This window comes from Mycolicibacterium duvalii (genome assembly GCF_010726645.1).
In the GTDB taxonomy this organism is placed as follows: Bacteria; Actinomycetota; Actinomycetes; order Mycobacteriales; family Mycobacteriaceae; genus Mycobacterium; species Mycobacterium duvalii.
Genome location: NZ_AP022563.1, coordinates 3133806 through 3247720, shown reverse-complemented (window position 1 = coordinate 3247720; position 113915 = coordinate 3133806). Strand labels below are relative to the sequence as shown.

The following is a 113915-nucleotide window of genomic DNA, read 5'->3' as shown; positions in this document are numbered from 1 at the left end:
CGCACATGGACAGCACGCCGATGCCGCCGCCGCGGCGGCGCAGTTCGTAGATCGCCGAAGTGACCATCCGGGCTCCGGTCGCGGCGATCGGGTGGCCGAGACTGATGCCCGAGCCGTACACGTTGACGATCTCCTCGTTGAGGCCGAGTTCGCGGGCACACGCCACGGCCTGCGCGGCGAACGCCTCGTTGATCTCGAAGAGCGCGACGTCCTCGAGCTTGCGGCCTGACAGTTCCAGCGCCTTCGGGATCGCCTTGATCGGTCCGCTGCCGGTGCGGGTCGGGTCCAGCCCGACCTGCGTCCACGACAGCACGTTGGCAAGCACGTCCTGCGCAGTGTCGGGAGCCGCCAGCGCGACGACCGCCGCGGCGTCGTTGATGCCCGAGGAGTTGCCTGCGGTGACCGAGAAGCCCTCGATCTCCGGGTGCAATACCTTCAATCCGGCGAGGGACTCCATCGAACTACCGCGCCGCGGATGCTCGTCCTCGGCGAAGGTGATCGTGGTCCCGTCTGCCTGGGGAACCTGGATCGGGATGATCTCGTCGGTGAACGATCCGGCGTCGATGGCCTTGACGGCGCGTTGATGGCTACGCAGCGCCCATTCGTCCTGGTCTTGGCGGGTGATCCCGTACTGGACGTTGCAGTTGTGCGCGACGGTGATGGACATGTCCATCGCGGGCGCTTCCGCGGTCGGCGGATGCGATTCGGGGAACCACTGCTCGTAGTCCTCGGGTGACTTGCCCGACGTGAAGGGCTTGCGCTTCTGCATGATCGGTCCGGTGGACAGCGACTCCATGCCGCCGGCGAGGATGGCACGGCTCATGCCGGAGGCGATCTGCCCAGCGCCCACCGCGATGGCGGACAGGCTCGATGCGCACTGTCGATTGACGGCGATCCCGGGAATGTCGACCAGGCCCAGCGCCACGGCGATGTAGCGGGCGCTGTCGCCGCCGCCCTGCATGCTTTCGGCCAGTACCAGGTCGTCGAAGGCGGCCGGATCGAGGCCGGACCGTTCGACGACCGCCGCGACGACGGGCTTGGCCAACTCGATCGCGGGAACGTTGGCGAGGGTGCCTCTGCGTGCCGTCCCGATCGCGGTGCGGGCAGCGGCCACGATCGCTGCGCGGGATGTGGTGGTGGCCATGTATCTCCCAGGGTCGTCGGGCGAGTCGGGCGCGATGCCCGGTGAGCGTCGTCAGTCTATACCGTTAAATAGATAGCGGTATACTTGGTCGCGTCGTGACGTGGGTCAGCGCGGTGACGAGACGTCGAGCGACTCCTCGACCGGTGAGCTCGGAACGCACCTCTTATATCGAAAGGCGGACGTTTATGAAGGTCATCGGATCCATCGAGGAAGCGGAACAAGCGGTCGGAGAAGAGCTTGGTGTCGGTGAGTGGCGGCTGGTGGATCAGCAGATGATCGACGCCTTCGCCGATGTCACCGATGACCACCAATGGATCCATGTCGATGTCGAGCGGGCGAAGGCCGAAAGTCAATACGGTGCCACGATCGCGCACGGATTCCTCACGCTATCCCTGATCCCGACGCTCTCGGCGGACAACTACCGGATTGTCAACTCGAAGATGAGGCTGAACTACGGGCTGAACAAGGTCCGCTTCCTGTCGGCGGTCACGGCGAACAGCCGGATCCGGGCGCGATCCGTACTCGTCGACGTCGCGAAGGCCAACGAGACGACCGCGAACTTGACGATGCGGCACACGGTCGAACTCGAGGGCTCTGAGAAGCCCGCCGCGGTAGTAGACCTCATCGTTCGGGCGATCTTCTGACGTGTTCGACGTCAGACGTATGGTCAAAGCGCCAAACCTATTACTGAACGCACTGGAGGCGAACGGATGACCGACCAGCGACAAGAGAAGCGGGATCGCTTGTGAAGGGTGGTCCGTTCGAGGGCAAAGCGGTGCTGACCGGGGCGGGCAAGTCTCAGGTCGGCCGCCGACTGGGTCGCACCGGGCTGGACCTGACGGTCGAGGCGGTGCTCCGTGCCATCGAGGATGCCGGGCTCAGCGTCGACGACGTCGACGGAATCGCCAGCTACCCGGGACCGGGCGTGCCCGACGCCGGCTTCTCCGGGGCGACGGTGCAGGAGGTCCGTAACGCGTTGGGGTTGCGCTCGCGGTGGTATGTCTCGGCGATGGAGACGGCAGGTCAGATCGGCCCGGCGATCGAGGCGTGCATGGCCGTCAGCCTCGGGTTGGCCAACCACGTCGTGGTGTACCGGTCGGTGTGGGAATCCACCGCCGCGCAGCAGGCCGGCGGCGGCCGCGCCTCGGTGCTGTTCGGTGGCGGCGAACTACCCCCGCACCTTGAGTGGGTGGCCCCGTTCGGGGCCCTGTCAGCGGCGAACTGGCTGGCCATGCCCGCGCAGCGCTATATGCACGACTTCGGCCTGACGCGCCAGCACCTCGGCCGCATTGCGATCAACGCCCGCACCAACGCGGGATTGAACCCGGACGCGGTCTATCGCGAGCCGATGACGATGGACGATTACCTCAGTGCGCGCATGATTTCGGAGCCGCTGTGCCTCTACGACTGCGACGTGCCCTGCGACGGCGCCACCGCGGTCATCGTCTCGCGGCGCGACGCCGCGAAGGGACTGCCCCGGCACCCCCTGACCGTCGAGTCCGTCGGGCCGGGCATGTTCGAGCGCGCCACCTGGGACCAGCGCGCGGACATCACCACGATGGCTGCGCACGATTCGGCGGCGACGCTATGGGAGCACACGACGCTGAAACCGGCCGACGTCGACATGGCCCAGTTGTACGACGGCTTCTCATTCCTGACCGTCATGTGGTTGGAAGCATTGGGCTTCTGCGACCACGGCAAGGTCGGCGAGTTCTTGGGCGACGGTTCGCGCATCGCGCTCGACGGCCCGCTGCCGATCAACACCAGCGGCGGCCAACTCTCCGGCGGGCGTTTGCACGGCATGGGATTCCTGCATGAAGCGTGTGTGCAACTGTGGGGCGAAGGCGGTGAACGGCAGGCCCCCAAGACTCCGGAGGTGGTCGCCGTGGGGGTCGGCGGCGGTCCGGTGGCCGGGTCGATGCTGCTGAGCAGCAGGTAATTTCACGCCGATGGAGAGCATCGCCGCCGGCGACCTGACGCTCGGAGACATCGTGACCGACAACGCGGTCCGCTTCCCTGACATCGTCGCCTACCGGCACGGCGACCGCACCCTCACCCATGCGCAGTTGCGGGACCGCGCGGTGCGGCTGGTGTCGGCGATGGCGGCGGCGGGAGTGGGGCACCAGGATCGGATCGCGGTGCTGAGTCGCAACAGCATCGAGTTCGGTGAAGTGATCGCCGCAACGCAGCTCGGTGGAATCGTCCTGGCCACCATCAACTTTCGGCTCTCGTCGCCGGAGATGGCTGACGTTGTGCGACGTGTGAAGCCGGCGATCGTATTCGTCGCCGAGGAGTTCGCCACGGTGATCGCCGACGTCGTCGCGCAGTGGCCGTCGCCACCGGTCCTGGTGGCGATCGGTGGTGCGGCGTCCCCGGCGACGATCGGCTACGAACGGTTCATCGAGAGCGGCCGGGGTGGCGAACCCGAGTTCATCGCCACGGCCGATGACGTCGCGTGCCTGCTGTTCACCAGCGGTACCACCGGCGCGTCCAAGTGCTGCGTGATCGGACAGCGCGAGCTACGCAGGGTCGCGCACACGATGAACAGCGAAATGCGTTGCGGCAGTGCCGATCGCGGTCTGATCAACATGCCGATGTTCCACGTCGGGGCACTCGCGATCATCGGCGGTCTGCACGCGCGCGGTGGAACGGTGGTCCTGCAGCACCAGTTCGACGCCGCGGACGCCGTCCGACTGATCGCCTCCGAGCGGATCACGCTGCTGCACCTTGCGCCGGTGATGCTCAAGGCATTGCTCGATGCGCTCACCGATGCCGACGTCACGGACAGCCTGCACACGGTCATCTATTCGGCTGCGCCGATCTCGGCGACCACCCTGCAGCGGGCTCTGTCCACGCTGCCCGGCGTCGGCTTCCTCAACCTGTACGGCCAGACCGAGGTCATCGTGTCGGGGCTGCCGCGCGAACTCCACGCACTTGACGACCCGCAGGCCGAGGAGCGGCTTCAGTCAGTGGGCTTCCCGTTTCCGGGCACCCGGGTGCGCATCGTCGGCGACGACGGTCGCGATCTGCCGTCGGGGCAGACCGGCGAGATCGTGGTGCAGTCTGACTCTGCATTCCGCGGCTACCTCGACGATCCCGCGGCCACCGCAGTGACCCTGTTCGACGGGTGGTGTCGCACCGGCGATGTGGGCCGCATGGACGAGCGTGGGCTGCTGTACCTGGTGGACCGCAAGAAGGACGTGATCATCAGCGGCGGGGAGAACGTCTATTCGCCTGAGGTGGAGGGTGCGATCTCCGCGCTCGACGGGGTGGCGGCCTGCGCAGTGGTGGGCGTGCCCGACGAGAAGTGGGGGGAGGCGGTCTGCGCGGTGGTGGTGCCGTCGGTGGGCGCCTCGCCGACGTTGGAGACGATTCAGGGCGGCGTCCGGCAGAGCTTGGCCCGCTACAAGGTCCCGCGTCGACTGGTGCTGGTCGCCGAGCTGCCGGTCTTGGCAAGCGGCAAGGTGGACAAGAAGCGGCTGCGTGCCGAACTGAGGGACTGACTACAACCCGGGCTGGCCGTACACCGCCACGACCACGGAGCGCGCCAGGCTGTTCTCCGACCACACTCCGATGGCGGTGTTTGCGCAGTCCTGCATGATGGCGCGCCGCGGCGGGTCCCACCACCACTGGCCGAGGATCTCGATGCCGCTGATCGCCAGCGCCGGGTTGATGGCCACGGTCTCGGAGACCTTGCCGACGAATCCCTGTCTGCTGGCCCGGTCTTGCGGCGTGGAACCGTCGGAACCGATGTCCCCGTTGAGGTTCGGGTTGTTGAGCACGTCGAGCGTGTGCAGGCGCGCCGCCTCGACCAGTCGGCCGTCCAGCTTTGGTTCAGTCGGGCACCCGTTCTGTTTCTGTGCGGTGTAGATGTTGACGAAGACACTCTCATTCAGGCGCTTGTTGTCGGCCTGGGCGTTCGGCACAGCTGTCGCGGGGATCATCAACGACAACAGCGCGGCGCTCACTGCGCACCGCCGGACTGCGCACTGGGACGTCATGATCGAAAAGACTAACCCCGGAAACAGCTAAATGAATTACGTTTTTTCGTACTCATGAAACGACGCAGATCAGCTGCCCGGCCGGCGATGGGTGCGCTCGCCACGGCGGCCGCGGCGGCGCTCAACATGCCGACGGCCCACGCCGATCAGGTGGCCTACCTTGTCAACGTGACGGTCCGGCCCGGGTACAACTTCGCGAATACCGACCACGCGCTGAGCTACGGCTACAGCGTCTGCGACCGGATCGTCGCCGGAGTGCCGTACGCGCAGCTGATCAGTGAGCTCAAGGGGGACTTCCACACACTTCGGACGAGTATCAGGCGTCATACCTGATCGCCCAGTCCGCGCAGGAGTTGTGCCCGGCTCAGATCTGGGCGTTGCGCAACTCGGCCGCGGGGTATCGGCCCGCACCGGCATGAGCGCGACGCTCATGCCGCCCGCAGCAATGAGCGGCGCAGTAGGTTCACCATGAGTTCGGCGGCGCGTTCGTCGCTGTCCGCTTCTGCGGCCGCCGTCGGCTCGTTCATCCGGCCCAGCACCGCCAGGAACACCGCGACCGCGACTTGAGGTTCGATCCCTACCGGTAGTGCGACGGTGTCGAGCAATGCAGCGACCGCGCGCTGGATGGCGCCGATGCCGTGATCGATGTCGGCGTCGGACATCTGTTCGGCCACGGTCCCGTCGAGCCACGCCCGAATGACACCGCGGTAGTTGCGGTGGAACCGGACGTAGCGCAGCATCCAATCACGTAGGGAACTCTGGGCCATCTGAGGCAGTGCGGCGGCATGCTCCTCGATCTCGGCCACCGCGCGCCGAGTCAGCTCGGCCAGGATCCGGTCCTTCGTGCTGAAATAGCGGTACAGCGTGGCGCGGCTGAGCTCGGTTGCCGTAGCGATCTCCTCCATGCTGACTGCGTAGTAACCGTGTTCGGCGAACAACGCTGAGCTCACCGAGAGCACGTCCTGTGCGATCGGGGACAGCAGGACTGCCGCGACCCGCGTGATCGCGGCCGTTGGCTCGACGACCGCGGACGGCGTGCCGGCGGACGCCACGACCTGCGGTGCGGCCGCGCGCAATATGTCCGCAGGGGTGTCGGGGAACAACATCAGCTGTAGGGCGACGGTCAGCGACCACGACACGACCGAACGGTCGGGTAGCGGAAACATCGCGCGGTGCCGATAGAGGTTGACCATGTGTGGGATGCGCCCCAACACAGCGGCGGCATCGTGGAGGTCCAAGCCATCCAGCGGCGCGTGCCGTAGTCGCTCGGTCACCATGAGCCGGTACTGCTCGGCGACCTCGCCCGTGTCGATGACCGAGAGACCAGTCGCAGTGCCGATGCCGGGAAACTCCGCGAACACGGCCGCGTGAGTGTCGTAGATATCCGCCCAGTCGGCCAACCACCGGTGGAGCTCTTCGACGCCGGCGACTGTCGGGCCGAGTTCGCCGAGGTGTTCACCGTGGATGAGCATGTCGCGCCCAGCCGATGTGCTCAACTCGCGGAAGATGTCCTCCTTGCCTGCGAAGTACTGATAGACGGTGGCGCGGGAGGCATTCGCCGCCTTGGCGATGGTGTCGAGCGACGTGCTGTGGAACCCGTGGGTCAGGAACACGTCCGCCGCGCACGCGAGAATCCGGTCTCGGGTGTGCATGCCGCGGCGCCCGACCCCGACATTCGTGACCGGGGCGTAGCCGGGACGACGCGTCTTGTCCGGAGTCGATCCCACAGGAGAAGTATCCCTGTGGGCCTGCGCCGATCTCGCAGTCACGTGGCTGACGGCCCCGGCAGGTTGCGCTTGGCCTTGCCGGGGTAGCCGAAGAACTTCTCGAAGTTGGCGTCGTTGATGGGTTGTGCGCTGTTGCGGACAGCCGCTGACCGCAATGCGTCGAGGCGGGCTTCGGCCCTCTCGAGTTGTTCGCTCGGCCCGTCTTGTCGCAGGCGGCCGACCTCGCGCACTGCCGCAGCGACTTCGAGCCGGAGCCGTTCGCCAGCCTCGCCGAAGGTCAGCAGGTCGTGGTCGTCTTCGTCGACCTTTTCCCGGGCTCCGTCGTCGACGGGTCGGTTTGAGGAGTTCATGTCGTACCTCTCAACCTCTGGACTGATGTGGTCTCCATCATATAGCCTGTGAGATGAACTGTCAGAAAACGAGACGAAACGTCAGACGCGAGGGAGTGCATCATGCCGCTTCAGGATCACCATCAGATCGTTTCCGTCGACGACCACCTGGTCGAACATCCCCGGGTATGGCAGGACCGGTTACCCGAGAAGTGGCGCGAAGCCGGCCCCCGCATCGTGGAGATGGACGGCAAGCACCTGTGGAGCTATGACGGGCAGATCTTCCCGACGATTGGGCTCAATGCGGTTGCGGGCAAGCCGCCGGAGGAGTGGGGCATGGATCCCGTCCGGTACGAGGACATGATTCCCGGCTGCTACGACCCCGTCGCGAGGGTTGCCGACATGGATCTCGACGGCGTACAGGCGGCCCTGTGTTTCCCGTCGTTCCCGGGCTTCGGCGGCGGGACGTTCCAGCGTGCCAAGGACAAGGAACTCGCGCTGTTGTGCGTCAAGGCGTGGAACGACTTCTACATCGACGAGTGGTGCGCCACCGCGCCCGACCGTTACATACCGCTGGCCATCCTGCCGACGTGGGACATCGATGCCTGCGTGGCCGAGGCCGAGCGGGTGGCCGCGAAGGGTGCGCGCACCGTCTCGTTCCCGGACAGCCCATTGCCCCTGGGTCTTCCGTCGTTCCACTCGGATCACTGGGACGGGCTGTGGCAGGTCTGCTCTGATGCGAAGATGCCGGTCTCGTTGCACTTCGGGTCGGGGTCTTACGTCCCGGGTTTCTCGTTCTCGTCGTTGAAGCCCGACCCCAATATGGCGAAGGCATTGCCCGACGCGCCGTTCGCCGTGGCGATCACCCTGTTCTCATCCAACTTGATGTGGAGCACCGTGGACTTGCTGTTCTCCGGCAAGCTCCAGCAGTTCCCCGAACTGCAGATCTCGCTGGCGGAAGGCGGCATCGGCTGGGTGCCCTACATCCTCGAGCGGTCGGACTACGTCTGGGAGCGACACCGCTACTACCAGAACATCGATTTCGATACCCGCCCGTCGGACCTGTTCCGCAAGCACTTCTGGGGTTGCTTCATCGACGACGAGCATGGCCTGAAGAATCGCCACGCCATCGGCATCGATCGAATCACACTGGAAATCGATTTCCCCCATAGCGATTCGAACTGGCCGAACTCACGCAAGCGGGCTGCTGAGGTGCTCGCCGAGGTGCCCGACGACGAGTGCTCGCTCATCGTTGAGGAGAACGCTCGTCGGATGCTGAACTTCCCACGGGTGGGTGCGGAAAAGCCGTCGCTGGCATCTGTGTAACGGAAACCTGGGGCGGCAGGGGATGAGCAGCACCGTCATAGTGCGCCGGGCCGCGCAAGGCATCTTCATGCTTTGCGCGGCCGGCAGCGCGTTGATGGCCGGAATGCATCATTGGCAGGACGCTGCGTTGATCGGACTCCTCGGCGCGTGGGCATTGGTTACGGCGCGCAAGATGGCGTGGAAGCTGCGCCTGGATCGTGACGTTGGCGAGACCTACTCGGCGTGGCCCGACGTGGCCTCGTCCTCGCGGGTCAGTCCCGCCGCGCAGATGAGCTCTTCGTGCAGTTCGAACCACACCGTGTGATACGAGTCGACGATCGGCCGGGTGAACCAGGTGGTGTCTCCGGTCTGGACCTTCTGCAGCGCCGCGGACAGCTTGTCGGAGTAGGCGTGGAGCCGCGGTAGCTGGAGTGAGGCTGCGGCGAGGATGGGCACGACGGCTGCGTGGACGGAGTCGAGCCGGCCCAGCACCGCGGCGTCGTAGTCGGCATCGGAGTGGTCGTTGGGTTCGCCGTCGCGGAGTTGCCATTCGGAGACCAGCGCCTTGAATTCACGGTTTATCGGACGGAACTGGTCGTAAGCCTGGCCGAACGACTCCCCGTCGATCCCGCGGCGTTCCTCGGCCAGCAGCTCGCCAAGGCGCGTCCGGCCGTCCGGCGACAGTCGGACCGACCTGCCGTCTGAGATCAGTCCCGCGTCGGCGAGCTCCGTGATGGCCGCATCGACGGACGCCTCGTCCTCGTTCAGCGTCGCGGCCAGGTCGGTAGGACGCACCCGGCCCTTCAGCCGTATCGCCTGCAATAAGGTCAGTTCATCCATCCTCGGACCTCTCGGAGAGTCGCACTGCGGTGAGTGTGGCGATCAGGGGCGTGTCGCAGACGACGTCGGTCAGACCGGCTGACACCGCGTCGCGCACTGTAGCCTCCGACACGTCGGCGAGCACTGGGTGTGCTCCCGTGGCGTGGACCCGTATCGGGCTGAGCCGATGGGCGATCGCTGCCAGCTCGATCAGGTCGGGGCTGTCTTGCTCCGACCACGCCGTCAACTCGATCTCACCGTCGTAGACCTTCCCCGCGGCGCCGTCTACGGTGATCTTTCGGCCGTCAAGTGCCGCAACGACTCCGGCGCCGCAGCCCACAACGGCGGGCAGGCCGAGCTCGCGGCTGACCACTGCAGCGTGGGAGGTGGCGCCGCCGATCTCGGTCACGACCGCGCGGGCTGAGATCATCCCGGCGATGTCATCGGGGCTGGTGGAGGTTCGGACGAGGATCACGTCCTCGTCGCGGTCGGCTGCGTCGAGGGCGGCGTCGACGTCGTGGTACGCCGTGCCCGAGGCGACTCCGGGACTGGCGGGCAGACCGGTGGTCAAAAGCGTTGCCGTGAGCCGGGTTTCGGGCTGAATGGACGGAGACAGCAGCGCCCGCACGTGGTCGGGCGTGACCCGGCGCAGGACCTCGGCATCGTCGATCAGCCCGGCCTCACGAAACTTCAGCGCTAGTCGGACGGCTGCCTGCGGGGAGCGCTTGGCGGTGCGCGTCTGCAACAGCCACAGCCGGCCCTCTTCGATGGTGAACTCGATATCCTGCACATCGCGGCCGAGGCGTTCGAGCTCGGCGGCTGCGGCCATCAATTCGTCGAATACACGGGGCTGAGCGGTCCGCAACGCGCTCAGCGGCAGGCAATCGAAGGTTCCCGAGACCACATCCTCGCCTTGCGCACCTGGCAACCATTCGCCCATCGGTTCGTCCGCTCCGGTCGCAGGGTTGCGGCTGAACAGCACCCCGGTTCCCGAGTCGTGGTGCAGATTCCCGAACACCATCGCTTGCACCACCACCGCCGTGCCCCCGGCGGCGTCGAGCCCGTGATGGGCGCGGTAGGCCTGCGCCCGCGGGCTGGTCCACGAGCGGAACACTGCCTCGATGGCCAATCGGAGCTGCAGCAGCGGATCGGTGGGTACGGCTGCGGATGTGTCTGCGAGCACGATTCGGCGGTACATCGCCTCGAAACGGGCCCGGGTGTCGGCGGCGAACCCCGCCGACACGTGGGTTGTGAGGGCTTCGTGGACGGCGTCGTTGATGCCGAGGTCGAGCACCGTGTCGAGCATGCCCGGCATAGATTGACTCGCACCGGATCGCACGCTGAGCAGCAGCGGCCGTGGGCCGTGGCCGAAGGTACGCGACGTCTGCCGCTCCAGCCACCGCAGGCTCTGGAGCACGTCGGGCCACACCCTGTCCAGCACGTCCTCGGCTCCATCCAGCCACTGCGCGCACAGCTCGGTGGTGAGGCAGAAGGCCGGCGGAACGGCTAGCCCGGCGGATCGCATCAGATTGATGCCGAAACCCTTGTTGCCCAGTGCCTGACGGCTCAGCGGCGAACCACCGTCGAGCGCTACGACACTGTCTCGGCCGAGTGGTGGCTCGGCATCGACACCGCTGACCCCTGTCATGTTGGGAAGCTTGCCAGATGTCGAACCCGGTCAGCCCCCGGATTGAGTTAATTAGTTAATCCTTTAGTCTTATGCTGTCTCAGTGGACCAGGCCGCACGCCCTCGCGGTCGAGCAGAGGAGGTCTCGTGAAGGTTCGTCTCGAACGGTCGAAGTGCGTGGGTCACGCTCAGTGCTATGCAGTCGACCCGGACTTGTTCCCGATCGACGACTCGGGCTACTCGATCCTAGAAGCGCATGACGTTCGCCCCGAGGACGAGGAGGCCACCCGCGACGGAGTCGCTGCCTGCCCGGAGCTTGCGCTCACTCTCGAAGAGGACTGACCGACGGGCTTGCCAAGCGGCTATGTGACTCTGCGCCATCGACATGGTTAACCAGGTTGACTTTGTGAGGTGTGATGCAGTCCGCTGATTGGCGTCCCCGGCTGGAATCGTTACTCGCCGACTTTCGTCGATGCAGGATCAGGTTGCCCGGTCTGGGGAGAAGCCGGACCGTATCGCCGCGGCGCGGGCTTGGCACGCCGAACTTGTCGACCAGCACTTGGCGGCACCGGGGTGGCCGCGCGAGGTCGGACCGGGTGATCAACCTGGTGGTGTCGCGCGGGTTGGCCGACGACTCGCTCGTCCGGCAGGACGTCGCGCGCCTGGAGTCCGGGGTGCGGACCATCGCCGCCAACAGTGCCCGCGCGCTCGCCGCCGTGCTGCGCGGCCAGGATCCAGGCGGGGTAGCGTCGGTGAACCGCCTGGTGAAGTCGGAGTTCGAGCAGCACCTGCATGCGCTCGCACTGCGTGCCGTCGGCCCCCACGCCGCGCTCGGCAGTCGGGCGACCGCCGCTGTGGACAACGGACGGTGGTTGAAGACCTTTACACGCAACCATCCAATTCAAAGGAGCCTTGATGAACGAATCTGCCACCGACGTGGCGAGCCCAGCGGCACTGGTAGAGCGGCGTGGAAACGTCGCACTGATCACCATCAACCGGCCCGAGGCCCGCAATGCCGTCAACGGCGCGGTGAGCACGGCGGTTGGTGACGCGCTGTCGGCCGCGCAGGCCGACCCCGACGTGTGGGCGGTGGTGATCACCGGGGCAGGTGACAAGTCATTCTGCGCGGGCGCCGACCTCAAAGCGATCTCCCGTGGCGAGAACCTTTTTCACGACGAACACCCGGAATGGGGTTTCGCCGGTTACGTACACCACTTCGTCGACAAACCCACCATCGCTGCGGTGAACGGCACGGCGCTGGGTGGCGGCTCCGAACTTGCGCTGGCCAGCGATCTTGTCGTCGCCTGCGAGAGCGCGTCATTCGGCCTGCCCGAGGTCAAGCGCGGGCTGATCGCCGGGGCCGGCGGCGTGTTCCGGATCGTCGAGCAGTTGCCGCGCAAGGTGGCACTGGAATTGGTGTTCACCGGGGAGCCGATGGCCGCGGCAGACGCTCTTCGGTGGGGCCTGATCAACGAGGTTGTACCGGATGGCGCGGTGGTCGAGGCGGCAATCGCGCTCGCCGAGCGCATCACGGTCAACGCACCACTGTCGGTTCAGGCCAGCAAACGACTCGCCTATGGTGCCGACGGCGGAATCATCGCCGATGAGGAACCCAAATGGGAGCGCACCACGCGTGAGTTCACGGAGTTGCTCAAATCCGAAGACGCCAAGGAAGGTCCGCGGGCCTTCGCCGAGAAACGTCGACCAGTATGGACGGCACGCTAGATATGGGACGACTACAAAACAAAGTGGTTCTGGTCACCGGCGGCGCCCGCGGTCAGGGCCGTAGCCACGCGGTGAAGCTGGCCGAGGAAGCGGCGTGGGTGAGCCAACTGCTGACGAACTGGATCGGTGACGACGGCTGGCTGGCCGAGATGGACCTGCAGATGCGCGGGTTCAACTACCACGGAGACGTGCACCGATGCACCGGTAAGGTCACCGCCAAGGGCGACACCGCTGACGACGTCGTTTCGATCGACGTCTCGGCTATCAGTCAGCGCGACGAGACCACTACGCGCGGCACCGCACAGGTGCTGTTACCGTCCAAGACTACGGGCGCCGTTGTGCTCCCAATGCCCGATGCCGAACTCAGAAGGCGCGGGGCGCAGGTGGTTTCGCGTGCGTCGAGCAAGGTCGGCGCGGAACTTCGCCGACTGTATGGAGAGTGAGCCCACCATGAAGCGATTGGTCCTGGAAGCCGACCACGAGGTCTTCCGCGATACGGTTCAACAGTTCATCGAGCAGGAGCTAGTGCCCAACGCCGAGCGGTGGGAAGCTGACCGGCTGGTGGACCGGTCGGCGTGGGTTGCCGCGGGCAAGTACGGATTGATCGGGTTCAACATGCCCGAAGAGTACGGCGGTGGTGGCGTCGACGACTTCAGGTTCAATGCCGTCATCGACGAGGAGATCGCCCGCTACGGTGGACCGGCGCCTGCGCTGAGCCTGCAGAACGATGTAGTCGGCCCGTACTTCTCGTCGTTGAGCAACGACGAGCAGAAGAAGCGCTGGCTCCCCGGCATCATAAGCGGCGAACTGATCGTTGCCGTCGCCATGACAGAACCCGGAGCCGGCAGCGACCTGGCGGGCATCCGCACCTCCGCGGTGCGCGACGGAGACGACTGGATCGTCAACGGTTCCAAGACGTTCATCTCCTCCGGCATCAACTGCGACCTGGTCGTCACGGTGTGCCGCACCGACCCCGAGGCGGGGCACAAGGGCTTCACTCTGCTGGTGGTCGAGGACGGCATGGAGGGCTTCACCCGCGGCCGCAAGCTCGAGAAGATGGGTCTGCATTACCAGGACACCGCGGAACTGCACTTCGACAATGTCCGGGTGCCGTCGGCCAATCTGCTCGGCAAGGAGGGGCGCGGCTTCTATCACCTGATGCACAACCTGCCGTCCGAGCGGCTGTCGATCGCCATCTCGGCCATCGCGGGAGCCCGTGAAACCTGGCGCCAGACGCTGCAGTACGCCAAGGACCGGAGGGCCTTCGGGCAGCCGATCGGCAGCTTCCAGCACAACCGATTCCTGTTGGCCGAGATGGACACCGAACTCGAGATCGGGGAGCAGTACATCGACCGGTGCCTGCAGGCCGTCGTCGACGGTGACTTGACCGCGGTCGAGGCGTCGAAGGCCAAATGGTGGTGCACCGAGACGGCTAAGAAAGTCATCGACGGCTGCGTGCAGTTGCACGGCGGCTACGGCTACATGACGGAGTACCGGGTCGCACGCGACTACATGGACAACCGGATCATGACGATCTTCGGCGGTACGACCGAGATCATGAAGGACATCATCGGCCGCGACCTCGGACTATGACCGGCTCGCTCTCATCGACACTGCCGACCTCCGGGAGGGCGTTCGCGCCTTCCGGGAGCCGCGACCACCGGAATTCCACGGGCGCTGAGAGACGGGAGCGGGAATGACCATAGAGCGAGCGCATGTCGATGGACTGGACGTCGAGTATGCGGATACCGGGAGCGGGCCGACTGTCCTGTTCGTGCACGGCGTCTACGTGACGGGCGCGGTGTGGAACGACGTCGTGGCCGAGCTCGGTGACGGGTTTCGCTGCATCACCCCGACGTGGCCGCTGGGTGCGCACAGCACGTCGACCGCCGGCGCCGACCTCGGAGCCGAGGCGGCTGCCCGCCGCATCGTACACTTCATGGAGGCGCTCGACCTGACTGACGTCACCCTCGTCGCCAACGACACCGGCGGCGGCCTCGTGCTGGCCGCGCTAGGCGACACCACCCTGGACACGTCCCGCATCGCTCGACTGGTGTTGACCAATTGCGATAGCTACGAACACTTTCCGCCGGGATCGTTCGCGCAGATCGTGAAGCTGTGCCGGTTCAGTTCTGCACTGGGCGGAGCAGTCGTGCGACTGTTGGCCACTGGACCGGGACGGGCCTTCTTCCTCAAGGTCGTCTGCCACACCCCGCCAGCGAAGGACCGCCAGCGTGAGGTGTTCGGAGCATTCGCCACTAGCGCGGCCGCCCGCCGCGACGCCGTCACGGTCACCGCATCGCTGGATCCGGCGCTGACGCTCCGTGCCGCACCGGCGATCGAGGCCTTCGAGAAGCCCGTCACCCTGCCGTGGGGTACCGATGACGACCTCTTCCCGCTCGCCCACGCCGCGCGCCTGCGCGAGGCATTCCCGAACGCCACTCTGATCGAGATCCCGGACTGCTCGGCGTTCGTCATGCTCGATGCGCCGGGAGTGCTCGCCGATGCGATCCGCACCAACTCGACGGGGAGTCCGTTATGACCACCGTTCCGGAGCAGACCGCCGGAACTTTCGCGGCACGCTCACCGACGCGGCGTTCGAGCGATCTCGCCTCCGCCTGGGGGTGCTCCGTCCCCAGCAGAACAAGCCGCACGACTACGAAGTCACGTGGGATGGGTCGCGCCACTTCGCATTCGGATACGGCGACCACCGTCGGCATCTATGCGAATACGCCACCCGCTTCAACGGACACGTCATCGCGATCAACAGGATCGCCGAAAACTGTTGGAGGAGGGCAACACAACGCGAGCCGAGTTCGACGTCAGCGGCCAGCGCAAGGTTGAGCCTGGCCCCGACCGCGGCCCCGTTGACCGCCGCAATGGTGGGCAGGGAGCAGTTGGCGAGAGCCATGAATCCGTCGTAGAGCTCCGGCAGTCCCTCCTCTGCTGCTTCGCCGAGCGCGCTGAGGTCGGCACCGGCACAGAAGGCCTTGCCCGCGCCGGTGACGACGACGGCGTGGACGGTCTCGTCGGCCTCGGCGCGTTCCACCGCCGAGCGCAACTGCGCCGACATGGCGTCGGTGACCGCGTTTCTCCGGTCCGGGTCGTTGACGGTGATCAGTGCGACACCGTCGTTCGCTCGGTAGAGAACGAGTTCGACATCAGTCTTTGGGACCTCAGGCGCTCGGCGACGAGGGGCAGCGGGGTCGCCGACTGATCGGAGTAAGTAGGTGCCGAATTATGCGATGACCTACAACGTGTTCAATGGCTTGAATATGACCCGAGCCAACGGTCCGGCATTCCGCAGGAGGTCGACCTCAAGCCCTTGCACTGGCGACCAGCTCGGCGACGTCGACGAACTTCACCCGTGGCCGTGACTGCTCGGCCCCACGCCGCCGCTCGGCCGCGTCGATGGCCTTCCAACCGCTCCAGGCTATGGGGCTCGACCCGCGTTCGGCGAGCAATTGGAGTACGGCGTTGCGATCGGCGACACGTCGCGAGAGATGGTCGGCTGCGTAGTCGTCGAGGAGTGCAGCCACAGTCTCTTCTGCACATGTGCGGTTGGTGCCGATGACGCCCCGCGGACCCCGCTTGATCCATCCCGTCACGTACACCCCGGTCAAGGGCTGACCGTCGTCGTCGATGACCCTACCGTGATCGTTCGGCGTGACGCCCTTGGTTGCGTCGTAAGGCAATCCGTCGATCGGCGATCCGTGATATCCGATGGACCGCAGGATCAGAGAGGTCTCGATCAGTTCGGTGCCGTTGGAGGGATCGCCGGTCACCAATGCGCCTGTCTCATCGACGCTGTTGGACACGATGCGCAGGCTTTCGGCGCGGTCGGAACCGACGACCTCCGAGGGCGAGGCCAGGAAGCGGAAGACGATGCGCTTGTTCTCGGGCGTGGTCGGCTTGTCGGCGTACTCGCGGGCGAGTCGAAGTTTGAGTTCGGTCTCGACGTCGTCGGTCGAGCTCGCCGTCAGCTCGTCGTCGGTGATCACCACGTCCACCCCGGACAGATGGCCGAGGGCGAGGAACTCACCGGCGGAGAACGCGGCATCACGGGGTCCGCGCCGCCCGAGGATGACCACCTCGCGGATCTGACTGTGCGACAGCGCATCCAGCGCATGTGCTGCGATATCGGTCTTCGCGAGCTGCGTGTGGTCCAGGAGCAGCACCCTGGCTGCGTCGAGCGCGACGTTGCCGTTACCGATGATGACCGCTCGCTCGCCGGACAGGTCGAACTCGTGATGCGCGTGGTCCGGATGGCCGTTGTACCACCCGACGAAGTCCACCGCGGAGTGGTTTCCCGGCAAGTCCTCGCCGGGAATGCCGAGATCCCGGCTGCGGGAAGCGCCGACCGCGTAGACGACCGCGTGGTGGTGAGCGAGCAGATCGTCATGAGTCACGTCGGCGCCGACCTCCACGTTGAGGTGACAGCGTAAGCGCTTGTTTCCCAGGGCGTGCTCGAAGACCTGGGCGACCGCCTTGGTGTGTTGGTGGTCAGGGGCCACGCCCGCACGGATCAAGCCGAAGGGCGTGGGGAGCCGCTCGAAGAGATCGACCTCGACACCGTCGACCTCCATCAGAGCGGTCGCGGCGTAGCACGCGGCAGGCCCGGCGCCGACGATCGCGACCCGGAGAGTCCCCGGCCGGACCTGGTCGCCACGGCGGGGCTTCGCAGGTGCACTGGGTTCCAAGGGGTGACGCTCGAAGTATGCCGCGTTGATGTCGCGGAAGCGTTCGAGTTCCGGCGGCAGGTCCTCATCGTAGTGGATCGCGTCGACCGGGCATTCCTCCAGGCAGGCACCGCAGTCGATGCACGCCTCCGGATCGATGTAGAGCATTTCGGCGCCGGTGAATTGACCGGCGGCGCCAACCGGACGAATGCAGTCGACCGGGCACACCGGCACGCAACTGGCATCCTTGCAACAGTTCTGAGTGATCACGTATGCCACGGCGCGTCTCCTATCGCGTTTCAGATGCCGCCGCGGGCGACCAGTTGGGCCGCGATGACGTTGCGCTGAATCTCGTTGGTGCCCTCTCCGACGATCATCAGTGGTGCATCTCTGACGTCTCTTCTTCGGTCAGATCCGTACTCATGTGGCGCCCCTACAGCCGAGTCGGCTGCTCGTCGATGTCTGTCACCGCCGATTCTGGCACGTGTGTCACTTTCAGGCATTGTCTTCTGCGTCCTTACATCCGGACAATAGTCAGCTTTGGGTGTCCGCTGATGTGAGTCGAGACGGTCAGTGAGATGCGTTTCTGACAATCGCGTCTACTTCAGGTCGGACTGTTCGCCCTGTCTACGGGCGTCCCGATTCGTCGCGGTGCGAGGCAGGCGGGGACGAATGCTCGAATCAGGCCGGCGTCGCCTCCGTCCTCGCTTCTGCCGGGTTCGGCGGCGAGGCTGAATGCAATGCGGGTCACCCAGTGGGCCATGGTCTCGGCAGTGAGATCATCGCGGACCTCACCCGCCGCGATGGCTGCTTGGAGGCGGCCGCCGAGTGCCTTCGCGAGACGGTCGCTCCAGACTTCGGAGCCCTCGGCGGCCCGAAACGTTCGTCCGAGGTCGTCGGCACCGATCAGTAGCGACATCGTGGGCGAGTTCCGTGCGTCCCGCAATCCGATCAACATCGCATTGCACAGTTGATCCAGAAAAGGTTCATCCGTCTGCCAACAGGATTCTGAAGCCTCGAGCACTGCGTCGATCGCCCGCACGAAGGATGCGGCCACGAGCGCGTCCTTCGTGGGGAAGTAGTCGTACACCGTTCGACGATGCACGCCGGCCCGCTTGGCGATGTCGCTCATCCGGGTGCGGCCGGGCCCGAAGTCGACAAAACAGGCCTCCGCCGCATCCAGCAGTCGCTCCCTGGCCTGCTCCTCGCCAACCGGCGCATCGGCGCCCCAGGACGCGACTCGGCCCGCACTCGCGCGCGTTGACACGCCTGCCATCTTCGCAAACCCCCTCGATGAACAACCTTGACTCGGAACACATTAGCTCTTAATCTCTGCCACAGACCACAAAAACTCAATTATGTGGTCTGAGGTGAGCCGCCTGTCGGCGAGAGGGTTGCGCAGAAACACGAATGCGTGACATTGCTTACCTAGTAATCTATGTAGGCCTTGCGACTTGATCGAGGTCTGGGAGCTACCGGACCGCGTGGGGGACGGATGTGGGTAGATGCGTAAACCGATGACCGGCGTGCGGGTGCTGGAGGTCGCGCAGTTCACGTTCGTGCCTTCCGCGGGCGCGGTGCTCGCCGACTGGGGTGCGGACGTCATAAAGGTCGAGAACCCGGTGACCGGGGATGCGCAGCGGGGACTGGTCACGGTCGCAGGCCGCTCCGCCACCGCCCCCGGCGTTTCGTTCTCGCCGACGGTGGAGGCGCCCAACCGCGGTAAGCGCAGCGTCGGATTGTCCTTGGCGCTCAATCAATCGCGTCCGGTGTTCGAGGAACTCGTCCGGCGCAGCGACGTGTTTCTGACCAACCACCTACCACAAGCGCGCGCGAAACTGCGAATCGATCTCGACGAGATCCGTCGGATCAATCCGTCGATCATCTACGTCGCGGGTAGCGGGTTCGGGAGCGAGGGGCCCGATCGCGACAACGGCGCATACGATTCCACGGCGTTCTGGGCACGCGCAGGTAACGCCGACGGTGTCACAGCGGCCGAGTCCGAGGTCCCGGTGGGCATGCCCGCGGGCGCGTTCGGCGACAACATCGGCGGCATCACCATCGCGGGTGCGGTGGCAGCGGCGCTGTACGGGAGGCAGGCGACGGGCGAGACCTCGGTTGTCGACGTATCGCTTCTGGCGGTGGGGGCGTGGGCTAATCAGTCCAACGTGAACCTGGCCATGTTGTACGGCTGTCCGCTGCCCAAGATCGACCACCGTACTCAAGCGCTGGGCAACCCACTGACCGGCGCCTACCGATGCTCCGACGGCCGGTTCATCCAGTTGTCCATGCTGCAGCCCACCCGCTACTGGGCTCCGCTGTGCCGGTTGTTGGGCCTGCGGAAGGCGGCCGACGACGAGCGGTTCGAGACGTCGGAGTCCTTGGCTGCCAACGCCGATGAGGCCACCGCTCTACTGGCCGACGCGATCGGCGCGCGCACCTTCGACGACTGCACGAGGTTGTTGGATCTGCTCGGCGGTCAGTGGGCGCCGGTGCAGGACGCCTGGGAGGTAGCCAACGACGAGTCGATGCTCGCCAACGGGCGGATAGCAACCGTCGAAGACGCGCAGGGCAATAGGCAACGGCTGGTTGCCAATCCGGTGAAGTTCGACGACGCGTTCGCCGAACTCAGCCGGGCACCCTTGTTCGCCGAGCACACCGATGAGGTGCTGCGGGAACTCGGCATGGAAGACCACGACCTCATCGATCTGAAGATCGAAGGTGCCATTACCTGAGCGACGACGGATCGCCGAGTTGGCAACGGCTCAGATCGCGATCACGCGAACGAGGCCTTCGAGTCCACTGAAGCCCGGCCGCGCAGATTCCGCTCGCCAGGAACCCATCGTTGGCCTTGCCCGTGGCCTCTGGCGTAGACCAGCCTCGAATCAATCGCCATCAGGTCGGCAGGCTCGGTGCGCAACTTGCGCCGAACCGGTGGCAACTGGTTGGTGACGTAGACCTCCGCCCAGCGCACCAACCTTTTGAAAACCTCGCGCCCACGGGCGATTTCGACGCCCAGGCAGATACCTCGCTTGTTGCGGTTGCAGAACTCGAAGAGGTAGTCGTAGCCCTCGCGACTGGCCACCATGCCGCCAGCGATGATGGTCCGCATCGGATCGCGGTGGTGGACCGTTCGATCTTGATCACCTCGGCTCCGAAATCCGCCAGCGCGGCTGCAGCCGAGGACACGACCCATGTTCGGAGAAGTCCAGAACCTTGATGCCGTCCAGCGGTTTGGTCACGGGACGATCGTAGGGGCCGTGTAGGTCGCGCCCGTGCCCATCGGCTACATCGTGGTCGACGGGCCGTTCTTCCGAGCGATCGGACCGAGCAACTGCAGAAGTTCGGTGGCCGCGCCGCGTTCGCGTCGTAGCGCGGCGCGAACGGATTCGGTGCGGTCGTGCAGGAGCAGGCGCTTGGCCGCCCTGGTCGCCGCGGGCGCGTGCGCGGCGATCTCGTGTGCTAGCTCACTCGCCCTCTGGTGCAGGGTGTCTGGCGAACAGGACTCCGCGGCCAACCCCCAGTCCACGGCCTCGCCTGCCTCGAGCCATCGGGACGTGAGAATGAGCTCCGCGGCGCGCTGCGCTCCGACCACCTGGGGGAGTAGCCAACTGCTTCCGGCTTCCGGTGCGGTGCCGAGCTGGGTGAACGGTGCGCGCAACCGTGTGTCGTCGGCGACGAGCACCACGTCGCAATGCAGCAGCAAGGTGAAGCCGATGCCGACTGCGACACCGTGGACCGCGGCAACCAGCGGCTTCGGCAACGCAAGCAGATTCTCGAGCAGTGTGTCGAACGCATCACCGAACTCGGCCGGTCTGTCTTCCGCGTCGGACAACGCGCTCAGGTCGACGCCGCTGCAGAACGCCCGGCCCGCCCCCGTCAGCAGGACGACGGCGACGTCATCGGCCGCGGCCGCGTCATCGAGCATCGATGCGAGCAGTTGGTAGGACGATGCGGTGAAGGCGTTGAGCCGATCCGGCCGATTCAACGTCAGCGTGCGGACCTTGCCCTCGTCGCGCTGCTCGATGGCCGGCGCTGTCACGTCGCTGCCCTGGACGCCGGTGGTGTGAAGCCCGGATTCACCAACGCCGTTGCCACCCCGCTGCCGATGGGCCCCGTTTCGTCGAACAGCGTGGCTACACCGGTGGCCACCCCGGCATCGCCGTAGTGCGTCACCGCCGCGAGTCCGATCCAGACGCCTTCGGGCAGCCGACTGAGCGTCACGGTGTAGTCGGCGTTGATGAACTGCAACCCCGCAGTACCCCAATGCGTCAGCGAACTGGTGATGTCTGCGGCCATGACGGCGCGAGTGAAAGGAGACAGCGGCTCGTCGTCCACGAGCAGTTTCGTCTCCCGCGCCCAGGCGAACTTCTGTCCGTCGTGACACCACTCGGTGACACCGACGCCGGGGCTGCCCGCGACCGGATCGCGTCCGTACGACTGGAGCAGCATGGGTAGCCCGCCGGCGACTTGGTCGTGTTCGGCTGGGATCGCGGGCATCGCGACCGGGGTCGTCCACACCGTGTCCTCGGTGTGCTCGCTGCGGCGAAGGAACAGTCCGCTCGCCCGTGCCACCAGGACGTCGTTCTGCGTCATGAACGCGTCCACCAGTCGGAGGCGTCGGCCGTCCCGCACAACCGTTGTCTGCATCTGCACCGGTTGCAGGGCCACCGGCCTGAGCAGGTCAACCGTCAACCGCGCCGGTTGAAGCTCGACGTCGTCGACTTCTCGTTCGACCGCACGGCCGAGTAACCCGCCGATGTAGTTGCCTGAGAGTGAGGGACCCCATGGACCTCGCCCCAAAGAGGTTGGCACGTAACTGTTGCCGTCCTTGACGAAGAAGCTGGTCTCGGTCACGTGGCCCTCACTGCCTCTGTCGGCATCGCTCGAGGAGGATATGCGCCAATTTTTCCGGGTGGCTGAACATCACGTCGTGGCAGGCGTCGATGGGAATGACGTCCTGCACCCCGCCGAGCGCTGCGATGCTCGCCTGCTGTGACTTCTTCGAGAGGGCCCTGTCCCGCGTGGTCAGTACCCAGGTTCTCGGCACGTCCTCGGGAAAATCGCTGCGATCCACCGGTTGGGCCGGGATGCGGGCGGATTCGCGATACAGCTTTGAGAGGGTCAGCCGACGCTGCTCCTTCGTCATGCCGTTGCAGAACGCGTATTGCGCGGCAGCGCGGGGCACCTTGAACGGTCGGCCGCCTCGGGCAGCCCATCGCGCGAAGATCGCCAAGGGTCCGCCCAACGTATCCACGATGGCCTCCCCTTGTCTGGGGACGAACGCGCTGACCAGCACCATCTCCCGCACCCGTGCAGCACCGAGTTTCGCGACGACGCCCGGCACGGTCACGCCGGCCATCGAGTGGCCGACGATCACGATGTCGCCGAGCTTCTCGCGGTCGATGTCGGCCACCACCGAATCCACCCATTCACCGATCGTCGCGGTCGCGAGGTCTCCCGGCGTGCGGCCGCGGCCGGGGAGATCCACTGCGAGGACGCGCAGTTCCGGTGTCTGACGGTGTAATTCGTCGATAACAAGGTCCCAGCAGTCACCGGCGTGTTCGCCGCCGTGGACGAGGACGAGGTCAGGCAGGGCCATGCTGGCCTCCGTTTCAGCGGTAGACCAGCTGGGACGCCAGCAGGTCGATGTCGGTGCGGAAGTCGCTGAAGCTTCTGCTGGCCGGCTCGATGGTGATCCACGTGACGCCGGCTTCGGCGTATGCGTCCAGCCGCGGTCGCAGGGCCTCGCAGAAAGCGGTGCAGTCGCCGCTGGCGAGCAGGTCGGCTTCGAAGGGCACGAACGCGACGTCGGCGGCCTCGCGGCCGAGCTCACCGCGCCGCTTGTTGACGGTCGCGATCCAGTCGGCCAGCGTCTCCATGTCCTCGAGCGGCCTCGCGCGCGTGATGGCGGCCATTTCGCCGGACGCCGCCATCGGCATCCAGCCGTCGGCGACCTCGACGACGCGGCGCTGTGCGGCGGCACCGTTCCCGCCGATCCAGATCGGCGGGCCGCCGTCGGTCAGGGGCGGCGGCAGGGCCACATGACCGCTGACGCCGAACTCCGGACCGACGTGGTCGACACCGGCCCACGTCGCCTTCCAGGCGGCGATCGCCTCGTCGAGAAGAGTGCCGCGGCGGTCGAAATCGGCTCCCAGCGCGCCGAATTCGGCCTTCAGATACCCGGCTCCGGTGCCCAGCGTGAAACGGCCGCCCGAGAGCAGGTCGAAGCTCGCGGCCGCCTTGGCTGTGAGGTACGGGCTGCGGTAGCCGGACACCAGGATGTAGGTCATCAACCGGATCCGGGTGGTTGCGGCCGCGGCGAAGCTCAGCGACACGAACGGGTCGAAAGCGTGATGGCCGCCGTTCGCCAGCCACTCCCGGTCGGGATAGGGGTGCTCGGACATCGAGAAGGCGTCGAAGCCGGCATCCTCTGCCAGGCGTGCGACATCGCCCAAGGACGCACCTTCGCACCAACGATTCCAGTGCTTGACTGCCCGCATCGGGAACATCAGGTTGTAGCGCACATGACTCCTCTGTAACCCGGAACCAGATAACTGTATAACTATCTCAAGAGTGACCGGGCGACGACTTCGCGCTGGACTTCCGTGGCACCCTCGCCGAGCCGCTTGACCCTCAGATCGCGGAACCATCGCTCCAGTGGCAGTTCGGTGGAGATGCCCAGCGCGCCGTGAATCTGGATGCAACGGTCGAGCACTCGATAGGCGGCCTCGGTGCCGTACATCTTGGCCACCGATGCGTCGACCCGGACGTTGCGGCCCAGGTCGGCATTCCAGGCCGCCTGGTACATCAGCAGTCGCGCGGCGCGTAGTTCGACCTCGCTGTCGACGAGCATCCACTGGACGCCCTGTTTGTCGGCCAGTCGTCCGCCGAACACGTCTCGGTCCCGCGCCCACTGGCAGGTCATGTCCAACGCAGCCTGCGCGATGCCGATCGGACCAGCCGCGTAGACGATGCGCCCGTGCACGAGGAAGTCGCTGGCCAGCGCAAAACCCTGCCCCTCGGCGCCGATCAACTGGGCGGCGTCGAGCCGTACGTTGTCGAAGTGCAATTCGTAGGGCGCGAACGACGCCATCACCGGAATGCGGCTGATCGTGACACCAGGCGTGTCCTTCTCGAGAATGAAGGCTGAAATGCCCTGGCGCCCCTCGCCGGTACGGGCGTAGACCACGCCCCAGTCGGCATGGGGAGCATGAGATATCCACATCTTGGAGCCGTTGAGCACGTAACCGTCACCGTCGCGGACGGCCTTGAGCGTGATCGCCCGCGCGGGATCGGATCCTCCGGAGGCCTCGGTGATGGCCGTGTACGCCTTGGACATGGTGCCGTCGACAATCGGTTTGGCGTACTTCTCGAACTGCTCGGGTGATGCCTTGAACATGATATTGGGCGGGTTGCCCCCGAAGGCACCGAGTGCGGGGAAGAACGCCCCCATTCGGCATTTCGCCGCTTCCTCGGCGACCACCACCTGGCCGAGCACGCTGAGGCCTGCGCCGCCGTACTCGACTGGTGTCTGCAGCGCCCACAGCCCGAGTGCCCTGGCCTTGGCCTGCAACTCGACGAGCTGCTCGCGCGGCAACCCGACGGTGTCGTGATCGAGCTGCTCCTCAGCCGGATGGACGTGCAAGTCCATGAACCGCCGCACGGTGTCGCGCAGCATCACCAGTTCCTCCGGCAACTCCCAAGCGCCGGTGGAGTCTTCGGACATCAGGCCTGTGCTGCGGCGGCCGCCCGCAGGTCCCGTGCGCTCTTCAGCTGCGGCTCGTGGTTCGCCTCGTACTGTTCGATCCACTCATGCGGCAACTTGCCCCACGCCTCGCCGATGCGCAGCCGCTGCGCGGAGCTGAAGACCTCCGCGGCGACGACGTCGCCGACGAAGATCGTGTTCTCGTCGTTGTCCAGCGATCCGGTGATCCGGCACTCCACGTAGCTGTGGGCGTCAAGCAGGATTGGGGCGCCGGTGACGCCGGGCTTGGTGCGGAGCTTGGCGATCTTGTCGCCGTCGCGGCCGGAGCTGCCGCCGAGGGTCATCATGATGTCCATCGATGCGTCGATCTCATCGGGACCCGCCGACAACATGTGCATGACGAAGATGCCGGAGTTCACCAGCATGTCGTGGGTCTTGTTGTACTTCGTCAGGCTGATGGTGGCGCGGGGCAGCTCGGGCACGATGCTGGCCGAGCCCGCCGACAACGACATGAGGCCGTTGGCGAAGCCGCCGTCGATCGTGGTGACCGCGACCGGAAACGGGCGCAGTCCGTTGAGCACCGCGTTAGCGGCGTCGGTGTCGACTGTCATCTTATCTCCCTTGTATTGGAATCAGCCGAGCGTGAACGGATCGCGGGTGGCTCCGGAGAGCTCCACCCACACCGCCTTGGTCTCGGTGAAGTCCTTCACGGCGTCGATGCCGTTCTCCCGGCCGATACCGCTGTAGCCAATGCCACCGAACGGAACGTGAGGTGCGACAACGCGGTAGGCGTTGATCCATACGGTGCCTGCCCGTAGTTTGGCGGCCACCCTGTGCGCGCGGTGAATGTCTTTGGTCCACACGCCTGCGGCCAATCCGAACTCTGTGTCGTTCGCGGTGGCGATGGCCTCGTCCTCGTCGGCGAAGGTCATCACCGTGAGCACGGGCCCGAAGACCTCTTCGGCGACGGCGCGCATCGAGCGATCGACGCCGGTCAGCACCGTGGGCTTCACGAAGAAGCCGCCGAGCTCGCTGGCGGCTTCGCCGCCGTAGGCTACCGTCGCGCCCTCTGCGCGGGCAGAGGCGAAGTGCGACAGCACCTTCTCGTACTGCGGCTGGTTGGACACCGGGCCCATCTCGGTCGCCGGATCCTTCGGGTCTCCCAGCTTGATGGTGGCTGCACGCGCGACGATCTTCTCGACCAGCGCATCGGCGACGCTCTCGTGAACGAGCAAGCGGGAGCCTGCCAGGCAGGTCTGGCCGGTGGCGGCGAAGACGCCCGCGATGACGCCGTTGGCTGCCGCGTCGAGGTCGGCATCGTCGAACACCACCTGCGCCGACTTGCCGCCCAGTTCCAACGTGAAGCGGGCCATGTGCTCGATCGCGGCCTTGCCGACGTGGATGCCGGTGGCGGTGGACCCGGTGAAGGCGACCTTATCGATGCCGGGATGCGACGCCAGGGCGGCGCCGGTCTCGGGACCCCAGCCGGTGACGACGTTGATCACGCCCGGCGGAAAGCCGGCCTCGGCGAACAGTTTTGCGAACGCGAGGGTCGACGTGGGCGTGTGGTCACTCGGCTTGACCACGAATGTGCATCCGGCGGCCAGGCCTGCGGCGAGCTTCCACGTCAACAGCAGTAGCGGCGAGTTCCACGGGGTGATCGCGCCGACGACGCCTACCGGCTCGTGGCGGGTGTAGACCAGGAAGTTCGGCTTGTCGACCGGCACGACCTCGCCCTGCAGCTTGTCCGCCAGCCCGGCGTAGTAGAAGTAGTAGTCCGGTAGCGCCTTCATCTGGCCGACCATCTCGCGGGTCAGCTTGCCCCCGTCGCGGACCTCCAACTCGGCCAGGTGCTCCGCCTCGCGCGCGATGACCTCGCCGAGCCGCCACAGCAGCTTGCCACGCGCGGTCGCGGTGAGCTCGCCCCACGGGCCGTCCAGTGCGGCGCGGGCGGCGGCCACCGCGCGGTCGACGTCGTCGGCACCGCCGTCGGGCACCCGCGCCCAGGGGCGCCCGGTGAACGGGTCGACGCTGTCGTACGTGGAACCGGAAGCAGCAGTGACTGTTTCGCCGCCGATCAGCAAGTCGAACTCGACCAGCCGCTCAGTTGTAGTGTCGGTCATGGCGTGCTCCTCATCGAGTGCGCGGCTTCTTCTTGTTGGCGCGAGAATCCGTGCGACCGGCACCGGCGTTACCCAGATCGGTGTAGAACTTCCCGTGTCGCGCCGCGACAGTGGGCGTCAGGTCGCGAGCCTCCCACATCGCGCGGACTGTGCCTTGGATACCCGCGGGGCGTCGCGCGGCGATCTCCGCCGCCAGTTCCGCAGCCCGGGAGCGCAACTGATCATCGGGCACCACCTCGGTGACCAGTCCGATCCGCAGCGCCGTGTGCGCGGACATCCGCTCCTCGCTGCCCAGCAGAGCCCAGCGCATGACCTCGCCGTAGGGCACACCGAGGGCCAGCATGCCCATGGGCTCGAGTGCTGAGACGATGCCCGCGTTGGCATGCGGGTCGAAGAACGTGGCGGTCTCGCTGCAGATGGAGAAGTCGCACTCGTTGACGAAGTACATCGCCCCGCCCGCGACGATGCCGTGCAGGGCCGCGATCACCGGCTTCCACACCCGGTGCGCCTTCGGGCCGAGCACCTCGCCGGGGTCTTCCTGATTGAAGATCGTCTTGTGCGTCCACCACGTGCCCTCGGACACGTCGAGGCCGGTGCAGAAGGCCCGGTCGCCGTTGGCTTGCAACACGGCAACGTGGATGTCGTCGTCGTCCCGGACCCTGGCCCACACCGCGGCCAGCTCCTCCGCCATCTGTTCGGTGAAGCTGTTCATCCGTTCGGGCCTGTTCAGCGCAATGGTGGCTACATGGTCGGCGACACTGAATTCGATGGTGGCAAGGTCGGTCTGTTCGGTCACGGGCGCCCCTCGGTGGATCCGGTCGGTACCGAAATCTTCGCATCCGCATCGCCTACCTGGTTTACCTGGTTAGCTATCTCGCGCTTGAGGATCTTGCCCGCTGGACCCAGCGGGAACTCGCGCCAGAACACGAACCGGCGGGGTTGCTTGTATCCGGCCAACTCGGCGCGGCACAGTACGGCCAGTTCGGCGGCCAATGCGTCGTTGTCGTTGACGGCGGCCTTGGGTATCACCGCCGCCACCGGCGTCTCGCCCCAGTCCGCATCGGGCACGCCGACGACGGCGACCATGTCAACACCCGAGTGCTGTGCGATGACCCGCTCGATCTCGGCGGGGTAGACGTTGAAGCCACCGGAGATGATGAGGTCGGTGCGCCGGCCGGTGATGTGGAGATAGCCGTCGGCGTCGAGGAAGCCCAGGTCGCCGGTGCGGAGACCATCCGGCCGGAAGGTCTCGGCCGTCTGCTCGGGCAGTTTCCAATAGCCGACGGCGTTGGCCGGGCTGACGATGACGAGTTCGCCGACCTCGCCGATCGGGGCGTCGCTCCCGTCGGGGTTGATGACGCGGATCGCGCACATCGGGGTCTCTCGACCGCAGGACGTACCGATCGACGTCCGGCCCGCGACGATGTCGCGGTGATCCTGCGGCGTGAGAATCGTGGCCTGCCCGCCACATTCGGTGAGCCCGTACCGCTGCTGCAGATCGCAGCCGAGCAGGTCCATGGCCTTGCGGGCCAGGCCTGGCGGCACTGGTGCCGAGCCGTACGAGATCCGCCGCAGGCTCGACATGTCCCGCGGTGGGCCGTTCTCGAGGATTGCCAGCGTTCGGTGCAGCATCGTGGGGATGAACGTGGTGAAGGTGATTGCGCTGCGTTCGATCTCGTCGATCACCGCCTGCGGGTCGAACCGTTGATGGATGACCATCGTCTGGCCGAGGTAAAGCCACGACACCGTGCGCACCATCCCCCCGGCCGTGAAGAACGGGGTGGTCGCCAGCATGACGTCCGACCGGTTGGCCTCGGTCACCAAATTGGTGTCGGCCGCCTGATACAGCAGACTGCGGTGGGTGTGCATCACACCCTTGGCGCGACCGGTGGTGCCGCTGGTGTAAAGGATCACCGCGACGTCGTCGGGGTTGACATCGAGGCGCGGTGGCTCGGGATCGGTTGCCCACAAGGCGGTTTCGTATTCCGGGCCGATGGTGAGGACTACAGGTAGGTTGGCCAGTTCGCCGGTGAACTTGTCCAGGTGGTCGGCGTGCACGATCACCGCACGGGCACCGCAGTCGTCGCGGACGTGAGCGACCTCGTCGGGCGCGAGCCGGATGTTCACCGGCACAGCGATCAGTCCGGCCTTGGCCAACCCGAACGAGATCTCGGGCCATTCGATGCAGTTGCGGGCGATGACCATCACCCGGTCTCCGGGTTCCAGCCCCTGTCCGGCCAGGTAGCCGGCCAGGCGCCGAGCTCGTTCGTCGACCTGGGTCCAGGTGTGCACCCGGTCGGCGTCGACGAGGGCGCGCTTGTCCGGGTAGCGACGTGCGTTGTTGGTGGCGATGTCTCCGATGAGCATCAGATCAGGAATGCCAGGGTGTCGACCGGACCGCCCGCGTCAATCAGGTTCACGATCTTGCGGACGAGTCGCGGGCCCTCCGCCGTCCGACAAATGGTGTGGCTCACCCGACCGGCCCAGAAGCGTTGCCGGATACGGTATTCGAACAACGCGAAGTTGGACTCGATGGTGACCAGACCGTCAATGTCCTCGACCACTTCGCTGTTGGAGACCACGCGCCGCATCACCGACGGCGGGGTCTGAGAGTGCCGGTTACCCGTGTTCAACTGAGCCACCCGACTCTTGATTCGCCGCCGATTGTCGTTGATGTAGGCCAGCGAGGTCCGCGGGTCGTCGTCGGGATGCATGGGCACGCGGTACACGACCGTGTCGTCGTCAGCCCAGAGCGCCTCCCACTCCGAGTAGCGGCCCTCGTCGGCCAACCGCGCCTCCAGGTACAGGAACGAGAGGATCTCGGCGTCCGGCAACGGCCGCAGCACAGGACGCATCTGTGACTCGGTGTCAAGGGTCATTTCACGCCCTCCCGCCGACCACGGCTGCCCACTGCGAGTAGAACCCGCGCTGCGGTGTCTCAGCGCTCTTGTCCCGGTTGATGATTCCGGTGTCGTCGGTGATGTCATGCTCTACACCGCGTGCCAGCACCAGCCACTCGGGTAACTCGGCGGCGAGGCCGGCCTGGTTGCGCATGCCGATTTCGCCGTCGTCGGCGATCAGGAACCCCGCCGGACCCATCGCCCCTTCAGAGCGCCTCAGCGTGCGTTCGTTCAGTGCGTCCTGACCCGGGATCAACACGGCCGTGGTGTAGGCGACGGTGCGGTCGGGGGCCTGCGGCTCGACGAACATGACGTTCATCTCGGCCAGGAACAGATTGGGCCAGATCAGGGTGTGCGGGGGGCCCACCACCAGAGCATCGTGCGCCTGCTCGGGTCCGTATGCCTGCTCCAGTGCGTCGACGTAACCGCCGAGCTTCGCCCGCGGGATTCGGCCGTACCAGATGAATTCCTCGTCCAGCTTGCGGTATTCGTCGGTGTAATCGATCTCGGAGTGTCCGTCGCCGAGGTCGCGGACCAGGACGTCGACCTTCGTCGGGACGTGGGACACCTTGGCCGGCTTGATCGCGTCATATACCGAGGCGTGCGTGAACAGCGCGTGGTAGCCGTCGACGTTGTTCTCCACAACCATCTTCCAGTTGGCGTGGTGCAGATGCTTCATCCAGCCGGCCCGTAGGTCGATTTCGCGGGTGGGGGACAGGTTGAGCAGTCGGTCGATGGCGCCCGTCGCCTTGCCGAGGTGTTCGCGCAGGGAGACGCCGTCGGGCGCCAGCGACGCGAAGACGAAGCCGCCGTAACTGTCGACCCGGGGCGCCTGCGCCAGGCTCAGTTCGGAGCGCACCTGGTTGAAGGCCTCGCCGTAGCCCTCCCGCATCGGAACACCTTGTAGCGCACCGGTGTTGGTAAAGGTCCAGCCGTGGTAGGGGCAGCGGAACGAGTTGGTATTGCCTTTCTCGGCGTTGCACAACTTGTTGGCGCGGTGTGTGCAGCGGTTGAGCGCCACGCGCACCACGCCGTCCTTGCCGCGCACCACCACGACTGGCTCGTGGCCGATGAGCCGGGTGAGGTAGTCGCCAGGCTCGCTTACCTCGCTTTCGTGCGCGACGTAGACCCAGCCGGTCTTGAAGATGGTCGCCATTTCGCGGCGAAAGATCTCGGCCGAGGTGTAGACCGACCCGTGCACCCGGTCATCACGGACGACGCTATTGACATCGAAATCGTCAGTGGCAGTGGCTGATTCGAGCGTTGTCACTCGTCCTCCAAGGTGTCGATGGCTGGGATTGCGACGCCGCCGAGGCGGCGGAAGCCGATGCGCACTGTTCCGCCGATGGCCGGCACGCCGTCCGCGGGCTGCGCGGACGTCATCAGCAAGCGGTGTCCGCTGGCCAGTTCGACGTCGACGATGGGGTAGGGGGCCTGCGCATGGACCAGCCCGGGTTCGCGTCGGTGCATCAGAGTTGCGGCGTGGACGGTCCCGCGTAGTTCGACTGTGCGCCAGTCGGGTTCGGTGCCCCCGCAGTAGTCGCAGACTTCCTGGTCGAGTTCCAGTGGATTCTCGCACGCCGCGCAGAACGGCAGTGCCAGCTCGTGCCGTTCCGCCGCCCGGTACAGCGGCGCCAGGACATCGAGCTCAGCATCGGGTGCCAGTGCTGGATCCAGCAACCAGTCCTCGAGCAGCCGCTTGTCCACGGTGGTCACGCCACACGCTCCAACACCAGCGCAGCATGGTGGTCAAGCCGACCTCCGATGCCGCCGACCAAGGCCACGGTGGCGTCGGGAACCTGACGATCCCGGCCCGCGCCGCGGAGCTGGATCACGGCCTCGGCCAGGGGCGTCATGCCTTGCAGGTAGAACCCGGACAGTTGGCCGCCGCCGGTGTTGGTCGGCAGCGTGCCGCCCGGTCCGGTGTGACCCTCCCCGACGAAGGCGCCCACCGGGACGTCACCGGTGAGCCGGTATTCCTCGAGCAGCACCAGCGTGACGATGGAGAACGGGTCATAGAGCTCGGCGACATCGAGGTCCGAGCGTGTCATGCCGGCCTGTTCCAACGCGTCGTCCACCGCTCTCGCCCCGCCGCCGAACCACGATTCGGCGCCTGCGCGTCGGCGTCGGACCGGATGCTCCCGGCCGGTGCCGAGCACCCGCAGTCGGGTGTCGCCGATCGAGGCCGAACCGGTGAGCACCACGGCGACCGCCCCGTTCACCGGCCGCGCACAGTCCAACAACCGCAGTGGTTCGGCGATCATCGGGCTGGCGTTGTAGCCGGCATCGTCGAGCGGTTCGCGGTTTACAGCGTCGGGATTGCCGCGCGCCCACGCTCGTGCGGTGACGGCCACCGCGCGTAATGCGTCGGCATCGGTTTCGGTGACGTGCAGCCACCGCTGGGCCAGCAGCGCGTATGTCGGCACCGATCCGAGCAGTCCTGAGGCCCGCTCCAACCCGCGGACCCCGACGTTGCCGCCGCTGTGCGCGTACGACGAGCCCGCGCCGCGACCTGCAACCAGCGGCGCGTCGGCGAACACGCACACCACGGTCGTCGCCTCGCCGGTGGTGATCGCGTGGCGCGCGCGCTGGATCATGGCAATCGTGGTGGCGCCCTTGATCTCGACGTGTTCGAGGAGGCGTAGGTCCGAGAAGCCGCCTCGTGCGGCGAAGCCGACGCCCAGTCGGTCCGGCCGCACGCCCTGCGACGAGCCGACCAGGAGGCCGTCGATGTCTGCGCGCCCGAGTCCGGCGTCGGCCAGCGCGATGCCAGTTGCCTCGGCGGCCAGTTCGAGCGGTGTGGCACCCGGCCTCAGCGACATCGCCGTCATGCCCAGTCCGACCAGGTCGACGTCGGGCGTGCTCACGAACGCTTCCCGGGTCGACGTTCTCCGCGGTAGTTGCCCACTCGCAGCCAGTCCTCGCGGTCCTCGGGGGTGGCCTCGGTGAAGCTCGCCAACTCCAGCGGGCAAAGGAAGACGTGTTCGCCACTCTCGAGGTCTTCGACAAGCAGGCGGGGGCCGTTGCCGCTGACGTCCAACGACAAACGCACCGCTGCGAACTCGTTGGCGAGTTCGGCGAGGACGCGGCGTCCGGCTGGGGTGTTCACTCGCTCAGTTCTACCGCATACAACTGTCAGAAGCAATGGAAGTATGTGCAATGGCCGTACGCGCCGAGGACGTCGGCTGGGTGGTGTGAGTTGTTGTCTACATGCGAACATATCGTCTGTGCGACGATGGTCAGACAAGCGCCGTGACGCCGGCAGTAGATGACAGTGATGTCAGATAGCGAAACTGAGAAGGTGAGATGAGCCAAGCGCAAGTACCTGCCACCACCGCCCCGGCGGCTGTCGGGGCCGTTGTGGACACCGACGACTACCGCAGCATCTGGATGTACCTGAAGGAATTGGACTTCCGTCAGGGCTTCGTCGAGATCTCGGTCAACGGCGCGGCCGTGAGTACGCGATACGCCGAGGCCGGCAGCCCGGACAAGCCGCACCTCATCCTGCTGCACGGCACCGGCGGGCACTGGGAGACGTTCGCCCCGAATCTGGCTGCGTTGAGCGAGCACTTCCACTGCGTGGCCATCGACATGGTGGGCAACGGGTTCTCGGACAAGCCGGACTACGACTACGAGATCGCGATCTATGTCGAGCACGTGCTGGGGGTGATGGACCACTTCGGGATGACGTCGGCCCACTTAGTCGCCATGTCGCTCGGCGCCTTCGTCGCATCCGCGATTGCGGTCGGTCATCCCGACCGGGTGGACAGGGTGGTCCTGATGTCGCCGGCCGGGCGGGAGGCGTCGGCGGCGAACATGGCGCGTATCCGCGCGGAGCGCACCAAGGCGGTGAATGAGCCGACATGGGAGTCGTTACATGCCGTATTCGCCCATCTGATCGCCGACGAGGGCAACCGGCTGCCCGATCTGATCGGGCTGCGCCAGGCGGTTTACCGGCGCGAAGACACCCGCAACACCATCGACCGGCTGCTGATCCTGCAGGACGAGAAGGTGCGCGAGCGCAACCTGATTCCCGACGACGGGTGGCGCGGCATCACTGCCCCCGTGATGATCGTGGCGTCGGGCAAGGATCACGGCGTGTACCAGGACACCGCGCGTACGATCGCCGGCTTGATCCCGAACTCCGAGGTCTTCGAGATGGCGTCGGTGCGGCACTGGCCGCACTTCGAGGACCCCGAGTCGTTCAACGCGGCGGCTGTGGATTTTCTGACTCGATGATGAGCGCCTGCGCGAAGAGCATCAGATCATGACGAGACCCGCTGGCACCGAGCTCGACGCAATCGCGCGCCGGTTGTACGAGGCTGAGCAGACACGCACGCCGATTCGGCAGCTGTCCCTCGACTACCCCGACATGACCATCGAGGACGCCTATGCCGTCCAGCGGGCGCTCGTCGCGCTGAAGGTCGCCGACGGCCTGCACGTCAAGGGCCGCAAGATCGGCCTGACGTCGAAGGTGATGCAGCGCGCGGTGTCGATCGACGAACCGGACTACGGCGCTCTCTTCGACGACATGTTCGTCGAGGACGGCGGCCGGGTTCCGCTCGGCCGTTTCATCCGGCCGCGTGTCGAGGTCGAGTTGGCCTTCGTGTTGGGCGAGCAGCTGCGCGGTCCGGGCGTCACGCTGTTCGACGTCCTCCGGGCATGCGAGTTCGTCACGCCCGCATTGGAGATTCTCGACGCCAGGGTGCAGATGTCGGATCCCGAGACCGGTCACCTGCGCACCATCGTCGACACCATCGCCGACAACGCGGCCGACGCGGGGCTCGTGCTCGGTGGGCGGGTGGTGCGGCCGCTGGACATCGACCTGCGCTGGGTCGCGGCTCTGCTGCTGCGCAACGGCACCATCGAGGAGTCCGGGGTGGCCGCCGCGGTGCTCAACCACCCCGGCAACGGCGTCGCGTGGTTGGCGAACCGGCTTGCACCGCATGGTGTTTCGTTGGAGCCAGGCGAGGTGATCCTGTCCGGGTCGTTCACCAAGCCGGTTTTCGCCGAACCGGGGGACAGCTTCGTCGCCGACTACGGTCCACTGGGCACGGTGTCGGTCTCGTTCGACGGGCCGGAATCGTGACGAATCGGTGGACGCAGCGCATCGGCGACGGCGACCCGCGGTTCGGCATGTGGCTGGCCTCAGGAAGCGGCTACGTGACCGAGATCTGCGCGGGATCGGGAATCGACTGGGTATTGCTGGATCAGGAACACGCGCCCAACGACCTCCGTACCACGCTCGAACAACTGCAGGTGCTCGCCGGCTATCCGGACGTCGACGTGCTGGTTCGTCCGCCGTCCGCCGACCCGGTCTTCATCAAGCAACTCCTCGACATCGGCGTACAGAACATCATCGTCCCGATGATCGACGATGCCCGCGAGGCTGCTGCCGCCGTCGCCGCCACCCGTTACCCGCCCGCAGGCATCCGGGGAGTGGGCAGCGCACTGGCGCGCGCATCCCGGTGGAACCGCATATCTGACTACCTTGTCACCGCCGATGCCACGGTGTCCCTGACCGTGCAGGTGGAGAGCGTCGCCGGCTTGGCGCACCTTGGTGACATTGCCGACGTAGACGGCGTGGATGCGGTGTTCATCGGACCGGCCGACCTCGCGGCTTCGATGGGTAAGCTCGGCCAACCGGAGCATCCAGATGTGTTGTGCGCCATCGAGAAAGCGCTGGAGGCGATCCTCGAACACGGCAAGAGTGCCGGGGTGAACGCGTTCAAAGAGTCGGTGGCGCGCCGCTACGTGGGGGCAGGCGCGTCCTTTGTGCTCGTGGGGGCGGACGTGGCACTGCTGGCGCGCGGTGCCGAGGAACTGACGGCCAAATACCGCCGACCGTAATCAACGCATTGTTTCTGACTATCGTGTCACCTACACTTTCGAATCATGGACCTCGATTTCACGCCTGACCAACTCGAGTTCCGCGACCAGGTCAGCACGTGGCTCGATGAGAACCGACCGAGCGAGCCACGGCCGCGCGACGACGCGGGCATCCGCGAGTACGACCTCGCCTGGCAGCGCACCCAATGGGATGGTGGCTGGGCGGGTATCGCGTGGCCGCAGGAGTACGGCGGCAAAGGGCTGACGTTGCTTCAGCAGTTGATCTGGTACGAGGAATACGCGGCGCGGGGGTTCCCCGGCATCGACGCGTGCTTCGTCGGCAACTCGCACGCCGGGCCCACGCTGATCACCAGGGCCACCGAGGAGCAGAAATCCTTCCACTTGCCGAAGATCCTTCGCGGTGAGGTGATCTGGTGTCAGGGCTTCTCCGAGCCCGGCGCCGGTTCGGACCTGGCAGCATTGCGCACCAAGGCGGTCATCGACGGGGAGCACCTGGTGGTGTCCGGCCAGAAGTTGTGGACCAGTTTCGCCACCGTCGCGGACTACCAGGAACTGCTGGTCCGCACTGACACCACCGGCAGCAAGCACAAGGGCATCACCTGGGTCATCTGCGACATGAACACCCCGGGCATCGATGTGCGCCCGATCGAGACCATCGAGGGCGGCTCGGAGTTCTGCGAGGTGTTCTATGACGACGTCCGCATCCCGCTGTCCGACGTGGTCGGCGACGTGGGGGAAGGCTGGTCGGTCGCGATGGCGACGCTGTCCTTCGAGCGCGGCACCGCGTTCACTGCCAACCAGGTGAGGTTGGCCAAGATCATCGAGGACCTCATCGACTATGCCCGCGACCACGTCGGCCCCGACGGACGCAGGCCCGCCATCGCTGACGACGAGATCGCGCGGCGGCTGGCCACGGCCCGCGCCTCGGTGGCGTCGCTGCGCGCCCTCACCTATACCAACATCTGCGAGGCCATGAAGACCGAAACGCCCGGTCCGCGCGGCTCGATCGTCAAGTTGATGTACTCCGAACTGGCCAAAGAGATCGGCAAGCTGGCGATGGACATTGTGGGGTCGGGGGCGATCCGCCACACGTCGCGGTGGGACGACGACGGTTGGGTCGGTTACTACTACTACAGCTTTTCCCAGGCCATTGGTGGCGGTACGTCGGAGATTCAGCGCAACATCGTCGGCGAACGCGTGCTCGGATTGCCCCGTTGAATTCGATGAGGAGATCGTCGTGAATCTGCTGCCTGGACCCGAGCAGCTCGAAATCATCGAGACTGCAGGAGAATTCCTCGCCGAGCGGATGCCCATCGAAAGCATTCGCGCCCACCGCCATGCGGAAGCGGCGGTGCCTGAAGGCCTTTGGCGGGAGTGCGCCGAACTCGGTCTGCTCACACTCGGACTCGACGAGGAGGCAGGCGGGTCGGGGCGCACGTTCGACGACGAAGCGCTGCTGTTCATCGAGCTCGGCAAGCGCCTTTCGCCGGGTCCGTTTCTCGCGTGCACCCTGGCCGCGCGGGTGGCCGCCCGCTGCGGCGATGTGGCGCTTGCCGAGCGCATTGGCTCCGGGACAGCCCTGGTGGCGCTCGCAGTGCTGCGGGGCGACGGCGACGTGCGGCCGGTCAAGGGCACCTTCGATCTGTTCGAGCCGGCGGGCGCGTCGCACGCCCTGGTGGTGGGCCGCGTCGGCGCCGCGCTGGTCGACATCGAGTCACTCGGTCCGCTGACCCCCGTGAGTGCTGCCGACCCGGGCACCCGGATGTCCTCGGCCACAGTCGAGTCCGTGGAGGCGTCGCACTGGCTGTCAAGCGAAGACGACTGGGTCTGGGGGCGCGCCGTGGTGCTTGCCGCCGCCTACCTCACAGGCCTGGCGTCGGCTGCTGCAGCGCTGGCGACCGAACACGCCAAGACCCGGGAGCAATTCGGGAAGCCGATCGGCGTTCATCAAGCCATCAAGCACGCCTGTGTGAACATGGAGATCGCCGCCGAGGCCGCACAGGCCCAGACCCTGTTCGCCGCAATCGCTTTGGCGAGTGAACGCCCGGATGCGCTGCTGCAGGTGCTCTCGGCAGCCACGGTGGCCGGCTCGGCAGCCGTCGACAATGCTGCCGCGGGCATCCAGGTCTTCGGCGGAATGGGCTACACATTCGAGAACGACATGCATCTGTACCTCAAGCGTGCCCACGTGTTTCGGCACCTCTTCGCTGAGCCGGCCGACGTGCTCGCCGAGTTGCTCGCCCAGGACCGCGCCCAGTGAGCCGCGCCGTCGCGATCGCCGGCGTCGCCCTCTCCGACGTGGGGCGCGTCGACCACAAAGGGGCCTATGAGCTGATCGCCCAGGCCAGTAGGCGCGCCCTGGCCGATGCAGGACTGACACCCGCAGACATCGACGGATTGGCCTCCACCGGTCAGGGCACCTTGCCGCCGGTCGACGTCGGCGAATACCTCGGGCTGCGGCCGCGCTGGATCGACTCGACCGCCGTCGGTGGCGCGTCGTGGGAAGTGATGGCGGCGCACGCGGTGGACGCGATCGCTGCCGGGCACGCCGACGTGGTGCTGCTGACCTACGGTTCCACCGCTCGGTCGGATCTCCGCAAAGGTTTACGCGGCGCCAACATAAACTGGGGTGTCCGCGGCCCCCTGCAATGGGAAGCGCCTTACGGCCACACGCTGATCTCCAAGTACGCCATGGCGGCTCGGCGCCACATGTTCACCTACGGAACCACAATCGAGCAGCTGGCCGAGGTGGCGGTGTCGGCTCGGTTCAACGCCGCCGACAACCCTGAGGCTTACTACCGCGACCCGATCACTGTGGACGACGTGCTGGCCGGGCCGATGATCGCCGATCCCTTCACCAAGCTGCATTGCTGCATTCGCAGTGATGGCGGCGCGGCCGTCGTGCTGGTCAGCGCCGAGCGTGCCAAGGACCTGCCGACCAAACCGGTCTGGGTGCTCGGTTCCGGCGAGACCACCTCGCACATGCTCACGTCTCAGTGGGACGACCTGACCGTCGGTCCGGCTTCGGTCAGCGGCCCGCTGGCCTTCGCGCGCGCCGGGGTCGCCCCGTCCGACGTCGACGTCGCCGAGATCTACGACGCATTCACCTACATGCTGCTGCTCACCCTCGAGGACCTCGGCTTCTGTCCGAAGGGGGAGGGCGGCGCGTTCGTCGAAGAGGGCTCGCTGCGACTGGGTGGCAAGCTGCCCACGAACACCGACGGTGGTGGGCTGTCTGCTTGCCATCCCGGCCAACGGGGATTGTTCCTGTTGGTTGAAGCGGCCCGTCAGCTGCGCGGCGAATGCGGCCCGCGGCAGGTGCCCGACGCGCGAATCGCCTGCGTCAGCGGCACCGGCGGCTGGTTCTGTTCCAGCGGGACCGTTATTCTCGGCGCCGAGGAGCCGTAGATGTCGCGCGCGCCGGTGAGTTCCGACGTCGAGGACACCCGGTCGATGCTGGAGTCCGCGGCCGCCGCCCACGGTGATGTCGAGGCCTACGTCGAGCCGGGCGCGCGGATCACATTCGCCGAGTGGGTTGGCCGGGCCCGTTGCGTGGCAGCGCAATTCGCCGATCTCGGAGTCGGCAAAGGCGACGTGGTCCTGCTGTGGCTGCCCTCGGGCATCGACTATGCGACGTGCTACGCCGCGGCGGCCATGATCGGCGCGATCACCGCCGGGGTGAACCCGCGGCTTGGGCGTAGCGAGATGGAGTCGATCCTGCAGCAGGCCACCCCAGCCTTGATCGTCGCCGACGAGCAACTCGGCGCACTGCCGGACACCGGATGCCGGGTGCTGCAGCGAGATGCGCTGACCACTGATGTCTCGGCATCGGGACCGCCTCGCGTGGAGCTGACCCGGTGGGACTCGGTCGCACTGATCTTCACCAGCGGGACCACGGGAAGGCCCAAGGGTGCGGTGTTCGACGCTCATCGGCTGGCGGCCGGGGCTGCGGCGGCGGGTGTCATGAGCGCCCCTTACGACCGGCGCCTCACGTCGACGCCGTTCGCCCACGCCGGCTACATGTTCAAGCTCTGGGATCAGTTGATGTGGGGCAGCACGCTGGTGGTGCCGCCGGCACCGTGGTCGGCACAGGGCATGTTCGATGTGCTGCGCGATGAGCGGATCACGGTGGCCGGTGCCGTGCCGACCCAGTGGGCCAAGCTGCTCGAGGTCGAGGGTGTGAGTCGGAAAGCGTTGCCGCATCTGCGGATCGGTATCGTGGCTACCGCGCCGGCGCCGCCCGAACTGGTGTATCGGGTCGCCGAGCGGATCGGGGTTCCGCTGGTTGTGCGGTACGCGATGACCGAGTGTCCGACCATCTGCGGCACCGAACCCACCGACCCCGCCGAGATTGCGTTCCGAACTGTCGGCCGGCCCGCCGCGGGGATGGAGGTGCGCGTAGCTTCCGACGGGGTCGTCGAGGTGAGCGGCCCCTGTGTGATGCGTGGATACTGGCGCAACCCCGAACTCACCGCCGAGGTGCTGCGCGACGGCTGGCTGCGTACCGGAGATATCGGCACACTCGACGCGGACGGCAACCTGGTGCTCGTCGGACGTAGCGGCGACATGTACATCCGAGGTGGATACAACGTCCATCCCGGGGAGGTCGAGAGAGCGCTCACCGGACACCCAGGGGTGAAACAGGCTGCGGTGGTTGGCCGTCCCGCCCCGGTGATCGGAGAGATCGGCGTCGCCGTCGTGGTCCCGGCAAAAAGTGCCGAACCACCGACATTGGCCGAGTTACGTTCACACGTGACGGGTCAACTGGCCGACTACAAGGCCCCCGACGAATTGCTCATCGTTGACGAGCTGCCCCTGACGGCGATGCTCAAGCCGGACCGACTTGCGCTACGCGATCTGATCACCCTGCACGACAGGGATATTCAGCGTCGCCAACCAGCGCGGGGTTAGCGCGGACGTGCGTGTGGTTAGGCCGGCGAGGAACCCGGCTTCACGCACGCTCGCGACCTAATCCAGACGGATCATGGTTGGCCGGGCCGTAGCTCGATGAACAGTCCCTCGGCTTCGGCGCACAGCGTCTCACCGTGCATGAGCTCAGCGCGAAGGATCCGTTTGCGTCCCTGCTCGCTGACGAACCAGGCCCGTACCACGAGCTCCTCGCCGACGGGTGTGATGGACCGGAAGTCCGTGTGCAGATACGCGGTTCGAGCCGGTGTCCGATCCCCGCTGCTGGCCAGCCGGCCGAGTACCTCGTCGAAGAGCAACGGGATGGCCCCGCCGTGCACCGCCCCACCCCCGCCGAGGAAGTACCGGCCGAACGTGACGGTGCCCGCGACCCGCTGCCGGTCGCCCGCGACGGGAATGAAGTTAGGGCACATGGTCTGCCCACGGCCCGGTAGGTCGAGCCTCCTCGCGAAGATCTGCCTGCGCTCTCCGACTGCGACCTCGGCTAGTCGGGCGGCCCACTCCGTCAGGGCCTCCGTCAGGGCCACCGTCGTCGCGGTGTCCGGAGCGGCGGCAGCGACGTCGTCGAGGAAGCCCCGCAGCGCGGCGATCATGTCGCCGTATTCGGCGCCGCCGCCCGGGCTGCGCACGGTTGGCTCCTGCCATGTCCGCATGGGAGGGAACCCGCTCGACGTCACCATCTCCTCGGTCACTTCGGCCGCCCTTTCGACATCGCCCAAGAATAATGCATTGACATTAATCTTTGCCGCTGGAATGCTTGCGTGGCGCGCGTCACAAAGTGTCGCGACGAGGTTTGCGAGCAGGCGGTGAGGAGCGGATATGCCGGAAGTCGGGTCCGCATCGGATGGTCCACTGGCCGGACTCGTCGTGGTCGATCTGTCCACGACGCTGCCCGGAGCGCAGGCGACGCAGTTCCTCGCCGACTGCGGCGCCGACGTGATCATGGTGGAGCCCCCCGACGGCAGTCCGCTGCGCGAGCACGCCAGCTGGCCTGCCCTGCTGCGAGGCAAGCGCAGCGTCACCCTGGACTTGCACGACGACGTGGATCTCGTGCGCTTACGGATACTCCTGCGCAGCGCCGACGTCATGGTCAACACCATGCGGCCGACCACCGCCGAGCGCATCGGCCTCACCAACGGCGCGCTGTCGACGGCCTACCCGCAACTCGTGGTGGCGACGATCACCGGCTGGGGCTCGACCGGGCCGTTCCGGGACTACAAGGGCTGGGAGGCGCTGGTGATGGCGAAGACCGGCGTCATGCACGAAAAGCGCGGACTCGCGCCGCGGCCGGGTCCGGCTTTCATCACATTCGCGTACGCGTCGTGGGGAGCGGCTCACGCCGCGGTGCAGGGGGTGCTCGCCGCACTGCTCGAGCGGGAGACCAGCGGGCGAGGCCAGGTCGTCGAGACCAATCTGGTGACCGGTATGGGTTCGATGGATCCCTACAACTGGTTCTACGAGATGGTCCTGGAACGGTATCCCGGTGCGTTCGAGCCGATGGATGCTGCCTATGACGATCAGAGCAGGCCACAGGCGTATCTCATCTTCGCGTTGCTCGTGTGCCCGACCAAGGACGGCCGCTGGCTGCAGTTCGCCCAGGTGTCGCCCAAGTTGATCGGAGCCTGGCTCGCCGAACTGGACCTGCTCGAGGAGCTTGCCAAACCGAAGTGGCAGGGCTTCCCGATGCTGCCGACCGCCGAACTGCGCACCGAGTGGTGGGACATGATGATCGAACGGGTGGGCGCCCGCACACTCGCCGAATGGCAGCAGGCGATGGAGGAGAACCCCGACCTCAGCGGCGAGCTGTTCCGGACCCCGGAGGACTCGCTGGACCATCCCCAGACCTCACACGAGCGCCGTGCCATCACCGTAATCGACCCTGATCTCGGGCCGGTGCGGCAACCGTCGACCCTCATTCACGTCGACGGCAACCCGTTGACCGAGGTGCGCCCCGCGCCCCGGATCGGCGAGCACAACAGCGCGTTGTCCGTAGCGGAGCTGGTCGACCGGCCGACCACCCCTGATGGCGTCGTCCCCGACTACCCTCCGCTCAAGGGCGTCTCGGTGCTCGAGTTCGGCAGCATGTTCGCCGGCCCGTATGGTGCCACCCTGCTGGCCGACCTGGGCGCCCGCGTGATCAAGGTCGAGCCGCTCGCGGGTGACAACATGCGCAACCTCGTCGCGTTCCCCGAGGCTGGTGGCGCAAAGGTGTTGCAGGGCAAGGAAAGCGTCGCCATCGACTTCACCAAGCCCGAGGGGCTGGAGCTGGTGTACGAATTGGCGAAGCGATGCGACATCGTGCTGCAGTGCTTCCGGGGTAAGGCGGCCGAGCGGTCGAGGATCGACGAAGCCTCGCTCAGGGCGGTCAACCCGGACCTGGCCTTCGTCACGACTTCCGGTTACGGGGTCGACGGCCCGTTCGCACACCGCGCGGCCTACGCGCCGTCCGTCGGCGCGGCCTCCGGTCTGGCGCTGGTCGACAGCCACGACACGGGCGAGGCACCCGTCGACCTCGACGACCTCCACAGCAGGGCGGTCAGACTCCACGCCGGCGGGGCCGTCCCCGCTGTGCAGTCCGACGGGATCGCAGCCCACGGCGTCGGCTCGGCACTTCTGGTCGCCCTGTACGCCAAGCGGCACGGACGGACGCTGACGAATGCGGTCACCACCATGCTGGGCACGGTGCAGCAGGCGATGATCCCGTACAACACGAGTTATGCGACGCGTCCGCCGCATATGGCCGCCGACGATCAGTTCTTCGGGATGAACGCGCTCTACCGGATGTACCGCGCGTCCGACGGGTACATCTTCCTCGCCGCGCCGCTACCGCGGGAATGGCCCGCACTGGCAAAGGCGTTGTCGCCCTACGTCGATCTGCACGCCGACGAACGCTTTGTCGATGCCCAGTCCCGCGCCGCCCACGACGGCGAGCTGACCGCCGCGTTGACGCCCGTGTTCGCGACCAAGACCAAACTGGAGTGGGAGCACGAACTTTCCGACCAGGACGTCGGTTGCGTCGAGGTAGTCGAGGCCAACTCCGAATTGGTGCTGCAGACCGACCCGTACTTCGAGGCGGGTTACGCGGTCGAGGCGGTCAGCCCGATCTTCGAGCAGCACCGTCGGCTTGCGCCCCTGTGCCGGTTCTCGCGATCGCGGACCAGGGCCGACGCTGGCTGCACGGTCGGCCAGCACACCGACGCCGTCCTGCGGGAGCTGGGGCTTTCCGGTGACAGGATCGCCGAGCTCCGATCCAAGCAGATCGTCGGCGGGAACTGACGGGTTCAGCGAGTGCGCGGTTCGATACGGCACGCACGTGGCGTCCGTATGAACTGCACAGTTCGGAGGATGCAGTCAGTCGCCGCGTTCGGCCATCAGCGCGCGGGTTTCATACGACACCGGCGCGGTCAGCATGCCGACCCAGGCGTCCACGTAGTTATGCAGCTGCGCTTCGCTGAGTCCGTGCCCGGAGCGGGCCGCGGCGGCAAGCACATTGATCAGGCTGACGTACAACTGGAACGTGCGGCCGCGACGGATCCGCTCGGGCAAATCCTGTAATGCGGCGTCGACGAGTTCCTCGAGCTTCTCCTGGGTCCACTCGTCATCGATGTGATCCGGCCAGTAGGCGCTGCGCGCCCGCGGATCTTCGACGAGCCGGGCAAGGAACGGGGCGAACATCTCGCCGGCGGCGATGCTGTTGGCCAGCGGACGCGCCAGCAACCACACCACGGCGCGGGGATCCGCTTCCTTGCCCTGCTCGCGCATGGTCGCCAGCATCTCCTGGCGATCGGCCCCGAGGGACGCCTGACGGTATGAGATCAGTGCGCGGATCAAGCCGTCGCGCGAGCCGAAGTGGTAGCGGATGACCGAGGTGTTCGACTGTCCGGCGGCCTGCTGGATCTCTCGCAGCGTCACGGCATCGATGCCGCGGGTGGCGAACAGTCGTTCGGCGACCTCCATCAGCATCACCCGGGTCGATTCTCCCGAGGAGTTGCGCCTCCGCGTGCCAGCGGCGGACTCGGTTCCCAGCTCAGTCATCCGTTCTCCCGTCTGTCTCAGTCTGACCGGCGTGGCCGCCATTGAACATAATAATGCTGCTGTATTAAAAATGCTGGACTTGCTTTTGATCAGCTGGCATCATTCGAATGAGCAACCAGACCCGTGGAGGACCAATGAGCATGATCTGGACGAATTCGGGCGACTCCCACTTCCTGGAGCCCGAGGACCTCTGGCAGTCCCGGTTGCCAAAGGCGCTCGCCGACCTGACGCCGCGCGCGGAGAAAGACCCGGACGGCGAGTACGAAACCGTCTCCGTGGACGGGCAGATCTTCCGGCGCAAGCTGCCGTCGTCCGCGATGACGGCTTTCATCGAGGAGAGCATGAAGCCGCAGGGCATTCGCGACGCGAAGGTCCGGCTCGGCGACCTGGACAAGGAGGGCGTGTGGGGTGAGGTGATCTTCCCGTCGCTCGGTATGTGGGGGTCGACCTTCCGCACTCCCGAACTGCTGAAGGCGTGCATGCGCGCCAGCAACGAGTGGGCACTCGAGGAAATCTGCGCGGTGTCGCCGCGGTACGTGGTGACCGCGCAGGTGTCGACCCTGGTGGTCGAGGATGCGGTCGAGGAGTTGCGCTGGGCCGCCGAACAGGGCTTCAAGGCGGTCTTCCTGCCGACCACCCCGCATCCCAGCGCCCCTGATTGGCACCGCAAGGAATGGGAGCCGTTCTGGGCGGCTGCCGAGGACGCCGGCATGGTGATCGCGTTCCACATCGGCACCGACCCGGTCGACATGACAGTGGGCGGCGCATCGGGCGGCGCGGGGCAGGTGTACCGCGGGCCGGGCGGCGCAATCATGAACTACGCGGAGACGACGTTCTCGGGTCAGCGGGCGGCGATGAAGATGGTCGCTTCCGGTGCGCTGGACCGGCACCCCGACCTCAAGGTACTGATCTCCGAGGGAGGTGCGACCTGGGTGCCTTTCCTGGGCGACCGCCTGCTGGAGGGCTACCGCCAGCACCACATGGCCGTGCGGCCGAAGCTCACCCGCAATCCCAAGGAGATCTTGTTCAGCCAGGTCTACGCGTCCTTCCAGCACGACGAGACCGCGGTCGCCGCCTACGAACATATGGGCTACAGGAACGTGATGTTCGGCAGCGACTACCCGCACATGGAGGGCACCTTCGGTCACACGCAGGACACCCTCAAGGGGCTGTTCGACGGTGTGAGCGATGAGACCCGGCTGCGCATCACCCAGGGCACGTTCTACGAACTGTTCCCTAGCGTGCCGCCTATCCCGACCGAAAAGTTCTGAGCCCGTGTCTAATTCGTCTGGCCTGCGCGACGTTGCGATCGTCGGCGTCGGCGCCACACCGTACTACAAGCGCGGCGGATCGCTACCGAAGTCGATCACCGAATTGGCCGGCGACGCAATCCTGGCGGCCTGTGAGGACGCCGGCATACCGGTCACCGACATCGATGGGTTCGCCTACTACTCCGGTGCCAGCGCGGGTTACACCGAGAAGATGGACTCCGCCGACTTCATGGAAACCCTGGGGATTCCGGAGATCCGTTTCACCGCGGCGTTGACCTCCGGTGGCGGTGGTTCGGCGGGTGCGATCGGGCTGGCTCGAGCCGCCATCGTGGCCGGCGACGCCTCGGTGGTGGTCACGGTGATGGCGCTGCAGCAGGCCAAGCAGCGGTTGGGTTCGGTCTTCTCGGCGTTGGAGCCGGATCCGATCAACTCGTTCCTGCAGCCATCCGGCCTCTTCGGTCCTGGACACCTGATGTCGGTCATGGCCCGGCGGCACATGCACTTGTACGGTACCCGTCGCGAAGCGTTCGCCGAGATTGCCCTTTCGACGCGGGCGAACGCGGCGAATCGACCGAAGGCCATGCACCCCGAGCCATTGACGCTCGAGGACTACTTCAACGCACGGATGATCGCAGAACCCCTGTGCCTCTACGACTTCTGCCAGGAGACCGATGGCGCGGTGGCGGTGATCACCACCAGCGCCGACCGAGCGAAGGATTGCAAGCAGCCGCCGGTCCCCGTGGTTGCCGCCGCCCACGGTGGCGTCCGCGACTGGGGGAGGGCATTCGCCTGGATGGGTATGCCCGACGAATACTTCGCCTCGTCGGGCAATGCACCCATCGCCAAGCGGCTTTACGAGCAGGCCGGCATCAGCGCGGGCGATATCGACGTGGCCCTGCTGTACGACCACTTCAGCCCGATGGTGCTGATGCAGCTCGAGGACTACGGGTTCTGCGGCAAGGGCGAGGGTGGCGCATTCGTCGAGAGCGGAGCGATCCGCTACGAAGGTGGTTCCATTCCGGTCAACACCCACGGCGGTCAGCTGTCCGAGGCGTACATCATCGGGATGACCCACATCATGGAAGGAGTCGAGCAGATGCGTGGCACCGCCATCAACCAGGTTCTCGACGCTGAACTCGCCCTGGTCACCGGTGGCCCGGCGAGCCTGCCCGTGAGCGGGCTGATCCTGGGTCGTGCCGCATGAGCACCGCTGCGGTCACCCTGGCCGCCACCATCCCCGGCGAGCACGTGCGGATCGCCGTCAACAAGGACACAGAACCGTTCTGGCAGGCCGCGAAGGAGCGTCGGCTGGTCGCGCCGCAATGCGCTGACTGCCAGACGTTCCGGCTGCCGCCGACTCCGTTCTGTCCCACTTGCCAATCAAAGGCGGTGCACTGGGTCGAGCTGAGCGGCCGGGCCACCGTCTACAGTTTCGCCGTGGTGCACGGCTTCCCTGGCATGCCCGAGCTCGTCCTAGTGCCTGCGGTGCTGGACCTTCCCGACGCCCCTGGTGCCCGACTGGTGTCGAACGTCGTCGATGTCGCGCCTAGTGACGTCACGATCGGAATGTCGGTGCGCGTAGATTTTTCACCGATTACTGACGGATGGCTGCTCCCAGTTTTCCGAGTCGACGGCGAGGAGTGAGGGCCATGTCCGACGACAGTGCTCTGCACGAGAAGCCTCTGGAGTTCCTCACCAGCATTGCGAATACCGGCGGGTCGTGTGACGGTCAAGCGATCCTGCCCGAGAACGGGCACTATCGGTGCACGTGCTCATGCGACAACTGGGACATCGAGGTCGATGATCCGCAGGAAGGCTTGCGGCTGGCCCGCATTCACACCGGAAGTACGTCACGCTGAATAGGAGCCCGCGCGTGGGGAATTTGAACGGCGAAGTCGCCGTCATCACCTGAGCCGCAGGCGGGCAGGATACCCCGGCCATGAAGCGTGGCCTGGTCGGGTCGATGCAGGCGCTTGCAAATCAACTGGCGCAGTACTGCAATGGGTCAATACGATTCACCCGACCGGCGTGGCGACCGGGATGGTCATGAACGACGCCATGGCCACAATGGTTGAAGCCAACGACCCCGGACTGTCCTCGATGCAGCATGCGCTGCCCATCCAGATCCTCATGCCGGCGGACATCACGAACGCAGTGGCCTTCCTGGTGTCCGACGAGGCCAAGTTCATCACCGGCATCACCCGGGCGCTGAATGCCGGCTTCCCCGTTCGCTGACAATCCTGAGGAGCGCGAGCAGTATCGCACTCGCCCAACACGTAGTTAACCTAGTTGGATGAGTGGAGTGTGATCGGCTGCCCGGTTTCGATCAACTATGACAGTGGACTGTCGTAGCATGACAAGACGCTGCTGATTCGAGTACGTGCTCGGTCGCCGTCAACCGGAAGGATCTCATGAGCGAGAGTCAGGCAGGCGCAACATGTCCCGTCAAGGACCTGGAGTCGAACACGCCAGACTCGCCCGCGCTGACGCACTTCCGCCTGCCGGACGAGTGCCAGGATGACGCGCGGCCGGCCTTCCGGAACCGGGAGGCCGGCGTCGAGTATTGGGTATTCACCGTCAACGCGGTGATCCTCGATGGTTTGCAGCACCCGGACAAGTGGTCGAGCAGCTTCATCATGCCGACCGACCCGGAGCGGCCGTACAAGTGGATTCCGATCATGATCGACCCGCCCGACCATGCCAAGTGGGGGCAGGTACTGGCGGAATACTTCTCGCCCGGCCGCGTCAAGGGCCTCCGCGAGGCGCAGCAGAAGCTGGCGGCGGAATTCGTCGACCAGCTCGTCAGCGACGGCGGGTGCGACTTCGTCGAACGGACTCGCGCGTGTTCCCGTCGACAGTCTTCCTCACGATAATGGGCGTGCCCGTCGAGGATCTCGAGCAGTTCATGGCCTGGGAGGACAAGATCCTGCATCAAACGGGCGTGGGAGGGGAAGCCAACGCCGCGCGGCTCGAGGACATGACGCACGTGATGGGTTACTTCTCCGGCCTCATTCGACAGCGCCGCGAGAACCGCGACCCGGATGCCGTCGCTGCCGCTGACGTGGCTGACGTGAGCGGGCCGCGCACGGAGCGCACAGGGAGCGCCTGATGGCCGGAACTGTGGGGTTTCTCGGGGCCGGCCAACTCGGCGAACCCATGGTGGCGCGCCTGCTCGCGGCGGACCACGACGTGCTGGTGTACGCCCGGCGCGACGACGTGCGGAGCCGGCTGGTGGACCGGGGCGCCACGCCGGCAGGCTCCGTGGCAGAGTTGGCGCGCGGCAGCGACATCCTCATCGCCTGCCTGTACGCTGACGCGCAACTGCGCGAAACGGGCCTCGGCCCGGAAGGTTTCATCGCCAACGCGAAGCCAGGATCGGTGTTCGTGTCCCACACCACCGGCACGATGGCCACCTTGCAGGCCTTGCAGGAGTCCTCCCCGGCTGGGCCGGTGATCCTCGATGGGCCGGTCAGTGGGACCGTCGAGAACATCGATGCGGGCACGTTGACCGTGCTCCTCGGTGGACCTGCCGACGCCGTTGCCAGGGTGACACCCGTGCTGTCCGCCTACGCCGAACCTGTGGTGCCCACCGGGGAACTCGGCAGTGCGTTGGCCATCAAGCTCGTCAACAATCTGTTGTTCGCGGCGAACGCTCAACTGCTCGCAGCAGCAACGGAACTGGGCGGCCAGCTGGGTGTCGAACCGACCGCGTTGTTGTCGACGTTGCAGGTGTGCAGCGCCCGCAGCCATGTGGCGGCTCACGCACACCGCATCGGTGGGATGGAACGCTTCGAGGAAATGGCCGGTCACTTCCTGCGTAAAGACGTTGCCGCGTGCCGTGAGGCCGCCATCGAAGCGGGGGTCGACCTCGGGCTTCTGGGGATGGCCGTACGGGAAGGGCCGTTATCACTCGATGCGGTCGACACGACGCGGGAGGGAACACGTTGACGACGGGACGGCTGGCGGGCAAGGTCGCGTTCATCACCGGTGCTGCCAGGGGGCAGGGACGTGCCCATGCGGTCCGGATGGCACACGAAGGGGCCGATGTCATCGCCGTCGACATCGCAGGCCCGCTTCCCGAATGGGTGCGCTACCCGTCGGCCACACCGGACGATCTCGACGAGACGGTGCGGGCAGTCAAGGCTGCGGGGGGCCGAATAACGGCCACGGCGGCCGACATCCGCGATCTCGACGGACTGCGGACGGCCGTCGATCAGGGAGTCGACGCCTTCGGGCGGCTGGACATCATCGTTGCCAATGCGGGAATTTGCGTCCCTGCGCCATGGAACGAGATCACCCCGGAGTCGTTCCGCGACATCATTGACGTCAACGTGACGGGCACCTGGAACACGGTGATGGCGGGTGCTCACCGCATCATCGAAGGGGGCCGCGGCGGCTCGATCATTCTGATCAGCTCCTACGCAGGCGTCAAGGTGCAGCCGTACATGGTGCATTACACGGCCAGCAAGCACGCGGTGACGGGAATGGCCAGGGCTTTCGCCGCCGAGCTGGGCAAGCACGAAATCAGGGTCAACAGTGTCCATCCCGGACCGGTCAACACCCCGATGGGTGGCGGTGACATGATCGCCGCGTTGTTCTCCGCGATTGAGAGCAACCCCACGCTGAACAACATGGGTACGCCGTTCCTGCCGCAGTGGGCGTGCGAACCGGAGGACGTCGCGGCCGCGGTGTGTTGGTTGGCGTCCGACGAGTCACGCTTCGTGACGGCAACGCGGCTGTCGGTCGACCAGGGCATGGCGCAGTTCTAGCGCACCAGGGTCACGTCGTGGTCGGGGCGGCGCCACCCGCGGCTAGTGAACTGGCCTGACCAAGGTTCAGAGCCGGTCGAGATAGTGCTCGACCAGTCCGACCGACATGCGGGGATAACTTTGAGCCGTCACCACATCTAAGCCGTCACGCTCTAGCAGGCGGGCGAGCCGATTGTTGATCAGCGACAGAACAATGGCGGCTATCAGCTGGTAGTAGGCGATGTCGCCGGTGAGGGTCCCACCGAATTCGAGGTAGCGCCTGACGATCTCGTCGTCGTCCGGAATACCGGGCAGGCGGGTGAACCCCAGTGCTTCGCACAGAAAGCGCTCGAACATCAGCCACCAACCGACGTCGATGTCCGGTGGCCCGGTGCCCGCGGTCTCCCAGTCGAACAACGCGACGACCGAGAGGTCATCACCGAAGCTGATGTTCCCCACCCGCGCGTCGCCCCAGACCACAGTCTCCGCGTCTGTGTCGGGTGCCGCATCCACGATGACGCGCAGCGCCTCGGCCAATGTGGCGCCGCCTACCTGCATATCAGCACGGCACCACTCGTACCAGCCGCGCAGTTTGTCGAGGTAGCGCTGCAGCGCTGTCCTACTCGGATCGGTCCCGCCACGGAAGAACGCCAGCGTGTCGGGGTCGTCGATGCGGTGAAGCGACACCAGCGCCTGCAACCCGTTGTCGCACAGCAGCCCTCGCTCGACGGGGGACAGTTCGACGGTCCAGCCTCGCTTGTGCCAACTGGGAACGTCGGACGGCGTTCGACCTCGCACCCGTCGCATCAGATAGAACGGCGATCCCAGAATCGAAGCGTCGCCTTCGATACCGACGACGTCCGGCACCGGAATTCCATGTGCGGCGAGACGTTTCATCACCTCGGCCTGGCGCGGTGCGTCGGGCGTCGTGAACAGCTGGTGGTCGTCAGCCTGTGCGCGCAGCACCAGATCAGCGCTGTGGCTTTCGCCGTCCGGGTCCTTCCACGAGGCAGTGAAGAACGCTGTCTTCCCTGAGTAGCCGGCCGGTGGGGCGGTGAACTCGGAGATCTCGAAGTCGGTTGTGCCATCGGGCGCGATGCTCGGCGGCAGCCAGGTCCGCAGAATGTCGCTCGTCCGACTACCGAATTGGCCGCGCGAAGATGTGTAAACCATCGTCCCCCTTCGCGGAACTGAACACTACTGTCAGAATAGCGGGATGAACGGCAGACAGCTCAGCGGCATAGCGCTCGGCGCTTACGTGCTCCCCGGACGCGTCGCCGACCCCGCGGTCGTCGTCAACCAGGCGAAGGCCGCCGAGCGTCTCGATCTGCACACCGTATGGCTCAGCGAGCGATGGGGGACCAAGGATCTCGGGGTGATCGCAGGCGCGGTCAGCCAAGCCACCTCGAGGATCCGGATCGCCTCGGGCATCACCCATCTCCAGTCCCGGCATCCCGCACTGCTGGCGTCGCTGGCAATGACGGCTCAGGCGCTGTCGGGCGGACGATTCATGCTCGGCGTCGGACGCTCGGTCGACGCGATGTGGGCGGCGGTGGGGCTACCTCGTTCCACGAACGCGTCGATCGTCGACCACGCTGACATCTTCCGCCGGCTGTGCCGGGGTGAGAAGGTCAGCTACGACGGACCCGCGGGCAGGTACCCGTCGTTGCGGCTCAATGACATACCGGATCAGCCGGTCCCTCCTGTGGTCTTCGCGGCGATCGGACCCAAGGGCCTGGGGCTCGCGGGTCGCCACTTCGACGGGGTGCTGCTGCATCCGTTCCTGACCCCCGCCGCCGTCGAGCGTTCGGTACGGCGCGTCCGGGACGCCGAGCGCGCAGCGGGCCGCCCGGTGGGCAGTGTGCGGGTGTACGCCACCGTCGTGGTCGCGTGCGAGCTGCCGGCCGAGGAGGAGCTCGCTGTAGTGGACGCTCGGGCGGTGACGTACTACCAGATTCCCGGATTCGGCGAGCGGTTGGCGGCAGTCAACGGGTGGGATCCGGAACCATTGAGCAGGTTGCGAAGTCACCCGCTACTCGCCGGTGTCAGGGGTTCCGCGGACTCGGTGCTCACTCGCGAGAAACTCGTCGAGGCCGCCTCCGCCTTACCGAGGCCGTGGACGGCGGAGGCGGCGGCGGTCGGGTCGGCGCGATCCTGCCATCTGATGTTCGAACGCTTCCGCGAGGCCGGTGCCGACGAATTGGTACTGCACGGCAGCACGCCCGACCGATTCGACGCCCTGCTCAACGGCGCCGACGCCAGATCATCAAACTAGTTAAACATTGAGCGGATTAGATCTCCACTTCGCCCGTGGACTTGAAACTCCAACGCATCGCCGCGTGGGGCGGGGTCGTCATGCTCGCGCTGTTCTTCGTCTTCTTCATGCTCATCGCCAAGCTCATCCCGCCGCTCTCGCCGACCGCGAGCGCCCAGTCCATCGCCGACTTTCTGGTTGCCAACAAGCTCCGGGTGCGAGTCGGCCTGGCGTTCAGCCTGCTCGCTGCATGCCTCGCGCTGCCGTGGTTGGCCACGATCTGCCTGCGGGTGCGACGGGTCGAAGGCAAGTGGGGTGTGCTGTCGGTGACCCAGATCTTCGGTGGCGTCATCTTCGTGCCGGGCTTTCTGTTCCCGATGATGGTGATGGCCACCGCAGCGTTTCGGCCCGAAGAGCGTGATCCCCAGATCACGCAGGCGCTCAACGACGTCTTCTGGTTGATGTTCGTCGGCATCGTGGGAACCCTCGTCGTGCAGGCCGTGGTGCTCACGACCGCGTCGTTCGTCGACCGCACGACACCGGGGACGTTCCCGCGGTGGTTCGGCTACCTCAACGCCTGGTACGCCCTGCTCGCGCTGCCCGGCGGCGCGGTGATGGTCTTCAACAGCGGGCCGCTGGCGTGGAACGGCGTCTTCGCGTTCTGGATTCCGTTGGTGGCGTTCAGTGTCTGGATGATCGCGGTGACCCTGGTGCTGCTCCGCTCGATCAGTGCGGAGCAGGCCGCCGAGCGATCCCCCACCCTCGTGGCTTCGTGACAGTTCATGCATCCTCGCTGACCGCGACGCCGGCGCGGCGCGTGCCCGGTGAGAGCGGCACGTGGGTGTTCCTGTTCGGCGACATGCTGGTATTCGGCGGGTTTTTCGCCACCTTCATGGTCGAGCGGGCCAACAACCCCGAACAGTTCGACCTCGCGCGCAAGACGTTGCACCTCGGGGTTGGGTTCACCAACACGCTGGTACTGCTGACGAGTTCACTGCTCGTGGTCATCACGTTGCGTGCGCTGCGGTCGGGAGCCCGGCACATCGCGCGCTCGGCCACCGTGGCGGCAATGGCGGAGTGTTCATCGCCCTCAAGACCTTCGAGTACTACTCGTTGGTGACCGGTGGACACGCGGTCATCGCCAATCACTTCTACCTGTACTACTTCGTCCTCACCGGTATACATCTGCTTCACGTCTGTATCGGTATGGCGGTGCTGACATTCCTGCTCACCCAGACGCGGCGGCACGAACTCGGACCAACGCGGATGGCCGTCGTGGAGGGCGGGGCTTGTTTCTGGCACCTCGTCGACCTGCTGTGGATCGTGCTGTTTCCACTGCTGTACCTGGTGTCGTGATGCCGGGCCCCTCCGTATTGGCCTTCGTCCGTGGCCGCGCGGACGTGTCCTGGCTGGTGTTGATCGCAGCGACGGTGGTGTCCTTCGCTCTGGGCGCCGACCATGGCACCGGTTCGGCGATGGCGGTCGTCATCCTTGGGATCGCCGCGATCAAGATACGGCTCGTCGGGCTCGACTTCATGGAACTGCGAAACGCTCCAAAGCCTCTGCGGATCGCATTCGAGGGATATTGCGTGGCGCTGTGGGCCTTGCTGTCCGCGCTATACCTGTTTCTGTGACCGTCTGTGACCGTCTGTGCAACGTCCGGCAGCGCGTCAGCCGCCCAGTCGCAGACCGGTGTTACGGGTCCCGAACACGTCGGTGGCCATGATGGCACCGAGTTTATTTGCATCCCATCGCTTTTGGCCGTTGGAGACCGACGTCACCGGATGCCAGCCCTTGAGCAGCTGCAGATGCTCGCCCATGGCCCGGATCACCTGACCGCTGACATGGCCGGCTTCGGGACTGGCGAGCCACGCCACCACGGGAGAGCCCAGCGACGGGTCCTTGGGATCGAACTCGTCCTCGGCGCGCTCGTCGGGCTCGATGGCCGCCTCTGCTCCCGGCATGGACGCGGACATGCGCGTGCGTCCACCAGGACTGATGGCGTTCACGGTGGCGCCGATCGATGCGAGCTCGAGACTGAGCGTCTGGGTCAGGCCCACGATCGCCGACTTCGCGGTGCTGTAGTTCGTCTGACCGAAGTGGCCGTGCAGGCCGGCGCCCGAGGTGGTGTTGATGATGCGGCCATAGACTTTTGCGCCGGATTCCTTGGATTCCGCGCGCCACTTCCGCGCGACCGCGCGGCTGGTCAACCAGCTGCCGCGCACGTGCACCCGCATCACCAGGTCGAAGTCGTCGGCCGTCATGTTCCATATCGCCTTGTCGCGCACGATGCCCGCGTTGTTGACCACGATGTCAACCCTTCCCAGCTGCGAGTAGGCGCGTTCCACGGCAAGGTCTACCTGCTGCTCGTCGCCCACGTCGCTGAAGTCGGACACCGCCCTGCCACCGCGGCTCTCGATGATCGAGACGACCTCGTCGGCGACCTTGCCGGTGCCCTCGCCGGAAAGGGTCGTGCCAAGGTCATTGACGATCACCGTCGCGCCATGCTTGGCCAGTTCGAGTGCGTGGCCACGGCCGATGCCATGCCCGGCGCCGGTCACCAGGGCGACCTTGCCGTCGAGTAGTCCGGTCATGAGTCCTCTCTTGGGGTGAACATCGTGAGATACGGGCTGTCGGGATCTGTCTCGTCGACGGGCCGGAAAATCGCGGTGACGGGCATTCCGACCCGGAGGCGCTCGGGTTCGACGCCCTCGATGGCGGTCATCAGCCGCGGGCCCTCGGGCAGCTCGACGATCGCGGCCACGTAGGGCAGTCGCTCGCTGAACGGAGTCAGATCATTCACGTACACCGTCGAATACGTGTACAGGATTCCGGTTCCGCTGGCCTGAACCGGGTGGACGTCGTCGCTCCAGCAGTGGGGGCAGAACGGCCGCGGGTAGTGATGTACCCGGCCGCACGGCCGGCACTTGGCGATCAGCAGGCGACCCTGCCGCGCCGCGGCCCAATACGGCTCGCTGACCTGGTCGATGACCGGGATATCCGCGCGCGCCATCTACTTCACCACCCGGTGAACTCGGTCTGGCGCTTGTCGATGAACGCCTGCACACCCTCTTTCGAGTCATGTGAGTAGGACTGGATCTCCTGGGCCATCGCCTCGGCGACGAACGCCCCGGACCGATCGGTGTCGGGGGAGTCGTTGAGCAGTCGCTTGGTGAACGCGATGGCGCTCGTCGGTGCCGCCGCCAGCCGTCCGGCGAAGTCGGCCACCGCCGCGTCCAACTCGGCCGGGGCGACCACGCGGTTCACCAGACCGAGTGCCAACGCTTCGGCTGCCGTCAGGCGCTCTCCGAAGAAGGCCATCTCTTTTGCCTTCTGCATGCCGATCCTTCGAGGCAGCAGGTAGCACCCGCCACCGTCGACGACCAGCCCACGCTTGACGAATGACTCAGCGAAATAGGAATTTTCGGTGGCGACCACGAGATCGGACGCATAGACAACGTGGGCCCCCAGACCTGTCGCAGCACCCTGCACCGCGGCGATCACCGGCTTGTGGCAATCCAACACGCTGGCAACCAATTTCTGGGCCCCGTTCATGATGCGTCGCGTCGGCTCCAGCACTCGCTTCTCGCCCCGCGCCCGCCGGTCCGCCAGCGAAGCCACGTCAGCGCCCGAGCAGAAGTGTTTTCCGTTGGCGCGCAACACCACCGCGCGTACTTTCTCGTCGTCCGCGGCGGCGGCCAGCAGCGCGATGATCGTGTCGCGGTCGTCGGGCCGGACCGCGTTCGCGGCCTCTGGCCGATTGAGGGTGATTGTGAGGATGCCATCGGTGGTGTCGGATAGCACGGCCGCAGTGGTGTTCATGGTGTGTAGGTTGCCTCGAGGTGTTTGATGCCGTTGACGAAGTTGGATCTCAGCATGACCGGCTCGCCGGCAGCGCTGATGTCGGGGTAGCGGTCGTAGAGCATCTCGAAGGCCACTTTCAATTCCAAGCGGGCGAGGTGGGCGCCGAGGCAATAGTGAGGGCCGGGTCCCCCGAAGGCGATGTGGTTGTTCGGCTTTCGTGCGATGTCGAACGCCTCGGGGTCGGCGAATACCGCGGGGTCGCGATTGGCGGCCGGATACCAGACGACTACTTTGTCGCCGGCGGCGAAGGTGTGTGTCACCTGCCCGTCCGCGTCTGTCAGCGTCACACCGTCGCGGGTTACGGTGCGGCGCATGTGGATCACAGGACTCGCATACCGCAGAATCTCCTCGACGGCAGTCGGTGCCAACTCGTCGTAGTCCGCCAGCAGCCGTTCGCGCTGGTCCGGATGCGCGCTGAGGATCTGCAGGCCATGCGTGAGCGCGTTGCGGGTGGTCTCGTTGCCCGCGCCGATCAGCAAGATGAAAAACTTCGCCAGTTCTTGCGGCGTCAAATTCTCCTCGTCGGAGGTGACGAGCTTGCTGATCACGTCGTTACGCGGCCGGGCGATGCGGTCTTCGGCGATACTCCTGAGCAGTTCGATGAGCCGCTCGCTGGCCTCGGAGACCGCCGCCCCGATGCCCGCCGCGGTCTGATCGGGTACGTACTCCGGATCTGAGGCGCCGAGTACGACGTTGGTGGCATGGACGATGAACTGCTCGTGCTCCCGCGGCACCCCGAGCATGTTGTCGATGATGCGCAGCGGAAGCAGCGTGGCGAACGCTGAGACGAAGTCGCACTTCCCGGTGCGGGGCATCTCGTCCAGGATCTCTGCGGTTGTCTCCTCCACCAAGCCACGCATCTCGGCGAGAATGCGCGGGGTGAATCCGCGGGAGACGATCTTGCGAAGCCGCATGTGCTCGGGGTCGTCCATGTCGATGATGGACCCGCGGTATTCGCGCATCTCGGCGGTCTGATCGAAGATCTGGGTACCGTGCCCGGAGCAGAACTCGTCGGCTCGTCGGCTGATGTCGACCACATCGCGGTGCGCGCCGACCGCCCAGAAGCCGCGGGCGCGGGGAGCATCGGGCCGGTTGGTGCGCACGAAGACCGGGCCAGCGTCCCGCAGGCGCCGGTAAATCTCCGCGCGTTCTGCGGGATGTTCCTGCCACCACCGCAGGTCGATCAATGGTGCGAACTGTTGCTCGTCGACGTCGATCGCGCTCACAGCTCTAGATTCTGGCACTCATGTCACTTATAGGCAATGTCGGGTAGGCGTAAGTTGAGGGGATTGCGCGGTTTTCCCCTCCTTGATCCGCAGCGATATCTAACATTAGTGTCACTAGTGGTCGAGTCCGCCAAGAAGCGATCGACAAAGGACAGCCGAGGAGGGCACATGACGGACCGCACCCCGCTAAGAGTCGGCATCATCGGTGTGGGGTGGGGCGCGCACGTACAGGTGCCAGGTTTCCGGGCGGCGGCGGGCTTCGAGCCCGTTGCGCTCTGCGCCCGCACCCCGGATCGTCTGGAGCGCGTCTCGGCCAAGCTCGGGATCGAGGAGACGTCGACAGACTGGGAGTCGTTCGTCCAGCGGGACGACCTCGACGTGATCTCCGTCGCTACACCGACGGTGCTGCACCGCGACATGACGCTGGCCGCCCTCGCCGCGGGCAAACCCGTGCTGTGCGAGAAGCCGCTTGCCGGCGACCCGGAGGCGGCCCGCGAGATGGTGCGTGCCGCCGCGGCAGCCGGCGTACCGACGGCATGCTGCTTCGAAAATCGCTGGAATCCGGACTGGCTCGCTGTTGCTGATCGGGTGCGTTCGGGGTTCCTCGGTGACCAGTACCTGGCACGGGTGAGCCGCAGCGCGTCGTACTGGCACCCGAGCCATCCGCCGCAGGCGCGCTGGATGTATGACCGGGAACAGGGTGGCGGCTACCTCGCCGGGATGCTGGTGCACGACCTCGACTTCGTGTGCAGCCTGTTCGGTGCGCCCGAGGAAGTGTGCGCCGAGGTCACCGTCAGCGACCCCGTCCGTCACCTCGCCGACGGCGAGACCCTGCGAATCACCGCAGATGACACCGCAGCTGTGCTCATGCGGATGCCGTCCGGCATGACTGCGGTGCTCAGTGTCTCGGTGATGGGTGCGCACGCCGACCACTACCGCCTCGAGGTGTTCGGCTCGGACGGCACGATCATCGGGGACGGCGATCTTCGATCGGCACGGTACTCGGCGGGTCTGGCCACCGATGACGGATTGACCCCGTTGGAGGTGGATGAGCGTGAACCCGCCCACCCGGACCGGCTGCCCACCGGCCTGGCCGGCCATGCCAGTCGGGCGATGGCACTCATGCTCGAGGACTGGCTGCCCGCCTTCGACGGCGAGCCGAGTACCGCGGCCACGTTCGAGGACGGGCTGGTGTCACTCGCGGTGATCGACGCAGCGCACCGCTCCGCCCAGGGCGGTGGATGGGAACCGGTACACGCCAAGGCGTGAGCGGTTCAGCCCAGCGCTGCCTCGGCGGGCGGATAGATGAGCACGCCACGGATATTGGCACCGGCATGCATGTCGGCGTAGCCGTCGTTGACCTTAGTCAGGGGATAGGTGCGGGTGACCATCGCATCCAGGTCGACCTGTCCGGCACTGGAGAGCTCCAGGATCTTCGGGATGTCCGCCCGTGGATTGCCCGAGCCGTATAGGGTCCCGACGATCTGCTTCTCGGTGAGCGTGAGATCCATCAGGTTCGCTCGGATCTCGCGTTCCAACATCGGGTGGATATTGGTGACCACCAGCTTGCCGCGTTTGGCCGTCATTGCCAGCGCCTGCCCGATGAGTTGACCATCACCGACGCCCATCGCGCAGATGAACTTGTCCACCCCGCGGTCCCAAGTCGCCTCGGCAACAACACCTTTCGCCTCTTTCCAATCCGCTGCCGTGTGGGTGGCGCCCATCTTGAGCGCCTCCTCCCGCTTGTACTCCGACGGGTCGATGACGGTGATCGTGCGGGCGCCGGCCAGCCGTGCACCTTGCACTGCCGCGGCGCCGATGCCACCGACGCCCGCAACAGCAACCGTGTCACCCGGTCGGACGTCGGCGGCATAGACAGACGATCCCCATCCCGTGATGAAGCCGCAGCCCAGCAGGCACGCCCGGTCCAGCCGGTAGTGGTCCGGGATCTTGACGCAACTCGCCTCGTGAACGACGGTGTGGTGCGCGAACGATCCGATACCACAAGCCAGTGCGAGATCCTCGCCGTTGAGGTGGTGGCGTGCGGTTCCGTCGTGAATCTGCATGCCCGAGTAGATCTTTGCGCCAAGGTCGCAGAGGCTTTGATGGCCCGTTGCGCACGACGGGCACCGGCCGCAGGACGGGATGAAGCTGAACACGACGTGGTCGCCGGGGGCGAGCCAGGACACGTGGTCGCCGACCGCCTTGACGACGCCTGCACCCTCGTGACCGCCGATGCAGGGCAGCCGGATCGGCATGTCGCCGGTGACGAGATGGTCGTCGGAATGGCACATACCCGAGGCATGCAGCTCGACGAGTACCTCAGTCGCCCTCGGCGGGTCCAGTTCGATGGTCTCGATCGACCATGGCGTGTTGCGCTCAAACAGCACGGCGGCCTGTGTCTGCATTCCGTGATTTCCTTCCGGCCTAACGGATGATGGCTTGATATTCGACGAAGCCCGCGAGGCCCTCGGGGCCGCCCTCGCGACCGATGCCTGATTGCTTGAATCCGCCGAACGGACTGCCGAAATCGAGGACCGCGGTCGAGTTCACCGCCACCGAGCCGACCTGAAGTCGTGCTGCCACCTCAGCGGCCCGTTGCTCGTCGGCCGACCAGACCGCGCCCACCAAGCCGTAGCGGGAATCGTTGGCAATGCTGACCGCATCTTCTGCGTCCGGTTCGCTGTCGTCGTACGCTATGACGACGGCCACCGGACCGAAGACCTCCTCGCGAGCGATCTCCATGTCGTTGGTCGCCGCCACCAGCGCGGGCGCGACGAACCATCCTGGCAGGTTCGGTCGTTCGCCGCCGACGAGCAGGGTGGCTCCTTCGTCCCGTGCCCGCCGCAGGAACCCTTCCGCCTTGTCGCGAGCGGCTTCGTTGATCAGTGGACCGATATCGGTGGATCTGTCCGCGGGGTCTCCGACGGTCAGCGCTTCGACGGCCACCTGGAGCGCACTCACGAACTCGTCGTATCGGCTGCGGGGCAATAGGATACGCGTCAGCGCGGCACACAACTGACCGTTGTTGCCCATCACGCCGCCGACCAGACCCTTGACCGTCCGTTCCAGCGGCGCGTCGGGCAGCACGATGGCCGCCGACTTGCCTCCGAGTTCGGTGCTGCAGCGTCGCACTCTGGTGCCACACGCCGCGCCTATCTTGGCGCCCACCGTCGTAGATCCGGTGAAGCTGATTTTGTCGACCCCCGGATGCTCGACGAGCAGCTCGCCGGTCGAGGTGCCTCCGTTGACGACGTTGACCACACCGTCAGGGATGCCGGCCTGCTCGATCGCCTCCATCAGCACGCCGAAGGCCAGTGGTGCGTCCGGAGCGGGTTTGAGCACCACCGTGCAGCCGGCCGCCAAGGCGGGGCCGAGTTTGAGAGCGGCGATGAACAGCGGGGTGTTCCACGGGACGATCGCCCCCACGACACCGACGGGCACCTGGCGTACCTCCACGGTTCCACCCGTCATCGAGGGGCGGGTGGCGGTGAACGGATACTCGGGTGCGATCGCGGCATAGGCCTTCAATACGCCGGTGGCGGTGAGGACCTGCCCGAAGGTGCTCCACGACCGCGGCGAGCCGATCTCCGCCGTGGCCAGATCGGCCAGTTCGCCCTTGCGGGCAGTCAACGCGTCGGCGAGCCTGCCCAGCGCGGCGCCCCGGTCGGCGGGGGAGACCTGCCTCCACGTCGCCAACGCTGCACGCGCGGCGGCGACAGCGGCATCAACCTCTTCGGCGCCCGCCACGCCGATCGCACCCACCACTTGGCCCGTAGCCGGTGACGTCACCTCCACAGTTTCCGCGAGTGCACCTGCAGCCCACTTTCCCGCTACGTAGCTCGCCGCCAACTCGACCATGGGCACCGATTCTGGCAGCAATGTCATTTTCAGACAAGCGGCTCATTGGGGATGATGGGAGATCAACCTACCCGTGGAGAAGATCTTCTGACACTATTGGTCACTATGACCGCTATGCCTGACAGTGATACCGATGGGACCGAGGGCCGCCCGTGGGAAGTGGTCGTGGAGCGGGGCAAGATCGCGGAGTTCGCCGAGGCCATGCTCTCCGACAACCCAGACTTCCACGGACCCGGCGCGATCGTGCCACCGACCTTCCTCACCACCGCCGCCCGCTGGGCGCCGCCCGGCGTGCGCGTCAATGTGGGGTTCGAGCGAAAGCGACTGCTTCACGGCGAGCAGGAGTACACCTTCCACGGCGAGGTGCCCACCGCCGGCGCGGTCCTGACCGCGCGGGAGCGTCTCGTCGAGCGATTCTCCAAACCGGGTAAGCGGGGCGGCACCATGCAGTTCGCCACCGTCGTCACCGAATACCGCGACCCACAAGGAGCACTCGTGGCGGAGGCCAGGGCGACCTTCATCGAGACGGCCGCGAAGTGAGCGCCGCACTGCAGGTGGAAACGCAGGCGCCGGCACGAGAGTTCGGGCCGCTCACCCGTCAGATGTTCGTCCGCTACGCCGGGGCGTCCGGCGACCTCAACCCGATGCACTACGACGACGAACTCGCTCGCTCGGCGGGGTATCCCTCGGTGTTCGGGCAGGGGATGTTCTCCGCGGCCCTGCTGGCTGGATTCGCCTCCGATTGGCTTGGGGCAGGCAACGTGCGCCGATTCGGGGTGCGTTTCCGTGAACAGGTGTGGCCCGGTGACGTGCTGACCTGCTCGGGGACGATCGTTGACGTCACCGAGGAGCCGGGCGCGGACCGGGTGACGGTGGAGTTGGCGGCCACCCGCCAAACGGGCGGGGTGGCTGTGACCGGCTCGGCGGAGTTCCTGATTCCGCGAAACACGACAGCGAGCGGCGCCGTCAGCCCAGCCACACCATAGGCTGGACGCATCATGTCCGAAGCATCGATCGTCCGCCGGGCCAGCTACGGCCCATCGAGTCCTGCCATCGGTGCCCGTGGTGCAAGTACCCGCACCCGGATCACCGAGGTCTCGCTGGAGTTGTTCGGACGGCTCGGATACTTCGACACGTCGGTTGATGCGATCGCCAAGGCGGCGGGAGTGTCGCGGGCCACGCTCTACCAGTACTTCAGGGGCAAGGACGAGATCTTCCTCGAGTTGCTCAACGAATGCGGTAGCGCGCTGTTCAGGGTGGCGCGGCGCATCGGCCCCCTCGGGCCGGACGAGGTCGGCTTCGACAACCTCAATTGGTGGTTGGGCGAGTGGAGTTGGGTGTTCGAGAAGTACTCGACGATGTTCGTCCAGTGGACGGCGATCGCCTCGTCGGACGCGAACGTCCGGCCCGAAATCGCCCGCTTCGTCCGCAGCTACAACCACCGGGTGGCCGAACGCCTCGCCGCCTCGGGTGTGACAGGGATCGATCCTGAGATCGCGGCCATGACGATGACCGCCCTCGTGCACCGCATCAACCTGTTCGTCCACACCGACGGCGCCTACGGCCGCAGCGCCAAGGATGCCGTCGACACTTTGTCGGTGTTCCTACAGTTGGTGCTGTTTCCCGACACCCCCGCCGCTGTGTTGACCTCGCTACGGCTGCGCGCCAGCAACGACCCCGCCGCCGAGGTGGATGCGGTGAAGATTCCTGAGGAACCGAACGTCGCGGGACTGTCCATCAGCGAGCGCACCGCCAACCTCAGCAAGCGGGCGGTGGCCACCGTGACCGCGCTGGCCGACGCGGGCGCCGCGCAGTTCCGGGCCCGCGGATATCGCAGTACCAGCGTCGACGACATCGTGGAGGCCGCGGCCGTGGCGCGGGGCACCTTCTACAAGTACTTCAGCGACAAGCAGGATCTGCTAGCAGCCATCGCCAGCGAAATCTACGGTGCCGCAAGGGCATTCGCGGACCGGATCGCCCTGCTGGATCCCGTCGCCGACGAATCCACGTTGCAGCACTGGCTGGCCACCTACGTCGAGTTCTACGACAGGTATTCCGGTTGCATCGACGTGTGGGCCGAAGGCGCCACCGACGACGCCACCATCCTCGGCATCGGCGAGCACGGCCAGGTGCTCATGGACCTCGGTGCGGCACGGATGCTGATCCGGCGACCGGGTGTCTACCCGTTCGACCCCGTGGTCTCCGCGCTGATCGTGCGTGCGCTGGTCACGCGGGTGCCGCAGGCCACTCTGGATCTGCCCCACCCTGTCGACGACGACGAGATCGTCACCTTGCTGACGACTTGTATCAAGCGGGGCTTCTTCGGGCGCTCGACCTAGCCGGACGTCACTCCCGCGCCGAAGATGCCGTCGATGGCTTCGGGCGAACACCCCAATTCCCGCGGGATCGTTCTGCTGTGCGCGCCCAGGGCAGGCACGTCACCCATCAAGGGCTCGACGCCACCGAGTGCAACCGGCGGCGCCATCGCGTCTGCATCCCCGCCCGGGGTGCGTACCCTGCGCCAGCGGTCACGGCCGGTCAGCACCGGATGGTGCGCCAGTTGCTCGACGTCGTTCATCCGCGCGTGGGCGACACCGGCGAGCCGCAGGCGCTGCTCCAAGGCGTCGGGTGCTTCCAATACGACTTCGCAGAAGCGCTGCCATTCGGGCGTATTCTGCACCGCCAGCAACACCGTGTCGCCATCACGGGAAATGAGCGGCCCATACCGGCGCAATCGTCGGGTGGCGCGCTCCCGTGAGTAGAGGCGGAGTGCCTCCGTAGCGGCCGTAGTAGAGGGGCTGTGACATCCACTCCACCAGCGCGTCGAACAGCGACACCGACACCGGCCGAACCACGCCGGTCATGGCCCGCGTGTAGAGCGCGGTGAGGATGCCCGAAAAGGTGAACATCCCGGCGGCGATGTCGGCGATGGACACACCGGTTCGCGCCAAGTTGCCCGGCGAGCCCGTCACGGACAACAGTCCGGCTTCGGCCTGGATCAACAGGTCATAGGGTGCTTGAGATCGACGGCCGGCGACTCCTTGCCGCGGTTGACCCAGAAGAAATAGCTCGATTCGCCTCGGACGGTGTGGTCGTAGCCGCGGGCGAAGTCGCCGCCACGTGGTCGTTCGACTTTCACGACACGGGCGCCGAGGTCAGCGAGCTGTCGGGTCGCGTACGGCGCGGCCACGGCCTGCTCGAGGCTCACGACGCTGATGCCCGCGACCGGCTCCTGCTCCGGCGCGAGATACTCACGGTGCGATACTCCCACGCGGTATGACGTTGATGTCAGATTAACAATGCCACAGACCGCGTACTAGATCGTCTAGGCCTATGGCTGCGATATCACATATGCACAATATGTCAGATTATCGCTAGGATTGGGATCGTGGAGCACGCCGTTTCGTCAGGTCCGCTGTCTGGGATCCGCGTGGTCGAACTGGCGGGTATGGGCCCCGGCCCGCATGCCGCCATGATGCTGGCCGACCTCGGCGCAGAGGTGACCCGCGTGCAGCGACCCGGGGGCGCGGTCGCGGGCCACCGCGGCAGGCGAGTCGTGGCCGCGGACCTGAAGAATCCAGACGAACTCGCCGCGGTGCGTGAACTCATCGACAGAGCCGACGTTCTCCTCGAGGGGTTTCGCCCCGGGGTCACCGAGCGACTTGGCCTGGGTCCAGACGAGTGCGCACGGCTCAACCCGCGTCTGATCTACGCCCGGGTCACGGGATGGGGGCAGACTGGTCCCCGCGCCCAGCAGGCCGGGCACGACATCAACTACATCGGTCTTACCGGCTTGCTGCACGCTATGGGTGCCCCGGACCGGCCGCCACCGCCGCCGCTCAACCTCGTCGGTGACTACGGAGGGGGCTCGCTGTTCGCGGTCGTCGGCGTGCTCGCCGCCCTGATCGAGCGCCAGAATTCCGGGCGCGGGCAGGTCGTCGACGCCGCCATAGTCAACGGAGCTTCGATGCTGGGCCACGTGGTGTGGTCGATGCTGGCCGACGGACGTTGGTCGGATGAGCGGGGGGCCAATGCATTTGATGGCTCGGCGCCGTTCTACAGCACCTACGAGTGCGCCGACGGCCGTTACGTGGCGGTTGGCGCACTGGAGCCGGCGTTCTATGCCGAGTTGCTTCGACTGCTGGACATCGATCCAACCACTCTTGGTCCGCAACGTGACCCCGCGGGTTGGCCGGCGATGCGGCGGGTGCTGTCCGAGCGGTTCGGTGCGCATCCCCGCAACCACTGGTCGCAGCTGTTCGCCGACAGCGATGCTTGCGTCACGCCGGTGTTGACCGCCACCGAAGCCATGGATGATCCACATCTGAAGGCGCGCAACATCTTCGTCGACGTCGGAGGAACACTCCAGCCGGCACCGGCGCCGCTGTTTTCCCGCACGCCTGCGCCTACCCCGAAGCCGGGCGCGGACGGCCCACTCACGACGACGCGGCGACCGCCATCCCGGTGATCCATTCCGGCACCGGCTCGTAGCCCAACGGTGATACCGGCCGCCCGCCGCCCGCGGCCCCGGCTGCCAGCCAAGTGCGGACTTCGTTGGCTCCCGCCCCCGCTCGCGCGTGCGCGTTGTCTACGAGTCCGACCAACCTCTCCACATCCCAGGCCGACATCGCTTGCAACACCTCGGCATCCCAGTCGGGCCGAATCTTCGTGCGAGCCTCCGGCATTCCGTCGGCGATGATCTTGGCCCGCTGTTCGTCACCGAGGTCGTAGGTGTCGACCTCCAGGCTCGGCGGCGAGTGCGACAAACCGCCGGTCCCGATGACCACGGTCCGTTCGTCGAGGCCGTCGAGGAACCGTCCGACCGCCGCGCCGAACTCGGCGACGCGGCGCCCCCTGGGCAGGGGAGCGGTCGCACAGTTCACTGCCACGGGAATGACGGGTTTGTCCGCCAACTCGCCCACCAGGTCTCGGATCGGCTGTGCGAATGCATGATCCAATCCGATGTCGCGGCACGCCGCGACATCGAAGCCGTCCCACAGCAGGTGTTCGCACAGCAGTCGGGCAGTGTCGGGTGGCACGTCGAGATCACCGCTTGGATGCCGGCCCTCGGCGAGAATGGATGCGGACAGCGCGATCCCGAACGCCGGCACGACATGGCGGAAGGCCCGACGGTGGTCACCGCCGAAAACCACCACCAGGTCGGGATCGAACTGCCGGACCCGGTCCGCTGCCATGTCCAGCGCAGCTCGGAAGCGGCGCCCGAAGGCTTGCTCCACATCGCGTTCCTTGCCTGGGCTGTGGCTCGCGCAGACCACCAACCGTTCTGACGTCACTTACGCACCTCCGGTAGAAGTGACACCAATGTTAGATGAGTACGCCGCTGGGCGGGAGGCTCGCACCGGCTAATGCCGCCCGTCTCCATCGAGGAGCTGGCCCGAATCCTGTCCGTTGGATTGCTAGACAACGCTATTGCACTGCGACCCCTCGGACGACGGGATTACACGCTGACGACGATGCCCTGCGTCAGCGCTACGATGACGCCGAGTATCGCGATGAACGCGGTGCACCCCGCGAGCAGTCGGATGTTTTCCTTCAGCGCCTCATTGCTCTGCGGGGGAAGGAAGGACGCGGCGGGCATGTCCTTCGTGTCAGGCTCCTCAGTGATCAGGGGATGTACGGGCTGTCGGCGCCGGTGGCACACCGCATGATCACCAGCGGCAGAATAAGGAAAACGAAGAAGCTGACCTGGAAGACGATGTACCAGGCCCCCAGTCGCATCAGCTCGAAGCGCCACCGCGGAATGGTGGCCTCGTAGTTGAGGTAGTCGCCGAACTCCTGCTGCTTGGTCAACGGTGCCTGTGTGGCAGCAAGGGCGACACCGCCGGGAGCATCTCTCACGCTGGACATGTGCGGTGACGTCTTGGGAATGGTGAAGCGATCTAATCGGCAGAACCGCTCGAAATGGTTCAGCCCACGGACCGGCGGCTTGCCGGCCCAGTAGGCGATCAGGTTGGGCCACGTGCACATGATGCCGATGGTCCAGAGCAGCGTAATGCGACCACCGTTGCTCCATTCGAGCACCGGGCCGATGCCAGGGTCGTAGGTCCACCAGCCCATCGCCGTAGCCGTGCCCTCGACGACGAAGTCCCATACGTAGTTGACCGGAATAGCAAGCACGACCATCGATTTGAGCATGCTCCAGCCGAACCGCGGGACACCCACTGGCTAAGCCACAACACCAGGAGTGCGTGTACGCCCCAGTAAACGGCGTAGGCGAATGGCATGAACAGCGGATCGTTTGGCGTCTAGATCGGCAGCCAGTCGAGTAGATGATGTTCGGCGAAGGCTTGCTGAACCCTATAAATGTCTAACGAGCTGTCACGTTTCTTGTGTAACCTATTCGGCTACATGTCGATGTCGCGGAAATCGTCGATGAACCGCGTCGCTAGCGCGGACAACCTCTCCGCCGTCGGTAACCGGCTGCCGCAGTCATGCCGAAAGTGCCTGGCACGGGACCGCCTTCGGCTTCGGGGATCACAGCCGACTGGCTGACGCGCCATTTATGCGGTTCGACGCCGGGCGGTGTGGGCGCAACCGGATTCACCCCTCGGCGGCGCGACGGGCGCCACGGACCGCAGGTTGGCCGTCGAGGCGCGCTTCTACAAACCAGGCGGCAGCAGAGTCGTCGGCATGACACCACGTGCACGGCATGCCTACGCGGGGGCGAGGCGCGAGGCCACGACGCTGATGAACCGCCGCTACCGCTAGCCGCGCATTCTCGTGCGACCGTTGACACGGTGACAGTGAACTGCCATGTTTGGTAGGTCATTGCCGAAGGGATGTTTGCCTTGACCGACTTGAAGAGCGCCGACGAGGTCGGCGGGATCGCGCCCAGAGCTGCGCAGCCGCAGATCAGAACCATCCGACCGGTGTTGTTCTGGTCGGCGGTCGGCGCAGTGTGCATCGCATTCGCCACCTACGTCTACACCTCGTGGATCGTCTCCGGGAATGCGGCGCCGGTCGCTCCCGGTCCTGATCCGATCCCCGGCGGGACCCAGGCGGCGATCATCGCCTTCCAGATCGCCTGCCCGCTACTGGCACTCGGTGCGATCGTCTACGTGGTTCGCAAGTGCCTGCGCGAGCGTCAGCTTTGCGTCGAGGCGGCCGTCGTCATCGGATCGACGATCGCCTGGTGGCACGATCCCCTGATCAACTGGTTCCAGCCGGTTTTGTTCTACAACGCCGGGTTGGTGAACTTCGGCAACTGGATGGAGAACGTCCCCGGATCGCTGAGTCCCGGCAGCCGGTTCATGGCCGAACCTGTGTTGATGATCGGCATGATCTACATCTGGATGCCGTTGGCGATGGGATCGCTCGCGCGGTGGGCGATGGGACGGGCACGGCGCCGCTGGCCGGCGCTGGGACCCGTTCGCACGTTCTGCTGCGGCTGGCTCGCGGTGTACGTTATCGAGTTCCCGCTGGAGATCTTCGCGGTGCATCACGGGCTGGTCGCCTATCCCGCTTCGATTCCGAGTGTCACGCTGTGGGCCGGGCAAACCATGCAGATCCCGCTCTACGGCCCCATCCTGTGGTCTCTGGTGCTGAGCACGAGCGGAGCGCTGATGTTCTTCCGGAACCGCAAAGGCCAGATCCGGGTCGAGTCCGGCATCGAGACTCTGCACTGGGCCGGGTCGAAGCTCAAGGCACTGCTACGGGTGCTGGCCGTCGCCGGTTTCATGCATGTGATCGCGATCGGCGTATACGACGTGCCCGTCAACATCGCCGGGCTCTACGCAGGCCCGACCGATACGTACCCGTCATATCTGCGCACGCAATACTGCGGCCCCGATACACCACGGCGCTGTCCCGACGGGACGCTGTTCGACGATCGCTAGCTATTTCAGTACTACGGGTAGTGCGGCGAACTCCTCGCGGATGATGTCGTCGAGGCCCCGGCCCGGTGTGGCCAACCACTGAATGAGGGATCGCTCGACGAGCAGCATCCCGACCGATGCCAACAGCTGGCACTCGTCATCCGGAGTCGCTAGATGGCGCCGTTCGGCGATCGCCTTCGCCACCGTCTCGGCGTTGGCCTCGTGGTTCCTGCGCTCACGCCCGAGCAGCACCAGCGACGATGCGACCGCTTCACGGTACTGCGCGATTCGCTTTCGGATGCGCTTGAGTCCAGGCGCAAGGAGTGCGAACGAGTTCGCCATGGCCTCGAAATCGGACAGTTCCTCAGGCTGGGCGAGATACACGCCGCTGACGGCGTCGATGAAGTCGTACTCGCCGAAGAACAGCACCGACTCCTTGGTGGGGAAGTAGCGAAAGAACGTCCGCGGCGACACGCCGGCGCTCTCGGCGATCTGGTCCGTTGTGGTGTCGTCGTAACCGTTGACGCTGAACAGGTTCAGGGCAGCCTCGAGTAGTGCATTCCGTGTCCGGTCCGCATGTGCGTCCCGTGGTGAGCGATCCCCACGTGCCATCACGCCGCCTCCTCGATCGCCTCGGCTGAACCGACACTACAACGCGGTTCGGTGAGCTGACGTCGTTGACACTCGTGGATTCGCCCGCAATACTTCCGCATATGTGACAGTCTACTGTCACAGTGTCTCCGGATGTGTAGTTTGCGGTAACGCGCAGAGAGGATCTCCACCCATGAACAAGCTGGAAGTCAGTGGAACTGTGAACCTCAGCGAGCTTCCGTTCGGACAGGATCGGTCGCGCGCATGGCGGGAACTGCGGGACGCGGGGGAGGCGGTGACCGCGGGCGAGGAAATCGTGCTCACCAGCGCCGACGCGGTGGAGTTCGCGGCCAAAAGGCCTGACATCTTCTCTTCGGCCAAGGCGTTCGATCGGCTGGGCAGTCCCGTCCCGATGATCCCTATCGCAATCGATCCGCCCGATCACACCAGGTACCGGCGCATGCTCGACCCGTTCTTCAGCCCGAAGAAAATGGCCGAACGCGAGCCCGAACTTCGGCGGCAAGCCGGCGAGTTGATCGACGCGATCGTGGCGAAAGGCGTGTGCGACGTTCTGCCCGATCTCGCCACACCGTTTCCATCCCAGGTGTTTTTGACACTGTTCGGACTGCCCATGGAGGATCGCGACCGCTTGGTGCAGTGGAAGGACTCGATACTCGAGTTCACCGACCCCGGTAGCTCGGAGGCCACTCCCGAGGTTCTTGCGCACGCAATGGAACTCTTCGCCTATCTGACGGAGCACATCGCCGCGCGACGGACCGACCCGTCCGGCACCGACATGCTCAGCCAGTTGATGCAGGACACCGACGAGGGGGCTATGGACGACAACGAAATTCTGGGCCTGTGCTTCATGTTCGTGCTGGCAGGCCTGGATACCGTGACCTCGGCGGTGGGCTTCTCTCTGGCCAAGCTGGCAGGTGACGCGGAACTCCGAGGCCGGATAGCCAGCGATTACTCGCTCATTCCCGCCTTCATTGAGGACATCCTGCGCGTCGACGGTCCCGTTCCGTTCGCGCCCCGCGTCACCACCCAAGAGGTGGAGGTTGCCGGCCGCGTCATACCGAAGGACACCACCGTGATGCTCAGTTACGGCAGCGCAAATCGCGATCCGCGCCGCTACGACGACGCCGACACGGTTCACGTGGACGGCAAGGCCGTGCACTTCGCGTTCGGTCGCGGGCCGCACCGCTGCCTGGGCTCGCACCTCGCACGGCTCGAACTGCGCCTCATCCTCGAGGAATGGCACACGCGCATTCCCGATTACTCCCACGTCGACGGCAAGGAACCGCAGATGCCATGGCCGACGGGGACTATGGGCCTGCGTTCGGCACCGCTGAATATCACACCTGCGTAAGGGTCGGCGACTAGGTGCGATCAACTAGACCTCAAATCGACTGAGGCCGTTGACGGTCCGGGAACTTGACTAATGGAGCCGCGTGGCTGATCGCGTGTGGAGTGAAGAGCGCCGAGTCAGGCGAGCCAACCGGCCTGTGGTTGTGCTGAGGTATGCGGTGGAGGTCAGCTAGGGTCTCGGAGGCCTCCAACAACCGCTCCAGTGCACTGTTGCACTGCCAACGGTGGCCCAGTCGAAGGTGGCGGAGAAAGTCATCCATCTGCGCCAGCCTGCTCAGCATGACCGGCTTGCTGCGCCTCGACGCCACAAAGGGCCACACCGGCGAATCAGTTTCTTGTCGTGGCTGCGGTTCCAAGTCGAGAAAGGTCCATACCGACAAAGGGGCGGAACGTCAGCCCAACTTCTACTGGCGCGTCCCTGACCGTGGCATCGGCCATATCCACTCCGGCAGCTACGCCCAGGCTTAATGGGAAAGTGTGTGCGCTTGCACCGCATCAGCGGCCTCTGGGTAATCTCGGCGGCCAAACCCGTACGCAAGACTGCTAAAACAGACCCAGGCCGGACCTCAGCCGGTCTTCGTCAGTCGCACAACTAGTTTCGATTCAGCAATTTCATATCAGGAACGGGACTCCCACGTTCCTGGGCATCACAGTCAGCCGACCTTCGGCATGACCTCTTCGGCCACCCACTGCATGTGGTCCAGGTAGGCGTTGAAGTCGTTCACCGGTGGCGGGTTGACCCAGGTATCGGTGACGCCGCGCTCAGCGAGCATGTTGCAGTTGTCGATGACCTGCTGAGCGCTCTGGCCGAACTGGGCGTTCGGATCGTCGACGATCGCGTGTTCCTGACCGATGGACAGCACCGCCAGGCTGTAGAACACCGAGAACGGCCGGTCGTCGAATCCGGGTTGCGAGCGTAGGTAGTCGAGCTTGGCGGGCAACTCGTCGGGCTTGGTCAGCCATGGTGCCCATCCGTCGCCGAAGCGGGCCGCCCGGCGCAGCACCGCGTCGGCATCTCCACCCATCCAGAGGGTGGGGTGGGGAGACGAAACCGGCTTCGGCCCGAAGGCGATGTCGTCGAATTTGACGAATTCGCCGTCATAGCTTGGCGAGTCGCTGTGCCATAGCTCAAACATCGCCTCGAGGCACTCATCCATCACCCGGCCTCGCTTGTTGAAGGGCACGCCGATCGCGTCGAATTCGTCCTTCAGCCAGCCGACGCCGACCGTGACTTGCGCGCGTCCGCCACTGAGCCAATCGAATGTCGAAATCTGTTTGGCGGCGATGATCGGGTTGTGCAGCGGAAGGATGGTCACCATGGACCCGATAGAGATCGTGGACGTGGCACCCGCGATGAACGCTTGGGCGGTGGTGGCATCGAAGTAGTGGTTGCCCGACAACTCGACGTGCGGCCTAGGGGTGAAAAAGTGCTCGGGCAGAAAGACCATGGAGTAACCCAGCTCCTCGGCCCGTCGAGCGACCCTGACGATGTCCTGGCCGCCGAGCTCGTATTCCCAGGGCTGGGTGACAGCGGCGACGTGCATACAGTTGGGCAGGTAGACGGTGAATCTCATTGCCAGCCTTTCGGTTCGGTTCAAGGATCGGCAGGAGGCGCACTCGGCGGCCACGGCACCAACCATGTGACCGAGAACACTATGGCAGCCAACTGTCACAGTCAACTTGTCGACTGGAGGATCTGGGAAACCGTTACTCCCGGCGACCCGACATGTCAGAATCACCCAGAGAATGACAGTAGACTGTCACCAGTGGATCAGGAGGACCATGCCCGACGACAGTGATTCCGCAGGCCTGACAGACCCGATTCGGGGCCGCAGCGAGCCGGAACGGATGTGGACGCTGACCAACGTCGGCGAGGCCACTCCAGACATCCTGTCGCCCCTGTGCTGGTCACTGTGGGGCGGCGGTGTCGAACTCGCTTCTCGCGCAGGCATCTACGACTTCGGTGTGTTGCCCCGGTCCGAGCTGGCTGTCCCCGACGACCCGAACCAGTGGGCGACGGCGTGCTTCTACGGCAGGCAGGCGATGAATGTCGATCGCGCCCGTGAGCTGGCCGGGCTGCTTCCCGGAACCACCGGTGACGACTTCGAACGAGACCTGCTGGGTTCGGTGCGCGCCGACGCCGCCCCCACCAAAAGTGATCCCACCCGCATCCCATTCGTACTGGTGAAAGCGCCACTGGCCGCAACACGGCAACGCTGGGCGCCTCAGCGTGCATATGACGACCAGATGCAGTGGTGGCGAGCCGAGGTATTGCCGGGCACTCCGGTTGATGCGCGCGCGCTGTTGACCGATTCCGTCGCCCGCTTCACTGCGGTCATGCGGGTACATGTCCGCACTCGGATGATTCTGAATATGCTGCGGTCCCAGGTGGAGTCGATCAGCGTCCGGCTCGGCCGCTCGGATCTGGTTCCTACGTTGCTTGCCGGGTACGGCGGGGTCATCGAGACCCGGCTCGCCGACGATGTGTGGTCATTGGGGCAGGGACAGCTATCGGTCGCGGACTTTCTCGAGCGGCATGGCTTCCACGGTCCCAATGAAGGCAACGTGATAGGGCATTCGTGGCGGGAAGATCCCGAGGCGGTGGTCCGGATCGCCGCGGTTCATGCGGGCCGACCCGAATCCGAACGACCTCGGGTGCGGGCGCAGCGTGCTGTGGTCGCCCGAGAGCGGGCGGAGGCAGAACTGCTGGCCGGCTTGCCTGCGTGGCGTAGGCCTCTGTTACGCCGGCTGATGCACTTCACCGGATTTCAGGTGCGGTCGGTGGAACTGACCAAGGCTGGCTTCCTCACCGCGGTGGACGGAACCAGAGCGGCCGCAGGCGCACTCGGCCGGGACCTGGTTGCGGCAGGCAAGCTCGATTCTCCCGACGACACCTTCTACCTCACCACAGAGGAGTTGCTCGGCCCGCTACCGCGCAACGTACGCGAACTCGTTGCCTACCGAAGGGAACGGCGCGAAGCGTATCGGGACTTCGAGGTTCCGGTGACCTTCATCGGTATGCCGGAGCCGGTTGGGCCGACCGGGTCAGACAACGTGGGTGACCGCAGCGACGCCACCGTACGCGGCACGCCCGCGGGACCCGGCGTGGTCGAGGGGACTGTGCGGGTGGTACTCGACGCCGATTCCGACGACGTTCTCGAGGACGGTGAAGTGCTGGTGTGCAAATTCGTCGATCCCGGGTGGACGGCGCTGGTGTCGCTGGCGGGAGCGCTGGTCACTGATATCGGAAGCCCCGCCAGCCACGGCGCAATCGTGGCACGTGAACTCGGCATCACCTGTGTCGTCGGGACTGGCAACGGAACCAAGGTCCTTCGCACCGGAGATGTCGTACGTGTCGACGGCTCAACCGGCGAGATCGCCGTGCTGGCCGCGTCGGCCGGATAGAAAGGATCATCCATTGAGCAGCACGATCCGGCAGCTGTCCTCCGGGCTGAAACCGGACAGCGAGCGCACCGTGCGGGCGTGCCCCGATATTCCGGCATGGACTGAGAACCTGCTGTTCACGCCGTACGATCCCGTAAACGACGTCGGCATGTGGTTGCACTTGGGCACCGTGGCCGATAAGTGGGAGATGTGGGAAGACCGGGTGCTCATTGCGCTTCCCGAGGACCAAGGTGTGCTCAGCATGTGGGCCTATCACCGCACGGTCGCCGAGCGTCAACCCGCGGGCGCGAATCTAGAGTTCCAGTGCGAGCAACCATTCCAGAAGTGGCGTATCACTTTTGACGGATACTGCCTCCGTTCATCCTATGAGCAGATGCGCACCGGCCTGCTCGTCGACGGCCCCAAGAGTCACGTGCGCATGGACCTCGAGGTCGAGTGTGCGACGCCGGTGTGGGACGCCGCCACCGCCGGTGAAGGAATGGCCGAGCAGAGTTGGGCGCGCGAACACTACGAGCAACTCACCCGCGTGACGGGGCACGTAGTTGTCGACGGCGTGGCCATCGACTTCAACGGTGTTGGCTGGCGAGATCATTCACGTGGGCCCCGCGGCGCCGACACTCTCAGGGACTGGGGCGGCCATGTGATCACCGGCGCGGTATTGCCCGGCGGCCGGGCATTCGGGATGTGCCGCTACTGGGCCCGCGACGGTCACACCACACTAGAAGGCGCCTACGTGGTGGAAGACGGCACTTTACGTCACGTCGACATCGTCAGCGCACCACCGCCCGCAACGCTGGCTCGGGACGGGGAGACATTTTCCTTCACACTGGGGGGCGGTCGCGTGATCGACGGTGTCATCCGCTCGTCGATGTGGATAACCATGGCCGACGGATTGCCCTACGGTGTCGCCGATCCGGTGCGGGCGTACACGGTCAGTTGGGCAGAGGTGCAGTGGGCAGGCGAAACCGGCTACAGCTACATCGAGCGGTCGGCGATGACGCCGAGCTCCGCTCGTTGACTGTGACAGTCGACTGCCATAGTGTGGAGGCCTAGCCCGGAGGGGCTCTGTCGAAAGGCGTGCAGGTGACCGGAAGTCGGTTCGTAGTCCTGAGCAATCCCATCGAGGGTGAGGACGACCAATTCAACAAGTGGTATGACTCCGTCCACGTGCCCGAGGTGCTCGACGTTCCCGGCGTAGTAGCGGCGCAGCGCTACGACCTCGCCGAGCTGTCGATCCCCGACGACGAGGACCTGCCCGCGCAGCTTCCTCCGCCCACCCACCGCTACATGGTGATCTACGAACTCGACAGGGAGCCGCAAGAGGTGATGGCGGAATTCCTGAACCGTGTGATGACGGGCAAGTTGTCGCTCGGCGAGACGCTCGACTTGTCCACTGTGTCCATGACCGGCTGGACGCCTAGGGGCGAACGACGGTTGGCCGACTGAGATGAGCGAATTCCGTACACTGGTACTGTCACAGCGCGCCTGCAGGCGATTCGATCCGAACGGCAAGGTGCATGAATCCGATATCGAGCAGATGCTGCAGCTCGCCGTGCACGCACCGAGCGCCGAGAACACGCAGCCGTGGTCGTTCGTCGTTGTCCGCGACGAGGAGAGTCGCAAACTGCTCGCCGACTGGTGGACCGAGACGTGGAATGCCGGCGGTGGCGACTTCGTGAAGCAGAGTCTGGACGACCAGGTGCTCATCGACGACCTCGAATTCGGTTTCGCGCGAGGCGGATTTGCTGCGGCGCCCGTCGTCATCGTCGTCTGCGCTGACACTGCACGGGTCGCCGAGATCTATGCCCCGTCGTCGATCTATCCCGCCGTGCAGAACCTGCTGCTGGCGGCGGCTGACCTCGGATACGGTTCCTGTCTGACCACCGGACTGACCACGTTCGGCATCGAGCGCGTTCGAGAGCTGCTGGCGCTACCGGACACCCTGCTGCCCATGGCGGCGGTGTATGTCGGCCAGTCGTTGAAGAAGCTCTCACCGCCCCGGCGCCGACCCGCCCTCGAGGTGACCTACCGCGAGAAATTCGGCAACGCCTGGTAATTCGCGAGATCCAGGATCTCCTTCCAGCCGTAGGGTGAAGATTGGGTCACGGGTCCGGTACGGCCCTAGGCGCAGCGCTTGGCCGTCAACAACCTTCGCTTAATGACCGGGGTCAACACCTCGATGATGAACGCGCCGCCCGTCCATATCAATGAAACCGACGACGTGTCGGAGCGGTTCAGTTCCTCGTCAGCGACAGCGGCAAGTAAGAAACACACGGTCCTGACTTGAGCTGCGCGACAGCCGCAAAGGCCTCAGCGCAGTAGCGCGCCGGTTCCGAGGTCCGAGTAGGCCTCGGCGAACCGACCTAGCACCGCCGTGACGATCTCGACGGAGTACATCTGGTCGGGTGTGATCGCCCACATGCAGAAGCCCCATGCCGGGCTGCGCCGATAGGCGGTCCACATCTGCTCGCGGTCAGGCACCGCTACGCCCGCGTCGCGTAGCCGGCCGCGGTAGTTGTCGAGCAGTTCCCGCTCATGGCTGCGCCGAAGGTCCGATGGCAGCGCGCCGATCAAGGCGTAGCCGACATCGTGTGCCCACGACCCACGCCGCACAAGTTGCCAGTCGAGGACACCCATGCGGCCGTCAGGCAGTGCGTAGGTGTTGCGTGGGTGTGGGTCGCCGTGCAGCAGTGTGATCGGACTCCCGTCTGAGCCTGCTACGGTCTCCTGCAGCTTCCAGAACGCAGCCTCCATCGAGTCCGCGTCCTCACCGGTGGCGTCCAGCAACGCCTTCTTGTAGGGCAGTTCGAGGAACATCCGAATGATGGCGAACCCGTTTTCGCGCAGGAACTTTGCGAACTTGCCGGTGATGGGATGGTTCAACCAGGACAGGTCGCCGTCATCGCGCAGACGCGGGCTGTCCCAGAACGGCGCATGGACCCGGCCCAACGTCGCGAGTAGCTCATCGACCTGCTCGACGGACAGCCCAGCGACCGCGTCCGGCACCTGCGCGCCGCGCAGCGTGATGTCCTCGGCGACGATGATGAATTGCGAAGGGCCGTCGAGGTGCTCAGCGAAGTACGTCGTCATGGTCTCGACCTCCAGATCAGCCCGAAGGTCGCGGTAGAACGTTGTTTCATCGTCAAGCAGTACCGTGCCGCCACCGCCCTCCGATAACGAGATGTCCACCGCCTCGGGCAGGTCGTGCACGGTGCCGAGTTGCGTTTTCACGAAGAGATGGCGGGGAAGCGACGTGTCCGCGGCGGCGTAGTCGACGTCCAGATGCAGATGGGACGTAGTGCCCTGCCAGGTCCGGCTCAACGCCGCGGCCGTTACGGTGACCGTCGGATCGTGCCGACGCAGCAGCGTGGTGAGAATGTCCGGCGTGAGGTCGGCCGCCGAGCGCAGCGTGACCGGAAGGATAGTTGACATGGTCGAGACTCCATCGGTGTCAAGAATGTGTGACAGTTGACTGTCATATTAGCAGCGACGAACATGATCGAGTGACGAGTTTCGACGAACTGGCGCTCACGAACTTCCTGAGGCGCAATCACCGGGCGTTCCTGTTCTGTCGCGACGCCGCCGGACATCCCATCGGCTATGCGATGCGTACCCTCACCTACGAGTCTGGCGGGCTGTACTTCGCCACGTACACCAAAAGCGCGAAGGTCGGCCATCTGCGCGCCGACCCGGAGGCAGCATGCGTGGTGAAGAGTGAGGACGGAGCGTCTTGGGCATCGGTACGGGGGCGCGTCGAGATCTACCGACCGTGCCCCACAGAGATCGCGAGAATACTGGCGCGCAGTTCACCTGAAGTTCGGGTGCCAGACTCGGTGGCCGCGAAGGTTCGCGATCGATTGCTCAGTGGCAAGCGAAGTTTCATTCGGCTCGATGTCGAGGAGGCCTGTGCCCATGGTTGAGGAAAGGCGCGGTGGCCCGGGCAGCATGTCGGAGGCCGAGCTCGTCGCGTTTCTCGCCGCCCAACCGTCGGGTGCGATCTGCGTGAGCGACGATGACGGCCGGCTGCTCGCGATGCCTGCGCGGATCCTGAACAAGGATGGGGACATCGTGACTGCCGAAGTCGCAGACGCGGAGCTGGCGTCCGCGTTCGACGACGAGCTGTCCGCATGCGTGGTCGCCGACTCTTTCGAAACCTACGAAGCTATCCGGGGGGTGATTGCCCAGGGGCCGGCCGTGCGCGTTGCGGGGCAGCGCCCGGTGGTCGCCCTGACGGTTGCTCGTGTCGCGACTTTCTCCTTCGCAACAGACCGCCGCCGCTCGAGAAGCGCTCAGGCGGAACCCGATTGAATGGGGCGGAACAACGGAATCCAAACCCGGCTGTCCTCCTCTCCCGACAGCGCCGTCCAATCCTCGAAGAAGACCTCCACCGCCATCCCGACCCTGACATCGTCGATGGCCACGCCCACGATGTTGGTGATCAGCCGTACGTCGGGCTCGTCGTCCAGCTCGACGATCGCGACGACATAGGGTGGCTCGTATCCGGGGATCCAGATCTGCCGGTTCACCGTAAAGGCCGCAACGGTCGCATCGCCCGACACTGGCTCCGGGGCGACATCCGTGCTGCGACAGCGCCAACACGTCGGACCCGGCGGATGGAAAAAGCGCCCGCAAGCGTGGCACCGGTTGATCAGCAGCTCGCCGCGCTGGCCGCCGGTCCAGAACGCGCGCGATTCAGCGGTAGGGCTAGGCGCTAACCTCAGTTGTGGCCGTTGATAATACGTGTCGGTTGTCATGTCGTGCCTCCTGCGCAGGTGAGCGACCGGCCGATGACCAGGCGCTGATCTGGTTGGTGCCTTGAAGATCTGAGTGAACTTGGCCTCGCGTATGTAGCGCTCGACGCGGTAGTTGCAGATGTAGCCGGCGTGCCACATCGAGGTAGGTGGCGCGGGTGGAGTCGCCAGCGGCTGCAATGTGGGCCGGCAGAGACGACAAACCCTGATGGTCGATGATCCTGCGGCCGAATGTCGTTCGATCGTGCTCGACGATCGGGTCGAGCACCTTGTCGACGACATCAGCCGCAAGCTGAACCAGCTCTCGCGCTTCGGAGTTCGACAGTAGCCGCTCGAGGATCATGGCGCGCCATCCTGCCATTCGCACCCGGTCAGCTTCGCGGAGCACTCCCACAGCCGTCGCGCGCTGTCCGGGTCGACTGCCTTGGCCTTGAGCGTGGTCGGCTTCGGCCTGCCCCACTGATGCATCAAGCCGCGCGGCGCGAAGTAGGTGCCGTTCGGCAGCGTGGTGGAGATGGCCTGGATCGTCGAGCGCGCGCCGTCAGGCGGGCTCTGCGCGATATACGGTGAAATCACCCGGCCCGCCCACTGCAGCATGCCTGAACCGTCGCGGGTGATCGCGGTGTTGGTCATCCCGGGGTCCGATGCGTACGCCGTCTTGCCGCGGGCGACCAACTCGCGCACGAACAGGAGGTTCGCCAGCTTGGACTCGCCGTAGGCCGCCCAGGGGTTGTAGCGTCGGCGCTCCCAGTTCAAATCGTCAAAATGAATCTGCGCTGTGGTGTAGTTGGTGCTGGAGACCGAGACCACCCGGTCGCGGATCCGGTCGCCGAGCAGGCAGGTCAGCGCGAAGTGTCCGAGGTGATTGGTGCCCATGTGCGCCTCGAACCCATCGGCCGTGCGCGTCAGGGGGAGGCCCAGCACACCCGCATTGTTGACCAGCACGTCGACCGCGTCGACGGTGTCGGCGAACTTGCGCACGCTGGTGAGATCGGCGAGATCAAGTTCGCGTACCTCGACGTCCCCCGACATCGCCGCCGCGGCCTCGTGCCCCTTCTTCAGGGACCGGCAGGCGATCACCACTTCATGGCCCGCCGTGGCCATCGCGGTCGCGGTCGCCAGGCCGACGCCACTATTCCCGCCTGTGACGATGATTCGCACTCCGCCTCAACCCCTCCCAAACGTGGTGGCTAAACCGTAAACCATTTATCGCTTTGATCAAGTGGCGACGAGTTGCCGGACCCTGGCGCCCAGCCGAATCGGCATGCACTTTTCCGACGCCAGGGCTAGTCAGCGCATATATTGGGCTATCCCAAGGTCTCGACCTCAAGGTCGTGACGTTGGAGTCGCGCGGTGTCACCGTGCCAACGACACCTGTCGGCGTGCCGGTGGACCTGCGCCGCGACTGGCGGCCCGCTCTACGCGACGCCGGATTCGGCCCTGTTGAGGTGGGCCCCCTGTAGTGGTCCAGTAGATCTGTACCCGTGTTGTTGGTCCACTGTTGTGCGAGTCGAGGGCAGAGTGATCACCGGGAGGTCACATGCCCCGTCAGTATTCGTCTTCGGTGCGCCGGCAAATCGCTGCGCGGCTGCGAACGGGTGAACCGGTGGCCGCTTTGGCTGCCGAGACCGGGATCTGCCGGGCCCTGTTCCGTGGAAACGTCAGGCTTTCATTGATGCCGGAGTCATCGAGGGCACCCCGAGCGTGGAGGCCGACGGGCCTGTTCCGCGCACAATCGCATTGCACAGATCGAGGCCGAGCTGGCCTTGACCCGCGATGCCTGCGCGTTGTTCGACGAGCAGGCGGTGGTGCCGCCAAAACGCCGACGCGCGATCGCTGAAGGGCTGATCGGGCGAGGACATTCAGCCCGATCCGCCTGCCGGATAACGAGATTAGGGCGTTCGCTGTTGCAGTATCACCGACACGCCCTGTTCCGGACCGCGAGGTGCGCCGGCTGATCGTGGCCGACACGATCACCGAGATCCACCAACGTTCTCGCGGCACCTACGGACGCCGACGGGTCCGCGCCGCGCTACTGGCCGACTACGAGACGAACGTCAACCACAAACTGGTCAACAAGATCATGGCCGAGTACGGGCTGTACGGGCTGCCGCGCCCAGGGCGGCGAAAACCCAACCTGAGCGGCATCGACACCCCCGCTGACCTGGTGAACCGGCGCTTCACCGCCACGATGCCCAACCAACTGTGGTGCACCGACATCTCCGAACACCCAGCACGTGATGGCAAGGTGTACTGCTGTGCGATCCTGGACTGCTTCTCGCGCATGATCGTGGCTCGCACCTTCTCGACCACCGCCGACACCGCCCTGGTCAACAACGCGGTGAACATGGCCGTCGGCAAATAACCCGCAGTGGGTCAACGATTCTGCACGCCGATCACGGCACGCAGTTCACGTCTTGGAGCTTCGGGGAGATATGCGCCGATGGGGCCTGCTGGGCTCGTTCGGGACCGTCGGCGACTGCTTCGATAACGCCGCGATGGAGTCGTTCTGGGCGCGGATGCAAGTCGAGTTGCTCAACACCCGCAAATGGGCCACCACCATCGAGTTGGCCGCCGCCATGGCCGATTACATCGACAACTTCTACAACGTCGAACGCCGCCACAGCTACCTCGGTAACATCAGCCCCACAGAGTTCGAAACGCTCTGGACGTCCACCCATTCGATCCCTCAACTCGCATAACCACGGCTCGAAACGGCGGGGACAGATCAACTGGACCACCAAACGGGTCCCCCTCACTGTGTTGCCGACCGCCTCGTCGGCGGAGGGCTTGCTGCTGTACCTCACGGCGGAAGCGCAGGACCTGCCGCTCCAGCGCGGAGAACTTCGCGCGGCGTGAGAAACAGATGCGGCCCTCTCGCGGGCCGCCGCGAAGCTGGACCGCGCCGACATCCCCGATTCAGGCAACCTACTCTACGAGGAGAGTCGCACCCACGTGGTCAACTGATCTGGAGGACGCCACCCCGCAGAGCGTGTTCGTCGGGGGCCGGTTGCCCCTTCAGTGCGATGTGTAACCGGGCGGATTTGGTGAGTCGACCCACAAGTCGAGACCCAAGTCGCTGCCCGGTACGCAGTCGTACACAGACAAGTCGGTGACACCGGCCTCGAGTAACACGTCCTCGCACAGCAAGCTGCGGCCTGTGTAGCTCTTGGCCGGCTGGGCGAGCACGGCGTAGGCCGCATCCGCGTAGACCTCGGGCTTGCGAGCCCGCGCCATCGCCTCGTCGCCGCCAAGCAGGTTCTGCACCGCCGCGGTTGCCACCAAGGTGCGGGGCCAGAGCGTGTTCGACGCGATCCCGTCATCGCGAAGTTCCTCGGCGATACCCAACGCGCACAACGTCATCCCGAACTTGGCCATCATGTAGGCCGTCGGCTTGAGCCATTCGGGTTCCAGGCGGATCGGCGGTGACAGCGTGAGGATGTGGGGGTTGTCGCGGCCCTTCATATGCGGATGCAGGCCTGCGACACGGCGTAGGTACCGCGGACCTGAATGCCGTTCATCAGGTCGAATCGCTTCAACGGCACGTCTTCGATGGAGCCAAGATTGATCGCCGAAGCGTTGTTCACGCAGATGTCGATGGCGCCGAATTGGTCGGCAGCCTTGACCACGGCCTCCGCGACGGATTCGCCGTCGCGGATGTCGCCGACGATCGGGAGCGCCTGCCCGCCTGCGGCCTCGATCTCCTTGGCGGCGGTATAGACGGTGCCCTCTAGCTTCGGGTGCGGCTCGGCGGTCTTGGCGACCAGGGCGACGTTGGCTCCGTCGGCTGCGATCTTCTTGGCGATCGCCAGACCGATGCCCCGACTAGCGCCGGAGATGAACATGGTCTTTCCAGAAAACGACATGTGGTCCTTCTGACGACTACAGCGATGATGCTCTCCACCGCGTTCGGGTTCAGGAGCGTGCAAAATCGATAAACAGTTGTTGCATTTGCGGATTGTACGGGTCCTACGCTGGCCTGGGCCGAGGTGGTGGTGGCGGCAGCGCGGCTGCATTCGCCCATGCCGCGTCCAAGCATGATCCCGCCCGGCCTAACGGGGGGTCGCGGAAAGGCGATCATGGGGGTGTTGGGTGTCTCGAGGAACATGGTGTGGGGGCGGTCGGCTCCAATGTTCGGCGAACGCGCCGTCGACAAGCCTGGCGAGGTAGCCCGAATCGGCATACTTTTGCTGGATAGTGATGCGGAGTATGGCGCCGAGCACAGTCGCGACCAGTTCGTCAGTGTCAGGTCGGCTGCTGAGCTCGCCGTTGGCGATCGCTTGGTCGAGCATGTGGTCGACGACTATGCGGGTTCGGCGGTTCAAGTTCTCACGCAAGACTCGCGCGGCGTGGGTTTGATCGGCGGTTCCCACCATCATTGCGATGAACTGGGACGAAACCGGTTGGGCGATCTGCTCGGCTGCGCGACTGAGTTCGCTGTGCAGCCATTGGCGAAGCGGGCCATCGCCCAAGTGCAATAGCGGCTGGTCAGCCCGCGCCAGTGCTTCAGTCACCAGATCCACTGTCTTAGGTGTACCGACCTGAGAGGTTAGACATCCCAGGGCCGTACGTTGTTAAGCCGCTTGGTTGTCGCTTGGTGGTGTGGCGGTGTGCCCAGGCTGTGTGTTCGTCGTAGGTGGTGTGGTGGCGTAGGCAGCCGTGCGGGATTCCGACGAGTCGGTTGCCCAGGGCGCGGAGGGCTTGGTGGTGCAGGTCGCCGGCGGCGCGGTGCTGATCGTAGAAGGCGCGGGCGCCGAGGCTGGTGGTCAGGGAGCAGAAGGCCCACTGGTCGATCGCGTCATAGAGACGCCGGTTGCGGACGTGACGGGCCACAGCGCGTTTTTTGCCCGACGCGACGGTCAATGGTGAGGTTCCTGCGTAATTCTTGCGAGCCTTGGCGGTGGTGTAGCGGTTGGGGTCATCCCCGAACTCACCGAGCACCCGGGCGCCGAAAATGACACCAAGTCCTGGTAGGGAGCGGTAGATATCGGCGTCCGGGTGTGCCTCAAATGTGTCGCCAGCTCGGCTTCGAGGTCGGCGATCTGGCGATTCAATTTGGCGATGATCGCGACCGCGGCGCGAGTGGTCGCCCCAAACGCGGCAGTGACCACAGGCGGGGCGACGAGCTGCTCGCTACGCAACGCCGTCTGGATCTCCAGTGCCCGCGTGTCGAGATTGCGTTGCCGTCCAGCGGCTTTGAGTGCCGACCGGATCTTCGCGACGCTCAGTCGTGCGGCCTCTGCCGGGGTGGGAGCGCGACCCAAGACGGCGAGGGCGTCGCGGTCAGACAGGGATTCGAAGGCCTCCAACGCCGCGGGGTAATACTCCCGCAACGCGCTGCGTAGCGCTTTGGTGTTGCGGTCTAATGTGCCGGTGGTCCCCTGACGTCGCGGAAACTCTGAACGAAACCGAGTTTCACGCACCCTGACGAGGACTGCGGTCCAATGGCGCTTCCGGTCAGCGGCGGCGTTGGCAAAGCGCGCGAGGGTCACTCGACCGTCGTGCTATGTCGGTGATCGCGCGTTCCGCTGACGATAACGCTGCTCGCGATTGCGCTCGTCGTGGATCTCGGTGCATTTCGCACAACGACAGCCCAATACGAATAGCTGCTTACGTGCCGTGCGCGTCGACCGGCGTGGGCTCGCTGCGCTTTCGCTCGCTCCGCTTCTGATGCGTAGAGGCCCGGGCCCGCCGACAGGGCTGGCAGCGGCAACCCAAAGGGGATAACCGGCGAAGTGTCAGATCCGCGTAAACGAAGCTGCCGGCGGGCCGCACAGACCGCCGCCCGACCTTAGCAAAACCCGCCAGTTCGTTCGGTAATAGCGGTCCAACAGTTAAGGCGACATGTACAGATCTGGTCCTAGCGAACAAATAAGGGGGGCGATCGGTTCAGTACCGTGCTGTTGTCATCACGCGCTTCTAGGTGGGTCGGGTGTAGGCACGCATACAGCGAAGACGTCAAAAGGGCAGCAGCGCAGTTTGCCTCATTGAGGCGAGCCAACCCAGGTCGGCCCTAGATCCTGATTCAAGGGAAGGCCGTCAAAGCCACGAGGGATACCGCCGTCTTCATGCTGGCAACCTTGCGTCTCCTACACGTAGTGCTGCTCATCCGATCACGACCGGTTGACTGGGACAGCTGCCGCACCCCTGCATGCTCAACAGGTCAGGGCGACCGCTTGCCAAACCGAAAGTGGCGCTCTACGGTAATCCTCCATATGTTTAGCGAGTTTGCTCACACTGCCGTGGTCTTTGTGAGGCGCGGCGCAACTCTAGCGAACGTGCCAACAGGGAGGACGTTTTCTTGATGAAGCTGTGGCCTCTGATCGGATCCACTGCTGGAAGGTGCGGCGTGCCAGGCGACCTGTACCTCCTCAACGACGGTTGGAGCCAGGAGCCGGCACGTCAACCCCGGGCGGCCTCAGGCCCTATGGATGCATCGCGCCGCCGCGCTGCGCAGTGTGGGCGTCTATTCCTTGCAACCGGTTTCTCGCATGGCAGCTAGAGTGCCGACGCCAGTAGCGGCGGTCGTCATCGCCACGCCGGAGTGCACGCGTGCTCGCAAGCGTTCTGACGGTGGTTCATGACCACACCCGTTGACTACGATCACCCGCAGGGTGCATCGACGTCGGGCTCGAGCAAGGTGCGCCAGTCACGCCTCAAGGCGTACCCATTCAGCGCAGCCCGGCACGTGGGAATGATTCCAAGGCGTACCGCGGCCACGACAGGTCGTGGTGTCCAATTGTTCGCGGACGTGATTCGCTACGTCGTCACCGATGTCATCACCATGAGGCTCGCGGTCGGCGAGGTGTTCGTGCAGGCATGGACCTTGTTGAAGGTGACGACCATGCCCGCACTGCTGATGGCCATTCCGATCGGCGCAATCACCACCATCGTGACGTCGGGGCTCGTCAATCAATTGGGGGCAACCTCGCTGCTTGGCGCCGCGGCCGGCGTGGGTGTCATTCGGCAGGGAGCACCGCTGACTGCGGGGCTGTTGATGGGTGCCGCAGCAGCTTCGACCGTCGCGGCCGACTTCGGAGCCCGCGCAATCCGTGAAGAACTCGACGCAATGCGAGTAATGGGTGTTGACCCCGTGCGCCAGTTGGTAGTGCCGCGTTTTCTCGCGCTGCTATTGATATCCCCCCTTCTGTGCATCTTCATCGTCGCGTCGGGAACTGCGTCGGCGTTCTTGATGGCAGTGGGGGCTTCCGATGTGGCACCGGGAAGTTTCTGGATGTCGTTTGGGACGTTCACGAAGGTGGTGGACGTATGGTTTGCCATCGCCAAGACGGTCGTCTTTGGGGCAATTGAACCGCCCCGGGGAGTCCGGAGACTTTTTGATTTGACGACTCAGCTGGCGGCTAGCCTCGTTTGTTGAGCGTAGTAGGCCGCCTCCAGCTCGGCTGGTGGGACGTCGCCGCAGTATTCGTAGAGCCGGCGGTGGTTGAACCAGTCGACCCAGCGGGCGGTCGCCAGCTCGACGTCCTCGACGGTGCGCCAGGGCTTGCCTGGTTTGATCAGCTCGGTCTTGTAGAGGCCGTTGATGGTCTCGGCGAGCGCGTTGTCATAGGAGCTTCCGACCGCACCGACCGACGGCTGAATACGCGCCTCGGCGAGCCGTTCGGTGAACCGGATGGACGTATATTGTGATCCTCGATCCGTATGGTGGACAACATCTTTCAAATCGAGGATGCCGTCTCGCTGACGTGTCCAGATGGCCTGCTCGATCGAGTCGAGCACCATCGTGGTCGCCATCGTCGATGCCACCCGCCAGCCCAGGATTCGGCGGGCATAGGCATCGGTGACAAACGCGACGTAGGCGAACCCCGACCAGGTTGACACATACGTCAGATCAGCCACCCACAACCGGTTCGGTGCGACCGGGCCGAAGCGGCGCCCGACCAGATCAGCCGGCCGCACCGCGCCCGCGTCAGTGATCGTGGTGGCTATGGCCTTGCCGCGCACCGCACCGCGCAGACCGAGTTCGGCCATCAGCCGCTCCACCGTGCAGCGGGCCACCTCAATGCCCTCCCGGTTGAGCGCCAGCCACACCTTGCGCGCCCCGTAGACGCCGTAGTTCGCGCCGTGCCCGGTTGACGTGGGCTTTGAGCGCCTCGTCGCGGACCTCGCGACGAGTGGGCTCACGCTCGAGATGCTCGTAGTACGTCGAGGGGGCGATCTGCACACCGAGCCCGACGAGCTCGCTACAGATCGACTGGACACCCCAGCGCAGACCATCAGGGCCCTCGCGGCGGCCCTGATGCTCAGCGATGAATCGACAGATCAGTGGTGTGGCCGGTCCAGCTCGGCCGCGAAGAAAGCCGACGCCGTCTTCAAGATCGCGTTGGCCCGCTTGAGCTCGGCGTTCTCCCGGCGCAGCTTCTTGAGCTCAGCGGACTCTTCGGTCGTGGTCCCCGGCCGGGCGCCGGCATCGACCTGGGCCTGGCGCACCCACTTACGCACGGTCTCGGCTGTGCCGATCCCGAGCAGCCGGGCGACTTCGCCCATTGCTGCCCACTCCGACTCATGCTGATCGCTGATCTCGGCGACCATGCGCACCGCCCGCTCACGAAGCTCCGGCGGATACCTCCTCGACGAACCACCTGACATGACTCCATCCTTCCCAAGAAGTGGAGTCTCCGGACATGCCGGGGCGGTTCAAATCGTGGCAATAGTTTCATCGCTTCGTGGAATGGAGGCGAAGGGGGGCCCGCGCGGTGTCGCAGATGCCGTGAACTCGTCGGTAGTGGTCAATGTCGTTCTGATCGTCTTCGCCAACCTGGCGATAACGCAATTGCAGTCGATGTTCGTCCCGACGGTGGTGGCGTAGTGACTTCCGCAGGTCGCGCCCTGGTGCCGAGCAGGTATGGCTCGCGCTTGTTACAAGCGACAACGGGGTCTGTCGGCGGGGTATTCCGTGAGGTCGGACAGTGGGTGATCTTCATTGCCAAGGCCTTCAGTTCGGTTCCGGTCGCGGTCGTCAAATATCGACGACAAACACTGCAGCAAATGAACAGCCTCGCTTGGGGCCGCGGTTCGCTCATCGTGGATGGCGGTGCGATAAGCGTATTACTGCTCCTCGGCATTGCTGTCGGTGCCTCGTTGGCAGTTGAGGCGTTTGCTGTATTGAACATCATCGGGTTCGGTGGCTTGTCGGGGATCATCGGCGGTATAGGCGGGGTTCGAGAGCTTGCGCCGATAGTGAGTGCTGTCGCGTTCGCCGGACAGGCAGGGTGCCGGATGACCGCCGAGATCGGCGCCATGCGCATCGCCGAAGAGATAGATGCCTTGGAGGCAATAGGCCTGCGGCCCATACCGTTTGTGGTTGGTACGCGCCTTATTGGCGCGATGATCTTGGTGGTGCCGGGATACCTGGTGGCCCTGATAGCCAATTTCTTCGTCATGGACACCGTCATCCGGGTATTTCACAGTCAGCCGGGCGGGACATATAACCACTATTTTGCTCAATTCGTGACGCCAACAGATCTCGCGTACTCCGTCATCAAGGTAGCTGTCTTCTGCATGGCGGTGACGTTGATCCATTGCTACTACGGATACTTTGCTTCCGGCGGACCGGTCGGTGTCGGTCAAGCGTCCGGCCGTGCAGTGCGGACCAGTCTGATCACGATCATCTTTTTGGATTTGATACTGACCGTGGCGATGTGGGGCCTTCATCCAGTGTTCGTGTTCAAGGGTTAGGTGAGAAGACATGCTCCTGCATGGCTCGGAGGCATCTGAGAAGCGAACATTGACCATCGTCGGCACAGTTGTCGTGCTCTGCGCCGTGGCGGTTGCAGGCATATTCATCGCGTTCAAGCCATTCGCCGGCCGACCGGACGATGAAATCTCGGTGGCGATCGAGACGCCATATGTCGGACCGGGCGTCGCCAAGGGCACGCAGCTGGTCATGCACGGGGTGAAGGTCGGGGAGGTCACCGCCGTGTCCAGGTTGTCCGGAGGCGGTGTTCTGCTGGATACCAATCTGCAGAAATCGCCGACGAAGGGCTTGACTGACGCAATGGGCATCGATTTCCGGACCATCAACTATTTTGGTGTGACCGGTATCGATCTAGTCGCCGGTACGGGTGGCCGGCCGCTCGCCGATGGAACCCGGTTGACGATCACGCCGAAAGGTAATTCGACACTTCAGGCATTGCTATCCCGCCTTGGAAAACTCGCCACCGGGGCGCTGACCAACCAGCTGATCGAGGTGGTCGAGAAGGCCACTCGATACACCGATGCGTTGAATCCGCTGGCCGAGACACTGGTGATCTCGGCGAATGCACTGGCTGAAACTCAAACAGTGAGTACCGCGCAACTATTGACAAACGCGACTGGAATAAGCGTCGCGTTCCCCGGGTTCGCCGATGCGATGCTCGACGCCGGTTACTACGCAACACACGGTACGAATAAACTCAACAAAGGTACTTGGAATGCCAGCGAGGAGGAATATCAAACCGTCATTCTTCCGTTCATGCAGTATGTATCCGATAACCTCTTTGGGGCTATCGGCAGGCTGGAGTACACGCATATCGACGATCTGACGCCTGTCATCGACAGTGTCCGGGCGATGACTGATGTGGTGCCACCTTTGATGAGACCCCAAGGCATGTCGGACATGCTCGTGGAATTGCGTACCCGACTTGAGAAGATGTACGCAGGGACCCCTGAGCAGCGCGCGCTTCAAGTTCGTATTCTTCTCGACAGCATGCCGGGTGTGGCGGCGCCACTTGCTGCCGCGGGCGGTGCCCGATGAAGACCGGCGCGGCATTGTGGCGACTCGCGATCAGCGGCATAGTCGCCATTACCCTGTTCATCCTGTTGGCGAACGTGATCAAGCAGCCCACAGCAGCGGAAACGCGAGCGTATACGGCCGAGTTCACTGACGCATCGGGCTTACATGCGGACGCCGACGTGCGGGTCCGCGGAGTTCGCGTCGGGAAGGTGCAGTCGGTCGACCTTGAGCGAAGGAACGGTCAAAGCATCGCCGTTGTCAGGTTGACGTGCGACCAACGCTATGGCGTGGTGTCTGGCACCCGACTTGCCATCAAGTTCGAGGCGCTCACCGGACTGCGTTACATAGATGTCATCGATCCGGCGGAAAATTACTCCAAGGCCGATCTCGTTACTGACGTGACTACGACGATGACGCAACCGTCTTTCGACGTCACCGAATTGTTCAACGGGCTACAACCTGTGATCGCCACCCTGAATCCCGACGAACTGAACACCTTTACAGCGAACGCGGCAACATATCTTTCGGGTGATGGCGGCGGCTTGGCGCCGATGCTGGAAAGTATCCACAAGCTCACCAGGTTCGTAGCGGACCGTCAGCAAGTCATCGCCACGTTGATGCGTAATCTGAAGGACATCTCCGACACCATGGGCGGACATGGAAAAGATCTGATCCAAATAGTGGATTGGCTCAACAAGGGTCCGGTCGACGGCATGCTTGGAATTCTGGACGAGTTTCGAAAAGCCCACCTCTACGGCGAATTTATGGACGATGCGGCGCAAGTGGTCAAGAACTTGGGATTTCCGCCCGAGGGCAACAATGGCGACTATTTCGTCTACGGCCCGGAATCCAACAAGAACGTAACCAACGTGGACGAAGCCTTCGACCGTGCGTTCACCGTGTTTGACGACTATACGGAGGCCTTCAAGCTGGTTCCGGTCATGTGGGAGAACATTCCGCCGCCGCCTGAAGCTGGTGCGCCCCTGGCGTGTTCCCGGGGACGGGCTCAGTTACCGGCAGAAATGGACGTATTTCTCAATGGACGAAAAGTGGTGTTGTGCAACCGATGAAAGTGTTACGTAACCCGACTGTCTGGGGTGCCGGCGCCCTCGCACTCATGACCGTTATCGCGCTGCTCATCGCCATGGTTTATGTCAGTCCGCCCGGGCAGAAGACCGTCATCTTCTATACCGACGACGCGGCGGCGATCCGCCCTGGAGATTCAGTACGAATTGCCGGCATCAACGTTGGCAAGGTGAAGGATCTGACACTGGAATCGGACCAAGTCCGGGTCGAAGCACGGGTGGACGACAGCGCATTCGTCGGTGACCGTTCGCAGGTGCAGGTCCGCATGCTCACCGTGGTGGGGGGCTATTACGTAAGCATCTCGCCAATAGGTGACACGCCTCTGGGGACCAAACCTATTCCGGTGGAACGGGTGACCATGCCCTACAGTTTGATTCGCACCCTCACGGATGCGACGAAGATCACCGACAATGTCGCCCCACAGCCCATCAACGAATCACTCGGCCAGGTGCAGCGGGGGCTTACCGGTACCAACCTGGAATCGGTCTCCGCGGTCATCGATGCGGGCAACAACGTAATGTCCACCATTGAGAAGCAACGCGGGCAGGTGAGCGCCATCCTCAACCTGTCCAATGAGTACCTGCAGGATGTAAACAATTACAAAGATGAGCTCAAAGATTTGATACGCAAGATTTCGATCATTGAGCAGTCGCTTACGTTGTACAGCAAGGGGCTCGCCCGCGCCATGGCTGGTTTCGGTGACATCATGGATGGTCTTTCACCGATCTTCATCTTTTATCAGAATCACCGCGACAAAGCTCTCGTGAAAATTCGCGATTGGTTGGAGAAATCACGAATGTGGTCGGAACGCAACGGTGTAGTCGTTCGGGCGCTGCACCTGACGCGGGTGAAGATCGAACGGATCCTGGGCGCACAGCAGGCGGCACCAGAGCTATTGGCTACCGACCTCTGTATGCCAATACCCGGAAGTCCGTGCTGATGCCCGGGTCAGGTTCGCCTCACCGTCGCCGGGTCGTGGCAATCGCGCTCACAGCGGCGGCGGTGGTGACGGTTGGCACTTCGTGCGGCGGGCCGCCCGAAGAACAGGCCAACGCCCAATACTGCGCGGTCCTGCCCGACAGCATCGGTCTATACGTCGGCAATCCGGTGACGCAGATGGGCTACCAGATCGGTGAGGTCACCAGTATCACCCCCGGTGCAACCGACGTACGCGTCGACTTCAGTATCACTGAACGGCGTTTGTTGCCCGGTGACGTCAAAGCAATTGTCCGGTCGACGTCGATTCTTGCTGATCGGTCGCTGGAACTCGTTGGCAACGCTGATTCGGGATCCCACCTCGGTGCGGGCGAGTGCATTCCGCTTTCCCGTTCATGGACCCCGAAAAGCGTGTCGGCAGTGATAGGTTCGGCGACCGATTTCGTCAACGGAATCAATCCGGCTGAATCGACGAATGTCGGCGATGTCGTAAGTCAGCTCGATCAAGCGTTGCACAACAATGGCGCCGGCGTAAACAAGCTCCTAACGACGTCATCGGCTGTAGTCGATAGTCCCGATCAGGTGATCAGCGACATCGGGTCCGTGATCACCAACCTCGCCGAACTGACCTCAGCAGTCAGCGAGATCAGAGGGCCGCTGAAAGAAGTTCTGCTGAACGCGGAACAGAACATGTCGGACGTCGCCGTGACCTTGGATGGTGGCAACCGTATGGTCGGAGGATTCATGGGAGCTGTGAAAGCCGTTGTGGACATAGAAGAAAACCTCGGTGGGGAGTTTCAGTTCACGCTTGATGCGACATCGGTTGCGCTGCGGAAACTGAGTGCACACGCGCCGTGGGTGGCAAGTCTCCTGAACCCGGTTCCATGGTGGGTCAATACGCTGGCGGGCCATTTCAACAACCGTGAATTCAATATCAATTACCGTCCGCCGTTGTATCGCATCAGAACCCCCGACGGGTGGGCGCTGTGTGGCATCATGAATTCTTCGACGCCGGGGAGCTGCGCGAACGTTGCCGGGCAGCCATACGCGGTTGATGTTGCGCTGCTTCAGTACGTACTCACCGAGGCGAACCGATGAACCGCCGGAATTGGCGGTTGGTCGCGGCCGTTGCCACCGTCATTACGGTTTCCTCGTGTGCTTCGCTCAACGTGAGCTCGCTGCCTGCGCCGGGAAGTAGCTATAGCGATGGATACGACATCGTCATCGAATTCGCCAACGTACTGAATTTGCCGGACAGCGCAAAGGTGGTCTTGGACGGCACCACCGTCGGGGTCGTATCGGATGTGGCACTGTCCAGCAGTGCGGTTGACGTCACCTCGACTATTGAGCGAGGCGTCGCGGTGCCCTCTGACATCCGAGCGGTTCTGCAGCAGGACACGGTCTTGGGCGACATCTATGTCGCTCTCGAGCGACCGACAACCGACCAGGCGCCGGCGCCCGCGTTGAGTCCGGGTGCCCGCATCCCGCTGGCACAGACCACATCTCCACCGCAACTCGAAGACACCATCGCCCACATGGCGAATTTTGTGTCGAGCGGTTCCATCCAACGCGTTCAAGAGTCGATCGCCCGTATCAACCGAATCCAGCCGCCCGGGGGCCAGGACGGGATCCGCAAGATGGCTTCCCAAGTGGCAGCCGACCTCGGGGACCTGTCGAACAACATGAATCTCGTTGACCTGTGGCTCAACGGCGTGTCCGAGACCATAGATGTCGCACATCGCAAGATCCCGGTTTTGCAGGAGATGTTCTCCGAGGAAGGGATGACCGCTTTTCGTCGGTTCTTGGAGATATTTTCATATGTGGGAACCATCCTCCCCTCTACCGGGACTATCTACGCCGGTGGTTTCTGGCTGGTGCCCCTACTGAATTCATTGGGAGATGCGGCAGGCGCTACTCAGCAATCCAAGAGAATGTTCGAAGCAGAGGGGCCTGCATGGCGCCGGCTACTGACTGAATTTTTCCTCCCGCAGGATAAGTATCCCGCGATCAATATTACTTCGATAATGAGTCCGGACGGCCGGGAAATTTCGGGAAACGTCCATGACGTGCTACGGATCTTGGGTGGGACACCATGAAGGGCCGAAATTTCCTGTCGTTTCTGGCGTTTGCTGTGATGATTATATTTGCGGTGGGCTACATCGGCTCGCTCGGTGTGCGGCTCAAGCCGCCTGATAACCGAGTTAATCTCTCCATGACGGTGGCTGATATCAATGGCATCGTCGTTGATTCGAATATTCTGTTGCGTGGCGTACCGGTCGGCAAAGTCAGCCATATCGCGTCATCCATCGGCGGAGCCACCATTTACTTCTACGTCGACGACCGCTTCCGTATCCCCGCCGACTGCGATGTGCGGCTCGATAACCTGTCCGCCCTCGGTGAAAGCTATATCGGACTGTTCCCGCGGCGCCAGGACGGTCCTATGTTGCGCGACGGCCAGCACATCTCAACCGAGATGGTGGAGCAACCACCATCGATAACCGAACTGGCGGCAAGTGTTACGCGGCTACTCAATCAGGTCGACCCCGATGCGCTCGCACGCATCATCAGCGAGGCCGATACAGCGTTGCCGGATCCAAACTCGGCACTGCCCAACTTGGCGCACGCCAGCGAGATGCTGAGAAACACCGCAGCGAATATGCACGGCCAGGGCCGGGTCTTGTTGAGCAATTTTCAAACACTGTTACGCAACGCTGGATGGGTTGGGCCCACGCTCGCTGCAACGGCGCCCGATCTCCGAGAGAGCGCCCAAAATGCCTCCAAGACCCTGCAAGGGTTTTCGGTGGGTGCCCTCGAGATTGGCCCGGACGGTATGAAGAAATTCGGCTTCTTCATCAACCGAATCCAGAAGCTGTTGGATGCCAACGGCGGTGACCTCAAAGTGCTGGGCGAAGCATTTCGGCCACGCGTCAGGGCTATCGCCGGTGCACTGTTGAACTTCGACCCCAGTCAGATCTTGACCAACATCCTGGAGACAATACCCGAGGACGGCGCGATTACCCTGCGCGTAACCGTCCCCCCGAAGTAAATGGGCAGGTACGACTGCCCATGACCACGAATTGAGGAATTCTAATGACGGTCGATAGCGAACGAGACGCCGCCGTGCCAAATTCGGCGCAAGTAGATGCTGCCGGATCAGAGCCCGAGGGCGAAAGCACCATTGAGGAGACGTCGGCGGCCAAAGACGTACCTCAGCGTGAGAAGTCCAGACGAGTGCAACTCTCGGTCTCTCTACGTGGCGCGGTGACCTCCGTGGTGATCGTCGTCCTTGTCGGCGCGATCGGCGTGCTGTCGTGGCTCTACGTTGGAGCGCGAAGCCAACTCGACGAGGAGGCCCGTCAATCCGAGAACAACGTGCACGCCGAGAAGATAGCGCTGCAGTACGCCGGTGAAGCGGCAGCAATGAACTACCAAGACCTCAACGCCTGGAAAGACAGGCTTGTCGCGGGCACCAGTCCTGAACTGAAGGACAAATTGTCCGAGGCCGCCACGTCAATGGAACAGATTTTGGTACCGCTTCAATGGAATTCCACCGCACACCCACTGGCGGCAAAGGTTCGGACAGTCACCGACGGGGCCTATGTCGTCGACGCTTTTGTAAGCGTCCTTACCAAGACTGCGCAAGCGCCGGAGCCACTGCAGTCGACCGCGACATATAGCGTCACAATCGACAGTAACAAGGATTGGCAAATCACAGATGTTGGCGGAGTTGGCGACGCGCTAGCACCAAAATAGACCTCTGAAAAGGTGATTCATGATGGGTCGAGATAGGCGGCAAGGTTCAGGTGGCGGCTTTCAAGGTCGTCGCCGGGCGGTTGGGGCTTCTGCGGCGCAGGACAAGGCGATTCAGAGCCGCCTCAGTCGCGCCGTCGGCTCGTTCACATGCGTTTTCATTGTGTTATCCGGCGTGTCGGTCGCGGTGGGGCCCGCTTCGCGAGCTGATCCGTCCGATTACGCGCGGCCTCCCGTGCCATTACCAGTGATCAATCCAACACCTTCGGGCTGGGTGCCGAAATTTCCATTTCCTTTTGACCAAACCAAAAATAGGGTGACCGATGCGGACATCAACGCCGAACGGGAGATGTGTCAGTGGTTCAACGCACAATATGACGAGCTGATGCGCCAGATCAATAGGCTGCAGTTCAACCGGATCACACCTAATGGACCCGGGGTCTACATGGGTTCGGGCTCCGACTGGGACTACAGCATTGGCGACCTTCAGCAGCAAGTCGACATAGTCACCACGAATATCGACCAATCGGTGAGCTTCCTCGCCCCCCGCGCCCAAGCACTTACTCGGTCAACCGACCACGCGGGTAACGTCTACTTCCCCATCTATCAAGGTGAGAGTTTCTACCTTCTGTGGCAGCACCTGTCCAATGTCAATGCCGGCATCAAGAGTCATCAAGCCGCCTGGTTCACAGGTCCATCGGTGCACAGAGTGTTGCGTTGGGGTAGCAGAATTCATCGTTCAAACGTATGCGAGTAAGAGTGCGTCCGGTCACTGATGGTTAGACGGCGAGCGTGCGATTCGGCTCGATCCGTAGCGGAGTCCACGGCATCGAGCGCAGGCGCTGAACGATTCTCGACCTCGATCGGCGAGGTCACCACCGGTTGCCATCGCGCTGGCGGAGCCTGGTCCGCTGGGCTTCATCAGCTGAATTAAAGGGATTTGGGGAGTGTGGGATGAGCCAACGTCGTTGCCTTTCGCAACTTGTGGGCTGCTCAAAGGAGGAGCGATTGCATCACCGTGCGCGCCCTTGGAGGTGGTTGGCGGGCATTGCCTCGGCAACCATATTGATGTTCAGCACCGTGGTCCCGGGATATGCGGAGCCGGCCGGGGATGCCCCGGATCCATTCCCAGAATTGATGCATGTTTTGGCGTGGTATGACCGATTTGAGCCAGACCGTTTCTTCCTCGCTGACCGTCCCGGTGTCTGGTTCCTGTCACCCACTGGACTCAACTGCGGAATCTGGGACAAGGGAAGCTTTGGTTGCACTGGCAATATCCCGGGTGCGCCCCCGGGGAGCAATCACATCGCGTGGTTCAACGGAAATCGGTCCGTCCACCACGGCTGGACCGCCGCCATTCAGTTCCCTCCTGGACAAGCTCATGTGACCCTGCCGCCGCGCAGTTACGTAACCTACAACTCGACGACTTGCGCTATACGGCCGGATAGCAGCCTTTATTGCGGGCGCGGCGAGTTCAAGTTTTTGATGACGGCGACAGGGACATGGTTCAAGGCCTACGACGAGAGGTCCACGCGTGTGTGCCTAAGCTACGGGTCTTGTTGACGGAATGTCTCTTTGACGGTGGCCCGGTTAGCTTCACGGCGCGTTGGGAGAAATAAGTAAATGGTTCTGCACGCCTGCGGAGTCCATTCTTGGTTTTGAGGAAAGGATTTGTGAATGAAAGGGCAATCGCCTGCTCCACCTCTAGGCCGCGAGGCGACGGCGATACCGCCTAACCGCTGGACGCCCTTCCAGTTGGTAGTCGCATGCGCGCTGCTTTTTTCTGGTGGCATGGTGGTGACGCCGTCAGCTCTCGCCGATCCGGTGGACAACGTAAGGGATGCGATAGTGACTGCACGCGCCGGAACGTCATGCCCGCCGTTCACCTACAACCCGATTGCCGAGAAAGCAGCCGCGATCGTCAATAAGTCGACCGACGACTATATCGACCACATTTCAACGTACCAACCGATCACCGACCCAATGCCCGGTCTGAAGGATCTCGGCTACGGCGGCAACAAGGCAGTGTTGCTTCAGGGTGCCCTGACCAACGAAGCCGATGCGATAAAGGGTGCGTTGCTGCAAGGCCATGCGGTAATCCCCGATTGCTCTTACACGGACCTAGGAATAGACGTGCGGCTAAACGAGGCGACTAATAACATATTGATCGTGTACTTGCTAGCCGGCGCCTAACAATATTGCAATGGGCGCGACATCGACGGGCATTCAACCACCTTGGCGCATGGGGACGCCCGTCCGCTCGCGTTCAGCTCGGCAATCCTACGTGCGGGAAGGGCCCCAATGATCCACATGAAGTTTGCGGTTATAACCTCGGTTGTAAGCCTATTTTCTATCGTGATGTCGCCTGGAGCTCGCGCAGCGGATACCGTTACGTATGAGGTCCTCTCGAACAATGTCGCCGCAGCAAAAATTCAGTATTTTGACTCCTCCGGGCGAAAAGTACTTTATGACGTGCCGCTGCCATGGCGAACCAGCGTAACCGTGCTGGACGCTCACAGTCCGTCAGTCGACGGTGCAGAGGTTCGCGCCGACTGGCGGCCTCGCGTGTGTGACGGGCGCGCGTGGTGCCCAGAGGCCATGCCTAATAATTGGGTGACAGTCCGAATCTCTCTTGGCGGAAAGGTCATCTGCGAAAGCACTCTTGATGTGGGCAATGCCGCCTGCTACGGGAGCACGTCGTTTCGATCCTGAAGGCCGACAGAGTCGTGAACCGATGTAGCGGAAGCGGCTGTGCGGCTCCCGGCAATGCAGCGGGCGTGCGGGTTCGCCCGGTCGCCGTGAATGAGTCCGTCGCACGACGCTGACCGCGCTCGCTGATATTTCCCTCTGCCGTTGGCTGCCGGCTATGCCAGCGATTCCATTGGTGTCATCTACGTTTTGGTTCCTGTAGTTCTCCTTGTGGTGTTTGCGGGAATTGTGATGATTTCCAGCTCACGCAAGACTGCGGCATGACCGGACTCGGGCCCGGGACCCGGGGCGACGGACACAAAGCCTGGGCCCCCACCGCCAAACCAACCCAAGCAGCTTGAGAACATACGACCCTGGGATGTCTAGCAGCGCCCTCAGCTGACGAGTGCGCCCGGCCGCTGACCGCGCTCGCTGAAAATCCCCACTGACGCTCATCGAAATTCCCCACCCGTGTGGCTCCGCCGAGAAGGGCGGGCCTCCCTCGAAGCTGCTGGTGTCTGACGCCAGTTGCTCCATCGAAGGAGGCCCGCTTTCTCATGCTCACATGGGAGGACGACTTGGAAGTACATGCCCTACGCAAACGTGGTTTGACGATCTCAGCGATCGCCCGCCACACCGGGTTCGACCGCAAGACGATCCGCAAATATCTGGCCGGTGACGGCGAACCGGGGGTCCGGGCCCGCAGTGGCCCGGACCCGTTCGAGCCGTTCGTCGACTACGTCACCGCCCGACTGATCGAGGACCCGCACCTGTGGGCCCGCACTCTGTTCGACGAGCTCGAGGAGTTGGGGTTTGGCCTGTCGTATCAGAGCTTGACCCGCAACATCCGTGCCCGGGATCTGCGTCCGGTCTGCCAGGCGTGCCGCACGGCCACCCAGCGTCCGAACGCGGTGATCCCACACGCCCCGGGTGAGGAAACCCAATGGGACTGGCTGGAATTACCCAATCCGCCCGAATTCTGGGGATGGGGCAAGACCGCACACTTACTCGTCGGCTCGTTGGCCCACTCCGGCAAGTGGCGAGCCGCGCTGGCCCCGGCTGAGGATCAGCCGCACTTGGTCGCCGGCCTCGACCGCGTGACCCGCGGTCTGGGCGGGTGCACGCGGGTGTGGCGCTTCGACCGGATGGCCACGGTCTGCGACCCCGGCAGCGGCCGAGTGACCACGTCGTTCGCCGGGGTGGCCAAGCACTACGGGGTCTCGGTGGCGATCTGCCCGCCCCGGCGCGGAAACCGCAAAGGCGTAGTGGAGAAGGTCAATCACACCGCCGCGCAGCGCTGGTGGCGCACCCTGGCCGACGAGGCCACCGTGGAGCAGGCGCAAGTCAGCGTGGATCGCTTCGCCCAGGTTCGCGGTGACACCAGGCTGCGGGCCACCGCCGACGGCCGCTCCTCGGTCGCTGTGGTCGCCAAGACCGAACCGCTGACCCCGGCGCCGGTCATGGCGTATCCGGTGATCGTGGCCGAGACCCGCACCGCGTCGCGGCAGGCGCTGGTGTCCTACCGCGGTAACCGCTACTCGGTGCCCCCAGAACTGGCCGCCGCCCAGGTGGTGGTCAGTCATCCCGTCGGCGGGCAGTTCTGCGAGATCGCCACTGTCAGCGGGATCGTGGTTGCTCGGCACCGACTGGCCGCCGACGGGCTCGGGATCATGGTGCGTGACAGCGGCCACGTCATCGCTCTCGACTCCGCCGCCATCGCCACCGCCACCACCGGTCGCCCGCACCGGCGCAAGGAACGCATCCCACCCGGACCAGCCGCCAAAGCTGCTGCTGCACAACTACTTCAACAACGCGACTCGAGCTCTCCGGTCAACCAATCTTGCACTCCGTCAACCGATTCCACCGTCATCGACCTGTCCGCCTACGAGCGGGCCGCCCAGAACAGGACCATCCAATGACTCCCACCTCCCGCACCCCGAAAACCACCACGACCACCGCCGAGGAGTCGCCGTCGGCAGTCGCGAGCCGCTACCAGCGGTTGCGCTCACATCTGGCCGAACTCAAACTTGCCGCCGCCGCCGAAGCCCTACCCGCGGTCCTTGACCAGGCCAGCGCCGAAGGCCTCTCGCTCACCGTCGCCCTGGAGCGGCTGCTGGCCGTCGAAGTCGAGGCCAGCACCGCCCGACGGCTGGCCGGACGGTTGCGATTCGCCTGCCTGCCCACCCCAGCTTCGCTGACCGACTTCGACGTCGATGCCGCCGCGGGCATCGACCGCAAGCTCATCGACGAGTTGGGCACCTGCCGCTACCTGGAATCGGCAACCAACATTCTGCTCATCGGCCCACCAGGCACCGGCAAAACCCACCTCAGCGTCGGCCTCGCCAGAGCTGCCGCACACGCCGGCTACCGCACGTACTTCACCACCGCCGCTGATCTGGCCGCCCGCTGCCACCGCGCCGCGATCGAGGGCCGTTGGGCAACCACCATGCGCTTCTACGCCGGACCGACCCTGCTGGTCATCGACGAACTGGGCTACCTACCACTACCCGCCGAAGCCGCCTCAGCACTGTTTCAAGTTGTCTCCCAACGGTATTTAAAGACCAGCATCGTCATCACCACCAACCGCGGCGTAGGCGCCTGGGGCGATATCCTCGGCGACACCACCGTCGCCGCCGCCATGCTCGACCGCCTCCTACACCGCTCGGTGGTCATCAACCTCGACGGCGAGTCTTACCGCCTACGTGACCACCAGGCCGCCGCCGAAACGCTACGCCGAACCACCACCGGCACCCGCCAACAACTACACTGACCGCTGCTCACAGGTGAGGAATTTCGGCGAGCACACCTGAGGACTTTCGATGAGCGCGATCACCGCGCGGTGACTGGGGCCAAGCCGGTCTCGACAATAACGACGGGCGGCAATGGGAAGTGGCTGCGCTCCTCTCCCATGTCATAGATCAATACGCCGGCGGGGACGGGTCTGATACCGGGACACTTGTGACGATCGGAATCGGGCTTCAGTCCGAGTAGGGGTTCCGCCCGATCCTGGTGTTCGTTGATCACAGCGTTGTCACTGAGGACCTTGCGCCTAACCGCCTCCATAGAATATTTTCTATGGAGATTGGAGGTGGCGGCATGGTGCTGTCAGCAGAAGAGAAGGCCTTGGTCGATACGGTCAAGGAGTTCGTCGAGAAGCAGGTGAAGCCGGTGGTGCGCGAGCTCGAGCACGCCAACACCTATCCCGAGGAACTCATCGAGATGATGAAGGAGATCGGGATCTTCGGCCTCGCCATTCCGGAACCGTATGGCTTCGGCCAGGTCTCGATGCCCTGCTACGTGTCCGTCACCGAGGAACTGGCCCGCGGCTGGATGAGTCTGGCCGGCGCCATGGGCGGCCACACCGTGGTGTCCAAGCTGATCGTGATGTTCGGCACCGAGGAACAGAAGCAGAAGTACCTGCCGCGGATGGCCTCCGGAGAACTGCGCACCACGATGGCACTGACCGAGCCCGGCGGCGGCTCGGATCTGCAGGCGATGCGCACCGTCGCCCGCATGGACGGCGACCAGTACGTCATCAACGGCAGCAAGACCTGGATCACCAATGCCCGAAGGGCCGGCCTGGTGGCACTGATGTGCAAGACCGATCCGGCGGCGCAGCCCGCGCACAAGGGGGTGTCGATCCTGTTGGTGGAGAAGGTGCCCGGTTTCACCGTCTCCAAGGACCTGCCCAAACTCGGCTACAAGGGCGTCGAGAGCTGCGAGCTGAACTTCGCTGACTGCCGGGTACCCGCCGACGCGTTGCTGGGCGCGTCCGAGGGCAACGGCTTCGCGCAGATGATGAAGGGCCTGGAGGTGGGACGGCTGCAGGTGGCCGCCCGCGCCACCGGCGTCGCCCGCGCTGCCTTCGAGGACGCGCTGCGTTACGCCCAGGAGCGCGAGAGTTTCGGCAAGCCCATCTGGCAGCACCAGTCGGTGGGCAACATGCTGGCCGACATGGGTACCAAGCTGTCGGCAGCCCGCGCGCTGTTGAACAGTGCCGCAGAGAAATTCGATTCCGGAGCCCGGGTGGACATGGAGGCAGGCATGGCCAAGCTGTTCGCCTCCGAGGTGGGGATGGAGGTGGCGCTGGACGCGGTGCGGGTGCACGGCGGCTACGGCTACTCCACCGAGTACGACGTCGAACGCTACTTCCGGGATGCCCCGCTGATGATCGTGGGTGAGGGCACCAACGAGATCCAGCGCGGCGTCATCGCCAAGCAGCTGGTGAAGCGGGGCGGGCTGGACCAGTGAGGTCTGCCATGCTGCCGCTGCACGGGATCACCGTCCTGTCCCTGGAACACGCCGTCGCCGCGCCGTTCGCCACCCGCCAGCTCGCCGACCTGGGGGCCCGGGTGATCAAGGTGGAACGGCCGGACTCCGGTGACTTCGCCCGCCAGTACGACGACTCGGTGAACGGTTCATCGAGCTACTTCGTCTGGCTCAACCGATCCAAGGAATCCATCGCGATCGACGTGAAATCCGAACAGGGACACAAGGTTCTGCATGACCTGGCCGACAAGGCCGACGTCATCGTCCAGAACCTGGGCCCCGGTGCGGCGGCCCGCCTGGGCCTGTCGGCCGAGGCCATCCGGGACAAGGACCCGGGCAAGATCGTGGTCTCGGTGACGGGCTGGGGCAGCACCGGACCGTGGGCCGACCGCAAGGCCTACGACCTGCTGGTGCAGTGTGAGACCGGGCTGGTGTCGCTGACGGGTACACCCGACGAGGTGGCCAAGGTGGGTGTGTCCATCGCCGATGTCGCAGCGGGTATGTACGCGTTCAGCGGTGTGCTTGCCGCGTTGTACCGGCGATCGATGACCGGCGAAGGGGCCACCATCGAGGTGTCGCTGTTCGAAGCGTTGGCCGAATGGGTCGGACAGCCCGCCCATTTCACGGCGGGAGCAGGTCGGCAACCCGGTAGGTTCGGTGCCCAGCACGCCACCATCGCGCCGTATGGGCCCTTCGACGCGGGCGACGGGCACACCATCCTGATCGCCGTCCAGAACGAACCGGAATGGTCGCGCTTCTGCACCACGGTGCTGCAACGCCCCGAGGTGGCCCAGGACCCGCGCTTCGCGTCGAGCACGCTACGGGTGGCGCACCGCACCGAGGTCAACACGGTGATCTCCGACGTGTTCGGCACCACGCCCAGTCCTGAGTTGGAAGCCCGCCTGACCGCTGCGCGGATCGCGTTCGCCGGGGTGAACACCGTCGGTGAGTTCCTCGAGCATCCGGTACTCGAGGCACGGGACCGGTGGCGTGCGGTGGACACCGAGAACGGGCCCATCCGGGCGCTGCTTCCGCCGCTGGACCTCGGAGTCGAAGCCCGGATGGATCCGGTGCCGGCGGTGGGCGAGCACACCGACGCGATCCTGGCCGAGCTCGGCCACACCGTCGACACGAGGAGTTGAGATGTCCCTGGACGAGTACACCCAGGACTGGAAGCCCAAACCACTCAGCAGCACAGAGGTTCTCAGCGCTGACACGGCCAGGCAGTTCGCCGCGACCCTGGACCTGGACATCACCGTCGGCGACGGCGACGCACTGCCGCCGATGTGGCACTGGTTCTACTTCACCGAATTCCCACCCACTGCCGAGCTGGGTGACGACGGGCATCCGCGCGATGGGCACTTCCTGCCGCCGATCCCGCACCGTCGCAGGATGTTCGCCGGTGCCCGTCTGCGCATCCACGAGCCCGCACTGCTGAGCCGGCCCGCCACCCGCACCTCCGAGGTGGTGACCACCAAGGTCAAGCAGGGCAAGACCGGTGAACTGCTCTTCGTCACGGTGCGCAACGAGATCACACAGGACGGCCGGTCACGGATGACCGAGGAGCAGGACCTGGTGTACCGCAGTGATTCCGGTGCCGCCACCCCGTTCGCCAAGGTCGACGAGCCACTGGAGAAGGCCACTGCGCCGTGGGTGACCGAACCGCACACTCATCCGGCCCTGCTGTTCCGGTTCAGTGCGCTGACCGCCAACGCGCACCGCATCCATTACGACCACCAGTACACCACGGCCGTCGAAGGTTTCCCCGGGCTGGTGGTACACGGACCGCTGCTCGCGCTGTACATGTCCGAACTCGCCCGGACCAGGAACGACAAGACGTTGAACAGCTTCGACTTCCGGCTCTCCAGACCGGTGTTCGTCGGTGACCCGATCCGCGCGCAGGGCACCCCCGGTTCCGACGGAACCACCGCAGACCTGTCGGTGATCTCCGGCGCCGGGACCGTGCACGCCAACGCCACCGCCGGGTACGCGTGAACGCCGACACGGTTCGCAACGCCCGCTCGCTGCTCTTCGTTCCGGGAAACCGGCCCCAACGGTTCGCCAAAGCGGTTGCCGCGCAACCTGACATCGTGATAGTCGATCTCGAGGATGCGGTCGGGGCGGACGAGAAGACGAGCGCGCGTGAGCACACCGCGGCCTGGCTGGCCGCGGGGAACACGGCCATGGTGCGTATCAATGCGTCCGGAACGCCCTGGCATGACGATGATCTGGCCATGGTCGCGCAGTTCCGGGTGCCGGTGATGCCGGCCAAAGCCGAGCGGGTGGGAGAGCTCGAGCGGGTCACCGAGCTGGCGCCCGGAGCACCGGTGGTGCCGCTGATCGAGACCGCGGCCGGGGTGGCGGGCGTACATCAGCTGTGTGCTGTCGACGGGGTGGCGCGGGTGGCGTTCGGCAGTATCGATCTGGGCAACGAACTGGGTGTCGATCCTGACCACCGCGATGCGCTGCTGTTGCACCGCACGCTGCTGGTGTTGGCGTCGGCCGCCGCCGGGCTGGCTCCGCCCATCGACGGTGTGACCACGGTGTTCACCGAAACCGAGACGGTGACAGACGATTTCCGCTACGCCCGGAGCCTGGGCATGGCCGCCAAGCTGTGTATCCACCCGGCCCAGGTGGCCGCGGTGCACCGGGCGGCCGCACCGACGGACGCCGACATCGCGTGGGCCACCGAGGTGGTGGCGGCCGCCGTAGGATCCGACGGTTCCGCGGTGGCGGTCAATGGTCGGATGATCGATGTGCCGGTGGTGGAACGGGCGCGCCGGATTCTTGCGGTGCGCTGACCCTGCACTAACCCAGAGTGCCGCTGGCCGTCAGGTGTTCGGCCAACAGGGCGCCGGCCCGGCGCACATGGTGGGCCATGGCCTCCCGTGCCGCCTCGGCATCACCGGTGCGCAGGTGCTCGATGATGGCTCGGTGATCCTTCGCGGACGCCTCGGGCCATCCCTCCACCGCGGGGAAGAACTTCCTGGGCGCATAGGGCAGCGTGGCCTTGACCAGCCAGCGGATCTTGCGTGAGCCGGCCAGTCGGTAGATCGTCTCGTGGAAGCGGTGGTTGAGCCGCTCTACAGCCTCGAAGTCCTTGTCCGCGTTGGCCTGTTCGAGTTCGGCCTGGATACTCTCGAGCTCGTCCACCAACTCGGCGCTGATCACCTTCGCGGCCCTGGCGGTGAGTTCTCCGCCCAGCAGCGCCTGTGCGTCGTAGACGTCGCGGATGTCTTCGCCGGACAGTGCGGTGACCGAGAAGCCACGTCGCGGCTCGATGGTCAGCAATCCCTCGGTCTGCAACAGCAGCAGGCCCTCCCGGGCCGGGGTGGCGCTGATCCCGAGCTCGTCGGCCACCACCTCGGGGCGAATGAACTCGCCCGCGCGCAACTGGCCGGAGACGATGAGCTCACGGACATGGGCTGCGGCGAGGTCGCTGAGGCGCATCAGCGGCCCGCGCCTACGGGTGGCAGCCGTTGGTTTCACCCATTGAGTATAGACAATTTTCTGGTCCAAGCGATGCCGCGTGCGGTGGGTTCGGGCCACACATTCGGCAAATTTGCGTAGCGCCTCGACCCCGGAACATAACACGGGTTTGTGTTTACGCGACTTCGGGTGGCGTTGCGGATGCAGGTTTCGTTCATCGATGGCCGGGCTGACACCGAGAGCAAGCACGTCCTAGTGTCCTGCGCCGGGAATTCGTTGAAGATATGAGGCGAGTCGTTCGAAGATCTCGTCGGCGGTTTTGGCTCAGTTGAACGGGCGCGGGTTGTCGTTCCAGGCGGCGATCCAATCGCGGATGTCTTTCTCCAGTGCCTGGATTGAGCGATGGGTGCCGCGGCGGAGCTTCTGGTCGGTGAGCAACCCAAACCAGCGCTCCACCTGGTTGAGCCACGATGAATGGGTAGGGGTGAAATGCATGTGGAACGAGGCTGTGCGGCAAGCCATTTCGTGATGGTCGGCGACTTGTGGGTGGAGTAGTTGTCGCAGATCAAGTGGACGTCGAGTTCGGCGGGAACCGTGTTGTCGAGCTTGGTCAGAAACTTCTTGAACTCGATTGCACGGTGCCGGCGGTGGATGGATCCATAGATCTCGCCGGTGGCGACGTCCAGGGCGGCGAACAGGGCCTGGCGCGCCGGCGCACCCCGCCGCAGTGGTTCCGGGTGCCGTCGAACACCTACTTCAACGAGGGCGCCCTGGACAACCTGCGCGATCTCGACTGCCAGACCGTCGTGGTGGTCACCGACGCGCTGACCGAGGAACGCGGCGTCGCCGACCAGATTCGTAGCAAGTTGCGGGCCCAACACGTGCAGGTGTTCAGCGAAGTCACGCCGGAGCCGGACGAGGCGCTGATCCGGCGCGGCGTGGCGGTGCTGCAGCGCGCCGAGCCGGATGCGGTGATCGCGGTGGGCGGGGGATCGGTGCTCGACGCCGCCAAGGCGATGCGGTTGTTCTACGAACATCCCGAGATGAACCTCGAGGAGCTGACGATGCCGTTCCTCGACCCCCGCAAGCGGGTGGCCGAGTTCCCGACCGACCACCACAGGGTCTAATTGGTGGCAATTCCAACGACTTCCGGCACCGGATCGGAGGTGTCCCCGGCCGCGGTGCTGACCGTGGATGGGCACAAGGAGACCCTGGTCGACTACAGCCTGGTACCCGACCTGGCGATCGTCGACCCGAGCCTGACCGCGTCGATGCCGCCGACGCTGACCGCCGACACCGGTGTCGACGCGTTGACCCACGCGCTGGAGGCGGTGATCTCGATCTTCGCCTCCTCCTACACCGACGCGCTGTGCGCGCAGGCGGTCCGGCTGATCTTCTCCGCGCTGCCCCGGGCGTATGAGAACCCGCACGACCTGGCGGCACGCACCGACATGTCCAACGCGGCAACGCTTGCCGGGCTGGCGTTCTCGAACGCTTTCGTCGGCACCAACCACGCACTGGCGCACGCCGTCGGAGCCAAATTCGGCATCGCCCACGGCCGCGCCAACGGCATCTTCCTGCCGCATGTGATGCGCTACAACGCCAGCCTGCCAAGCAAATTCATGCCCGCGCCGGGCTACTCGGCCTACATCGTCCCGGAGAAGTACGCCCAGATCGGCCAGCTGGTGTTCGGCGGCCACGAGCCCGACGACAGCCGCGAGCGGTTGTTCCATGCCGTCGAGCAGTTGCTCGACCAGCTCGACATGCCGCGGTCGCTGCAGCAGTACGGCATCCGCGAGGACGAATTCCTCGCCGCCCTGCCCGAACTCGCCCTGACCGCGTTCGAGGATCTGAGCAACCGGACCAACCCGCGCATGCCGCTGGTCAGCGAGATCACCACGCTGTTGAAGCTGGGGTATTACGGCGAGACGACGGGTTAGCTCATGGCCGGGGCGGGCCGTGCCTATCCGCTGGGTGCCCACCGCGTCGACGGCGACACCAGCTTCTCGGTGTGGTCGCGTACTGCCGCGGGGCTGGAGTTGTTGTTGTTCGACGACGTCGACGACGCCCAGCCCGCACGCGTGATACCGCTGGACCGGCGACGCAACCGGACCGCGAACTACTGGCACGTGTCCGTCCCCAACATCGCACCCGGGCAGCTCTACGCCTGGCGTGTCAGTGACACATCGAATGTGTTGCTGGATCCATACGGCGTCGCGGTGGCTGTGCCCAAAGCGTATGGCCGGATGGCCGGTACGCTCCCGCAACGGGATTCGCGCGCGGCGATGAAGAGCGTGGTGGCCGATCTGCAGAGTTACGACTGGGAGCGCGACGTCCCGCTCGGGCGGCCCTTCGCGCGCACCGTCATCTATGAATTGCACGTCCGAGGCTTCACCGCCCACCCTTCCAGCGGGTTGGCTCCCGGGCTGGCCGGCACCTACGCCGGGCTGACCGCCAAGGTCCCCTACCTGCGCTCGCTGGGGATCACCGCGGTCGAGTTGATGCCGGTGCTGGCGTTCGATCCGCAGGATGCGCCGCCGGGACTGGTCAACTATTGGGGCTACAGCCCGGTGTCGTTCTTCGCCCCGCATGCCGCCTACGCCTCGTGCGGGGACCCCCTCGGGGCCCTCGACGAGTTCCGCGACATGGTCAAAGCCCTGCACCGGGCCGGGATCGAGGTGATCCTCGATGTGGTCTTCAACCACACGGCCGAGGGCCCCGCTGACGGCCCGACGTTCTGCTGGCGGGGACTCGACGCCGACACCTACTACATCCTCGATTCGGCGGATCCCGCGCGGTATCTCGACGTCACCGGATGCGGAAACACCATCAACGCCAACAACTCCGTGGTGCGCCGGATGATCATCGACGCGCTGCACCACTGGGTGGATCAGATGCACGTGGACGGATTCCGGTTCGATCTCGCCTCGGCCATGACCCGGGATCAGCGCGGCATGCCCATGGCGGACCCGCCGATCATCTGGGCGATCGAGAGCGATCCCGTGCTGGCCGGCACCAAGGTGATCGCCGAGGCCTGGGATGTCGCCGGTCTATACCAGCTCGGCTCATTCGTCGGCGAGCGCTGGCGTGAGTGGAACGGCAAGTTCCGCGACGATGTCCGCAGGTTCTCGCGCGGTGACAGAGGCACCGTGGCGCTGCTTCCCAATCGGCTCCTGGGCAGTCCGGACCTGTTCGGCAGCCGTCCCACCGAGGTGGAGCACAGCATCAACTTCGTCGCCTGCCACGACGGCTTCACCCTCAACGACCTTGTCAGCTACGCCCGAAAGCACAATGAGGCCAACCTCGCTGACAACCAGGACGGTGCCGCGGACGACTACTCGACCAACTGCGGGGTCGAGGGGCCTTCCGATGCTCCTTCGATCGAGCGGCTGCGGACGCGGCTGGTGAAGAACATGCTGGGCATCACCCTGATCGCCATGGGGGTGCCGATGATCGTGATGGGCGACGAGGTCCGGCGGACCCAGTTGGGTAACAACAACCCGTACTGCCAGGACAACGAGATCAGCTGGTTCGACTGGTCGTTGACCGACCGCTACGCCGACATCCGCCGTTTCGTCGAGAAGCTGATCGATGTGCGGCTCGAACTCGACATGACGCAGGTGATGCACGGGCTGCCGTTGCGGGAGTTCCTGACCCGGTCGCTGGTCGAGTTCCACGGTGTCCGACTGCATCAGCCGGACTGGTCGGAGGGTTCACAGATGCTCGCGCTTACGGTGCGCAGCGTGATCGGCACCCGCATGGTGCACGCGATTCTCAACAGCTCCGAGGAGTGCGTGGAGTTCGAGCTGCCCCCGGTCGCCGCGCCCGAGCTGCCGTGGCGCCGGGTCGCCGACACCGCGCTCGACCCTCCCGACGACATCGCGGATCTGGCTTCGGCACAACCGCTTACGGGGTCGACGTACCCCGTCGGCGCGCGTTCGGTGGTGCTGTTGTGCGCGGACCTGCATGGGGTCAGCTGAGGGGCTCACGACTGCAGTCTTGATCGTGCAATTTCGGCAAACATCTGAGTTGGCTGAGTCAACGCCTGCCCGCCGCGGGCCGATAGGGGCGAACGTCACACGAAATCGTGGTTTTCGTCGTTGCCATCGAGCACTCTTCGGGCTTCACCGGACGCGGCCCCGCTGGCAGGCTGAACGGGTGAGCGCGCGCGGCGACAACGGGTGCGGTGGGCGTGCGCCGGCGCGACCTCCTGTGGCGCGAGCCGGAGCCCCATCGCATGCTCTTTGACGTCCTCCGCCTGGGAGAAGGCCGGGTCATCAAGCAGCTCACCGGGATCGCCGACTACGTCGAGGACCTGTCAGCCCTGTGCGAAACCCTGACCGACGCCGAACTGCGCGCCAAGACCGACGAGCTGCGGAGGCGGATCGCCGGCGGCGCCCCGCTCGATCTCCTGCTGCCCGAGGGGTTCGCTGTGGCGCGGGAGGCGGCGTGGCGGGTGCTCGGCCTGCGTCCCTATCCCGTCCAGGTGATGGGCGGTGCCGCTCTGCACTTCGGCAACATCGCCGAGATGATGACCGGTGAGGGGAAGACTCTGGCGTGCGTGATGCCCGCCTACCTCAACGCGCTGGCCGGCGACGGGGTCCACATCGTCACCGTCAACGACTACCTGGCCAAGCGCGACGCCGAACAGATGGGGCGGGTGCACCGATTCCTGGGTCTGCGCGCCGCCGTCATCCTGTCGGAGATGGAGCCCCCCGAGCGACGGGCCGCGTACGCCGCCGACATCACCTACGGCACCAACAACGAATTCGGTTTCGACTACCTGCGCGACAACATGGCGCACCACCGGGAAGACCGCGTCCAGCGCGGCCACCACTACGCCATCGTCGACGAGGTCGACTCCATCCTCATCGACGAGGCGCGCACCCCGCTGATCATCTCCGGGCCGGCCGACGATGCGTCCCAGTGGTACGTGGAGTTCGCGCGCCTCGCCGCGCTGATGACCGCCGACACTCATTACGAGGTCGATGTCCGCAAGCGCGTCGTCGGTGTCCTCGAGGCCGGTGTCGCGTACGTCGAGGACCAGCTCGGCGTCGGCAATCTGTACGAGGTCGCCAACTCGGCACTGGTCAGCCACCTCAACAATGCGTTACGGGCAAAGGCGCTGTTTCACCGTGACAAGGACTACATCGTCACCGACGACGGCGAAGTGCTGATCGTCGACGAGTTCACCGGTCGGGTGCTGATCGGCCGCCGCTGCAACGAGGGTCTGCACCAGGCCATCGAGGCGAAAGAGGGGGTGGAGATCAAGCCCGAGAATCAGACGCTGGCCACCGTCACGCTGCAGAACTACTTCCGCATCTATCACAAGCTCGCCGGGATGACCGGCACCGCACAGACCGAGGCCGCCGAGTTCCGGGACATCTATCGCCTGGGGGTCATCACGATTCCCCCGAACGCGCCGATGATCCGCCGTGACGCGGCCGATGTGATCTACAAGTCCGAGCTCGCGAAGTTCGACGCCGTGGTCGACGACATCGCGACCCGGTATACCGCTGGGCAACCCGTGCTGATCGGCACCACCAGTGTCGAGAAGTCGGAGTACCTGTCCGGCCGGCTCACCGGGCGGGGTGTCCCGCATACGGTGCTCAATGCCAAGCATCTCGAACAGGAGGCGGCGATCGTCGCCGAGGGCGGCCGTGTCGGTGCAGTCACTGTGGCCACCGACATGGCCGGCCGCGGCACCGACATCATGCTCGGTGGCAACGTCGACTTCCTCACCGACAAGCGGCTGCGGGGCCGCGGCCTGGATCCGGTGCAGACCCCCGACGGGTACGAGGCCGCCTGGCGGGTGGAGCGTCCGCGGGTCAAAGACGAATCTGCCAGGGAGGCAGCGCAAGTCAGGGCCCTGGGCGGGCTCTACGTGCTGGGCACCGAACGTCACGAAGCCCGCCGCATCGACAACCAGCTCCGGGGCCGGTCGGGCCGCCAGGGCGACCCGGGCGAGACCCGGTTCTACCTCTCGCTCGGGGACGACCTGATGCGGCGGTTCAGCACCGTGAACCTGGACAAGTTGATGACACGACTGAGGATGCCCGACGCCGAACCGATCAGCGCCAACGTCGTCACCCGGGCGATCGTCAGCGCCCAAGCCCAGGTCGAGCAACAGAACTTCGAGACCCGCAAGAACATCGTCAGATACGACGAGGTGATGGATCAGCAGCGCAAGGTGGTCTACGGCGCCCGGTCACGGATCCTCGACGGCGAGAACCTAGCGCCCCACATCCGCGACATGATGCTCGAGGTGGTCACCGCCTACGTCACTGAGGGAACCGTCGAGCGGCGGGCCGCGCACTGGGATCTCGAGGCGCTGTGGGCAGCCCTGGCGCAGCTCTATCCGACTACTCTGCACCGTGATTCGCTGCTGAGGAGCCGATGGACGCGCAAGGCGCTGCTGCGCGCGGTGGTCGACGATGCGCAGGCAGCGTTGCAGCGGCGCGAAATCGAGATCCGGGAGCGGCTCGGGGAGAAGACGATGCGCCGACTCGAACGTGACCTTCTGCTCGACAGCATCGACGGAAAGTGGCGTGAGCACCTCTACGAGATGGACTACCTCAAAGAAGGAATCGGGTTGCGCGCGATGGCCCAGCGCGATCCCGTCGTCGAATACCACGCCGAGGGGTACAACATGTTCGTGCGCATGGTCGAGGCCGTGAAGGAACAGTTCATCCGGTCGCTGTTTCACGCCGACCTCGCGGGAGGGCTACCCCTTGGCGGCGATCACCGTGCCGGTGGCGCCGCTGACGGCGACCGGCGTCCCCTGCGGACCGTAGATCCCGTCGTGTGAGCCGGCGAAGAAATCGGTGATCCATCCCGCGGTGATGGTTTGCAGCGCAGCGGCGTTCTGCGGCAGCGATACCCCGCAGCCGACCATGCCCAGCGCGTCGGAGCTGGCGCCCTCGGCGTCGATGTGGCTGCCACCGTCG

General features: G+C 65.0%; 109 protein-coding genes and 13 pseudogenes (2 of these 122 cut by a window edge). 71 read left to right on the top strand and 51 right to left on the bottom strand.

Going from position 1 to position 113915, the window contains the following annotated elements:
* A protein-coding gene (locus tag G6N31_RS15310) for a thiolase family protein (RefSeq protein WP_098002329.1) crosses the window boundary here: on the bottom strand, positions 1–1144 show its 5' portion. Its footprint begins 44 nt before the window's first position; 1144 of the gene's 1188 nt are visible here — the first part of the coding sequence; the start codon lies at positions 1142–1144; its stop codon lies off the left edge, out of view.
* A gap of 185 nt (positions 1145–1329) precedes the next feature.
* On the opposite strand from G6N31_RS15310, the gene G6N31_RS15305 reads away from it, so the two are divergent.
* From G6N31_RS15305 to G6N31_RS15295, 3 genes are all read left to right on the top strand, one after another.
* Entirely contained in the window at positions 1330–1788 is a 459-nt protein-coding gene (locus G6N31_RS15305) for a MaoC family dehydratase (RefSeq protein ID WP_069412449.1), read from the top strand.
* Between the two features lie 101 nt (positions 1789–1889).
* Positions 1890–3083, top strand: a complete 1194-nt coding sequence (locus G6N31_RS15300; protein ID WP_069412448.1) for a thiolase family protein — start codon at positions 1890–1892, stop codon at positions 3081–3083.
* Positions 3084–3093: 10 nt separating this feature from the next.
* Positions 3094–4647 (top strand): class I adenylate-forming enzyme family protein, encoded by a 1554-nt coding sequence (locus tag G6N31_RS15295; RefSeq protein WP_069412447.1) that lies wholly within the window; start codon positions 3094–3096, stop codon positions 4645–4647.
* Here the strand turns inward: G6N31_RS15295 and G6N31_RS15290 are convergent, their stop codons facing one another.
* Positions 4648–5145: a CAP domain-containing protein gene (locus G6N31_RS15290; RefSeq protein ID WP_069412446.1), complete on the bottom strand. Its 498-nt coding sequence runs from the start codon at positions 5143–5145 to the stop codon at positions 4648–4650.
* A 54-nt stretch (positions 5146–5199) separates the two neighbouring features.
* Here G6N31_RS15290 and G6N31_RS15285 point away from each other — a divergent pair.
* Positions 5200–5564, top strand: a pseudogene (locus G6N31_RS15285) (DUF732 domain-containing protein).
* A 9-nt stretch (positions 5565–5573) separates the two neighbouring features.
* Here G6N31_RS15285 and G6N31_RS15280 read toward each other — a convergent pair.
* Both G6N31_RS15280 and G6N31_RS15275 read right to left on the bottom strand, forming a co-directional pair.
* Complete coding sequence (locus G6N31_RS15280; RefSeq protein WP_098002330.1) at positions 5574–6872, bottom strand: TetR/AcrR family transcriptional regulator; 1299 nt, start codon at positions 6870–6872, stop codon at positions 5574–5576.
* Between the two features lie 38 nt (positions 6873–6910).
* The gene (locus tag G6N31_RS15275) at positions 6911–7222 is read right to left on the bottom strand and encodes an acyl-CoA synthetase (protein WP_098002331.1); all 312 of its coding nucleotides are present in this window, start codon (positions 7220–7222) and stop codon (positions 6911–6913) included.
* Positions 7223–7324: 102 nt separating this feature from the next.
* Between G6N31_RS15275 and G6N31_RS15270 the strand changes: the two genes are divergently transcribed.
* Positions 7325–8527 carry an amidohydrolase family protein gene (locus G6N31_RS15270; RefSeq protein ID WP_098002332.1) on the top strand — a complete coding sequence of 401 codons (1203 nt, stop codon included), beginning with the start codon at positions 7325–7327 and terminating at the stop codon, positions 8525–8527.
* Between the two features lie 213 nt (positions 8528–8740).
* Here G6N31_RS15270 and G6N31_RS15265 read toward each other — a convergent pair whose 3' ends face one another.
* Together G6N31_RS15265 and G6N31_RS15260 are read right to left on the bottom strand one after the other, a co-directional pair.
* Positions 8741–9346 (bottom strand): helix-turn-helix domain-containing protein, encoded by a 606-nt coding sequence (locus G6N31_RS15265; RefSeq protein ID WP_069412442.1) that lies wholly within the window; start codon positions 9344–9346, stop codon positions 8741–8743.
* Positions 9339–10973 (bottom strand): pyruvate, phosphate dikinase, encoded by a 1635-nt coding sequence (locus G6N31_RS15260; protein WP_098002333.1) that lies wholly within the window; start codon positions 10971–10973, stop codon positions 9339–9341. The genes G6N31_RS15265 and G6N31_RS15260 overlap by 8 nt, the downstream gene beginning before the upstream one ends.
* Positions 10974–11099: 126 nt before the next feature.
* Here G6N31_RS15260 and G6N31_RS15255 point away from each other — a divergent pair, with 126 nt between their 5' ends.
* From G6N31_RS15255 to G6N31_RS15230, 7 genes and pseudogenes are all read left to right on the top strand, one after another.
* Positions 11100–11294, top strand: a complete 195-nt coding sequence (locus tag G6N31_RS15255; RefSeq protein ID WP_069412440.1) for a ferredoxin FdxE — start codon at positions 11100–11102, stop codon at positions 11292–11294.
* A gap of 236 nt (positions 11295–11530) precedes the next feature.
* Positions 11531–11824 (top strand): annotated as a pseudogene (locus G6N31_RS27855) (acyl-CoA dehydrogenase family protein); the annotation flags it as partial.
* Positions 11825–11867: 43 nt separating this feature from the next.
* Positions 11868–12677: a crotonase/enoyl-CoA hydratase family protein gene (locus tag G6N31_RS15245; protein ID WP_069412439.1), complete on the top strand. Its 810-nt coding sequence runs from the start codon at positions 11868–11870 to the stop codon at positions 12675–12677.
* 2 nt (positions 12678–12679) lie between these two features.
* Positions 12680–12772: pseudogene (locus G6N31_RS27205) on the top strand (SDR family mycofactocin-dependent oxidoreductase); the annotation flags it as partial.
* A pseudogene (locus G6N31_RS27740) lies at positions 12767–13120 on the top strand (hotdog family protein); the annotation flags it as partial. The pseudogenes G6N31_RS27205 and G6N31_RS27740, both read left to right, overlap by 6 nt.
* Before the next feature lie 7 nt (positions 13121–13127).
* Positions 13128–14270, top strand: coding sequence for an acyl-CoA dehydrogenase family protein (locus G6N31_RS15235; protein ID WP_098002378.1), 1143 nt, complete (start codon positions 13128–13130; stop codon positions 14268–14270).
* A 133-nt stretch (positions 14271–14403) separates the two neighbouring features.
* Entirely contained in the window at positions 14404–15219 is an 816-nt protein-coding gene (locus tag G6N31_RS15230; RefSeq protein WP_098002379.1) for an alpha/beta fold hydrolase, read from the top strand.
* Between the two features lie 270 nt (positions 15220–15489).
* Here G6N31_RS15230 and G6N31_RS15225 read toward each other — a convergent pair.
* The 3 genes and pseudogenes from G6N31_RS15225 to G6N31_RS15215 form a co-directional block, all read right to left on the bottom strand.
* A pseudogene (locus G6N31_RS15225) lies at positions 15490–15798 on the bottom strand (enoyl-CoA hydratase-related protein); the annotation flags it as partial.
* 196 nt (positions 15799–15994) lie between these two features.
* The gene (locus G6N31_RS15220) at positions 15995–17635 is read right to left on the bottom strand and encodes an FAD-dependent oxidoreductase (RefSeq protein ID WP_098002334.1); all 1641 of its coding nucleotides are present in this window, start codon (positions 17633–17635) and stop codon (positions 15995–15997) included.
* Between the two features lie 325 nt (positions 17636–17960).
* Positions 17961–18632, bottom strand: a complete 672-nt coding sequence (locus G6N31_RS15215) for a TetR/AcrR family transcriptional regulator (RefSeq protein ID WP_098002335.1) — start codon at positions 18630–18632, stop codon at positions 17961–17963.
* A 229-nt stretch (positions 18633–18861) separates the two neighbouring features.
* Here G6N31_RS15215 and G6N31_RS15210 point away from each other — a divergent pair, with 229 nt between their 5' ends.
* A complete protein-coding gene (locus G6N31_RS15210) occupies positions 18862–20091 on the top strand; it encodes a CaiB/BaiF CoA transferase family protein (protein WP_069412433.1) in 1230 nt (409 codons plus the stop codon).
* A 41-nt stretch (positions 20092–20132) separates the two neighbouring features.
* Here the strand turns inward: G6N31_RS15210 and G6N31_RS15205 are convergent, their stop codons facing one another.
* From G6N31_RS15205 to G6N31_RS15135, 15 genes are all read right to left on the bottom strand, one after another.
* Positions 20133–20468 carry a CoA transferase gene (locus G6N31_RS15205; RefSeq protein WP_197747136.1) on the bottom strand — a complete coding sequence of 112 codons (336 nt, stop codon included), beginning with the start codon at positions 20466–20468 and terminating at the stop codon, positions 20133–20135.
* 174 nt (positions 20469–20642) lie between these two features.
* Entirely contained in the window at positions 20643–21398 is a 756-nt protein-coding gene (locus tag G6N31_RS15200; RefSeq protein ID WP_098002336.1) for an enoyl-CoA hydratase/isomerase family protein, read from the bottom strand.
* Positions 21395–22213 (bottom strand): thioesterase family protein, encoded by an 819-nt coding sequence (locus G6N31_RS15195; RefSeq protein WP_163722196.1) that lies wholly within the window; start codon positions 22211–22213, stop codon positions 21395–21397. Before G6N31_RS15195 ends, G6N31_RS15200 begins: the two co-directional genes overlap by 4 nt.
* Positions 22214–22220: 7 nt before the next feature.
* Positions 22221–22958, bottom strand: coding sequence for an alpha/beta fold hydrolase (locus tag G6N31_RS15190; RefSeq protein ID WP_069412429.1), 738 nt, complete (start codon positions 22956–22958; stop codon positions 22221–22223).
* Between the two features lie 13 nt (positions 22959–22971).
* Positions 22972–23868, bottom strand: coding sequence for an LLM class F420-dependent oxidoreductase (locus G6N31_RS15185; protein WP_179964344.1), 897 nt, complete (start codon positions 23866–23868; stop codon positions 22972–22974).
* 53 nt (positions 23869–23921) lie between these two features.
* Positions 23922–25085 (bottom strand): acyl-CoA dehydrogenase family protein, encoded by a 1164-nt coding sequence (locus tag G6N31_RS15180; protein ID WP_098002338.1) that lies wholly within the window; start codon positions 25083–25085, stop codon positions 23922–23924.
* Entirely contained in the window at positions 25085–25675 is a 591-nt protein-coding gene (locus tag G6N31_RS15175; RefSeq protein ID WP_069412427.1) for a flavin reductase family protein, read from the bottom strand. The genes G6N31_RS15180 and G6N31_RS15175 overlap by 1 nt, the downstream gene beginning before the upstream one ends.
* A 21-nt stretch (positions 25676–25696) precedes the next feature.
* Positions 25697–27187 (bottom strand): aldehyde dehydrogenase, encoded by a 1491-nt coding sequence (locus G6N31_RS15170; RefSeq protein WP_098002339.1) that lies wholly within the window; start codon positions 27185–27187, stop codon positions 25697–25699.
* Between the two features lie 10 nt (positions 27188–27197).
* Positions 27198–27983: an enoyl-CoA hydratase/isomerase family protein gene (locus G6N31_RS15165; RefSeq protein ID WP_098002340.1), complete on the bottom strand. Its 786-nt coding sequence runs from the start codon at positions 27981–27983 to the stop codon at positions 27198–27200.
* The gene (locus G6N31_RS15160) at positions 27980–29554 is read right to left on the bottom strand and encodes a class I adenylate-forming enzyme family protein (protein WP_179964188.1); all 1575 of its coding nucleotides are present in this window, start codon (positions 29552–29554) and stop codon (positions 27980–27982) included. The genes G6N31_RS15165 and G6N31_RS15160 overlap by 4 nt, the downstream gene beginning before the upstream one ends.
* Complete coding sequence (locus G6N31_RS15155; protein WP_069412423.1) at positions 29554–30066, bottom strand: aromatic-ring-hydroxylating dioxygenase subunit beta; 513 nt, start codon at positions 30064–30066, stop codon at positions 29554–29556. Before G6N31_RS15155 ends, G6N31_RS15160 begins: the two co-directional genes overlap by 1 nt.
* Before the next feature lies 1 nt (position 30067).
* Positions 30068–31357: an aromatic ring-hydroxylating oxygenase subunit alpha gene (locus tag G6N31_RS15150; protein WP_179964187.1), complete on the bottom strand. Its 1290-nt coding sequence runs from the start codon at positions 31355–31357 to the stop codon at positions 30068–30070.
* Positions 31354–31803, bottom strand: coding sequence for a Zn-ribbon domain-containing OB-fold protein (locus G6N31_RS15145; protein ID WP_069412422.1), 450 nt, complete (start codon positions 31801–31803; stop codon positions 31354–31356). The genes G6N31_RS15150 and G6N31_RS15145 overlap by 4 nt, the downstream gene beginning before the upstream one ends.
* Positions 31800–32918 (bottom strand): thiolase family protein, encoded by a 1119-nt coding sequence (locus G6N31_RS15140; RefSeq protein WP_098002383.1) that lies wholly within the window; start codon positions 32916–32918, stop codon positions 31800–31802. The genes G6N31_RS15145 and G6N31_RS15140 overlap by 4 nt, the downstream gene beginning before the upstream one ends.
* Before the next feature lie 32 nt (positions 32919–32950).
* Positions 32951–33196, bottom strand: coding sequence for a hypothetical protein (locus G6N31_RS15135; RefSeq protein WP_098002342.1), 246 nt, complete (start codon positions 33194–33196; stop codon positions 32951–32953).
* A gap of 197 nt (positions 33197–33393) precedes the next feature.
* Between G6N31_RS15135 and G6N31_RS15130 the strand changes: the two genes are divergently transcribed.
* Genes G6N31_RS15130 through G6N31_RS15100 form a run of 7 tightly spaced genes read left to right on the top strand, consistent with a single transcriptional unit; the run spans position 33394 to position 40848 of the window.
* Positions 33394–34326 carry an alpha/beta fold hydrolase gene (locus G6N31_RS15130; protein WP_069412420.1) on the top strand — a complete coding sequence of 311 codons (933 nt, stop codon included), beginning with the start codon at positions 33394–33396 and terminating at the stop codon, positions 34324–34326.
* A gap of 28 nt (positions 34327–34354) precedes the next feature.
* On the top strand, positions 34355–35176 hold the full coding sequence (gene hpaH / locus G6N31_RS15125; protein WP_069412419.1) for a 2-oxo-hept-4-ene-1,7-dioate hydratase: 822 nt from the start codon (positions 34355–34357) through the stop codon (positions 35174–35176).
* A complete protein-coding gene (locus tag G6N31_RS15120) occupies positions 35173–35937 on the top strand; it encodes an aldolase/citrate lyase family protein (RefSeq protein WP_272938767.1) in 765 nt (254 codons plus the stop codon). The genes hpaH and G6N31_RS15120 overlap by 4 nt, the downstream gene beginning before the upstream one ends.
* Before the next feature lie 45 nt (positions 35938–35982).
* Entirely contained in the window at positions 35983–37155 is a 1173-nt protein-coding gene (locus G6N31_RS15115; RefSeq protein WP_098002343.1) for an acyl-CoA dehydrogenase family protein, read from the top strand.
* 19 nt (positions 37156–37174) lie between these two features.
* On the top strand, positions 37175–38197 hold the full coding sequence (locus G6N31_RS15110) for an acyl-CoA dehydrogenase family protein (RefSeq protein ID WP_098002344.1): 1023 nt from the start codon (positions 37175–37177) through the stop codon (positions 38195–38197).
* The gene (locus G6N31_RS15105; protein ID WP_098002345.1) at positions 38194–39345 is read left to right on the top strand and encodes an acetyl-CoA acetyltransferase; all 1152 of its coding nucleotides are present in this window, start codon (positions 38194–38196) and stop codon (positions 39343–39345) included. The genes G6N31_RS15110 and G6N31_RS15105 overlap by 4 nt, the downstream gene beginning before the upstream one ends.
* Positions 39346–40848: a class I adenylate-forming enzyme family protein gene (locus tag G6N31_RS15100; protein WP_098002346.1), complete on the top strand. Its 1503-nt coding sequence runs from the start codon at positions 39346–39348 to the stop codon at positions 40846–40848.
* 71 nt (positions 40849–40919) lie between these two features.
* Here G6N31_RS15100 and G6N31_RS15095 read toward each other — a convergent pair whose 3' ends face one another.
* Entirely contained in the window at positions 40920–41456 is a 537-nt protein-coding gene (locus tag G6N31_RS15095) for a hotdog domain-containing protein (RefSeq protein WP_179964343.1), read from the bottom strand.
* A gap of 226 nt (positions 41457–41682) precedes the next feature.
* On the opposite strand from G6N31_RS15095, the gene G6N31_RS15090 reads away from it, so the two are divergent.
* Positions 41683–44139 carry a CaiB/BaiF CoA-transferase family protein gene (locus G6N31_RS15090; RefSeq protein WP_098002347.1) on the top strand — a complete coding sequence of 819 codons (2457 nt, stop codon included), beginning with the start codon at positions 41683–41685 and terminating at the stop codon, positions 44137–44139.
* 75 nt (positions 44140–44214) lie between these two features.
* On the opposite strand, the gene G6N31_RS15085 is transcribed toward G6N31_RS15090, so the two are convergent.
* Positions 44215–44898, bottom strand: coding sequence for a TetR/AcrR family transcriptional regulator (locus tag G6N31_RS15085; protein ID WP_098002348.1), 684 nt, complete (start codon positions 44896–44898; stop codon positions 44215–44217).
* Between the two features lie 134 nt (positions 44899–45032).
* Between G6N31_RS15085 and G6N31_RS15080 the strand changes: the two genes are divergently transcribed.
* The 9 genes and pseudogenes from G6N31_RS15080 (at position 45033) to G6N31_RS15045 (ending at position 50938) form a co-directional block, all read left to right on the top strand.
* The gene (locus tag G6N31_RS15080; protein ID WP_069412412.1) at positions 45033–46169 is read left to right on the top strand and encodes an amidohydrolase family protein; all 1137 of its coding nucleotides are present in this window, start codon (positions 45033–45035) and stop codon (positions 46167–46169) included.
* A gap of 4 nt (positions 46170–46173) precedes the next feature.
* Entirely contained in the window at positions 46174–47373 is a 1200-nt protein-coding gene (locus G6N31_RS15075) for a thiolase C-terminal domain-containing protein (protein WP_069412411.1), read from the top strand.
* Positions 47370–47813, top strand: a complete 444-nt coding sequence (locus G6N31_RS15070) for a Zn-ribbon domain-containing OB-fold protein (protein WP_069412410.1) — start codon at positions 47370–47372, stop codon at positions 47811–47813. Before G6N31_RS15075 ends, G6N31_RS15070 begins: the two co-directional genes overlap by 4 nt.
* A gap of 5 nt (positions 47814–47818) precedes the next feature.
* Positions 47819–48028 carry a hypothetical protein gene (locus G6N31_RS15065; protein ID WP_069412409.1) on the top strand — a complete coding sequence of 70 codons (210 nt, stop codon included), beginning with the start codon at positions 47819–47821 and terminating at the stop codon, positions 48026–48028.
* A 56-nt stretch (positions 48029–48084) separates the two neighbouring features.
* Positions 48085–48404 (top strand): annotated as a pseudogene (locus tag G6N31_RS15060) (SDR family oxidoreductase); the annotation flags it as partial.
* A gap of 176 nt (positions 48405–48580) precedes the next feature.
* The gene (locus tag G6N31_RS15055; RefSeq protein ID WP_234815203.1) at positions 48581–49042 is read left to right on the top strand and encodes a cytochrome P450 family protein; all 462 of its coding nucleotides are present in this window, start codon (positions 48581–48583) and stop codon (positions 49040–49042) included.
* Between the two features lie 5 nt (positions 49043–49047).
* Positions 49048–49278 carry a cytochrome P450 gene (locus G6N31_RS27480; RefSeq protein ID WP_234815204.1) on the top strand — a complete coding sequence of 77 codons (231 nt, stop codon included), beginning with the start codon at positions 49048–49050 and terminating at the stop codon, positions 49276–49278.
* Complete coding sequence (locus G6N31_RS15050; RefSeq protein ID WP_098002349.1) at positions 49278–50117, top strand: NAD(P)-dependent oxidoreductase; 840 nt, start codon at positions 49278–49280, stop codon at positions 50115–50117. The genes G6N31_RS27480 and G6N31_RS15050 overlap by 1 nt, the downstream gene beginning before the upstream one ends.
* Positions 50114–50938 (top strand): mycofactocin-coupled SDR family oxidoreductase, encoded by an 825-nt coding sequence (locus G6N31_RS15045; RefSeq protein WP_098002350.1) that lies wholly within the window; start codon positions 50114–50116, stop codon positions 50936–50938. Before G6N31_RS15050 ends, G6N31_RS15045 begins: the two co-directional genes overlap by 4 nt.
* Positions 50939–51004: 66 nt before the next feature.
* On the opposite strand, the gene G6N31_RS15040 is transcribed toward G6N31_RS15045, so the two are convergent.
* Complete coding sequence (locus G6N31_RS15040) at positions 51005–51814, bottom strand: phosphotransferase family protein (RefSeq protein WP_234815211.1); 810 nt, start codon at positions 51812–51814, stop codon at positions 51005–51007.
* A gap of 319 nt (positions 51815–52133) precedes the next feature.
* Between G6N31_RS15040 and G6N31_RS15035 the strand changes: the two genes are divergently transcribed.
* The 4 genes and pseudogenes from G6N31_RS15035 (at position 52134) to G6N31_RS15020 (ending at position 54805) form a co-directional block, all read left to right on the top strand.
* On the top strand, positions 52134–53192 hold the full coding sequence (locus G6N31_RS15035) for a TIGR03857 family LLM class F420-dependent oxidoreductase (RefSeq protein WP_069412404.1): 1059 nt from the start codon (positions 52134–52136) through the stop codon (positions 53190–53192).
* A 35-nt stretch (positions 53193–53227) separates the two neighbouring features.
* Positions 53228–53947 (top strand): hypothetical protein, encoded by a 720-nt coding sequence (locus G6N31_RS15030; protein ID WP_179964186.1) that lies wholly within the window; start codon positions 53228–53230, stop codon positions 53945–53947.
* Between the two features lie 83 nt (positions 53948–54030).
* Positions 54031–54527, top strand: a pseudogene (locus G6N31_RS15025) (cytochrome c oxidase subunit 3).
* Positions 54527–54805 (top strand): cytochrome C oxidase subunit IV family protein, encoded by a 279-nt coding sequence (locus G6N31_RS15020; protein WP_098002352.1) that lies wholly within the window; start codon positions 54527–54529, stop codon positions 54803–54805. Before G6N31_RS15025 ends, G6N31_RS15020 begins: the two are co-directional and overlap by 1 nt.
* A gap of 36 nt (positions 54806–54841) precedes the next feature.
* Here the strand turns inward: G6N31_RS15020 and G6N31_RS15015 are convergent, their stop codons facing one another.
* The 4 genes from G6N31_RS15015 to G6N31_RS15000 are packed head-to-tail and all read right to left on the bottom strand — an operon-like array spanning position 54842 to position 58261.
* Positions 54842–55765 (bottom strand): SDR family NAD(P)-dependent oxidoreductase, encoded by a 924-nt coding sequence (locus G6N31_RS15015; protein WP_069412402.1) that lies wholly within the window; start codon positions 55763–55765, stop codon positions 54842–54844.
* Positions 55762–56184, bottom strand: coding sequence for a Zn-ribbon domain-containing OB-fold protein (locus G6N31_RS15010; RefSeq protein ID WP_098002353.1), 423 nt, complete (start codon positions 56182–56184; stop codon positions 55762–55764). Before G6N31_RS15010 ends, G6N31_RS15015 begins: the two co-directional genes overlap by 4 nt.
* A 5-nt stretch (positions 56185–56189) precedes the next feature.
* Positions 56190–56993, bottom strand: coding sequence for an enoyl-CoA hydratase/isomerase family protein (locus G6N31_RS15005; RefSeq protein WP_098002354.1), 804 nt, complete (start codon positions 56991–56993; stop codon positions 56190–56192).
* A complete protein-coding gene (locus tag G6N31_RS15000) occupies positions 56990–58261 on the bottom strand; it encodes a cytochrome P450 (protein WP_069412399.1) in 1272 nt (423 codons plus the stop codon). The genes G6N31_RS15005 and G6N31_RS15000 overlap by 4 nt, the downstream gene beginning before the upstream one ends.
* Positions 58262–58429: 168 nt before the next feature.
* Here G6N31_RS15000 and G6N31_RS14995 point away from each other — a divergent pair, with 168 nt between their 5' ends.
* The gene (locus G6N31_RS14995) at positions 58430–59530 is read left to right on the top strand and encodes a Gfo/Idh/MocA family protein (RefSeq protein ID WP_069412398.1); all 1101 of its coding nucleotides are present in this window, start codon (positions 58430–58432) and stop codon (positions 59528–59530) included.
* A gap of 5 nt (positions 59531–59535) precedes the next feature.
* Here G6N31_RS14995 and G6N31_RS14990 read toward each other — a convergent pair whose 3' ends face one another.
* On the bottom strand, positions 59536–60669 hold the full coding sequence (locus G6N31_RS14990) for an NDMA-dependent alcohol dehydrogenase (RefSeq protein ID WP_098002355.1): 1134 nt from the start codon (positions 60667–60669) through the stop codon (positions 59536–59538).
* Positions 60670–60688: 19 nt separating this feature from the next.
* Positions 60689–62149 carry an aldehyde dehydrogenase gene (locus G6N31_RS14985; RefSeq protein ID WP_098002356.1) on the bottom strand — a complete coding sequence of 487 codons (1461 nt, stop codon included), beginning with the start codon at positions 62147–62149 and terminating at the stop codon, positions 60689–60691.
* Between the two features lie 78 nt (positions 62150–62227).
* On the opposite strand from G6N31_RS14985, the gene G6N31_RS14980 reads away from it, so the two are divergent.
* The 3 genes from G6N31_RS14980 to G6N31_RS14970 all read left to right on the top strand — a co-directional run bounded on the left by G6N31_RS14980 (position 62228) and on the right by G6N31_RS14970 (position 64461).
* Positions 62228–62662: an FAS1-like dehydratase domain-containing protein gene (locus G6N31_RS14980; RefSeq protein WP_098002357.1), complete on the top strand. Its 435-nt coding sequence runs from the start codon at positions 62228–62230 to the stop codon at positions 62660–62662.
* A gap of 62 nt (positions 62663–62724) precedes the next feature.
* A complete protein-coding gene (locus G6N31_RS14975) occupies positions 62725–63108 on the top strand; it encodes a MaoC/PaaZ C-terminal domain-containing protein (protein WP_234794087.1) in 384 nt (127 codons plus the stop codon).
* A gap of 12 nt (positions 63109–63120) precedes the next feature.
* On the top strand, positions 63121–64461 hold the full coding sequence (locus G6N31_RS14970) for a TetR/AcrR family transcriptional regulator (RefSeq protein WP_098002358.1): 1341 nt from the start codon (positions 63121–63123) through the stop codon (positions 64459–64461).
* Here the strand turns inward: G6N31_RS14970 and G6N31_RS27475 are convergent.
* Genes G6N31_RS27475 through G6N31_RS27465 form a run of 3 tightly spaced genes read right to left on the bottom strand, consistent with a single transcriptional unit; the run spans position 64458 to position 65393 of the window.
* Positions 64458–64814 carry a CoA-transferase family III protein gene (locus tag G6N31_RS27475; protein ID WP_244962238.1) on the bottom strand — a complete coding sequence of 119 codons (357 nt, stop codon included), beginning with the start codon at positions 64812–64814 and terminating at the stop codon, positions 64458–64460. The two genes, G6N31_RS14970 and G6N31_RS27475, sit on opposite strands and share 4 nt — an antisense overlap.
* Before the next feature lie 10 nt (positions 64815–64824).
* A complete protein-coding gene (locus G6N31_RS27470; RefSeq protein ID WP_244962268.1) occupies positions 64825–65181 on the bottom strand; it encodes a CoA transferase in 357 nt (118 codons plus the stop codon).
* The gene (locus G6N31_RS27465) at positions 65121–65393 is read right to left on the bottom strand and encodes a CoA transferase (RefSeq protein ID WP_244962237.1); all 273 of its coding nucleotides are present in this window, start codon (positions 65391–65393) and stop codon (positions 65121–65123) included. Before G6N31_RS27465 ends, G6N31_RS27470 begins: the two co-directional genes overlap by 61 nt.
* A gap of 177 nt (positions 65394–65570) precedes the next feature.
* Between G6N31_RS27465 and G6N31_RS14960 the strand changes: the two genes are divergently transcribed.
* Positions 65571–66590 (top strand): CaiB/BaiF CoA transferase family protein, encoded by a 1020-nt coding sequence (locus G6N31_RS14960; protein ID WP_069412692.1) that lies wholly within the window; start codon positions 65571–65573, stop codon positions 66588–66590.
* Here G6N31_RS14960 and G6N31_RS14955 read toward each other — a convergent pair.
* The 3 genes and pseudogenes from G6N31_RS14955 to G6N31_RS14950 form a co-directional block, all read right to left on the bottom strand.
* Positions 66559–67416: a 3-carboxyethylcatechol 2,3-dioxygenase gene (locus tag G6N31_RS14955; RefSeq protein WP_179964185.1), complete on the bottom strand. Its 858-nt coding sequence runs from the start codon at positions 67414–67416 to the stop codon at positions 66559–66561. The genes G6N31_RS14960 and G6N31_RS14955 overlap by 32 nt on opposite strands.
* Before the next feature lie 164 nt (positions 67417–67580).
* Positions 67581–67721, bottom strand: coding sequence for a DUF7156 family protein (locus G6N31_RS27045; protein WP_165776228.1), 141 nt, complete (start codon positions 67719–67721; stop codon positions 67581–67583).
* A gap of 26 nt (positions 67722–67747) precedes the next feature.
* Positions 67748–68430, bottom strand: a pseudogene (locus tag G6N31_RS14950) (spirocyclase AveC family protein); the annotation flags it as partial.
* 501 nt (positions 68431–68931) lie between these two features.
* On the opposite strand from G6N31_RS14950, the gene G6N31_RS14945 reads away from it, so the two are divergent.
* A complete protein-coding gene (locus G6N31_RS14945; protein ID WP_244962236.1) occupies positions 68932–69978 on the top strand; it encodes a spirocyclase AveC family protein in 1047 nt (348 codons plus the stop codon).
* On the opposite strand, the gene G6N31_RS14940 is transcribed toward G6N31_RS14945, so the two are convergent.
* Positions 69979–70569: a TetR family transcriptional regulator gene (locus G6N31_RS14940; RefSeq protein WP_069412390.1), complete on the bottom strand. Its 591-nt coding sequence runs from the start codon at positions 70567–70569 to the stop codon at positions 69979–69981.
* Positions 70570–70741: 172 nt separating this feature from the next.
* Between G6N31_RS14940 and G6N31_RS14935 the strand changes: the two genes are divergently transcribed.
* The gene (locus tag G6N31_RS14935; protein ID WP_069412389.1) at positions 70742–71920 is read left to right on the top strand and encodes a cytochrome P450; all 1179 of its coding nucleotides are present in this window, start codon (positions 70742–70744) and stop codon (positions 71918–71920) included.
* Between the two features lie 278 nt (positions 71921–72198).
* The gene (locus tag G6N31_RS14930) at positions 72199–72387 is read left to right on the top strand and encodes a hypothetical protein (protein ID WP_131815652.1); all 189 of its coding nucleotides are present in this window, start codon (positions 72199–72201) and stop codon (positions 72385–72387) included.
* 185 nt (positions 72388–72572) lie between these two features.
* On the opposite strand, the gene G6N31_RS14925 is transcribed toward G6N31_RS14930, so the two are convergent.
* On the bottom strand, positions 72573–73493 hold the full coding sequence (locus G6N31_RS14925; RefSeq protein ID WP_098002361.1) for a TIGR03619 family F420-dependent LLM class oxidoreductase: 921 nt from the start codon (positions 73491–73493) through the stop codon (positions 72573–72575).
* A gap of 208 nt (positions 73494–73701) precedes the next feature.
* Between G6N31_RS14925 and G6N31_RS14920 the strand changes: the two genes are divergently transcribed.
* From G6N31_RS14920 to G6N31_RS14905, 4 genes are all read left to right on the top strand, one after another.
* Positions 73702–75324, top strand: coding sequence for a PEP-utilizing enzyme (locus G6N31_RS14920; RefSeq protein ID WP_098002362.1), 1623 nt, complete (start codon positions 73702–73704; stop codon positions 75322–75324).
* A gap of 13 nt (positions 75325–75337) precedes the next feature.
* Positions 75338–76342 carry a DUF7064 domain-containing protein gene (locus tag G6N31_RS14915; RefSeq protein ID WP_165776229.1) on the top strand — a complete coding sequence of 335 codons (1005 nt, stop codon included), beginning with the start codon at positions 75338–75340 and terminating at the stop codon, positions 76340–76342.
* Positions 76343–76407: 65 nt separating this feature from the next.
* Entirely contained in the window at positions 76408–76770 is a 363-nt protein-coding gene (locus G6N31_RS14910; RefSeq protein ID WP_098002390.1) for a DUF4286 family protein, read from the top strand.
* A 67-nt stretch (positions 76771–76837) separates the two neighbouring features.
* Positions 76838–77380, top strand: a complete 543-nt coding sequence (locus tag G6N31_RS14905) for a nitroreductase family protein (RefSeq protein ID WP_234815206.1) — start codon at positions 76838–76840, stop codon at positions 77378–77380.
* A gap of 254 nt (positions 77381–77634) precedes the next feature.
* Here the strand turns inward: G6N31_RS14905 and G6N31_RS14900 are convergent, their stop codons facing one another.
* The gene (locus G6N31_RS14900) at positions 77635–78756 is read right to left on the bottom strand and encodes a phosphotransferase (protein ID WP_098002363.1); all 1122 of its coding nucleotides are present in this window, start codon (positions 78754–78756) and stop codon (positions 77635–77637) included.
* 71 nt (positions 78757–78827) lie between these two features.
* Here G6N31_RS14900 and G6N31_RS14895 point away from each other — a divergent pair, with 71 nt between their 5' ends.
* Both G6N31_RS14895 and G6N31_RS14890 read left to right on the top strand, forming a co-directional pair.
* Positions 78828–79244: a pyridoxamine 5'-phosphate oxidase family protein gene (locus tag G6N31_RS14895; RefSeq protein WP_098002364.1), complete on the top strand. Its 417-nt coding sequence runs from the start codon at positions 78828–78830 to the stop codon at positions 79242–79244.
* Between the two features lie 25 nt (positions 79245–79269).
* Entirely contained in the window at positions 79270–79632 is a 363-nt protein-coding gene (locus tag G6N31_RS14890) for a hypothetical protein (RefSeq protein ID WP_133117662.1), read from the top strand.
* Here G6N31_RS14890 and G6N31_RS14885 read toward each other — a convergent pair.
* Positions 79614–80078 (bottom strand): Zn-ribbon domain-containing OB-fold protein, encoded by a 465-nt coding sequence (locus G6N31_RS14885; RefSeq protein ID WP_098002391.1) that lies wholly within the window; start codon positions 80076–80078, stop codon positions 79614–79616. The genes G6N31_RS14890 and G6N31_RS14885 overlap by 19 nt on opposite strands.
* A 336-nt stretch (positions 80079–80414) precedes the next feature.
* Complete coding sequence (locus tag G6N31_RS14880; RefSeq protein WP_098002366.1) at positions 80415–81236, bottom strand: SDR family NAD(P)-dependent oxidoreductase; 822 nt, start codon at positions 81234–81236, stop codon at positions 80415–80417.
* Between the two features lie 784 nt (positions 81237–82020).
* On the opposite strand from G6N31_RS14880, the gene G6N31_RS14875 reads away from it, so the two are divergent.
* Positions 82021–82440, top strand: a complete 420-nt coding sequence (locus G6N31_RS14875; RefSeq protein ID WP_163722191.1) for an IS3 family transposase — start codon at positions 82021–82023, stop codon at positions 82438–82440.
* Between the two features lie 70 nt (positions 82441–82510).
* Positions 82511–82777 (top strand): integrase core domain-containing protein, encoded by a 267-nt coding sequence (locus G6N31_RS14870; RefSeq protein ID WP_098002368.1) that lies wholly within the window; start codon positions 82511–82513, stop codon positions 82775–82777.
* 316 nt (positions 82778–83093) lie between these two features.
* Here the strand turns inward: G6N31_RS14870 and G6N31_RS14865 are convergent.
* The 3 genes and pseudogenes from G6N31_RS14865 to G6N31_RS14855 form a co-directional block, all read right to left on the bottom strand.
* Positions 83094–83941, bottom strand: a pseudogene (locus G6N31_RS14865) (SDR family oxidoreductase).
* Positions 83942–84127: 186 nt separating this feature from the next.
* Complete coding sequence (locus tag G6N31_RS27775; RefSeq protein ID WP_163722190.1) at positions 84128–84589, bottom strand: TetR-like C-terminal domain-containing protein; 462 nt, start codon at positions 84587–84589, stop codon at positions 84128–84130.
* Between the two features lie 13 nt (positions 84590–84602).
* Positions 84603–85438, bottom strand: a pseudogene (locus tag G6N31_RS14855) (transposase); the annotation flags it as partial.
* Between the two features lie 1217 nt (positions 85439–86655).
* On the opposite strand from G6N31_RS14855, the gene G6N31_RS14850 reads away from it, so the two are divergent.
* The gene (locus G6N31_RS14850; protein ID WP_234815207.1) at positions 86656–87453 is read left to right on the top strand and encodes an MlaE family ABC transporter permease; all 798 of its coding nucleotides are present in this window, start codon (positions 86656–86658) and stop codon (positions 87451–87453) included.
* Here G6N31_RS14850 and G6N31_RS14845 read toward each other — a convergent pair.
* A pseudogene (locus G6N31_RS14845) lies at positions 87426–88685 on the bottom strand (IS3 family transposase). The gene G6N31_RS14850 and the pseudogene G6N31_RS14845 overlap by 28 nt on opposite strands.
* 52 nt (positions 88686–88737) lie before the next feature.
* On the opposite strand from G6N31_RS14845, the pseudogene G6N31_RS14840 reads away from it, so the two are divergent.
* The 17 genes and pseudogenes from G6N31_RS14840 to G6N31_RS14760 form a co-directional block, all read left to right on the top strand.
* Positions 88738–88905, top strand: a pseudogene (locus tag G6N31_RS14840) (ABC transporter permease); the annotation flags it as partial.
* Between the two features lie 104 nt (positions 88906–89009).
* Positions 89010–89774, top strand: a complete 765-nt coding sequence (locus tag G6N31_RS14835; protein WP_234815454.1) for an ABC transporter permease — start codon at positions 89010–89012, stop codon at positions 89772–89774.
* A gap of 10 nt (positions 89775–89784) precedes the next feature.
* A complete protein-coding gene (locus G6N31_RS14830) occupies positions 89785–90831 on the top strand; it encodes an MlaD family protein (RefSeq protein ID WP_098005307.1) in 1047 nt (348 codons plus the stop codon).
* Entirely contained in the window at positions 90828–91880 is a 1053-nt protein-coding gene (locus G6N31_RS14825) for an MlaD family protein (protein ID WP_098005305.1), read from the top strand. Before G6N31_RS14830 ends, G6N31_RS14825 begins: the two co-directional genes overlap by 4 nt.
* Positions 91877–92836, top strand: a complete 960-nt coding sequence (locus tag G6N31_RS14820; protein ID WP_098005303.1) for an MlaD family protein — start codon at positions 91877–91879, stop codon at positions 92834–92836. Before G6N31_RS14825 ends, G6N31_RS14820 begins: the two co-directional genes overlap by 4 nt.
* On the top strand, positions 92836–93930 hold the full coding sequence (locus G6N31_RS14815; RefSeq protein WP_179964342.1) for an MlaD family protein: 1095 nt from the start codon (positions 92836–92838) through the stop codon (positions 93928–93930). The genes G6N31_RS14820 and G6N31_RS14815 overlap by 1 nt, the downstream gene beginning before the upstream one ends.
* Positions 93927–94928: an MlaD family protein gene (locus tag G6N31_RS14810; protein WP_179964184.1), complete on the top strand. Its 1002-nt coding sequence runs from the start codon at positions 93927–93929 to the stop codon at positions 94926–94928. The genes G6N31_RS14815 and G6N31_RS14810 overlap by 4 nt, the downstream gene beginning before the upstream one ends.
* Positions 94925–95878, top strand: a complete 954-nt coding sequence (locus tag G6N31_RS14805) for an MlaD family protein (RefSeq protein WP_098005301.1) — start codon at positions 94925–94927, stop codon at positions 95876–95878. Before G6N31_RS14810 ends, G6N31_RS14805 begins: the two co-directional genes overlap by 4 nt.
* Positions 95879–95922: 44 nt before the next feature.
* Entirely contained in the window at positions 95923–96585 is a 663-nt protein-coding gene (locus G6N31_RS14800) for a hypothetical protein (RefSeq protein WP_098005299.1), read from the top strand.
* Positions 96586–96604: 19 nt separating this feature from the next.
* Positions 96605–97339 (top strand): hypothetical protein, encoded by a 735-nt coding sequence (locus tag G6N31_RS14795; RefSeq protein ID WP_276058091.1) that lies wholly within the window; start codon positions 96605–96607, stop codon positions 97337–97339.
* A 920-nt stretch (positions 97340–98259) separates the two neighbouring features.
* Positions 98260–98775, top strand: coding sequence for a hypothetical protein (locus tag G6N31_RS14790; RefSeq protein ID WP_234815452.1), 516 nt, complete (start codon positions 98260–98262; stop codon positions 98773–98775).
* 1052 nt (positions 98776–99827) lie between these two features.
* On the top strand, positions 99828–101189 hold the full coding sequence (locus G6N31_RS14785; protein WP_098005295.1) for a Mu transposase domain-containing protein: 1362 nt from the start codon (positions 99828–99830) through the stop codon (positions 101187–101189).
* Positions 101186–102040, top strand: a complete 855-nt coding sequence (gene istB / locus G6N31_RS14780) for an IS21-like element helper ATPase IstB (RefSeq protein WP_098005293.1) — start codon at positions 101186–101188, stop codon at positions 102038–102040. Before G6N31_RS14785 ends, istB begins: the two co-directional genes overlap by 4 nt.
* A gap of 326 nt (positions 102041–102366) precedes the next feature.
* A complete protein-coding gene (locus G6N31_RS14775) occupies positions 102367–103521 on the top strand; it encodes an acyl-CoA dehydrogenase family protein (RefSeq protein WP_098005291.1) in 1155 nt (384 codons plus the stop codon).
* 8 nt (positions 103522–103529) lie between these two features.
* Positions 103530–104681 (top strand): CaiB/BaiF CoA transferase family protein, encoded by a 1152-nt coding sequence (locus G6N31_RS14770; protein WP_098005290.1) that lies wholly within the window; start codon positions 103530–103532, stop codon positions 104679–104681.
* A 1-nt stretch (position 104682) separates the two neighbouring features.
* Complete coding sequence (locus G6N31_RS14765; protein WP_098005288.1) at positions 104683–105534, top strand: HTD2 family dehydratase; 852 nt, start codon at positions 104683–104685, stop codon at positions 105532–105534.
* Positions 105531–106340: an HpcH/HpaI aldolase/citrate lyase family protein gene (locus G6N31_RS14760; RefSeq protein ID WP_098005287.1), complete on the top strand. Its 810-nt coding sequence runs from the start codon at positions 105531–105533 to the stop codon at positions 106338–106340. The genes G6N31_RS14765 and G6N31_RS14760 overlap by 4 nt, the downstream gene beginning before the upstream one ends.
* A 7-nt stretch (positions 106341–106347) precedes the next feature.
* On the opposite strand, the gene G6N31_RS14755 is transcribed toward G6N31_RS14760, so the two are convergent.
* A complete protein-coding gene (locus G6N31_RS14755; RefSeq protein WP_098005285.1) occupies positions 106348–107028 on the bottom strand; it encodes a GntR family transcriptional regulator in 681 nt (226 codons plus the stop codon).
* A gap of 264 nt (positions 107029–107292) precedes the next feature.
* The gene (locus G6N31_RS27735) at positions 107293–107463 is read right to left on the bottom strand and encodes a hypothetical protein (protein ID WP_337373253.1); all 171 of its coding nucleotides are present in this window, start codon (positions 107461–107463) and stop codon (positions 107293–107295) included.
* Positions 107464–107669: 206 nt separating this feature from the next.
* Here G6N31_RS27735 and G6N31_RS14745 point away from each other — a divergent pair.
* The 3 genes and pseudogenes from G6N31_RS14745 to secA form a co-directional block, all read left to right on the top strand.
* Positions 107670–108908: pseudogene (locus tag G6N31_RS14745) on the top strand (iron-containing alcohol dehydrogenase); the annotation flags it as partial.
* 3 nt (positions 108909–108911) lie between these two features.
* A complete protein-coding gene (locus G6N31_RS14740; RefSeq protein ID WP_098005283.1) occupies positions 108912–110948 on the top strand; it encodes a glycogen debranching protein in 2037 nt (678 codons plus the stop codon).
* Positions 110949–111205: 257 nt separating this feature from the next.
* On the top strand, positions 111206–113776 hold the full coding sequence (gene secA / locus G6N31_RS14735; protein ID WP_098005313.1) for a preprotein translocase subunit SecA: 2571 nt from the start codon (positions 111206–111208) through the stop codon (positions 113774–113776).
* Here secA and G6N31_RS14730 read toward each other — a convergent pair.
* Positions 113693–113915, bottom strand: the end of a protein-coding gene (locus tag G6N31_RS14730) for a beta-propeller fold lactonase family protein (protein WP_133117719.1). 1967 nt of this gene lie beyond the right edge of the window; 223 of the gene's 2190 nt are visible here — the last part of the coding sequence; its start codon lies off the right edge, out of view; it ends in the stop codon at positions 113693–113695. The two genes, secA and G6N31_RS14730, sit on opposite strands and share 84 nt — an antisense overlap.

Bases quoted from the DNA above. Each gene is read 5' to 3' on its own strand.
- G6N31_RS15305 (WP_069412449.1), top strand. From the start codon at position 1,330: ATGAAGGTCATCGGATCCATCGAGGAAGCGGAACAAGCGGTCGGAGAA.
- G6N31_RS15295 (WP_069412447.1), top strand. From the start codon at position 3,094: ATGGAGAGCATCGCCGCCGGCGACCTGACGCTCGGAGACATCGTGACC.
- G6N31_RS15290 (WP_069412446.1), bottom strand. From the start codon at position 5,145: ATGACGTCCCAGTGCGCAGTCCGGCGGTGCGCAGTGAGCGCCGCGCTG.
- G6N31_RS15275 (WP_098002331.1), bottom strand. From the start codon at position 7,222: ATGAACTCCTCAAACCGACCCGTCGACGACGGAGCCCGGGAAAAGGTC.
- G6N31_RS15270 (WP_098002332.1), top strand. From the start codon at position 7,325: ATGCCGCTTCAGGATCACCATCAGATCGTTTCCGTCGACGACCACCTG.
- G6N31_RS15265 (WP_069412442.1), bottom strand. From the start codon at position 9,346: ATGGATGAACTGACCTTATTGCAGGCGATACGGCTGAAGGGCCGGGTG.
- G6N31_RS15260 (WP_098002333.1), bottom strand. From the start codon at position 10,973: ATGACAGGGGTCAGCGGTGTCGATGCCGAGCCACCACTCGGCCGAGAC.
- G6N31_RS15245 (WP_069412439.1), top strand. From the start codon at position 11,868: ATGAACGAATCTGCCACCGACGTGGCGAGCCCAGCGGCACTGGTAGAG.
- G6N31_RS15235 (WP_098002378.1), top strand. From the start codon at position 13,128: ATGAAGCGATTGGTCCTGGAAGCCGACCACGAGGTCTTCCGCGATACG.
- G6N31_RS15215 (WP_098002335.1), bottom strand. From the start codon at position 18,632: ATGGCAGGCGTGTCAACGCGCGCGAGTGCGGGCCGAGTCGCGTCCTGG.
- G6N31_RS15210 (WP_069412433.1), top strand. From the start codon at position 18,862: ATGCGTAAACCGATGACCGGCGTGCGGGTGCTGGAGGTCGCGCAGTTC.
- G6N31_RS15205 (WP_197747136.1), bottom strand. From the start codon at position 20,468: ATGCGGACCATCATCGCTGGCGGCATGGTGGCCAGTCGCGAGGGCTAC.
- G6N31_RS15190 (WP_069412429.1), bottom strand. From the start codon at position 22,958: ATGGCCCTGCCTGACCTCGTCCTCGTCCACGGCGGCGAACACGCCGGT.
- G6N31_RS15185 (WP_179964344.1), bottom strand. From the start codon at position 23,868: ATGTTCCCGATGCGGGCAGTCAAGCACTGGAATCGTTGGTGCGAAGGT.
- G6N31_RS15180 (WP_098002338.1), bottom strand. From the start codon at position 25,085: ATGTCCGAAGACTCCACCGGCGCTTGGGAGTTGCCGGAGGAACTGGTG.
- G6N31_RS15175 (WP_069412427.1), bottom strand. From the start codon at position 25,675: ATGACAGTCGACACCGACGCCGCTAACGCGGTGCTCAACGGACTGCGC.
- G6N31_RS15170 (WP_098002339.1), bottom strand. From the start codon at position 27,187: ATGACCGACACTACAACTGAGCGGCTGGTCGAGTTCGACTTGCTGATC.
- G6N31_RS15160 (WP_179964188.1), bottom strand. From the start codon at position 29,554: ATGCTCATCGGAGACATCGCCACCAACAACGCACGTCGCTACCCGGAC.
- G6N31_RS15155 (WP_069412423.1), bottom strand. From the start codon at position 30,066: ATGACCCTTGACACCGAGTCACAGATGCGTCCTGTGCTGCGGCCGTTG.
- G6N31_RS15140 (WP_098002383.1), bottom strand. From the start codon at position 32,918: ATGACGGCGATGTCGCTGAGGCCGGGTGCCACACCGCTCGAACTGGCC.
- G6N31_RS15130 (WP_069412420.1), top strand. From the start codon at position 33,394: ATGAGCCAAGCGCAAGTACCTGCCACCACCGCCCCGGCGGCTGTCGGG.
- hpaH (WP_069412419.1), top strand. From the start codon at position 34,355: ATGACGAGACCCGCTGGCACCGAGCTCGACGCAATCGCGCGCCGGTTG.
- G6N31_RS15115 (WP_098002343.1), top strand. From the start codon at position 35,983: ATGGACCTCGATTTCACGCCTGACCAACTCGAGTTCCGCGACCAGGTC.
- G6N31_RS15100 (WP_098002346.1), top strand. From the start codon at position 39,346: ATGTCGCGCGCGCCGGTGAGTTCCGACGTCGAGGACACCCGGTCGATG.
- G6N31_RS15095 (WP_179964343.1), bottom strand. From the start codon at position 41,456: ATGATCGCCGCGCTGCGGGGCTTCCTCGACGACGTCGCTGCCGCCGCT.
- G6N31_RS15090 (WP_098002347.1), top strand. From the start codon at position 41,683: ATGCCGGAAGTCGGGTCCGCATCGGATGGTCCACTGGCCGGACTCGTC.
- G6N31_RS15085 (WP_098002348.1), bottom strand. From the start codon at position 44,898: ATGACTGAGCTGGGAACCGAGTCCGCCGCTGGCACGCGGAGGCGCAAC.
- G6N31_RS15080 (WP_069412412.1), top strand. From the start codon at position 45,033: ATGAGCATGATCTGGACGAATTCGGGCGACTCCCACTTCCTGGAGCCC.
- G6N31_RS15070 (WP_069412410.1), top strand. From the start codon at position 47,370: ATGAGCACCGCTGCGGTCACCCTGGCCGCCACCATCCCCGGCGAGCAC.
- G6N31_RS15065 (WP_069412409.1), top strand. From the start codon at position 47,819: ATGTCCGACGACAGTGCTCTGCACGAGAAGCCTCTGGAGTTCCTCACC.
- G6N31_RS15055 (WP_234815203.1), top strand. From the start codon at position 48,581: ATGAGCGAGAGTCAGGCAGGCGCAACATGTCCCGTCAAGGACCTGGAG.
- G6N31_RS15050 (WP_098002349.1), top strand. From the start codon at position 49,278: ATGGCCGGAACTGTGGGGTTTCTCGGGGCCGGCCAACTCGGCGAACCC.
- G6N31_RS15040 (WP_234815211.1), bottom strand. From the start codon at position 51,814: ATGAAACGTCTCGCCGCACATGGAATTCCGGTGCCGGACGTCGTCGGT.
- G6N31_RS15035 (WP_069412404.1), top strand. From the start codon at position 52,134: ATGAACGGCAGACAGCTCAGCGGCATAGCGCTCGGCGCTTACGTGCTC.
- G6N31_RS15020 (WP_098002352.1), top strand. From the start codon at position 54,527: ATGCCGGGCCCCTCCGTATTGGCCTTCGTCCGTGGCCGCGCGGACGTG.
- G6N31_RS15015 (WP_069412402.1), bottom strand. From the start codon at position 55,765: ATGACCGGACTACTCGACGGCAAGGTCGCCCTGGTGACCGGCGCCGGG.
- G6N31_RS15010 (WP_098002353.1), bottom strand. From the start codon at position 56,184: ATGGCGCGCGCGGATATCCCGGTCATCGACCAGGTCAGCGAGCCGTAT.
- G6N31_RS15005 (WP_098002354.1), bottom strand. From the start codon at position 56,993: ATGAACACCACTGCGGCCGTGCTATCCGACACCACCGATGGCATCCTC.
- G6N31_RS14995 (WP_069412398.1), top strand. From the start codon at position 58,430: ATGACGGACCGCACCCCGCTAAGAGTCGGCATCATCGGTGTGGGGTGG.
- G6N31_RS14990 (WP_098002355.1), bottom strand. From the start codon at position 60,669: ATGCAGACACAGGCCGCCGTGCTGTTTGAGCGCAACACGCCATGGTCG.
- G6N31_RS14985 (WP_098002356.1), bottom strand. From the start codon at position 62,149: ATGACATTGCTGCCAGAATCGGTGCCCATGGTCGAGTTGGCGGCGAGC.
- G6N31_RS14980 (WP_098002357.1), top strand. From the start codon at position 62,228: ATGACCGCTATGCCTGACAGTGATACCGATGGGACCGAGGGCCGCCCG.
- G6N31_RS14975 (WP_234794087.1), top strand. From the start codon at position 62,725: ATGTTCGTCCGCTACGCCGGGGCGTCCGGCGACCTCAACCCGATGCAC.
- G6N31_RS14970 (WP_098002358.1), top strand. From the start codon at position 63,121: ATGTCCGAAGCATCGATCGTCCGCCGGGCCAGCTACGGCCCATCGAGT.
- G6N31_RS14960 (WP_069412692.1), top strand. From the start codon at position 65,571: ATGGGCCCCGGCCCGCATGCCGCCATGATGCTGGCCGACCTCGGCGCA.
- G6N31_RS27045 (WP_165776228.1), bottom strand. From the start codon at position 67,721: ATGCCCGCCGCGTCCTTCCTTCCCCCGCAGAGCAATGAGGCGCTGAAG.
- G6N31_RS14940 (WP_069412390.1), bottom strand. From the start codon at position 70,569: ATGGCACGTGGGGATCGCTCACCACGGGACGCACATGCGGACCGGACA.
- G6N31_RS14935 (WP_069412389.1), top strand. From the start codon at position 70,742: ATGAACAAGCTGGAAGTCAGTGGAACTGTGAACCTCAGCGAGCTTCCG.
- G6N31_RS14930 (WP_131815652.1), top strand. From the start codon at position 72,199: ATGACCGGCTTGCTGCGCCTCGACGCCACAAAGGGCCACACCGGCGAA.
- G6N31_RS14925 (WP_098002361.1), bottom strand. From the start codon at position 73,493: ATGAGATTCACCGTCTACCTGCCCAACTGTATGCACGTCGCCGCTGTC.
- G6N31_RS14920 (WP_098002362.1), top strand. From the start codon at position 73,702: ATGCCCGACGACAGTGATTCCGCAGGCCTGACAGACCCGATTCGGGGC.
- G6N31_RS14900 (WP_098002363.1), bottom strand. From the start codon at position 78,756: ATGTCAACTATCCTTCCGGTCACGCTGCGCTCGGCGGCCGACCTCACG.
- G6N31_RS14890 (WP_133117662.1), top strand. From the start codon at position 79,270: ATGTCGGAGGCCGAGCTCGTCGCGTTTCTCGCCGCCCAACCGTCGGGT.
- G6N31_RS14885 (WP_098002391.1), bottom strand. From the start codon at position 80,078: ATGACAACCGACACGTATTATCAACGGCCACAACTGAGGTTAGCGCCT.
- G6N31_RS14870 (WP_098002368.1), top strand. From the start codon at position 82,511: ATGCGCCGATGGGGCCTGCTGGGCTCGTTCGGGACCGTCGGCGACTGC.
- G6N31_RS14850 (WP_234815207.1), top strand. From the start codon at position 86,656: ATGACCACACCCGTTGACTACGATCACCCGCAGGGTGCATCGACGTCG.
- G6N31_RS14830 (WP_098005307.1), top strand. From the start codon at position 89,785: ATGCTCCTGCATGGCTCGGAGGCATCTGAGAAGCGAACATTGACCATC.
- G6N31_RS14825 (WP_098005305.1), top strand. From the start codon at position 90,828: ATGAAGACCGGCGCGGCATTGTGGCGACTCGCGATCAGCGGCATAGTC.
- G6N31_RS14820 (WP_098005303.1), top strand. From the start codon at position 91,877: ATGAAAGTGTTACGTAACCCGACTGTCTGGGGTGCCGGCGCCCTCGCA.
- G6N31_RS14815 (WP_179964342.1), top strand. From the start codon at position 92,836: ATGCCCGGGTCAGGTTCGCCTCACCGTCGCCGGGTCGTGGCAATCGCG.
- G6N31_RS14810 (WP_179964184.1), top strand. From the start codon at position 93,927: ATGAACCGCCGGAATTGGCGGTTGGTCGCGGCCGTTGCCACCGTCATT.
- G6N31_RS14805 (WP_098005301.1), top strand. From the start codon at position 94,925: ATGAAGGGCCGAAATTTCCTGTCGTTTCTGGCGTTTGCTGTGATGATT.
- G6N31_RS14800 (WP_098005299.1), top strand. From the start codon at position 95,923: ATGACGGTCGATAGCGAACGAGACGCCGCCGTGCCAAATTCGGCGCAA.
- G6N31_RS14795 (WP_276058091.1), top strand. From the start codon at position 96,605: ATGATGGGTCGAGATAGGCGGCAAGGTTCAGGTGGCGGCTTTCAAGGT.
- G6N31_RS14790 (WP_234815452.1), top strand. From the start codon at position 98,260: ATGAAAGGGCAATCGCCTGCTCCACCTCTAGGCCGCGAGGCGACGGCG.
- G6N31_RS14785 (WP_098005295.1), top strand. From the start codon at position 99,828: ATGCTCACATGGGAGGACGACTTGGAAGTACATGCCCTACGCAAACGT.
- istB (WP_098005293.1), top strand. From the start codon at position 101,186: ATGACTCCCACCTCCCGCACCCCGAAAACCACCACGACCACCGCCGAG.
- G6N31_RS14775 (WP_098005291.1), top strand. From the start codon at position 102,367: ATGGTGCTGTCAGCAGAAGAGAAGGCCTTGGTCGATACGGTCAAGGAG.
- G6N31_RS14770 (WP_098005290.1), top strand. From the start codon at position 103,530: ATGCTGCCGCTGCACGGGATCACCGTCCTGTCCCTGGAACACGCCGTC.
- G6N31_RS14765 (WP_098005288.1), top strand. From the start codon at position 104,683: ATGTCCCTGGACGAGTACACCCAGGACTGGAAGCCCAAACCACTCAGC.
- G6N31_RS27735 (WP_337373253.1), bottom strand. From the start codon at position 107,463: ATGCATTTCACCCCTACCCATTCATCGTGGCTCAACCAGGTGGAGCGC.
- G6N31_RS14740 (WP_098005283.1), top strand. From the start codon at position 108,912: ATGGCCGGGGCGGGCCGTGCCTATCCGCTGGGTGCCCACCGCGTCGAC.
- secA (WP_098005313.1), top strand. From the start codon at position 111,206: ATGCTCTTTGACGTCCTCCGCCTGGGAGAAGGCCGGGTCATCAAGCAG.